Genomic DNA, 115343 nt, shown 5'->3' with positions numbered 1-115343 from the left:
CTAATTTTAGAGGAAATATGAACACTACTATTATTAAAACAAAGAATGGTAGAAGTATGATGATGCAGCATGACGTGAGTTCGCCAAGACCGTATTCGCGAATTCATATGGTCAGTGGCACGGAAGGATTTGCTCAAAAATATCCAGAACCTGCTAAAATTTCAAAAGGACATTCATGGTTAAACGAGCAAGACTATAAAGCTGTAGAAGAAAAATACACCCCGGAAATTGTGAAGAAAGTAGGCGATCTAGCCAAGCGCGTAGGGGGTCATGGCGGGATGGATTTTATTATGGACTGGCGTTTAATCGACTGTTTGCGCAACGGACTGCCGTTAGATCAAGACGTTTATGACGCTGCACTGTGGAGCGCCGTGACGCCTTTAAGTGAGCAATCTGTGGCCAACCGTTCTAACTCTATTGATGTGCCAGATTTTACACGTGGGCATTGGAAAACGAATGCGCCTGTAGATATCAGTTTAACTGGTGGCGGGACTACAAATGTGCTCTTAACAGATTAATCCAACAATTTCTAATTTTCAAAATCAATAATATTTAGAGCATCCTTCTTATTGGAGATGAAGGATGCTTTTTTTCAGGAATATAAAGGTTAGGTTACTCTTTAATATGGCTATCTATGGCACTACTTTTCAAGTTGAAAGCACCTTGTAATATTTCTTCCTGCATTTCCATTTCTTCACGGGCCTTAAAAATGTATTCTTTGCCAGTAGAAGATGTTTTGGCAAGTCGTTCAAAGCTCTCCATGTCTAATTGGATGAATTTTTGCGCTTGCTCCTCCGTCGCTTTTTTGTCGAAACCCATATTGTAGAGTAAATCACTCGCCAACTTAACGGAGGTTGCAAAAGATTCTCTATAAATATGATGAACTCCCATGTTATAAAACTCGTAAGCATCAAAACTGTTTTTGGCGCGAACCATCAGTGTTAATTTAGGATATTTCTTTTTTATTTTCTTCATCAAATGCATGCTCACATCTGGATCGTCAATAGCTGAAATCAAAAAATCAGCTTCTGCAATGCCGGCCGATTCCAGTAAATCAATACGCGACACATCGCCATAAAGAACATCAAAACCCATGGCTCTCAGGTAATCTACTCGGTTAGAATTGGAGTCAATAACGGTGGCTTCAATGCCGTGCGCACGTAAAAATCGGCCAATGGTGCTTCCAAAATGCCCAAATCCTAAAAGAATAATTTTATGATGTTTTTCAATTTGATCTGATGATTGGTCTAATTCCTTGGTGCCAATTTTTGGTAAGAACAAACGCTCGTTAATCATCCATAAAATGGGTGTTAAGGTCATGGTAAGGGCTGTAACAACGAGTAAAATATCATGTTCTTCTTGGGTGAAGATGTTCAATTGAAACGCAAAAGAAAGTAGTACAAATGCAAATTCTCCAATTTGAGATAGGCCCACCACCAATAGCATACGCTGATCTATCTTCAGTTTAAAAATCCATCCTACAATAAAGAGGATAATTGCTTTCACGACTATTACACCTAATACCAATCCAACAATCAACAATGGTTGCTCAGCAATCACTAAAAAATTAATGGAAGCGCCAACTGCCATAAAAAACAATCCTAGGAGGAGACCTTTAAAGGGGTCGAGAGAACTCTCAAGTTCATGCTTAAATTCACTAGATGCCAATACTACGCCACCTAAGAACGCTCCCAATGCCGGACTTAATCCTGCCAATTCCATCAAAAATGAGATAGAAAAAACAATTAATAATGCTGACGCTACCAATAATTCCCGTACCCCAGTCTGCGCTACCAAGCGCAACATGGGCACTATAAGATAGCGACCGGCAACCACCATAAGTACAATGGGTACGAAAATGGCAAGGGCATGCAGGGCAAGGGGTAAACTATCAAGTATATGGGCTGATGAGGCGGCTACACCTTCTTCGGTTAATGATTCTTCAGGCACATTGGACAGTAATGGTAAGGCAGCTATCATAAAGATGACCATTATATCCTGAAATAACAATATTGAGAACGACGATCCGCCATAGGTTGTTTTCATTAAACCCTTCTCTTTATTGGTTTGAAGTGTAATTGCAGTAGATGAAAGCGCAACTGCCATTGCTGCTGTAATTGCCATCTTCCACTCGAGACCTATAGCATAGCCTATTATAAAGGTCAGGGCTATAGTGCCAAACACCTGTAGACTTCCCAAGCCCAAGATTGACTTTCGCATTTTCCAAAAACTACGAGGTTCAATTTCCAAGCCTATTAGGAAAAGCATCATGACCACGCCAAATTCCGCAAAGGCCAATATGTCTTCACCTTCATGTCTCATAAAGCCTAAGATAAATGGCCCAATCATCATACCGGCTAACAAATAACCAATAATGGAACTCAGACCAATCTTTTTGGCAACGGATACGCAAATAACACCACCGGCAAGAAAAATTATTGCTTCTAAAAGAATATTTCCACTCATGTAATTTTTTTTGTTAAAATTAATCTTTTAAAAATAATAGCTAAAAAATGGTTGAAGGAAAACTAGAGAAGCTAATGTTGGTGTAAATCATAAATAGTAAAATCGGTCTATTCAATTCATGCTGAATATTAGCATTTGAGCTCTGTTTTTTGGCTTATCGAGCAACATAAATTGGGGTAAACACTAAATTTGCCTAACCTTTAGCAATCATTTGTTTAGAAATATATCCATTAAATACATGATAAACCGATTTTAATTATCTGTTTATCAAACAGTTGTATTTTTATTGTATATTTTATGTTAATTTTTTTTGTTATTTTTTAACATATTGCTTGTTTTCGCATGAATTTCAATATATTTTTGAGGAATGTCCTCTTTCAAAAATTTATTACAAATGTTTGGTTTAAAGGGAATTTAAAAAGTAATTTATATCAACAATAACTAAATAAGAACATCTCTCACTTTAATTAATTATGAAAAAACTATTACTACTAATTACTTTACTAACGGGTAATTTTATTTTTGCACAGGTTGGTATTGGTACAGATGTGCCAAATCCGTCAACACAATTAGAAATAAAATCATCGGACAGAGGGGTCTTAATTCCTCAAATAGCATTGACAAGTGATACCGATCAATCGACTATTACCGCTGGTAATGTTGAAAGTTTACTGGTATATAATACGAGTAGCAGTGCGGCACTTACACCTGGTTATTATTACTGGAGCCAAGGTAGCTGGAAGAAATTAATTACAGCTTCAGAAGCGACATTACCAGATAACATAGTTTATTGGGATATCGTAAACAATCAGTTTACAAGAATTGATGCTAACGGTGATGTTCAAATTATTGGCGATGCTGATTCTGAAACACTAACGTTCTTAAGGCTTAATGCTGATGGGTTTACATTGGAATATTCTGATGAAGATGGTGCCATGACACAAGTTGATTTAAGAGCAATTATTCAAAACAATGAAAGTGTAACACAACTTGTTGATAATAATGATGGTACGTTCACTTTTACAAATGAAGATAACAATTCAGTTACCGTTAACATCCAAGGTCCAAAAGGAGATCAGGGTGATCCTGGTATTCAAGGCCCAGCAGGTCCGGTAGGAGCTACAGGTCCAGCGGGTCCAGCAGGTCCGCAAGGTGAAGTAGGCCCGCAAGGCGTTGAAGGTCCAGCAGGAGCAACAGGTCCAGCAGGCCCTCAGGGTGATGCAGGTCCACAGGGTGTGCCAGGTATTCAAGGTCCAATGGGTCCAGCCGGTCCGGCTGGTCCAGCAGGTCCTCAAGGAGAAAAGGGTGAAACTGGCCAAACTGGTCCTGAAGGTCCTGCAGGAGTAGCAGGTGCTCAAGGTCCACGAGGCGTTCAGGGTATTCCTGGTGTTGAGGGTCCTCAAGGTGAGCCAGGTCCACAAGGTGAGCAAGGACCACAAGGACCACAAGGTCCTATAGGACCAAGAGGTCTTCAAGGTCCTGAAGGTCCAGTGGGTCCAGCAGGCTTAGATGGCGCTGAAGGTCCAAGAGGAATTCAAGGTATCGCGGGCCCAGTAGGTCCGGCCGGTCCGCAGGGAGAAAAGGGAGATAAAGGTGATAAAGGAGACCCTGGGATTTCTTCACCAACTTATTTATACATGCCTCCTGTAACGGTTTACACAAATGCAAATCAGGTTCCTGCAGGTGAGACACTTGGTACGGTAGATGTATATGCTATGTATCAACGACAAGGTGCTCCACTAGTTTCTAATCCAAGTGCAACAACTACCCTTCCGGTATTGCCAAGCAGTCAATTGGATTATTTTGTAACATGGTATGACACCACAAAATTTTCAAATGTACAAATTAGCGATAGTGGGGTGTTAACCTACACAGTTAATAGTGGTGCTGGAAATGTTCCGTCTTATATGACTGTCATAGTGGCTATAAAATAGAACTGATACTATAGAATTGTGATGTCTGGCATTAAATGGTCCGAACGTCACAATTCCATAGTGTTTAACGTCATAATGATATTTTAAATGATTTCATTAGACATTTAAATGGAAATTTTAGTGGGTTCCATTTATGGATTTACAGAGTAACAACACTATTCAAATTAAATCTTATAGATTAATGAAAAAATCTTTATTACATATAAGTGCCTTCTTACTGTTTACCGTGGGTGTGATGGCACAAACCAGCAATGAAGGGATGCTCTACGTTAGTGAAGGTACAAAACTATCTACCTTAGAACGTTTTGACAACCTTTCAACTGGACAATTTTATAATGACGGTGATGTTTTAATCTATAGCCATTTTAAAAATGATGGTATTGTAGATTTCTATCAAAACACCGGGCTGACACGCTTCATAGGAAGTGCGAATCAACAACTGAGTGGCTCTAAAACGAGCTTTCTTTATAACGCCTTTTTTGACAACACAAGCAGCAGTGTACCCTTTGAAATTTTAGGTACTATAGATATTAGTGGTGAAGCAAATTTATTTGCTGGTATTTTAGATGCTGATAACTTTGGTGGAGAAGTCATCTTTAATACTGATGGCTATCACGTTAACACTTCTAATGATAGCCATGTGGACGGCCCTGTAAAAAAAGCAGGAAATAAAGAGTTTACATTTCCAATAGGTGACGGTGGTTTCTATCGTCAAGCTGGCATTTCTGCACCTGCCAACGCCACAGCGCTTTTTGAAGGGAAGTATTTTTATGAAAATAGCAATACAATGTATCCTCACAATTTAAGAGCGGGTGTGATTGAAGAAATAGATAATCAGGAGTATTGGACCATTGAAAAACAGTCTGCAGCAGATGAAAATATGCTGATAACGTTATCTTGGAATGAATCTACAACCCCACAATCTATGGTAGAGGCTGCAGAACAAGGTGCACTAACTATTGTACGTTGGAACGCTGAAACTAATATGTGGGTTGATGAAGGTGGAGCCATAGACCTTGCCAACAATACAGTAACTACTGCTGTGTATGGATTTGGTGTGGTAACACTTGGACGTGTCAAAAAAGATTTGATATTACCATGCGGATTAGTAATCTATAATTCTGTTACTCCAAATAATGATGGTTTAAACGATACGTTTCTTATCGATCAATCCAATAATGAATGTGCTAAGAACATAAAAGTACAAGTGTTTAACAGATGGGGCGTTAAGGTCTTTGAAACCAATAATTATGGGGTCAATGGTAATGTGTTTAGTGGTTATTCTTCAGGACGATTAACACTTAACGATTCTGAACATTTACCATCTGGTACTTACTATTATGTTATTGAATACCAATATGGACCGGATGCTGAGAAGAATTTTCACAAACAAGCTGGATATTTATATTTAAGTGCAAACTAAAATGAATCAATTTCTAATGACTTATAAAATATCAAATTTATTGCTACTTGCAATTTTTGTAAGTATGATTTTTAGCGTGTCCGATACGCAGGCACAAGAAGACTCACAATACACCCAATACATGTACAACACAGTGTCTGTAAACCCTGCTTATGCCGGATCTAGAGGTTCATTGAGCATGATGGGGATTTACAGAAATCAGTGGGTTGGTGTAGATGGTGCGCCTGAGACCCTCAATTTCTCATTACATTCACCTATTGGTGTCAGAGGCGTGGGTTTAGGACTTGGATTTGTAAGCGATAAAATAGGCCCTTCTGACGAAAGTATGGTAACGGCAGATTTTTCTTATACACTTCAACTTCAAGGTGATTTGCAACTGGCTTTTGGATTAAAGGGAGGCGTCTCAATTTTTAATTTGGATCCAAGTAAATTGAACATTTACAATCCGAATGATTTTAATTTAAGACGAGAGAGTCATAGTTCGCCAGTAATCGGTACAGGAATATATCTGTATACCCCTAAGTGGTATTTAGGATTGTCCTCACCAAATATATTACAGACCGAACACTATGATGAAGTTCAAGTTTCTACTGCAACGGAGAAAACGCATATGTATTTCATTGGCGGGTATGTTTTTACCTTAAATCCTAATTTAAAATTAAAGCCTGCTTTTATGGCAAAGGCTGTTGTTGGTGCTCCACTAGCGTTAGACATTTCAGCAAATGCACTTATGTATGATAAGGTAACCTTTGGTTTAGGCTACCGATTGGATGCAGCTGTAAGTGCTATGGCTGGTTTCCAAATTTCAGATAAAATTATGGTCGGTTATGCCTATGACTATGATACTACTGATTTTGGAGATTATAACAATGGTTCCCATGAAATATTCTTACGCTTTGAACTAGGAACTAGATTAAGATCTAAAGTTAATCCGAGATTCTTTTAAATTAACTTAAAAAAGATTTGATGAAAAATACAATTACAACCTATAGTTTCTTGTTTCTTCTCTGCTTCTCAAGTTTTGCAGTTGTCTATGGACAAGAACGTAAAATGGAAAAGGCCGCTGAAAATTATGCGCAACTAAATTATGTGAATGCTCAAAAACTCTATTTAGATGTTGCCGCAAGAGGTCACGAATCTGAAGAGCTGTTTACGAAATTGGCAAACACTTACTATTTCAATGCCCAATATGATGAGGCTGTAAAATGGTATGAGCGTCTCTTTAAGTTTAAAGCCAATCCTGAGCAAGACATTGTATATTTACGATATTCGCAAGCATTAAAGGCTACAGGAAACGTTGAAAAGGCCGCTCAGTTTTATGATTCCTACATCGAAAAGAACGGGTCTAAAATGCACTTGCGAAGTGCAGTGGACTACGCCAAATTGATTGAAGAAAATTCGGGACGTTATGACTTACAAACATTAGAGCGTTTGTACGACGATAATAAGATTTCTTTTGGAAATTTTAAAATGGGTAATACTTTTTATTATGCCTCTACAAATGACACTAAAACATTTTACAATAGAAGAAGTGCTTGGGATGGTCTTAGTTTTTTGTCCTTATATACAGTTGCGCTTGATTCGTTGAATAGGGCTGTGGATAAACCATCAAAATTAGATGCGCAATTGAATAGCAAATATCACGAAGCATCACCAGTCATTTCTGCTGACGGGAACACTATGTATTTTACTAGAAGTAATACCACAAGTAGTACTGAAGACGACAATCAAAATTTAAAAATTTATAGAACTGTGAAACAAGATGGCGTTTGGCAAGTTGCTAAAGAGTTGTCGTTTAATAGTGATTATTATTCTTCTGCTCATCCAGCCTTGAGTCCTGATGGCAAAAAATTATATTTCTCTTCGGATAGACCAGGTGGATTTGGAGAATCTGATCTTTATGTGTCTGAAATTAGTGCAGACGGTATTATTGGAGAGCCAATTAACTTAGGACATAGAATAAACACTAGAGGTAAAGAGACCTTTCCATTTATATCTTCTGATAATGAGCTGTTCTTTTCTTCAGACGGTCATTTTGGTTTAGGAGGACTTGATGTCTTTTATGTCAAGATTACAGATTACGGTCATGGAAACTTAATCAATGTAGGAAAACCTATTAACTCTTACGCAGATGATTTTGCTTACGGAATTGATTTTGAAACAAAAAGAGGTTTCTTAAGCTCTAATCGTTCTGAGCAGGTGGGAACTTTTGTTCATGATAATATTTATACATTTCTTGAAACAGCACCTATTATCGATGTGTTTGCTGGTGAAATTGAAGGTATAGTTACTGACTCACAAACAGGTTTACCATTAGCCGATGCCGTAGTAACTCTGACAGATTCTGACAACAAATTATTTAGAACTGTTAAAACGGATAATGAAGGACATTATTTGGCTGAGACCAATAAATTTGATAAATATTTAGTAAGAGTTGTCAAAGATAAATATGATGCTGATGAAGTGTTATCAAAAGAGAATGTAGAGCACCAAACAATAGATTTCCAGTTGCAACCTAATGAAGTCGCAATTGAAGAAGGTGTTGATTTAGCTAAAGTCTTAAATATTCCGATGATCTATTTTGATTTTGACAAAGCAACTATCAGACAGGATGCTAAAGTTGAATTGGAAAAAGTATTGGCAGCATTAAATCAATATCCACAACTAAATCTTGAAATTCGTGCCCATACTGATAGTAGAGGAAACGATGACTATAACCAAAAACTTTCTCAACGTCGTGCTGCTGCAACCTTAAAATATCTAGTAGACAATGGTGTGTCTGAAGCACGATTGAGTTCAATTGGGATGGGTGAGTCTAACCCAGTTAATGGTTGTACCAATGGTGTTAAGTGTTCTAAAGATGAGCATCAGAAAAATAGACGTTCTGAATTTATTATAAAGGATTAAAAGAAAATAGACCTAAAAACACAAAAAAGCCGAAGATAAACTCTTCGGCTTTTTTAATTTTATACAGATAACCATTTAAATTCTCCTAATCAGTGTAATACCCAAATGATCGTGCTTTTAAATGTGTATAAATATGTGTAAATGTAATTGATGATGTGTAAATTTTATACACTTTTTTATCCAAAATCCATGTGATAAGGTAAATTATATAGTAAAATAGGGTTGGCATAAGTGTTGCTTAGTTGTTGTTGATTGAAAATGAAAGATAACTAACAATAATAACACTGCAATTAATTGCATTTGCTCTATGAATACAGATACACTTTTAAACACGTCAAATGAAACAACTCTCGCAAACGGCCAAGTTAAGGCCAAAAATGTAGGCACCCATAAAGGTTCCTTTTTTAATAGTATAGCCACCAAAAACGCCATCAACCCGTGGGGAGTTGTTGTTCTGATCAGTACTTTTTTACTGATGATTGGTTCTGCTTTTCTAGTGTTTGATTTGCAAAACGATTTCAAAGAATTTAGGGCTGACCGCGTCAATTCCACTTTCGGACTCATCTTTTTAGTAGTTGCGACGGGTCTGTTTATTTTTAAAGCTGGATTTTTTATTTACAACCTATTTTTATATTTCCGATATAAAGCTGTTGAATCCGTATCAGATGTAGAATTGCCAACTTGTACAGTTATTGTACCAGCTTATAATGAAGGGAAGCAAGTTTGGGACACATTAATGAGTTTGGCGGATAGTGATTATCCTGAAAGCAAATTGGAATTGCTTGCAATTGATGATGGTAGTAAGGATGACACGTGGTATTGGATGCAAGAAGCTAAGAAACGATTGGGTGACCGATTGTCAATCTATAAGCAGCCTCAAAACAAGGGTAAGCGTCATGCTTTATACCGTGGTTTTAACACAGGGACAGGGGACGTGTTTGTAACTGTGGATAGCGATTCTGTTGTAAAAAGCGATACGCTTAGAAACTTAGTAAGTCCTTTTGTTACTAATGAGAACTGCGGTGCGGTAGCGGGAAACATTCGTGTCCTGAATAATGAAAAGGCCCTATTGCCAAAAATGTTAAATGTGAGTTTCGTACTAAGTTTTGAGTTTGTACGTTCTGCTGAAAGTAGTTTGAATTCTGTACTTTGTACGCCGGGCGCCTTAGCCGCTTACCGAAGATCAGCAGTATTTGCATGTTTGGAAGATTGGATCAATCAAACGTTTATGGGGCAACCCTCTGATATTGGCGAAGATCGTGCTATGACCAATATGATTTTAAAGCAAGGTAAGCACGTTCTATTTCAAAAGAATGCCTATTGTTATACAAATGTTCCTGAACGTTATAAGGGGTTATATAAAATGTTTATTAGATGGGGTAGAAGCAATGTTCGTGAGAATATCCAAATGTCTAAATATGTATTTACCAATTTTAGAGAAGGTTCTAAATTAGGCACACGACTGTTATTTATCAGTCAGTCTTCAAAAATAATTATGAGTTACCCATTTTTGGTTTTTATGTTGTTTTTCATCATCATGCATCCAGTTTTATTTATTAGCTCAACGATTTTTAGCATATTGATTCTTTCTAGTTTTCCAATGTTGTTTTACGCTAAGAACTATAAATTATCAGAATCATTTTGGGCCTATTCTTATAGTATGCTTTATACTTTCGGATTGTTTTGGATTACGCCTTACGCTATTGCAACTGCTAGTAGAAGAGGCTGGTTAACACGTGAACTTCCTGCGAAGAAATAATTAATTTTTAAGAATGATAATATATACTAAGGGGTCATGACTTACTAATTTGAGTCATGACCCTTTTTTTCGCTGATCATTTTTTATTATTAAGCATCTCAATTTTTGCAACCGTTCGGAACCCTACGTGATCTGATCCAGAATCAGTGCTTGTGCCCATACGCGCTGATATTCGGAAACTTGCACAATAGGAGTCATGACACAAAAACGAGCCACCTTTAATGACGTGTTCTTTTTGATAAGGGTTGTTGGGACTTTGGGCTATTTTGGCTCCTTTGGGGTTCACAATCGGTTTTGAGCGGTCTAGCTGCCTATAATGGCCTTCATTATACAAGTCTTGAGTTAATTCCCAAACGTTACCGAGCATGTCGTAAATGCCGATGCTATTAGCTGGGTAAGATTTTACTGGCGCCACTAACGGAAAACCATCTGCACTTACATTTTTTATAGGAAACGTACCTTGCCAGGTGTTTGCCGAGGCATCCAATTGGCTAATATCACTTCCCCACGTATAAATGGCATTAGTATGCTGCCCTTGGGCTGCAGATTCCCATTCTGCTTCTGTTGGTAAGCGTCTATTGGCCCATTTACAATAGGCTAAAGCATCATCATACGCAATGTGTACCACAGGGTAATCGTCATTGTCTTCAATGGTACTTCCTGGACCTTCAGGATTTTTCCAATTGGCGCCAATTTTCCAAGTCCACCATTGCGCATAGTTATTCATATTTACGACAGCATCAATATGTTTATTAAAAATTAAACTTCCAGGCTGTAAAATACTATCTGCAGGTTTTGGTGTTCCGGCAGGAAGGGCTTTCTTCATTTCCTCCCAATCTATCGGTCGTTCGGCAATGGTGATGTAGCCCGTAGCCTGCACAAACTCTTTAAACTGCTTATTAGTAACCTCAGTGATGTCCATAAAAAATCCATCTACGGTTACCTCGTGTGCAGGCTGTTCTCTTGGCATGGCTAAAGCATCGTCCGGTTTAGCACCTTGTGTAAAGGTTTTACCCTGCACCCAGACCATGCCTTTTGGTGTTTTGATAGTGTCAGGTTGTTTTATTAGTAATTGATGTGGTAATGGGTCAGGTTGACTAGCTTCAATTTTGCTTGGACGATTTTTACAATCCACCATGCAAATGGATAACAACGTAACAATTACAGAAATTTTAAGGAAATTATTACGCATGGATTGAAAGTTGTATAGAAGATTCATATATTTAAGTTATGATAGGTTATATGATTTTATCTGCTATGGGTTATTGGGTAACTATAAATAGCAACCTCAGGCCAGGCAATTATAACACAAAAGTTTGAAACAGATGTTCCAATTCCTGTTCTGGTTCAAAACAAAGTCCAGAATGCGTTTTAGAACTTTGGATAATGGTACTTCTACAGGCTGCTAACCATCTGAATCGGTCAGAGACTTCAAATTGACCAATACTGCCACTTTCAGGTGTCCCATCACATATGTTCTGCCAGGCTTCTAAATGATCTTCCAACATCTGAAGGTCTAAATCCTCAGAAAAAGCTTCTAACTTTCTCCTGTCGATTTTAAATTTTACCCCTAAATAGTTTTTGCGTTTTGAAAATAGGAGCACTCCAACATTAAAGAATTCCTCACGTTCTACTTTAGGAACAACCCTAATGATAGCATATTCATAAGTGACTTTATCTTGCATTTTGTGCTTCTTTTGCTAATACGTCAATCATTGATAATTTTGTGGTGAGGTAGCGTTTATAAGCAGCCCTAATGTGGTCAGGAGTCATGGTGTCTGCTTCATTGAGCAACCAATCCTCCGGAATACTTTCTATTATCCCGTTTATGGTATCACAATTAAGGGTGAGCTCTATACTTTTTGCTGCTGCTGGTATTTGAGTGGCTTGTGCTAATAATACATGATCTTTTATGAGCGGAAAGGTTCTAGTTAAATGATTTTCCCACGTTGGCCAATTATGATGAAAGTAAAAACTAGCGCCATTATCTATGATCCATAATTCCTTATTCCAAAAGAGTAAATTTGGGTTTTTTGGCGTGCGGTCAATATTGCTGATAATACTATCCAACAACACTACTTTAGAGGCAATAAGCCCGTCAATTTTGGTAACGAGAGGGTCAATGGTAATTGCCCCAGATAGAAAATGAAGCCCTAAATTAAGACCGACACTAAATTTAAGTAAATCTTGAATTTCTTCGTCGGGCTCAGTTTTACTAAATGAATCATCAAGATTCATAAAGACCACTTCCGGAACTTTTAATCCGATAGCCCGTGCCAATTCCCCACCAATAAATTCGGCGATTAGCGCCTTTTTACCTTGTCCGGCACCTCGGAATTTTAAGACATATAGAAATCCGTCGTTGGCTTTAACGATGGCCGGCATAGAGCCGCCTTCGCGTAATGGGGTAACATATTGCACAACATCTACGGTGCGAATATCAAGTGCATTCATAAAGACGAAGGTACTAAAAAAGGAAATTGCTTAGGCACCAAAACAAACAATATTAAGATCAGGGGTGCTTCAGTGCCCAATGCAATTATTTTAAATAAGATCTAGCAACATCCTGAATTTGGCTCGCAAGACGCACCTGCGGAAAGTTCAGAAAACTTAAGTTTTGGTTTCTCTGATGCTGACCTTTTCTTCTCTGCATAAACGGTAATACTAAAGATTCCGGTAGCCGCCGTGTTGAAGGTTTTCATTTCGTCTTCAGAAAGATATTTATTAAGAATGTCATCAGGAATCGTAATAGGTTTCTCTTTTTGAATAGTGACATTTTGAAATCCTTGGTCTGTAATCATTTTAAGATACTCTGATTTCTGAATGGCGCCAGCAACACACCCTGCATACATCTCAGCATCATTTTTCAGTGCTTCAGGAAGATTGCCCACCAATACAATATCAGAAATACTAAAATGGCCACCTGGTTTTAGCACACGGTAAATCTCTTTAATTACAAGTTGCTTATTGGGAACTAGATTTAATACACAATTACTGACAATCACATCTGCAACAGCATCACTTACAGGCATAGCGTCAATATCACCTTCTCTAAATTCAACATTATTATAGCCTAATTTTTCAGCGTTGGCGCGTGCTTTTTCAATCATAATAGGCGTAAAATCGATGCCTATAACTTTGCCTTCAACTCCAGTTTCATGCCGGGCAACAAAACAGTCATTTCCAGCGCCGGAGCCAAGGTCAATAACGGTGTCGCCTTTCTTAATTTTTGCAAACTGTGTGGGAAGTCCGCAGCCCAGCCCCAAATCAGCTTCTTCATTGTAGCCTTGTGTTTCAGAATAATCATCCATCATAATATTGTAGATTTTATTTGATGGAGTTGTTGCACCACAACACGAGGCTGCATTTTCAGCTTTTCCTTGTTCGGCAATTTTTGAGTAACGTTCCTTAACGATGTCTTTTAATTCTTGGTCTTTTTTCATTTTAATTTTATTTTGATTCATCAATTTATTTTTAACAGCACTCGGTTTTCGATGAGAGGTCTTGGTTTAAAAATGCCAGCATAACCTGTTTCATTTTATGCCATTGTTCAGGGTCTATACAATAACATACGCGAGTACCTTCAATACTTCCCTTAATCAGACCCAACTGCTTCAATTCCTTCAAATGTTGGGAAATTGTGGGTTGCGCTAATCCGATTTCGCTCACCAAATCTCCGCAAACACAGGTGTCAATTTTAAAGAGATGTTGTAAAATAGCCACTCTAGCGGGGTGTCCAAATGCTTTAGCGAATAAGGCAATATCATTTTGCTCTTTATTAAAAATTTCTGTCTTTGTTATGCCCATTTTTACATTTATTGCTTTATTGCAATATTACGATGAATATAAAAACCAACAAAACATAGGGCGATAAATTTTCAATAATTTAGCAATCAAAAATTTCTGATTTGATGCTTAATGGTAGAAAATGCGATTTGTGAAATAGAAGATTAAGTTAAGATATTCTATTGGTAAACCGTGGTTTTACTTTTCTTTTGACAGCTTTTTTAAGAGTAGATCTACGTTGATAGCTTCTTTTAACCGTAATCATTTTGAGTCTAAGATCATCATAAAACAAACTAATCATAAGCACTAGGGCACCTAGTAGGAGCGTGTTCATTTTAAAGTTTAGGGTTGAATATAAAAATCCTCCTATAATACCACCCATAAAGAAGAAGCAAATAATAAATAGCCGTAATCGGATGGTAGCTTTTAGTTGTTTTGAATTAGGGTGTGATTTAGGAAAGCACAATTGAGAAAGTTCGATGCCTAAATCAGTGAATAACCCTGTAAGGTGTGTTGTCCTCACTACTGCATTGGATATTTTAGTCACCAATGAGTTTTGCAATCCCATAGCAAATAGCAGCAAGCATACCATTAGTTGTGGCGTTAACATCTGATTAAAATTACTGAAGATGGCCACTCCAATAAGTATCATGCATTCCACAAGGGTTGGTAATACAAATACATTTAATTTTTTATTTTCCTTATAATTTTCGATCAAAAAACTGGAGGAGAATGATCCGAAAAGAAAAGAGAGGATATAAAGGAAGTATACCGCTCCTTGCCAAAACTTCAACTCAGCAACATCTCTTACAAATAGTGAAAAATGTCCGGTGACATGAGTGGTTAATTCATGGAACGCGAGAAACCCTGTGACATTCACAACGCCGGCTACAAAAGATAATATGGTGGCAATTCGCAAATTATGTTTTAAAGTCCTGCTTTTGCCTTGGTGTCTAAACATGTAAGTATGTTTTAGTTAGGTGTGGGTTAACTTAATAATTTATAATTGAGTAATAAGGTTTATTTCTTTTTTTTTATAATTTAGAATGTCGGCATCTCGATAATTGCGTAGGACACTATTTTACTTGCTTGTAACCTTAGATCCTAATTTTGGTCATTCGTTTTCAGCTCTTAATTATGATGGAGCTATTTGAAGGTGTTTCATCGTTTTGCCTACCAATAATTTATGTCCAACAGGCTTAAACCCAAGTTTTGTATAGAGTCGTTCAGCCTTTATATTGTCATGATCTACAAGAAGTCCAACAGTTTGTCCCTGCTGATGTACATAATAATCGATAACATGCTGTAGCATTTTAGCGCCAATGCCTTTTCCTTGATGTGCTGTACTCACCCCAAAAGAATCAATATAGTATTCGCCAGCTTGGGTTTCGTTTTCTGGATTGAAATTTATTGAGAACTTGGTTTTAATATAGTGCGCTATAGGTGATCTGAGCCGAAGTAATTGCGCTCCATCATAAATATTTAAAGCTGCTACCACCTGTTGGTCTAATTCAGCTACAAGACAATTTTGATAGGCATATTGATTGTCCTCTTGCTGAACAAAATGTAATAAAAATGCCTTCGCGCTTTCGGAATCAGTCTGACCTATAAATTCAAAGAGAATATCCTCCATAGCGAGCATTAAATAAGTGGCAATAGCTTCAGCGTCTGCTGCTCGGGCCTGTCTGATAATCATGGTTGATGGCGATAGCGAACAAGGTTCATAAAATATGCATATTTAACTTTACTCCGCTTTTGGAACATTACTAATCCGTTTCTGATTAGGGCCAAGTTTGGCGCATTCCAGTGTTTAATTTATACAAGATCATCCTATTCACTACGTAGAATTTTTTCCATTTTTCGCCTTTTGGCTACTTCGTCAACCAATTTGTCTAAATAACGTACGTTGCGCGTTAAAGGAGTTTCGATATCTTCAATTCGGTACCCACAAATAACACCTTTTATGAGAGGTGCATTGACATTTAAAGTCGCTTTGTCAAAAAAAGTCTCAAACGTCACCTTGTTATCAATCAATTCTTGAAGTTGACCATCATCAAATCCAGTCAACCACTCAATTACCTGGTGTAACTCTGCCTTGGTTCCACCTTTCTTTTCCACCTTAGTTATATAGTGCGGATAAACTGAAGCGAAGGTCATTTTTGCAATACGCGCATCATGTTCTGGTGTTGTGACCATGTGTAGTTTGTTTTTGCTGATTCTATACCTACAAATATAACTTATTAAAATGAAAAACAAGGGTTAGATAAGAGATGCTAAGTTGTTGATGACCTTTTGTTTATAACCCATATGTTAATGGAAGACCTAAGTGGGTGAATTTGTATAATTAAATTCTATGGTAATCAAAAGCATAGTCTGACAATCCATATCTTTGCAGGATGCAAACCAAAATCCTTTTTATCACACCACCGTTTACGCAGCTTAATACTGCTTATCCAGCATCGGCTTATCTTAAAGGTTTTTTGGAAGAACATGGTGTATCGGTAGCCCATTCTGACTTAAGTATTGAATTGTTTACCTCAATATTTACGGGTGACTTTCTCCGATCCGTTTTTTTAGAAGCTAAAGCGCTGAAGAATTTTCATTATCCTAAGGTGAGCAAATTGAAAACTTTTTACATCACGCGTGTAGATGAGGTCATCAAGTTTTTACAAAAACAGGATATCAAAACGGCGCATCGCATATTAGAACCTGGATTTCTACCCATGGGGCATCGTTTGGAACAGGTGAATACAGCAATTGAATGGGCAGCAGGAGAAATTGGCATTATCGATAGGGCAAAACATTATGCCACACTTTTTATAGAGGAAATAGGCGATTTTATTCAAGCCAATGTTGATGAGTTTTTTGCATTTACAAAATATGCGGAGCAAATTGCCACTTCGGCCAGCAGTTTTGATCAATTGGACGATTTTTTAAGTTATCAACCCACACTTGTTGAAGAGCGCATGTTGGATATATTGGTCGCTAAAATTGAAGACCATGAGCCCAATTTAGTGTGTTTCACCATTCCTTTTCCTGGAAATTTATTTGCGGCCCTACGGTGTTCTCAATTTATAAAACAGCTTTTTCCTGATAGTTCTGTAGCTTTTGGTGGTGGGTATTGCAATACTGAATTGCGCTCCCTAACAGATCCTAGAATTTTTGAATTTGTTGATTTTATTTCATTGGATGATGGGGAAGGGCCATTACTCAATATAGTCAGGTATTTGGAAGGCAAGGTTGATATCAATGCATTGGAAAGAACTTATGTTTTAGAAGATAGTCAAGTAGTTTACAAGAATAAATTACCCAACACCATTTACCATCATAGAAACCTACCGGCGCCTAATTATTCAGGGTTGCCCTATGATAAGTTCGTGTCCTTTTTAGATGTTGTCAACCCGATGCATCGGATGTGGACCGATGCGAGGTGGAATAAAATGACCATTTCTCACGGATGTTATTGGAAACAATGTTCTTTTTGTGATGTGAATCTCGATTATATCAGCAATTACCAAAATACGACAGCTGTCGATTTGGTAAATAAAATTGAAAAAATTATTGCAGATACCGGTATTACGGGGTTTCATTTTGTGGATGAAGCGGCGCCTCCCAAAATGCTAAGGGCGATGTCCAATGAATTATTAGATCGAAATGTAAAGATCACCTGGTGGACGAACATCAGATTTGAAAAAACGTTTACTGCGGAACTTTGCCAGTTGATGGCTCAATCGGGCTGTATAGCGGTTACTGGTGGCTTGGAGGTGGCTTCAGATAGATTATTGGCAAAAATGAAAAAGGGTGTAGATATTGCACAGGTCACCAGAGTTACCCACAATTTTTCAGAAGCCAAAATAATGGTTCACGCTTATTTAATGTATGGTTTTCCTACTCAAAATGAGCAAGAAACCATTGATTCCCTTGAGGTGGTGCGACAATTATTTGAAAGAAACTGCATTCAATCCGCCTATTGGCACCAATTTACAACGACTATCCATAGCCCTATTGGACAAAATCCTCAAGAATTTGAAATATTGATTACAGGACCGGAATTTGATGGATTCGCTCAGAATGATTTGTATCATAAAGATCCACTTGGTGCTGATCATCCTAAATATACTGCGGGACTCAATCTTGCCTTACACAACTTTTTGAATAATGTCGGGTATGATAAAGACCTGCAACATTGGTTCTCATTTCCCATTCCTAAACCAAATCATCCAAGAGATTTAATACAAAGTTTTCTAGTTCCAAAATCTGCAGAATCGGCCTAAATTGTATTGGTATTATTGCGAATTGAATTTCCAAAATTTATTTTTGGGCATAGGTGCTTCGAAGGTTTCAAAGTCATCTGACCCTGATAGTTGATAGGAAATTTTCCATGCGTGAAGACATACAGATAGCGGCAAATAGGGCTGATCTGCGCCATATTTTTCATCGCCAATAATTGGTGATCCTATATATGCCAATTGGGCCCTGATTTGATGGAACCGACCTGTTTTCGGTTTGACTTCTAGCAGATATCCATAACTGTTTTCTCCAATTACTTCATATGAAAGACTGCAATTGAGTGCCTCTTTGGTTTTTGCTGGGACAATGTCTGCTCTTTTCTCGAGGTTGTTTTTTACCAGGTAATTATTTAAGACTGCTTTATTTTTTGATGGCTTGTTTTTAACAATAGCCAAATAGGTTTTTTGGATATGGCGGGTACTAAAAAGAGTATTGAATTCTACAAGCGTACTTTTTTTCTTAGCAAAAATCAAGACCCCACTAGTCACACGGTCTAATCGATGAATAACGCCAATATAAGGATTGCGTTTACGCTTTAAAAGATGGTTGAGTACTTGAGTTTCTACGGTGGTATCTTCAAAAGGACTTTTCTCGCTAATAAGTCCAGCGGCTTTATTAACAACAATATAATCATTGTTTTCATGTACAATCTCAAGATTTGGCATTGCTACAGTTTTAAGATAAGTTATTCTATTGGTTTTCTACGGCCGTTAAATCTTGTACCGATGGGATAATTGAATGGTTAAAAATTTGTGCTTTTCAGCGCCAACTTCAGCTTTAGGCAAGAAGTCGTCAAAATATGCGTTCTAATAAGGTCTTAATGCTTTCCTGATTGGCGCGTATCAATTCATTTTTGGCATTCTCAATATCCGTCGGGTTTTTATCTTGCGAAAGTTTAAACTTGCCTTCCCATGTGCGTATGTCAATTTCAAACCCGTTGACATAATTAATAAATTGTTTCATTTTCGGGTTGTCTGCTTCTAATTTGTAGCGGTGTTCTGGAGCCTCCAAAAAGGATGTCATATCAATCATGGATTCTTTTATACGCTCAGGGTCATTAATCTCCTGTACCGTTCCTGTAAGATGCACCATAATATAATTCCATGTAGGCAACTGCGTGGTGCTATAGATACTTGGTGAAATATAGCATTGCGGACCCGTAAAAATCACAGTAACATCATTGCCATCTTTAAGGAGATCGGCCTGCGGATTGTATTTGTCCAAATGGCCAATCAATTTGCCTTCAGCATATATTAAAGGGAGATGTGTTATAAGTGGCCTGTTGTCCTTTACTGATACAAGTGTGGCTAGAGGGTAGGTCTTGATCACCTCAATTAAATGATCGAGGTTGTTATCTTGATGATGTGGAGGAGGATAGTGTGTCATGAATCTAATATCCGTGATGCTGAAATTTGTATTAATAAAATTATGAAGAGAGACTTTTCAATTTTGAAAATACCTATGTGAAATACTATAAAACTGTTGCCTTGCTAAACCCCAAATTGTCTTAAATGATGATCTAAATGTTTATACTGCATCTTACCCCACTGATCTGTACTGAAATTTCCAAAATAAGGGTGTTTAGGCCAATGCATATTTAATGCCTTAGCATGAAACTCATTGATGGTCCTAATGAGTTGCGCCTTTTCTTCTTCAAAGTTGTAGGCGCCATTAACCACAAAATCTTTTGGAGTCGTCACACTTTCTGGCCAAGGCTTATCGTTATACATAATAGGTTTGTATAACTTTAGCGCTAATTTTTTTATAGGATTAATTTTCTCTGTCAATTCCATTTTTCCGATAGCCACCAATAAGGGCAACTGGCAATGTTTGACCATTTGGGAAACGTTCATTTTACCCCATTTTGGCGTAGCACTTTCTGTCAGCATATGTACACGTTTCAAAACATCTTGATGTACTTTTTGGTCAAATAAGGTCTGCATATATTGGCCTTTATAAAATTGGTGCTGAAATTTACAATTTTTATCTTTTTATTTCATGGTTATTACGTCTTTTCTGAATGGAAAATGTCCATCGTATGCAATATTCATTAACTTTATAAACATAAAAATGTGCTGGTAACTATGTCTATAAAACCATCTTCTTTCTCCATAAAACATTGGTCACATCTCGATCAGCCACGCGAGAAGTTAAGAGATAAAGGAAAAGCGGCCCTAAGCGATGCTGAATTAATGGCCATTTTAATTGGTTCAGGAAGTAGGAATGAAAGTGCCGTAGAACTGTGTAAACGAATCTTGTCCAGTACTAACAATAATTTAAGCGCTTTAGGTAAATTGTCGTTAAAACAACTAATGGAGTTTAAAGGCATTGGAGAAGCAAAGGCACTAACCATTGTTGCAGCCTTAGAACTGGGCAGAAGACGCAGGGGCGAAGAGGCTTTGCAACATCATAAAATAGAATCTAGCCAATCCGTATTTGAGCTTATGCAACCTATTATTGGGGAGTTGCCACACGAGGAGTTTTGGATTATATACCTTAATAACTCCAATAAGGTCATTCAGAAAATTCAACTCAGTAAGGGAGGAATCACAGGGACTTTGGTAGATGTACGTTTGGTGCTTAAAACAGCCATAGAGGTTGGTGCCGTAGGTATTATCTTAGCCCATAATCATCCTTCAGGTACACTTAAACCAAGCGAGGCTGACAAACAGATTACTCAAAAGTTAAAAACTGCTGGAAACAGTTTGGACATTAAAATTTTGGACCATCTCATTATTACAGAAAATGCTTTTTATAGCTTTGCGGATGAAGGTATTTTATAGTTGATGACATTAAAATTCAATAGTCTGTTGTTACTAATGGCTAAATTTCAATGTGTAATACTCATTGGCTAAGTAGATATTTTGAACTAAAGAATCAATCTGTATAAAATTCTGATATCATCAGCAGTTGGACTTTAAAATTTTTAACTTTGGACCTTATCTTAGGGAATGCTACTAGTTTACACACATAAGATTACTCCGCGTTTAACCTATGCTTTTAAGCATATTAGTTTGCGTATTTTAAATGTTCCTGTCAGTTTTACGACTACTGTAGAAGAATTTATAGCTCATGACAGCATGAAAATATCTTATGCGAAACAGCCGTTGAGTAATGAATTGTTTGTGCGCAGTCATGAATTGTTATTTGAACAGGGAATTTCAGATTTAGACATTAACGTACAAGATTGGGGCGATACCAAATGTTTTTTTTCCACATCGGACAAAAGCAGTTTACCCTTTGATATTTTTGCGGCCACTTTCTATTTGTTAAGTCGTTATGAAGAATATCTGCCGCATGTAAAGGACGAATTTGGTCGTTTTTTAGCTACAGAAAGTTTAGCGTTTAATGAAGGTTTTCTTCATCAACCTGTTGTAGACATATGGGCCTATAAATTTAAGGAAATGCTACAAGCGCAGTTTCCTGAATTTGAATTTCCTACAAGAACATATACTATCCAGCCCGTAATTGATGTTCCAGTTGCTTATTACTTTAAAGAAAAAGGGTTGTTAAGAACCTTTGGTGGCACCGTAACTGATATTTTTAGTTTAAGTTTTAAACAGTTATACCAACGTTATCAAGCTATATTAGGATTTAAACGAGACCCATACGATACCTTTAAATGGATTGTTACCAAACAGAAGAAAAGCAAAGTTAAATTTATTGTGTTTTTCTTGATTGGCGAATATTCAACCTTTGACAAGAATATCAATATCAATAAGAAACGATTTGTTTCACTCATCAAGTATGTGGGCGATTATTGTAAAATTGGATTAAAGGTCTCTTTTTTAGCGTTGGAAGATTTCAATATGCTGAAGCAAGAAAAACTGAAAATGGAATCCACCACAAACAATCCTTTAGAAGCATCTAGGCATTCATTTTCTAAATTAAATTTGCCTGAAACCTATCGTAATCTTATTGAATTGGAAATTAAACAGGATTTTACCATGGGGTATATTAACCATTTGGGCTTTAGGGCAGGTACCTGCACACCTTTTCAATTCTATGATTTGGATTATGAAGTGCAAACGCCGTTACAAATCAACCCGTTTCATTGTGTAGATTATGCCTTATTAAAACGGCATTCCTATTTGGATAAAAAGGAAGATTTACAGCGACTGATAAATGCCGTGAAAAGTGTGAATGGTATATTTACACCTGTATTTCATAATTATGCCTTTAGCAATATGGAACGCTGGAAAGGTTTTAGAGATTTGTTCAGGTTAGTTTTAGAGTCAGCAGATGAAAAATAAAAACATTAAACACGTATTTTTCGATTTGGATCATACCCTATGGGATTTTGATAAAAATTCGGCATTAACGTTCGATAAAATATTTAAAATGCATGGGGTAGACGTTAATTTAGATACCTTCTTGGGGGTTTATGAACCTGTCAATCTTCAGTATTGGAAACGCTACAGAAATGACGAAATTGACAAAATGGAATTGCGCTATGGACGACTGCGAGATACGTTTGATGCCATTAATTTTTCCGTTGAAGATCTACTGATTCAAAATCTATCTCATGCCTATATTGAGCATTTATCAAGTTTTAATCATCTCTTCGATGGAACACTTGAGCTCTTGCAGTATTTACAGCCCAAATATCATTTGCATATTATTACCAATGGGTTTGAAGAGGCACAGTTGAAAAAGATGAATTCTTCCGCCATAACTCCTTATTTTAAAACCATCACCAATGCTGACATTGCTGGCGTAAAGAAACCCAATCCTATAATTTTTGATTATGCGTTAAAAATTGCCAATGCGCGGCCTAATGAAAGTATCATGATTGGCGATAATTATGAGGCCGATGTGCTAGGAGCACTCAATGTGGGCTATGATGCTATTTTTTTTAATTATAGAAATGATTACACAGAACCCCATATTAAGCAAATAAAACATTTATCACAAATTAAAGAATATCTATAACTTGTGTAGATGTTTTAAAAGGTTATCAGAATCGTTTTCTTACATTATTGTATCTTTATAACTAAATATAGCTATAAAACCTATGAAATCCATTCTTACAATATGCATCTTTGTCCTGTTGTGCAACGTTAAAGGCTTTTCTCAAGAGAATCTCAATGCCTATAAATATGTTATCGTACCAAATTCCTATTCTTTTTTAAATGGAGCAGATCAATATCAAGTGAACTCCCTAACTAAATTTTTGTTTGAGAAATATGGTTTTACTGCATTATTTGCGGAAGATGACTATCCTGATGATTTAACCAATAACAGATGTTTAGGATTGTTTGCGGATGTTGAGAAATTAAGTGCATTTCTAAAAACAAAGTTGCAAGTACATTTAAAAGATTGTAACAACAAAATTGTCTATTCGTCGGTGGTAGGAGAATCTAGGGAGAAGGAATATGAAAAAGCATATCATTTTGCCTTACGTGATGCATTTAATAGTTTTCAGACATTAAACTACAACTACCAACCAAATACCACCACCACTAAATTGACAGATACCACTCCTTCAAGTCCTGTAAGTGCTGAAGCTCAAGAAGAAATAGAACGTCTCCAAAAGGAGGTAGAGGCACTAAAGGGCTCAAAATTGAGAGAGGAAGAAGCTTTAAGAAAGGCAGAAAAACAGAAGCAACTAAAAGATGTGCAACCTGAAGTAGCGCAGAAGGTTGAAAAGGTAATTAAAGCTGATGCCAAATCTAATGAAACGGTCCAAACGTTATTCGCCAATCCTGTAGAAAATGGGTATACAATTACTGACGCCTCTACTAAAATGTTATATCATCTCGTGTTTTCAGGTAAAGAAGACGTGTACATCGTAAAAGGTCAGGATGCTATAATGTATAAAATGAACACTACGTGGATTATAGCCACCGCCAATGATTCTGGTGTGTCTATGAAAACGCTCAACGTAAAATTCAACTAGCTTAATAGTCGTATTTAGACTTCCAACGCTGTTTTAAAAATTCCCTTTGTGATTGCTCCCTGGCATTATTTCCAGGATTATAAAGCTTAGTGTTTTTAATTTCGTCAGGTAGGAATTCTTGAGGTGCGAAATTGTTTTCATAGTTATGGGCATATTGATAGTTGTTGCCGTAGCCCAATTCTTTCATAAGTTTGGTTGGCGCATTTCTCACCGATAACGGCACAGAAAGATCGCCAGTTTCGCGCACCAGTTGTTGCGCTTTACCAATAGCTTCATAAGCAGCATTACTCTTGGCTGATGTGGCTAAATAGGTGGCACATTGACTTAGGATAATTCGAGATTCAGGATGCCCAATTACGGAAACCGCCTGAAAAGTAGTATTCGCAATAACTAAGGCTGTGGGGTTGGCATTGCCAATATCTTCACTAGCTGAAATGAGCATGCGTCGTGCAATAAATTTCACATCCTCGCCACCTTCAATCATACGGGCCAGCCAATAAACCGCGCCATTAGGATCACTTCCACGAATAGATTTTATAAAGGCTGATATAATGTCATAATGCTGTTCTCCAGTTTTATCGTAACGTACGGTATTACTCTGTACTTTTTCAAGTACCGCGTCATTGGTAATTTCAATTTTATCATCCTCATCATAAGACGAGATGATCAATTCAAAAATATTCAAGAGCTTGCGGGCATCGCCACCAGAAAGTCGCAATAAAGCTTCCGTTTCCTTGAGTTGGATGTTGCGTTTAGAAAGGATAACATCTTCAGTAATCGCCCGTTCCAATAAAGCCTCCAGATCTTTTTTGTCAAAGGACTTCAGTACATATACTTGAGCTCGGGAGAGGAGGGCAGGAATAACCTCAAAACTCGGGTTTTCAGTGGTCGCACCAATTAAAGTGACCCAACCTTTCTCCACAGCTTCCAATAGGGAGTCTTGCTGCGATTTGCTAAAACGATGAATCTCATCAATAAATAACAACGGATTTTTAGCAGTAAATAGGCCCCCACTTTGTTTGGCTTTGTCAATCACTTCCCTAATATCTTTAACGCCAGAATTGATGGCGCTCAACTTGTAAAACGGACGATTGGATTCGTTGGCAATGATGTTGGCCAAGGTTGTTTTCCCTGTCCCAGGAGGACCCCAAAATATCATTGACGGAATGACACCTTGCTTAATGTGTTGGGTCAAAACACCCTGATGGCCAATTAAATGGGATTGACTTAAATAATCCTTTAAATACTTTGGCCGTAATCGTTCTGCTAATGGTGCGTTCATAATGCAAAATTACGTCAAATCCTTTACAAAGCGGAATCTCCGTCTACAATTTTGGGCATGCCTTTTTTGTGAAAAACAAAAAAGTCGTGCTCTCGCGGCTCAATCTTTTTGTTAAAAAACAAAAAGGATTTCAAACAGACCGCTCCATCACTCATGCACTAGCCTGACAATAGTTCATATTTATAACAATTGGTTATTTATTTGATAAGAAACTATTAAATTTAACCATGAGCAATCAACAACATTTTAGATATTCAACAGGCGTTGTGGGGTATCCCATCTTATTTTTGATGCTGATTTGGGTTGTTTTCTGGTTGCAAGTCCGATTTTTTCCTAGTATCAAATCTTGGGGTATAGTACCTGAAACCTTGCTTGGTTTACGTGGTATTGTGTTTAGTCCGTTGATACACTCCAATATAGACCACATCTACCACAATAGTATTCCTCTAGTAGTCCTTTCTATGGCGTTATTCTATTTCTATCGACCTATAGCTTGGAAAGTGTTGTGCTATGGTATTTTGCTCTCCGGATTGATAACTTGGGTTATTGGGAGACCGGCCAATCACATTGGTGCAAGTGGATTAATATACGTGTTGGTTAGTTTTATATTTTTCAAGGGAATTTTCGCGAAACATTTCAGATTGGTTGCATTATCTCTCATGATTATTTTTCTATACGGCAGTATGATCTGGTATGTGTTTCCTATTAAGGATGGCGTGTCTTGGGAAGGGCATTTGGGCGGACTCGTAACAGGTTTTGTATTTGCCATTATTTTTAGAAAGGCCATTGCCAAGCCTGATCGGTATGTCTGGCAGGAGCCCGAGTACAATGAAGAGGATGACCCATTTTTAAGACATTTTGATGAAAATGGGAATTTTATTGAAACTATTGAACTTGAAAACGATCATGAAATTGAACACGAAGTTGAAGTTGAAAATGAAGGTGAAAATCAATTAAAAGGGGGTAATCAAACAGACAATGAAACACAAAATAATGTTCAACAAAACGATAATACAAATCCTCCAAACATCAACTACATTTATAAGGAAACTCCAAAGTCATAAATATTTGTCGCACTGAGCGCACTCGAAGTGCTTTGGTTTGTCACACTAAGCACAGTCGAAGTGCTTTGTCACTGTCACACTGAGCGCAGTCGAAGTGCTTGGCTGGGTAAATAGAGTAGAGGAAGGGATGTGTAAATAGTAGTTGGCAGCTTTCAGTCTTCAGTTGGCAGTCTACAGTCTTGAGTTGGCAGTAATCAGTTCATAATTTCAATTTCCGAATCAGAATGAAATCAGCAACTTGCCCGTACCGAAAAGGCACATTCGGGATGGTCAACAATCCTCAATCACCAATCTTCAATCTAAAGTCTCTGTCTCACCACTTCGTATAAAAATGCACCACAGGCTACGGAAACATTCAATGATTCGATATCGCCTAAAATAGGGAGTTTGGCTTTGTCATCTACCACCTTTAGGATGGAAGGATTGATACCTTTTCCTTCAGAGCCCATAATGATGGCACAGGGTTCAGTAAATGAAACATCATAAAGATTTTGATCCGTTTTTTCAGTGGCGGCAATAACTTTTATTCCAGAAGACTGCATGTAGAACACGGCGTCTTTGATATGGTCTACTTTACAAATTGGAATTTTAAAAATGGCACCAGCACTGGTCTTAATGGTATCACCATTAACAGGGGCGCCACCTTTTTTCTGAATAATAATTCCTGAAACTCCCGTACATTCAGCAGTTCTGATGATTGCGCCAAAATTACGAACATCACTCAACTGATCTAAGAGCAAAAATAGTGGCGTCTTGCCTGATTCCATGACGTTGGTGACCAATTCCTCTAAAGGATAGAAACTGATAGGCGCAATTTGTGCCACAACACCTTGGTGGTTTTTATTGGTAAGTCGGTTAAGCTTTTCAACGGGCACGTAAGATGAGTTTAGGCGTTCTTTGTGCAATAGTTGCTCGAGTTCCGTAAAGAGTTCACCACGCAAACCTTTTTGTAAAAAGATCTTATCGATATTCTCACCAGATTTAATAGCTTCTATAACCGCTCTAATTCCAAAAATAGTAGTTTCATGTTCCATGGTGCAAAGGTATAAAATAAACACTCGTATTTTATGAAGGTTTTCAAATATTGAAGAACATTATTATGCGGTGATGTTGATGAATTTTCCGCATAAAAAAACCTCCTAAGTTTTTTTAGACTTAAGAGGTTTTGATAAAGATGTCTCTAGTTGCGACTTTGATAACCCAACCTTTATTTTTTTGCAAGGTTTGCGTTTATATATTTAAAAGCTTGATCCAAATCATTTAAGGTGTTAATTTTGTTGTTTTTAAGAAAATTTTTCAGCTTAGGATGATCGTTATATATTGATAGTAATGATTTATTTTTGAGCTTAATTTTTTCATAAGTGCCTTCAGGATTAACTACGTAAACATTCATTTTGGCTTTGTACTCAGCGTTCAGGGTATTGTTTTTGCTTGATGACCAGCCCGAAAGATTAGGATCGTCTAATTCTTTAAAGTGTTCAACAAGAATATTTCGAGCAGCGCCATCATACACATTCACATATGCCATGTCAGGTGTGTTGCCATTTTTGAATTCAAATTGTTGAGTTTTAGCAAATATTTGTACGCCATCTAAAGTGGTAATCACAAAACCGGATAAATCAGTATCCACCATAGACATTACTTGCCCACTATCATCTTTGTAGACCAGTTGGTCTCCATATATATCATAATTAAGCATCATTGTATTTGTTTTATTGCCGTTGGAACTTATTCCGTACCCTGTCACCCAACTCTCTATTATAAAGGGGGTGCCTTTTAAATTTTCTCGTGTAACTTTCAAGCCGTCTCTCGCGTTTCCACTATTTACGGGGTTTTGGGCGAAACTAGAGGTGAACATTAAGCCAATGATTAGTAATGATGCTAAAGATTTCATGATATGATAATTTAAGATTAGAATCAGATTTTTAAAAATAATCATAAATTATGATCATTTGCACTAATATACTATAAAATAAATGTATATAAAAAGGGCATAACTACAAAAGTCATGCCCTTTTCTAAATAATCTTAATGTATTAAGATCAACTATTGGTTGGCTTATTTATATAACCAAATAACAGTATTTAATGCGTCTGGTCCTTGAGCAGCAATAGCGGCATCATATTGCTCCTTGTTTAAAGCAGCAGCAGTAGAAGAATAGGCTTGTCTATCTGGAATACCAGTAGCATTACTCAACATTTCTGTAGGTGGAACCAATTCTTTTTCATAGCCCATTGCTCTTTGTCTTCTCCATTCAGCCCAAGACTCGTAACCTTGTAAGAATAGAGATACCCATTTCTCATAACCTATTGAATCTAGTCCAGTATAAGGGTTTGCCGCAACATAGGCTGTCGCAGCTAAACTATCTACACCCCATTGTTCCATAGAAGCTTTTACGGCCTCTTCATATAATGCACTTGCATCTTCAGTGGTCCAATTTAAAGCAGCAGCTTCAGCTCTTGCAAATAACACTTCTGAATATGTAAAAATATATAAAGGTGCAGTTTGGTTATAGATGATATCACCAGTAATAAATGAATAGTCATCTGTTGCATCGTTAGACTCGCCATAATGGGCCCCAACAAAAGTATTTGAAGTTACTGCAGGTGCAGCCATTTTGTACAATCTTGGGTCTTCTGGAGTTACATTTGTTCCAGAACCAATCAATGCATCCACAAACACGTCACTTACTAAATAATCACGTCTGAAATCAGGAGCAAGAAAACGGTCTTCCCAAGGGTTGTCATTGTTTTCTTCACTTAAATATGGGTAAGAAAAGTTTTCAGCATTAGAGGCAATTACGTTGCCTAACGCTTCATTAAACTTGTCGGCTCCAAGTGTAGGATTAGCTTTAGACAATCTTAATGCCATCATCATCTTTAAAGTCTGACCAAATGATTCCCATCTAGACATATCTGAATCAAATAGATAATCTCCGTTTGGACCAGCGCCAGCCTCAATCATATTTAAAGCCATATCTAACTCATTAAATAAGCCAGTGTAGATCTCTTCTTGAGAATCATACTTTGGATACTGATTTTCGATGCCTTTTAAAGCTTCAGTATAAGGAACTCTACCCCATCTGTAAGTCATGATTTCATAGTAGTACACTCTTAAGATAGTTGCGGCTGCAATTTGGTTTGCATTAGATGCATTACCTGCCGCTGCATTGTCTTTTGTAGCCTCATCCGTATTCAGATCAATAATTTTTTGTAGATCTGTTAAGGTAGCAAACAATCCTGCAGTACTCCAATTAAGAGTCTGATATTGTGATTCTTCAGGATATTGACCATTGGCAATGTACTGCACATAATGGTTTGGCGTAGTCGCTCCGACAATATCACTTATCGGGCCGATCGTGTTAGCAAATAAGCTAGCCAAGACAGGCTGATTAGGTTCGTTGGGATTTACGTTGAGTTTCCCAAAATCAGCATTCTCACAGCCTATAACCATGATGAACGCTACGAACATTGATAAATTAATTACAATTTTATTTTTCATTTTTTCTAGCATTTAATTAAAACGTTATATTCAAGTTAACCCCAACAGTTCTGGTATTAGGAGATTGACCTCCTTCAGTCCAACCATAACCAGTTTGGTTATTATCTTCTATCTCAGAAACGTCTACGCCATCAATTGAAGTATAAATTAACCATAAGTTACTTGCGTAGACACCAACATTAAGTTTGTCAATGAATGTGTTGTCTAACCATTTTTTAGGGAACGTATAATCTAAACGAGCTTGTCTTAATTTTACATAAGAAGCATCGTAGATCCAGTTTTCATGTAGAGCAAAAAGTCTACCATAATAAGTTACTGCATCAACATAGTAGCTTGCAGGTGCACCAGTTGTCTCATCTACACCTTCAATCAACACACCACCAGAGTTAGATCCAGCTTGTGCTGCAGGAACAGCTGTTGCAGAAGAACCACCAGTTACAGGGTCACGTTTAGGGTTGCCCAATGCGTTGTTGCCAACTGTTTCAATACCCAAACCTGAATAGGCATTAAACATACGAGTTACAGAGAAGATACTACCACCTTTTTGGAAGTCAAAATCAAGGCCTAAGTTTAGGTTTTTGTAACGGATGTTTGTTGTTGCACCACCAGTAAAATCAGGCAATAAATTACCTAAATATTGGTCAGTGTCGTAACGAGGCGAACCAGTACTAGAGAGAATTTTATTTCCATTTTCGTCTCTTCTAAAGGTACGACCATAAAGCGTTCCCCACTCATCACCTTCACGTTCTTGAAGTTGCAAACCTCTCCAAGATGTTGACAACACATTAGTTGTAACACCATCAGCAATCTTATCAACCCTTCTATTCAATGTACCTAAGTTTGCAGATAGATCCCATTGGAAATCTTCAGTTCTCACAGGAATAATGCTCACCGCTAGTTCAAAACCATCGTAAGTTTGTTTTCCTGAATTGGTCAAGAAGGATGTGTATCCAGTTGATGGATCTAAAGATACACCTACAGGTAATTGATCATCAACCTTGTTGAAGTAAGTTGCGTCAATACCTACTCTACCATTAAAAAATTTAGTTTCTAATCCAAATTCATATTCACTTCTTACACCACCAATTAAATTTTGGTTTGGTAATTGCCCTTTTACGGATAATTTACCTGTGCTACCATAAGGTGTACCAATAGCATAAGTTTCAGATAATGCATATGCATTTGGGAATAATGGTGCTTCAGCTAAACTCGCTCTCAACTTACCAAAAGTTAATACGCTGTTCTGTGGTAATAATTTACTGAAGATTAAACTTCCAGATATACCATATGTTTCAACTCGGTTGTTTTGCGCACTTGCAGTTGACTGCCAGTCGTAACGAGCAGAACCATCTATAAAGACGATATCTTTGAAACCTATAGAAGCTTTGGCAAATGTAGATTTTCTTTGAACATTTTCTTTGTAACTAGAAAGGTTCGGTCTGTCAACTGAGGTATTCAGACTGTAAAAACCATCTGCTGATAATCCACCAGCTGTAGATGCTGATATAGATTTATAGTTTGTGTCATACAATTCAAATCCAGCACTAGCGCTTAAGTCAAATGAGTCAGATAAATCTGTTTGGTAGTTCACGATACCAAATAATTCATCAGTACCTCTAGAACTTTCAAACTCAGAGTAAAAAGGTTGTCCTAATCCACCAAAACCAAATTGGTTTGTGCTTTCATAAGCGTTCAAGGTTTTTCTAACCTCTAAACTTGCATCTAAACCATCAATAATCTCATAGTTTAAACCAAATCGGCCATAAAATGCATGTTTCTGCTGTGGGTTATCTGTTTCATTAGCAATAAAATAAGGGCTATCCCAGTATAGTGGCGTAGGGTTTGATGGGCTATTAATATTCCATGAAACCACATTGCCATTTCTTACGTAATCTTTCAATCGATCCATATCTAACTGACGTTGCCACCATTGGTTAAAGTTAGAAGCGATGTTTCCATACCCGTTGTCAGGGAAGTTAGAAGTCCTTCTATCTTGGTAACTCACATTAGCAAATGCAGTTAACTTTTCACTTAAGTCCATAGATGCGCTAAACGATCCTTGTACAGTATTACGATCTGAATCAGGTACAATACCTGTTCTTTCAATATTTGCCAATGATGCTCTCACAGAAAATCCTTCGCCACCTTTCGCAAATGTTACATTGGTATTGGTAGTAAGACCTTGTCTGTAAAAATCTCTGACATTATTAGGATTTGGAGAAAATGGTCTCAATTCTCCAAATTGTGGTGTTCCAGTAATCCAAGAATCCCAATGTCTAACCAGTGTCCCGTCCATTTTTGGGCCCCAGCTTTCATCAGCATAGTACTCCACCATTTTTTGACCATCAAAAGCAGCCCAATCTGCAGGATGTAGTGCTGGGTTGTACGTAAAGATGTTAAAATCTTGTGAATAACCACCACCATACTCATTTTGATATTCTGGCAATACATACACGTTTTCAGCAGCAGTACTTACATTTAAAGTAACTGTACTCTGACCAGCTTTAGCTGTTTTTGTAGTAATAATGATAACACCGTTCTTACCTTGCGGTCCGTAAAGTGCTGTAGCTGCAGCTCCTTTAAGCACAGACATGCTTTCAATATCATCAGTAATGACATCAGCAGGTCCGTCAACTTTAATGTTGTCAACAATGTAAAGGATACCAGTATCACCTCTCAAACGAATGTTAGAGTTTCCAAAACCAGAACTTGGTGCACCAGAAAATTGAACACCAGCAACTTTACCAGCAAGGGCATTGTTAATGTTTGTCTCTCTTGCTTTACTAAGTGACTCTCCTTCAACAGTTTGTTGGGCGTAACCAAGACTTTGTTTATCTCGTTTAATCCCTAAAGCCGTAACAACCACTTCATCTAATACAGCAGCATCTTCCTCCATTGTTACATTAATGGTATTGGAAGCACCTACTGTAACTTCTTGGGCTTTCAACCCTACGTACGTAAAAGTTAATACATCTCCTGACTTTGCGGAAATGGTATAATTACCATCAAAATCCGTCTGAGTACCGGTTGCTGTACCTTTTACAATAATGTTAACTCCAGGAAGTGGTAGGCCAGAATTATCTGATACCGTTCCTGAAATTGTTTTTTCTTGTGCAAACGTTATTTGCACAAAGAACGCTAGTAATAGCGTTAGAATTCCACTAAACTTTGTTTTCATATTTAAATTAATTTGAATTAGCCTGGCGTAAAAATGCTAATAATAAGTTAAAAAAACAATTTAATTAACTTTCAATTTTAGGAATGGTATGTAATAAAACTAGCATTTAGGGGTGCGCAAAAAGGTGGATGACAATGCAACTGGTTGTACAGCAGGTGTTTTGTGATGAGATTATTTGAGTGAAAGAATTGTTAAATATTTTTTGCTTTTTATTTACGGGTTTGATTAAAAGTTAATTATTCTATAAAATCAAAATAATGATCTTTGTTTTAAAGTCCATTAGGAGTCTTAGAGAAAGCATATAATTACTGTATGGTATTTTGCTAAAATGTAGCCGATAGACTCAAATGAATTTTTGAATCTGACAGTTTTATAGGTTGGTCCTCAACGCTACCATTGCTATAGTTTAACTTGAATAGACCCGCTTGGGTGCGTATGCCAAATCCAAAGCCTAAACCAAATAGTTTAGTGCGGGTATTGATCAGTTGATTGTCATAATAGGCAAAGTCAACGATGGAATTAACATATAGGTTGGTGGAGAGTTTGTAACGGTATTCTGTGTTTAAGACCGTATAGAGATTTGCCATGAGACTATGTTCTTCAAAACCCCTTATAGAATGAATGCCACCAAACCTGAACAATTCGTTTACCAAAAACTTCTCAGAATTTAATATTGCTGCGCTTATGTTGGTGTAAATGCTATTTCTAATATTTAAATTGAAAATTTTGAAAGCTTGTAGTTGAAATTTTGTTTGTGTTTCATTCCATCTTTCCATGCTTCTGTTGCCTAAGCTTATAGAGAAATCAATGAGAAAATTGATTGGAAAAAGTTTATCGTTGGATTGAAAGGCGCTGTGATGGTAATTGATATCATAAAATATGGAAGCGTAATCGCTAATGTGTTGGACACTGCTATTTAATAAGTTGGTCGAATTTAATTTGGTGATGCCTAATGAGGCGCTATTTTTAGTATCAATTTGGTAGATTAGGTTAGCAAATTGTGATGTCGTTATATAAGTTGAATCTTTTTTAAATATGGTTAAACCTAATTGCGTTCCTAGCGGGGAGCCCAGAAGGTAGGGTAATTTTAGTTTGAGGTCCAATGTCTTCTGGTCGCTTTCATCACTTTTATATTGGAGTCTAAATATTTCACCAAAATTTAGTGTGTTATTAAGATTCAGATGAAGATATCCGTCAAATTCTAGTTTAGTCGTTTGGGGATTCGTACCGAAACCTATAAAACCATCAAACGTGTTACTATTTTGTTTGTCTACATATATATATAATAATGTTGAATCTTTAGTAAATAGAACTTCGGGGTCCTTTATTTGAGAGGCAAAATGCAATTGCTCTAATGTGCCCAGCTTTTTTTTAATCGTTTTTAAATTAAAAGACTGATGAGGTCTAAGCTTTAAAAAGTGTTTTAAATAAGATTTGGGAAATTTTTCATAGCCCTTAACAATGATGCTGTCAATACGACGTTCTTTAGTGTTTTCAATCTTTAGATGTGCAGTTAATGTACCATCGTCAGTTTTAATATTTTTAAGTTGAAGGGTAGAAAATGGGTCGCCACTATTAGAGAGTTCTTCATTGAGTAATTTTAGTGAAGTTTCCAGCTTTGTAACCTCAACTTCAAAATAGGTATCTGTGATGTTGGTCGCCATTAATTTCAGCTGCTTCGGATTAAATTCAGCATTGTAATAAATGCGAACTTTGGTGTACAGTCTTCCTATTTTAAAAAATGCAACATACGAAGAATCAGTAGGTTTTTCCAAATTGAGCAATTCACTTTCCAAATAGCCGTGTCGGGTTAAACTTTTATGAAAGTTTTGGATCTCTTGTTCCAGAGAGTTGTAATCCGAAAATGATTTTTGGTACGCGAAGGATTTTAATATGATATTTTCGGATTCATTGTTACTCGCCATTTGGAGATGTAACGTTTGACCCATGACATTTGCGAATGACAACCATCCGAAGAAAAAAAGAAGAAAACATATTTTTAAAGTCATGTAAAAAGAATGGAATACCAAAGCTAAAAGAAAAATTAATCTAAAAAGTGCCGCAATGTTAAATATTTGACCAAAGATTTGAAAATTAATCATTTTACTTTTGAGAAAGCGAATTTATTTTCTACCTTTGCAGCCCTCAAAAGCGAGGAGTAAAACAAATTTATATAGAAATATATGCCAACAATTTCACAATTAGTACGAAAAGGAAGAACCAAAATAACCAAGAAGAGTAAATCGGTTGCCCTTGATTCGTGTCCACAAAGACGTGGTGTGTGTACTCGTGTTTATACGACGACGCCTAAAAAACCTAACTCAGCAATGCGTAAGGTAGCAAGGGTACGTTTAACAAACGGAAACGAAGTTAACGCATACATCGGCGGTGAAGGCCACAATCTACAGGAGCACTCGATAGTATTGGTTAGAGGTGGAAGGGTAAAAGATTTGCCAGGAGTTAGATATCACATTGTACGTGGTGCCTTAGATACCGCAGGTGTTACAGGTAGAACGCAACGTAGATCTAAATACGGAACAAAACGCCCTAAGAAGTAATTAAAACTTTAAGAAGAAGACATGAGAAAAAGAGCAGCAAAAAAGAGACCGCTTTTACCAGATCCACGGTTCAACGATCAGTTAGTAACTCGATTCGTTAACATGATGATGTGGGATGGAAAGAAGTCCGTAGCTTTTAAAGTATTTTATGATGCAATTGACATTGTAGAAGCAAAGAAAACTGACGAAGAAAAAACAGCTTTGGAAACATGGAAAGATGCTTTATCTAACGTAATGCCTCACGTAGAAGTACGTAGTCGTCGTGTTGGGGGTGCAACCTTCCAAATTCCGATGCAAATTCGTCCAGACCGTAAAGTATCTACAGCTATGAAATGGTTGATTAGTTACTCACGTAAAAGAAATGAGAAATCTATGCCAGCAAAACTTGCAGCTGAAATTTTAGCCGCGGCCAAAGAAGAAGGTGCAGCAGTTAAAAAACGTTTAGATACTCATAAAATGGCAGAAGCTAATAAAGCATTCTCACACTTTAGATTCTAAAATATGGCAAGAGATTTATTACTTACAAGAAATATAGGAATTGCAGCACATATTGATGCTGGGAAAACAACAACTACAGAACGTATCTTATTTTACACAGGTGTAAACCATAAAATTGGTGAAACTCACGAAGGAGCATCAACTATGGACTGGATGGAACAAGAGGCTGAAAGAGGTATTACTATTACTTCTGCGGCAACAACCTGTGATTGGACGTTTCCAAAAGAAAATGGTGAGCCAACTGAAGATGCTCAGTCTTACCACTTCAATATTATTGATACTCCAGGTCACGTTGACTTTACCGTAGAGGTAAACCGTTCATTACGTGTTTTAGATGGTTTGGTTTTCTTATTTAGTGCTGTTGATGGTGTTGAGCCACAATCTGAGACTAACTGGAGACTTGCCGATAATTATAAGGTTCCAAGAATTGGTTTCGTTAACAAAATGGACCGTCAGGGATCTAACTTTTTAGAAGTTAATAAGCAGGTTAAGGAAATGCTTGGTTCTAATGCAGTGCCAATCGTGTTGCCTATTGGTGATGAAGGAGATTTCAAAGGTATTGTAGACTTAGTTAAAAACAGAGCTATTGTATGGCATGAAGATAACTTCGGATCTACGTTTGACGTGATTGACATTCCTGAAGATATGAAAGACGAGGTTCGTGAGTTTAGAGCTAAGTTGATTGAAGAGGTAGCTAGTTATGATGAGAATCTATTGGAAAAATTCATGGAAGATGAAGATTCTATTACAGAAGATGAAGTGCACGCTGCACTTAGAGCTGCTGTAATGGATATGGCAATCATTCCTATGATTTGTGGATCTTCATTTAAGAATAAAGGTGTACAATTCTTATTGGATGCGGTTTGTCGTTACTTGCCATCTCCAATGGATAGAGAAAGTGTTGTAGGGTATAACCCAGATACTGATAAAGAAGAAAGACGTAAGCCAAGTGTAAACGAACCTTTTTCAGCATTGGCATTTAAGATTGCTACTGACCCATTTGTTGGTCGTTTGGCATTCTTTAGAGCATATTCAGGTCGTTTGGACGCAGGATCTTACATCTTAAATAACCGTTCAGGTAAAAAAGAACGTATTTCTCGTATCTACCAAATGCACGCCAACAAACAAAATGCTATTGATTTTATTGAAGCAGGAGATATTGGAGCGGCAGTAGGTTTTAAAGATATTAAAACTGGTGATACAATGTCTGATGAGAAACATCCAATTGTTTTAGAATCAATGAACTTCCCTGATCCAGTTATTGGTATCGCGGTAGAACCTAAAACTAAGGCTGATGTTGATAAATTAGGAATGGCGCTTTCTAAGTTAGCTGAAGAAGATCCTACATTTACAGTGCGTACTGATGAGGCTTCAGGCCAGACAATTATTTCTGGAATGGGTGAGCTTCACTTAGATATTATTGTAGATCGTTTACGTCGTGAGTTTAAGGTTGAAGTTAACCAAGGACAACCACAAGTAGAATACAAAGAAGCAATTACAAGAAAAGCTGATCATAGAGAGGTTTACAAGAAACAATCTGGTGGTCGTGGTAAATTTGCTGATATTGTTTTCACAATTGAACCAGCTGAAGAAGGAAAAGTAGGATTAGAGTTTATTTCTGCAATTAAAGGTGGAAACGTTCCTAAAGAATTTATTCCTTCTATTGAGAAAGGCTTTAAACAAGCCATGATCAATGGTCCTTTGGCAGGTTATGAAGTAGACGCTATGAAAGTGACGTTAACTGATGGATCTTACCATGATGTGGATTCTGACCAACTGTCATTTGAATTGGCTGCAAAGCTAGGATTTAAGGCTGCTGCAAAAGCTGCAAAAGCTGTTATTATGGAACCTATTATGAAACTTGAGGTAATTACTCCAGAAGAAAATATGGGTGACATTGTAGGAGATTTGAACAGAAGAAGAGGACAAGTAAATGATATGGGTGATAGAGCAGGTGCTAAAACAGTAAAAGCACATGTACCTTTATCTGAAATGTTTGGTTATGTTACTACATTAAGAACATTGTCTTCAGGTCGTGCAACATCAACTATGGAATTTTCACATTATGCAGAAACTCCTTCTAACATCTCAGAAGAAGTGATTAAAGCAGCTAAAGGCGTTGAAGCTTAAATTTTAAGAAAATGAGTCAAAAAATCAGAATAAAACTAAAATCTTACGATCACATGTTGGTAGACAAGTCTGCTGATAAGATTGTTAAAACGGTAAAAAGTACTGGTGCAGTTGTAACTGGTCCAATTCCTTTACCAACAAATAAAAAAATCTTTACGGTTTTACGTTCTCCACACGTTAACAAGAAAGCTAGAGAGCAATTCCAATTAAGTTCTTACAAAAGACTTTTGGACATCTATAGTTCTTCATCAAAAACAATTGACGCTCTAATGAAATTGGAGTTACCAAGTGGTGTAGAAGTAGAGATCAAGGTTTAGATCAAATAATATGTGCTGGAGGCGCATAATCATGTGTCTCCAGCAACAATCAGATACCATAATTGTGTATCAACATGTCCTAAGCTGCGAGCGAGGGAAAAACGGTAAAAATACATTCAGGGCTGAAGTATTTTCGGCCCTGAATATTTTTCAATACATAGGTAAGTCACGGATTATCTATCAAACAAACAACAGCGGACAAGTCGTGAATTGTCTATAACAAACAAATTAATATTTATGTCTGGGTTAATTGGAAAAAAAATCGGTATGACCAGTATCTACGACGAGAACGGAAAGAACATTCCGTGTACCGTTATTGAAGCAGGTCCATGTATCGTTACCCAAGTCAGAACCGAAGAGGTTGACGGGTATAGTGCTCTTCAACTTGGTTTCGATGACAAGACAGAGAAAAGCGCCACTAAAGCTGAAGCAGGTCATGCTAAGAAAGCCGGTACTTCTGTTAAGAGAAAAGTCGTTGAATTCCAAGGGTTTGGAGAAGATTACAAATTAGGTGATGCTATTACAGTAGAACATTTCATTGAAGGTGAATTTGTTGATATTGCTGGTACATCTAAAGGAAAAGGATTCCAAGGGGTTGTAAAACGTCATGGTTTTGGTGGAGTTGGTCAGGCTACGCATGGTCAGCATAACCGTTTAAGAGCTCCTGGTTCTATTGGTGCGGCTTCATATCCTGCAAGAGTGTTTAAAGGAATGAAGATGGCCGGAAGAATGGGTGGCGAAAGAGTGAATGTTGAAAATTTAAGAGTATACAAAGTAGTTCCGGAAAAGAACTTATTGGTGGTAAAAGGATGTGTTCCTGGCCATAAAAACTCTTATGTAATTATTCAGAAATAATGAAAGTAGCAGTTGTAGATATAAACGGAAAAAGCACAGGTAGAGAGGTTGAACTTTCTGCAGATGTGTTTGCTATTGAGCCTAATAACCATGCAGTATACTTAGACGTTAAGCAATATCTTGCTAACCAACGTCAAGGTACGCATAAGGCTAAAGAAAGAGCAGAAATCTCTGGAAGTACGCGTAAGATCAAGAAACAAAAAGGTACCGGTACGGCACGTGCAGGTTCTATCAAGTCTGGTGTATTTAAAGGTGGTGGACGTATGTTTGGTCCTAGACCAAGAAATTATAGCTTCAAATTGAACAAAGGCCTGAAGCGTTTAGCGCGTAAATCAGCCCTAACAATGAAAGCTAATGATGATGCGATTGTGGTAATGGAAGACTTCAATTTTGATTCTCCAAAAACCAAAAACTTCACTAACGTATTGAAAGCGTTGGGTGTTGAGAATAAAAAAGCTTTGTTTGTGTTGGGTGCCTCAAATAATAATGTATATTTGTCGTCACGTAATTTAAAAGGTTCTGATGTTATAACCAACTCAGAATTAAGCACTTACAAAATTTTAAATGCAAACAAACTAGTTCTTCTAGAGGGTTCTTTAGAAGGAATTGAAACGAATTTAAGTAAATAAGGAAACATGAGCATCTTAATTAAACCTATAATCACTGAAAAAGCGACAGCTAATAGCGAGTTAAACAACTGCTATAGCTTCCAAGTGAATACGAAGGCGAACAAGGTTGAAATAAAAAAAGCGGTGGAAGCTGCTTATGGCGTTTCCGTTGAAAAAGTTCGCACTATAAATGTCCGTCCAGATAGAAGAGTCCGTCACACTAAAACGGGTATTCAGAATGGTAAAACAAATGCTGTCAAAAAAGCAATTGTACAACTGGCGGAAGGTGAATCTATTGATTTATACACTAACATGTAATTAAAGACAAATGTCAGTAAGAAAATTAAAACCGATCACAGCAGGTCAGCGATTTAGAGTAGTTAATGGATTTGACGCCATTACTACTGATAAGCCGGAAAAGAGTTTACTCGTTCCGAACAAAAGATCTGGTGGTAGAAACAGTCAAGGAAAAATGACCATGCGCTATATTGGTGGTGGTCATAAAAGAAAGTATCGTGTTATCGATTTCAAGCGTAACAAAACTGGAATTCCAGCTGAAGTTGCATCAATCGAGTACGATCCAAACAGAACAGCATTTATCGCTTTATTGAACTATCAAGATGGTGAAAAACGCTACATGATTGCTCAAAATGGTTTACAAGTTGGGCAGACTGTAGTTTCTGGTGCTGAAGGTATTGCTCCAGAAATTGGAAATGCAATGCTTTTAAAACACGTTCCATTAGGAACTATTATTTCTTGTATTGAGTTGCGTCCTGGACAAGGAGCAATTATGGCAAGAAGTGCTGGTTCATTCGCACAGTTAATGGCGAGAGATGGTAAATTTGCCTCTATCAAATTACCTTCTGGTGAAACACGATTGGTACTTGTAGAGTGTATGGCAACAATTGGAGCGGTATCTAACTCTGATCATCAATTGACTGTATCTGGTAAAGCAGGTAGATCAAGATGGTTGGGTAGACGTCCACGTACAAGACCAGTAGTAATGAACCCTGTCGATCACCCAATGGGTGGTGGTGAAGGTAAGTCTTCAGGTGGTCATCCACGTTCTAGAAATGGTATACCTGCTAAAGGTTATAGAACCCGTTCTAAAACAAAAGCGAGTAATAAATATATTGTAGAACGTAGAAAGAAATAATTGAGATAATATGGCACGTTCATTAAAAAAAGGACCTTACATCCATTATAAATTGAGTAAAAAAGTTGAAGACAATGTAGCTTCAAACAAAAAGACGGTTATCAAAACGTGGTCTAGAGCCTCTATGATCTCACCGGATTTTGTTGGACAGACAATTGCTGTTCACAATGGTCGTCAATTTGTACCAGTTTTTGTAACTGAGAACATGGTAGGTCACAAATTAGGAGAATTTTCACCAACACGATCTTTTAGAGGTCACGCTGGTGCTAAAAATAAAGGTAAAAAATAAGTAGAGCTATGGGAAGTCGTAAAAAACAAATGGCAGACGCTATTAAGGAAGAAAAGAAGCACATCGCTTTTGCAAAGCTTAATAACTGTCCTACATCACCTAGAAAAATGCGCTTAGTAGCGGATTTGGTTAGAGGACAAAAAGCTGAAATGGCTCTTAATATCTTAAGATTTAGCCCGAAAGAAGCATCTCGTCGTTTAGAGAAGTTGGTGCTTTCAGCAATTGCCAATTGGCAAGCAAAAAACGAAGATGCTAGCATTGAAGATGCTGACTTGTTCGTTAAAGAGATCAGAGTAGATGGTGGCGCAATGTTGAAAAGATTACGTCCAGCACCTCAAGGTCGTGCACACAGAATTAGAAAACGTTCTAACCACGTTACCGTGGTTATTGGAGCAAACAATAACACACAAGCTTAAATAGAGATATGGGACAAAAGACAAATCCAATCGGAAATCGTTTAGGAATTATCAGAGGATGGGAATCTAACTGGTACGGTGGCAATGATTATGGAGATAAACTTGCTGAAGACGATAAGATTAGAAAATATGTTCACGCTCGTTTATCTAAAGCAAGTGTGTCAAGAGTAATTATTGAGCGTACGCTTAAACTTGTAACCGTTACTATCACAACTGCAAGACCTGGTATTATTATCGGTAAAGGCGGTCAAGAGGTAGACAAGTTAAAAGAAGAGCTTAAGAAAATTACAGATAAGGAAGTTCAATTGAACATCTTCGAAATCAAGAGACCAGAATTGGATGCATTTTTAGTGGCATCTAGCGTTGCTCGTCAAATCGAGAATCGTATTTCTTACAGACGTGCCATTAAAATGGCCATTGCTGCAACAATGCGTATGAATGCTGAAGGGATCAAGATTCAAATTAGTGGTCGTTTAAACGGTGCTGAAATGGCACGTTCTGAGCACTACAAAGAAGGAAGAATTCCATTATCAACGTTTAGAGCCGATATTGACTATGCTTTAGTTGAGGCACATACTACTTATGGTAGATTGGGTGTTAAAGTGTGGATTATGAAAGGTGAAGTTTATGGTAAAAGAGATCTTTCCCCGCTTGTTGGTTTATCCAAAAAGCAAGGTGGCAAAGGAGGATCTGATGCACCAAGACGTGGTGGGAATAACAAGGCCCGTCGTAGAAAGTAATTTTTAAAGTTAAAGAAAAATGTTACAACCTAGAAAGACAAAATTCCGTAAGCAGCAAAAAGGCCGCATGAAAGGAAATACTGGTAGAGGACATGAACTTTCCAATGGAATGTTCGGTATTAAATCAGTACACGAAACGGGAATGTTTTTAACATCTCGTCAAATAGAGGCAGCTCGTATTGCAGCTACACGTTTTATGAAAAGAGAAGGGCAACTTTGGATTAAAGTATTTCCAGACAAGCCTATTACCAAAAAACCTCTTGAAGTACGTATGGGTAAAGGTAAGGGTGCTGTAGAATATTGGGTAGCTGTAGTAAAACCAGGTAGAATTATGTTTGAAGTTGGTGGCGTGCCATTAGACGTTGCTAAAGAAGCATTACGTTTGGCTGCACAAAAATTACCTGTTAAAACAAAATTCTTAATCGCTAGAGATTACGAAGCTTAATACATAGATATTATGAAGCAATCAGAAATTAAACAGCTTTCTACAGCTGAATTACAAGATAAGTTAGGTGAAACTAAAAAGAGTTATGCTGACCTGAACATGGCACATGCTATCTCGCCTTTAGAAAATCCGATTCAATTACGCAACGTGAGACGTTCTGTAGCAAGAATTGCAACCGAATTAACTAAAAGAGAAGTACAATAATTTGTATTCCGCTGAAAGATGGAAAAAAGAAATTTAAGAAAAGAACGTATAGGGATTGTTACCAGTAACAAAATGATGAAATCAATTGTGGTTTCTGAAGTTAAGAAAGTAAAGCACCCTATGTATGGTAAATTCGTGTTGAAAACGAAAAAATACGTTGCACACGATGAGACAAATGACTGTAACATTGGAGATACAGTAAAGATCATGGAAACACGACCTTTAAGTAAATCCAAAAGTTGGAGATTAGTAGAAATAATTGAAAGAGCGAAGTAATTATGTTACAACAAGAATCAAGATTAAGAGTGGCTGATAACACTGGAGCGAAGGAAGTTTTGACTATCCGCGTTCTAGGTGGTACTAAAAGAAGATATGCTTCTGTAGGCGACAAGATAGTTGTTTCTGTAAAAGATGCAACACCTAATGGTAACATCAAAAAAGGAGCTGTTTCTACAGCCGTTGTTGTACGTACCAAAAAGGAGGTAAGACGTCCTGACGGATCTTATATCAGATTTGATGACAATGCTTGTGTACTTTTAAATCCGCAAGGAGAAATGAGAGGCACACGTGTTTTTGGACCTGTTGCAAGAGAACTTCGTGACAAGCAATTCATGAAAATTGTATCATTAGCACCTGAAGTGCTTTAATGACTAATAAGATGACAAAGTTTAAAATAAAATCGGGAGATACAGTACAAGTAATTGCTGGAGACCATAAAGGTACAGAAGGTAAAGTTGTAAAGATCTTAAAAGATAAGAACAAAGCGATCGTAGAAGGCGTGAACATGGTGAAGAAACATACTAAACCAAGTGCACAAAGCCCACAAGGTGGCATTGTAGAGAAAGAAGCGCCTATTCATATTTCCAATTTATCACTTTTAAGTGGTAAAGGAGAAACTACCCGCGTTGGTTATAGAATGGAAGGCGATAAAAAAGTGAGATTTTCTAAAAAATCAAATGAAGTAATTTAGTTATGGCTTATATTCCAAGATTAAAACAAGAGTACAAGGACAAAGTAGTTACTGCTCTTACAGAAGAATTCGGATATAAAAACGTAATGCAAGTTCCTAAACTTCAAAAGATAGTTATATCTAAAGGAGTTGGTGCTGCAGTTGCCGATAAAAAGTTAGTAGACCACGCTGTGGACGAATTGACCAAAATTTCTGGTCAAAAAGCCGTAGCAACATTGTCTAAAAAAGATATCGCAACGTTCAAATTACGTAAGGGTATGCCAATTGGTGCAAGAGTTACATTACGCGGTGAGCAAATGTATGAGTTCTTAGACCGTTTGGTAACTTCAGCGCTACCACGTGTAAGAGACTTTAACGGAATTAAAGCTACTGGCTTTGACGGAAGAGGAAATTACAATTTAGGTATTGTTGAGCAAATTATCTTTCCAGAAATAGATATTGATAAAGTTAACAATATTTCAGGAATGGATATTACCTTTGTCACGACGGCTGCTACAGATAAAGAAGCAAAATCGTTATTAACAGAATTAGGTTTACCTTTTCAAAAGAACTAAGATATGGCTAAAGAATCAATGAAAGCCCGTGAGGTGAAAAGACAAAAAATGGTAGATAAGTATGCTGACAAACGCAAAGCTTTGAAAGAAGCTGGCGATTATGAAGCCTTACAAAAGTTACCAAGAAACGCATCACCAGTACGTTTGCACAACCGTTGTAAATTAACCGGAAGACCAAGAGGATACGTACGTATTTTTGGAATCTCTCGTGTAATGTTACGCGAGATGGCAAACCAAGGCTTGATCCCAGGAGTTAGAAAAGCTAGCTGGTAATATATAGTATGAACTGGATGTAGGTTTGGGGAGAACCAAAAACCATATCCGCAATTTAATATAAATGAATACAGATCCAATCGCAGATTATCTAACACGAGTTAGAAATGCAGTAATGGCCAACCATAGAGTTGTCGAGATTCCTGCATCAAATCTGAAAAAAGAAATTACTAAAATATTATTCGACCAAGGATATATTTTAAGTTACAAGTTTGATGACTCTTCAGTACAAGGCACTATCAAGATAGCGCTTAAGTACAATAAGGAAACTAAAGAGCCTGTCATCAGAAAAATTCAAAGATTAAGTAAACCAGGTTTACGTAAATACGCAAGCTCTAGCGAGATGCCAAGAATCCTTAACGGACTTGGAATTGCAATTGTGTCTACTTCTCACGGAGTGATGACAGGAAAGCAAGCGCATAAAGAGAATGTTGGTGGTGAATTATTGTGCTACGTTTACTAAAAAAGGAGAGATATGTCAAGAATAGGAAATAATCCAGTAGCAATCCCTGAAGGGGTTACAATAGACGTCAAAGACAACGTAATTACTGTAAAAGGTAAATTGGGTGAGTTGAGTCAGAAATTCGAAAGTGTTGAAATTACTGTAAAAGATGGTGAAGTGTCAGTAGCACGTCCATCTGATAGTAAGGAAGCAAGAACTAACCATGGTCTTTACAGATCATTGGTAAAGAATATGGTAGAAGGAGTATCTCAAGGCTGGACCAAGCAATTAGAATTGGTTGGTGTTGGTTATAGAGCTTCAAACCAAGGACAAAAATTAGATTTAGCTTTAGGGTTTTCTCATAATATAGTATTAGAAGTTGCTCCTGAGGTTAAAGTGGAGACCATTTCTGAAAAAGGAAAGAATCCAATCGTAAAATTAACTTCACATGACAAACAATTGGTTGGTCAAGTTGCAGCTAAGATTCGCGGCTATAGAAAACCTGAGCCTTACAAAGGAAAAGGCATCAAGTTTGTTGGAGAAGTATTAAGAAGAAAAGCAGGTAAATCAGCATAATCGTATAGTTATGGCATTGACAAAAAATCAAAGAAGATTAAGAATAAAAAACAGAATTCGTAAGGTTGTTTCTGGAACAGAAGCAAGACCTCGTTTAGCTGTATATAGAAGCAATAAAGAAATTTATGCTCAAATTATCGACGATGTAACTGGTAATACTATTAGTGCTGCATCTTCAAGAGATAAAGACATTAGTTCTGCAAAAGGAACCAAATCAGAAATAGCTGCCTTAGTTGGTAAAGCTGTTGGCGAAAGAGCTTTGAAAGCTGGTGTTGAGACTATTTCTTTTGATAGAGGTGGGTATCAATATCACGGAAGAGTAAAATCATTAGCAGATGGTGCTAGAGAAGCAGGACTAAAATTTTAAGACATTATGTATCAAAAATATAAAAACGCAGAATTAGTAAAACCTAGTGGGTTAGACCTTAAAGATCATCTTATAGGTGTACAGAGAGTTACTAAAGTTACTAAAGGTGGTAGAGCATTCGGTTTTTCTGCTATTGTAGTAGTTGGAGATGAAGCTGGTGTTGTAGGCCATGGCTTAGGAAAATCGAAAGACGTTGCTACTGCAATTGCTAAAGCAATTGAAGACGCTAAGAAAAACTTAGTGAGAATCCCTATCCTTAGAAAAACATTACCGCACGAACAAAAAGGTAAGTATGGTGGTGCAAGAGTCAATATCATTCCAGCTGCTGAAGGTACTGGAGTTATTGCTGGTGGAGCTGTAAGAACGGTTTTAGAGGCTGTTGGTGTACATGATGTATTATCAAAATCTCAAGGATCTTCTAATCCTCATAACGTAGTAAAAGCAACTTTTGATGCATTATTACAGTTAAGAGATGCAGGATCAATCGCTAAAGAAAGAGGTATTTCACTTACAAAAGTATTTAACGGATAAATGAGTATGGAGTACGAAGTATTAAGTACAAAGTAACAAGTGATTTTTCAATGCACTTTGAGCTAAATTCTTAATACCTAATACTAACTACTAAATACTAAAAAATAATGGCAAAGATCAAAGTAAAGAAAGTAAAAAGTGCTATCAACCGTACGCAAACACAAAAAAGAATCTTAGAATCTTTAGGTTTGCATAAGATGAATCAGGTTGTTGAGCATGATGACACGCCAAGTATTCTTGGAATGATTAATAAAGTTCAACATTTAGTTTCTGTAGAGGGAACAAAATAATACAGCAGAATAATGGATTTAAGTAATTTAAAACCGGCTGAAGGGTCAGTTAAAAATCAAGGCAAAAGAATAGGTAGAGGACAAGGTTCTGGTAAAGGTGGTACCGCAACTCGTGGTCACAAAGGAGCTAAATCGCGTTCTGGTTATTCTAAGAAAGTAGGATTTGAAGGTGGTCAAATGCCGCTTCAAAGACGTGTGCCTAAGTTTGGATTTACAAATATCAATCGCGTGGAGTATCAAGGTGTTAATCTTGATAAATTACAAGCATTGGTTGATGACAAAGTCATTAAAGACACTGTAGATTTTGTAACGTTATTGGAACTAGGTGTTGTAGGCAAGAATGATCTTGTTAAAATCTTAGGTCGTGGCGAATTGAAATCAAAATTAAAAGTAACTGCTCATAAATTTACCGCTTCAGCAAAAGCTGCTATTGAAGCCGCCGGAGGAGAAGCTGTAACTTTATAAGACCTTTTAGAGAATGAAATTTATAGAGACTTTAAAAAATGTTTGGAAAATAACTGAACTAAAAGATAGAATCATGCTTACGCTTGGCCTTCTTTTAGTTTATCGTTTTGGTGCTCAGGTAGTTTTACCAGGTATCGATGCAAGTCAGTTAGGTGCTTTGGCCAGTAATACAGACCAAGGTATTTTAGGGCTACTGAATGCCTTTACGGGTGGGGCTTTTGCTAATGCCTCCGTATTTGCGCTAGGTATTATGCCTTACATTTCGGCTTCAATTGTCGTTCAGTTGATGGGTATCGCTATTCCTTACCTTCAGAAATTACAGAAGGACGGGGAGAGTGGACGTAAAAAGATCAATCAAATTACACGTTGGTTAACTATTGCTATCTGTTTGGTGCAAGCACCAGGATATTTGGCAAGTTTACCAGCATTAGGGATTCCTTCATCAGCATTCTTATTGGGTACAGGAACAATGTTTTATGTATCTTCAGTAATTATCTTGGTAACAGGTACTGTTTTTGCAATGTGGTTGGGTGAGAAAATCACCGATAAAGGTATCGGTAACGGTATTTCTTTATTGATTATGGTAGGTATTATAGCTAATATGCCAGCGTCATTCATCCAAAACTATGCTTCTAGATTAGAAGGTGGTGGTAACGGTGGATTGATGATGGTACTTATTGAATTGGTCATCTGGTTTGTTATCATATTACTGTCAATAATGTTAGTAATGGGCGTTCGTAAGATAGCTGTTCAATATGCACGTCGTACTGCTTCTGGAGGTTATGAAAAAAACGTGTTTGGTTCAAGACAGTTTTTACCTCTAAAATTGAATGCCTCTGGTGTAATGCCAATCATTTTTGCTCAGGCAATTATGTTTGTGCCAACATTAATAGGTAAAGGCTTAGGCGAAGGTCCTGTGGGAGTTTGGCTGCAAACCAACTTCTCTGATATTTTTGGTCTTTGGTACAACATTGTATTTGCTTTGTTAATTATTGTATTTACGTATTTTTATACGGCAATTACAGTACCTACTAATAAAATGGCAGATGATTTAAAACGCAGTGGTGGATTTATCCCGGGCATCAGACCAGGAACTGAAACCTCTGAATATTTAGATAGAATTATGTCTCAAATAACCTTACCCGGTTCTATATTTTTAGCTATGATTGCTGTGTTCCCAGCGGTTGTTGTGAAATTGATGGGCGTTCAGCAAGGTTGGGCATTATTCTTTGGTGGGACATCGTTATTGATTATGGTTGGAGTTGCAATAGATACAATGCAACAAATTAATTCATACTTGTTGAACAAACACTACGATGGCTTAATGAAAACCGGTAAAAATAGAAAAGCAGTAGCTTAATATTATTATGGCAAAACAAGCAGCAATAGAACAAGACGGATCAATAATTGAAGCATTATCCAATGCTATGTTTCGTGTTGAATTAGAAAATGGACATATAGTTACCGCGCATATTTCTGGTAAAATGCGTATGCACTACATTAAACTGTTACCAGGAGACAAAGTCAAATTAGAAATGAGCCCGTATGATTTGTCTAAGGCTCGAATAACTTATAGATATTAATAAATAGAACAGATGAAAGTAAGAGCATCAGTTAAAAAAAGAAGTGCTGACTGTAAGTTAGTACGTCGAAAAGGAAGACTTTACGTCATTAACAAAAAGAATCCTAGATTCAAACAAAGACAAGGTTAATTATGGCAAGAATTGCAGGTGTTGATATACCAAAACAAAAAAGAGGAGTAATCTCTTTAACTTACATCTATGGAATAGGTGCAAGCAAAGCAAAAGAAATTTTAGCACAAGCTAAAGTTGATGAAAACACAAAAGTTCAGGACTGGACAGATGACGAGATCAGTAATATTCGTGAAGCTGTAGGGGCCTTAACTATTGAAGGTGAATTGCGTTCAGAAATTCAGTTAAACATCAAACGTTTAATGGATATTGGATGTTACAGAGGTATTCGTCATAGAGCTGGACTTCCATTAAGAGGTCAACGTACTAAAAACAACTCTAGAACAAGAAAAGGTAGAAGAAAAACTGTTGCTAACAAGAAAAAAGCAACTAAATAAAAATAGTCTTTAGTCTATTAGACGTTGGAAAGAATCTGTTTGAAATTTGACGGTTTAGGATTCTAGCGACTATAAACTAATACTAAAAACTAATTACATATGGCAAAGGCAAGTACAAAAGTTAAAAAGCGTAAGGTTATTGTTGAGGCTAACGGAGAGGCACACATTGCAGCTTCTTTCAACAACATCATTATCTCTTTAACCAACAAAAAAGGAGATGTCGTTTCTTGGTCATCAGCTGGTAAAATGGGCTTTAGAGGTTCTAAAAAGAATACTCCATATGCTGCTCAAATGGCCGCTGAAGATGCTGCAGCAGTAGCAAGAGAAGCTGGACTTAAAAAAGTAAAAGTATACGTTAAAGGACCAGGAAATGGTAGAGAATCTGCCATCCGTTCTATCCATAATGCAGGTATTGAAGTAACAGAGATCATTGACGTTACACCACTACCACATAATGGATGTCGCCCTCCAAAGCGTAGACGTGTATAATTTATAATGTATATAGAACTAATATCAACTGTTTTAAATGGTTGATATTAGTTTTTTTATATGTAAATTTGCAGACTCAAAAAAATAATAACAAGTATTAACGAGAGATCACTGTTTATCGGAGGATAAGATTAAGACCTTAATTCATAGACACTCTCATAATTTAATTTAAGAAATGGCAAGATATACTGGTCCTAAAACTAAAATAGCCCGAAAATTCGGCGAAGCTATTTTCGGAGATGATAAAGCTTTCGAAAAAAGAAACTATCCTCCAGGTCAACATGGTGCAAACAAGCGTCGTGGAAAAAAATCTGAATATGCAATCCAGTTAATGGAAAAGCAAAAGGCAAAATATACTTACGGTATATTGGAGAAACAATTCAGAAACATGTTTAAAAAAGCAACTGCTGCACAAGGTATTACTGGTGAGGTATTGTTACAATTATGTGAATCTCGTTTAGATAACGTGGTTTTCAGATTGGGCTTATCTCCATCTCGTAGTGGAGCACGTCAATTAGTTTCTCACAGACACATTACTGTAAACGGAGAAATCGTAAACATTCCTTCTTACCAATTAAAAGCTGGAGATGTTGTTGCCGTTAGAGAAAAATCTAAATCGCTAGATGCTATCCAAAGTTCATTATCTAACTCTAACAATGTATATGAGTGGATGACGTGGAATAATGAGACTAAACAAGGAACTTATGTTTCAATTCCTGCAAGAGTTCAAATTCCAGAAAATATCAACGAACAGTTTATCGTTGAATTATACTCTAAATAATAATTAATCATATTGGAAATTGGCCAAAGGGTTTATTAGTCTTCTTCATACTTATAAACCGCGCAACTAATTAACAATTAAAAAGAAGAAAAAGTATGGCAATATTAAATTTTCAGAAGCCTGATAAAGTAATCATGATTGATTCAACGCCTTTTGAAGGGAAGTTTGAATTCAGACCTCTTGAACCTGGCTATGGATTAACTGTAGGTAATGCTTTAAGAAGAGTGTTGTTGTCTTCTTTGGAAGGATTTGCTATTACATCTGTGAGAATTGAAGGTGTAGATCATGAGTTTTCTACCATTGCTGGTGTAGTTGAAGATGTCACTGAAATAATTTTGAACTTAAAGCAAGTTAACTTTAAGCGTCAAATTGACGAAATTGATAACGAAACTGTTACAATCTCAATATCAGGACAGGACCAAATTACAGCTGGCGATTTCCAAAAGTTCATTTCAGGGTTTCAAGTGTTAAACAAAGACTTGGTAATTTGTAATTTAGATTCCAAAGTGAGCATTAATATGGAGTTAACTATTGAAAAAGGTAGAGGATATGTTCCTGCTGAAGAAAATAAAAAAGCTTCTGCACCAATTGGAACCATCTTTACAGATTCAATTTACACGCCAATTAAGAATGTAAAGTACGCTATTGAAAACTTCCGTGTAGAGCAAAAAACAGATTATGAAAAATTGGTTTTTGAAATTCAAACGGATGGATCTATCAATCCTAAAGATGCGTTAACTGAAGCGGCCAAGATATTAATCCACCACTTTATGTTATTCTCTGACGAGCGTATCACTTTAGAGGCTGATGAAATTGCTCAGACAGAGACTTATGATGAAGAATCACTTCACATGAGACAACTATTGAAAACCAAATTGGTTGATATGGACCTTTCTGTACGTGCATTAAATTGCTTAAAAGCTGCAGAAGTTGATACTTTAGGAGACTTAGTATCTTTCAATAAAAATGATTTAATGAAATTCAGAAACTTCGGTAAGAAATCATTAACAGAACTAGAAGAACTAGTAAATGTTAAAGGTTTGAACTTCGGAATGGACTTAAGCAAATACAAACTAGATAAAGACTAGTCGATTTTCAAATTTAGATTTGCGATTTTAAAATGTAGAATTCGCAGTTTAAATGTCATAAATCAAAAATTAATAAATAACCCATCATAATTTGCTCTCCGACGAACGGATATTGTAGCAAGATGATGAAAATAAAAATGTCATGAGACACGGAAAAAAAATAAACCATTTAGGTCGTAAAACCGCACACAGAAAGTCAATGTTGGCAAATATGGCTTGTTCTTTAATTGAGCATAAGCGTATTAATACTACTGTTGCTAAAGCAAAAGCTCTAAAGCAATTTGTAGAGCCATTGATTACTAAGTCTAAAGAAGATACGACGCACAACAGACGTATTGTGTATAGTAGAATCAGACAAAAAGAAGCGGTAGCTGAATTGTTCAGAGATGTTGCACCAAAAGTTGGCGATCGTCCAGGTGGGTACACACGTATCATCAAATTAGGTAATCGTTTAGGTGATAATGCTGACATGGCAATGATCGAATTGGTAGATTTCAATGAAATTTACAACGTAGATAAGCAACCTAAGAAAAAATCTACTCGTAGAGGTCGTTCTAAAAAATCTGATGCTACTGCTGCAGCCGCTGCTGCTGCTCCAGCTGTTGATAAAAAAGCAACCAACGAAGAAGAATAAATGGTTTACATTTATAAATATAAAAAAGGATAAACATTTTAGTTTATCCTTTTTTTTATGCAATTTTGCCAAACTCTTTTCAAATTATGAAATATAATAAACGACAAAAAGCCATCATTCTACTTTCAGATGGCACAATTTTCCACGGTAAATCAGTAGGTAAAGAAGGTTCAGCCTTTGGAGAAGTTTGTTTTAATACTGGCACCACAGGGTACCAAGAGATTTTTACAGATCCTTCTTACTACGGACAATTAATGGTAGCTACCAATGCACATATTGGTAATTATGGCACTCATGCCGATGAAATTGAATCCGATTCCATAAAAATTTCAGGTCTGATCTGTAAAAACTTTAGTTTTAATTACTCTAGAGACTCAGCAGAAGGATCACTCCAAGACTTTTTTGATAAAAATAACCTCTTGGCTATTTCAGACGTAGATACCCGTGCACTGGTGACCTATATAAGAGAAAACGGCGCTATGAACGCTGTTATCTCAACAGACGTAGACAACATAGAAGGATTAAAGAAACAACTTTCAGAAGTGCCAGATATGAACGGACTTGAGTTGGCTTCAAAAGTAAGTACCCAAGAACCGTATTACGTAGGCCATGAAAGTGCAACCTACCGTATATCTGCATTAGATTTGGGAATAAAAAAGAACATCCTAAGACATCTTGCCAAGAGAGATGCTTATATTAAAGTGTTTCCATACAATGCTACTTTTGAAGAGATGAATAGTTTTAATCCGGATGGCTTCTTCCTTTCAAATGGACCAGGAGATCCTGAACCTTTAGAGAATGCTATTTCAGTAGCTAAAGAAATTATTGATCGAAACTTACCATTGTTCGGCATCTGTCTTGGACATCAAGTAATAGGTTTGGCCAATGGTATTTCAACTTATAAAATGCATAACGGACACAGAGGTATCAACCATCCTGTTAAGAATTTATTGACGGGAAAAGGAGAGATTACGTCTCAAAATCACGGATTTGCAATCAATAAGGAAGAAACCGAAAAACATCCTGATTTCGAAATTACACATCTACATTTAAATGACCATACAGTAGCAGGAATGCGTATGAAATTTAAAAACTGTTTCTCGGTACAATATCATCCAGAAGCAAGTCCAGGGCCACAAGACGCCTCATATTTGTTTGATCAATTTATTGAAAACATTAAAAAAGGATAGTAACAAAACCTCAAAAAACATAAGTGTTTTTTGAGGTTTCTTCATTGCGCAAACATTATCGCTAGTTTTTAATGTAATTCTCAAATTCAAATGTGACTTTGGAGTAACTATTTCGTAAATTAGCAGTGCTGTGAAGTATCGGAACCCTTCTGTTTAGCTGTGCTTGAGCAATAATATAATACATCAACAATACTAAAAAAAATAACAATGAGCATCATCATCAACATTCATGCAAGACAAATTTTTGATTCACGTGGCAATCCTACTATTGAAGTAGATGTTGTTACAGAAAATGGAATCATGGGACGCGCTGCGGTTCCTTCTGGCGCCTCTACTGGAGAACATGAGGCGGTAGAACTTAGAGATGGTGGTAAAGATTATATGGGCAAAGGTGTGCTAAAGGCGGTTGAAAACGTCAACACTAAGATTGCTCAGGAACTTTTAGGAACTTCAGTGTTTGAACAAAATAAAATCGACCAAATGATGATCGATTTGGACGGTACCAAAAACAAGTCAAAATTAGGCGCTAATGCTATTTTGGGTGTTTCTTTGGCTGTTGCGAAAGCAGCAGCAGGAGAGTTGGGCATGCCGTTGTACAGATATGTAGGTGGTGTTTCTGCAAACACGCTTCCTGTACCAATGATGAACATCATCAACGGTGGTTCACATTCTGATGCGCCTATCGCTTTCCAGGAATTCATGATTATGCCGGTAAAAGCGAAAAATTTCACACATGCCATGCAAATGGGGTCTGAAATTTTCCATAATCTCAAGAGCGTATTGCACGAAAGAGGCTTGAGTACTGCTGTTGGTGATGAAGGAGGATTTGCTCCAAATTTGGAAGGTGGCACTGAAGATGCTTTAGATACGATCAAAAAAGCCGTCCATAAAGCCGGCTACACATTGGGTGATGACGTAATGATTGCTTTAGATTGTGCAGCTGCCGAATTTTATGTGGATGGCAAATACGACTACACAAAATTTGAAGGTGAAACAGGGAAAGTTAGAACAAGTACTGAACAAGCTGACTATTTGGCCCAATTGGCCTCTAAATACCCAATTATTTCTATTGAAGATGGAATGGATGAAAATGACTGGGAAGGTTGGAAGTATTTAACTGAAAAGATTGGAGATACCGTTCAGTTGGTAGGGGATGATTTGTTTGTTACTAATGTAGAGCGACTATCAAAAGGTATTGAAAATGGCATCGCTAATTCAATTCTAATCAAAGTGAACCAAATTGGCACATTGACAGAAACTATTGCGGCAGTTAATATGGCCCATAATGCTGGGTACACCTCTGTAATGTCTCACCGTTCTGGAGAAACTGAAGATAATACTATTGCTGATTTGGCCGTGGCGTTAAACACGGGTCAAATCAAGACGGGCTCGGCATCACGTAGTGATCGTATGGCAAAATACAATCAGCTGTTACGTATAGAGGAAGAATTAGAGAATGTGGCGTACTTTCCACAAACCAAGGCGTTTAAACTGAAGTAACAACCAATATTTTAAAACGTATATAAAAGCCCATTCGTTAATTCGTATTGGGCTTTTGGTATTGTAACCACGGGGTAGGCATCAAAATTATAAGTAAAGGTTGTTTTAAAGGCTAGATTTTCCCAAATTTTGAGTAAGATGCTTGTGGTGCTTGAGAGTCGGTAGTCCTTAAATGCATCCAGACGGGGTTGATAATAACTTGTACTTATAATTCCCAAGGATTCAGTAGGATACATACTAAACGAAAAATAAGTGCTGCCACGCACGTTTCTGTGGATGGCATTACTTTCAATAGCTGAGGCCTGCTCGATTTCATACATAATCAGTGTGCCTAAATAAAAACGATAATTGTCATTAGATGATAGTTTAAACCGTGGTCCGGCACCAATCAGTCCTCTAAAATCTATTTCCGAAATAGCGTCGTATTGCGCTTGTATAAAGGCTTCCATCTTTATGGTTTCTGTCACTCTGTGGTTGTATCGCAAATGTTGTGTGCCTTTGTTTACAAATGATTCTCCAGCCGCTTTTTCAAACTTCAAATCGTTAATAAACAACCATAATTCCCTATAGTTATTATATTGAATATGTGCTTTATTCGCGATTTTAAAAATCTGATTCTTGTTTTTTACAATACTCGCGTCCAGACTCAAAGATCCCGTCCACTTCGCAGAATCTGACTGTTTTCTCATTGTTTCTACGTTGATCACCTGTGACTGTGCATAGGTGCAGAAAAATAATGTAATTATAAAATAAGATAATCGCATAATTTTTAATAATAAGTGTATTTATGCAAATCTAATTAAGTTCTTGTTATTAATTGCGGACATATATGTCCATTTTAAGGGCGTAACCCTCCTTGAGAGCGCTATAATGGGCAATTTTAGCTCATTCTTACATAGTTTTTATAAATATTATGATTGTTAAAATGCTTGTTAACTTGCTTTTTAAATACTGATAATTTTTGTAAATTCGTGACATCATTTTCAGATACACAAATTCACAACAAACTTATATATACATATGTCAGAGAAAGCTACGTTAGAAATAGACGGTAAAAAATACGAATTCCCACTGATTGTAGGAACGGAGAAAGAAGTTGCCATAGATGTCAGCACTTTAAGAAGTACTACAGATAGTGTCATTACATTAGATCCAGGATATAAAAACACAGGATCTTGCCAAAGTGCCATCACCTTTTTAGATGGTGAGAAAGGCGTATTGAGATACCGCGGTTATTCTATTGAGGAGCTGGCTGAAAAGGCTGACTTTCTTGAAGTAGCGTTCTTGCTTATTTTTGGAGAATTGCCAACAAAGGAACAACTCAACAAATTCCATTCAGATATTAAAGCTCAGTCTGTTGTAGACGAAGACATCCGCAAAATAGTTGACGCATTTCCTAAGTCTGCACATCCAATGGGTGTTATTGCATCCCTTACGAGTGCATTGACAGCGTTTAACCCATCTTCAGTGAATGTAGATTCTGAAGAGGATATGTATAAGGCCATCGTTAAAATCTTAGGTAAATTCCCAGTATTGGTTGCTTGGACATTCCGTAAGAAAAACGGCTTACCATTAGACTATGGAGATAAAAATTTAGGCTATGTTGAGAACATTTTAAAAATGATGTTCAAACAACCTAATGAAGAATATAAAATGAATCCAATCGTTTTAAATGCTTTGGATAAATTGTTGATCCTTCACGCTGATCACGAACAAAACTGTTCTACATCAACGGTAAGAATTGCAGGATCGTCCCACGTTGGATTATTTGCATCGCTATCTACTGGTATTTCTGCACTCTGGGGTCCGCTTCACGGTGGGGCCAACCAAGCCGTGCTAGAAATGTTAGAAGGTATCAATGCTGATGGTGGCGATACTGATAAATATATGGCAAAAGCCAAAGACAGAGAGGATCCATTCCGTTTGATGGGCTTTGGACACCGTGTCTACAAAAACTTCGATCCTAGAGCTAAAATCATTAAAAAAGCAGCTGACGAAGTGTTGAACGATTTAGGTGTTGAAGACAAAATTTTAGAAATCGCAAAATCGTTAGAACAAGAAGCTTTAAAAGATCCTTATTTCGTAGATCGTAAGTTATATCCAAACGTCGATTTCTATTCAGGAATCATCTACAGAGCTATGGGAATTCCAACAGACATGTTTACAGTAATGTTTGCATTAGGACGTTTACCAGGGTGGATTGCACAATGGCGAGAAATGAGATTGAATAAGGAACCAATAGGTAGACCAAGACAGATTTATATTGGAGAAACTTTAAGGTCTTTTAAATCGATTGATAAGCGTTAATACGATATTAATAATGCAGAAAGCTTCATTTTTTAGATGAAGCTTTTTTTATACTATAGAATATGCTAAAATTGAATATTAAAAATGAAACTTCACGGCTAAGAGCCGTGGTTTTAGGAACTGCAATCAGTAATGGACCAACGCCAGGAATTGAAGAAGCATATGACCCTAAATCTTTAGAACATATAAAAGCCGGCACTTATCCTATTGAGGAAGATATGGTTAAAGAAATGGAAGCCGTAGCCAAAGTTTTTCAAAAATATGATGTAAAGGTGTATCGTCCTGAACTGATAAGAGATTATAATCAGATATTTGCCAGAGACATCGCCTTTGTTATTGATGATATTTTTATCAAAGCAAATATTCTACCAGATAGAGAAAAGGAGCTTGACGCCATTCAATATGTCATAGACCAAATTGACCCTGATAAAGTTGTGCGTCCACCTGAAGAAGTTCATATAGAAGGTGGTGACGTGATGTTATGGAATGATCATATTTTTATTGGTACTTATAAAGGCAGTGATTATAGTGATTATATAACGGCCCGCACCAATATGGAAGGGGTTAATTATATAAAGGAATTATTTCCGAATAAAATTGTGAAGGAATTTGACTTGGTCAAATCGAGAATAGAACCAAGAGATAATGCTTTGCATTTAGATTGTTGTTTTCAGCCAGTCGGTAAAAATAAAGGCATCATTTATAAAAGTGGCTTCAGAGAAGAAAGCGACTATATGTACTTGGTCGATTTGTTTGGAAAGGAGAATTTGTTCCATATTACACGAGAAGAAATGTATCATATGAATAGCAATATCTTTTCAATTTCTGAGGATGTTGTAATCTCAGAACGTAATTTCACCAGATTGAACGCTTGGTTAAGAGCTAACGGATTTACAGTGGAAGAAGTGCCCTATGCCGAAATCTCAAAGCAGGAAGGCTTATTGCGTTGCAGCACGATGCCGCTCATCAGAGATTAAGGAACGCGCTAAAAACTATCACCTGAATATCCTTTGCCATTAGTATTGCAGACTCACAACAGCCGAACTTAAAAAAGTGGTGAAAATAGATAGTATAAAGTTGTAACGCATATTTTCTTGAAAATGAAAATAGAGCAGAAAAGCCAAATTTATAATGCTATATATTAAAAAGGTGGTGTGTAGAAAACCTTTACCATCTGCGTAAATTATCAGCGCGGTTAATGTGATGATATTGCTGATTACAAAATATGAAAGTGCTAAAGCCACTTTCTTTTTATTGGGTTCTCTCAAAAAATCGTTTTCCAAGAATAATAATCTTGCAGGAAAAAAATAGATACTCACTACCACTGCAACGACCAAATATACGAATGCGGCGATAACGTCTTTGATGGCTAAAAAATACATCACACTAACTAGAAGCACTAAGATATAGTCATTTCTTAAAAGTCTTTTTGATGTCATGGCGCTATCAATTGGAATGACTGTATTTGTATCTCTTTTGTTGGCGAAATGTAAAGAAATGAAATCGCGAATTCATTCATCACAAAATCCAACACAATAAATAATTTCGAATAAAATACAATAAATAATATCTCTAGGGAAATAGTTTAGAAAGTAATCAACCTTATTTACCATACAAGAAGTAGTTATTCACCAAATCAATATAAATGCGCTTGGCCTCATCTTGAGACACACTTTTTATTTGAAAAAGGGCATTGGTTTTAAATGCATTGATAATTGGCTTCTTGCTTCTGGGACCTGAATAGTCATTTGTAGCCTTCTTGTAGTAGGCATAAAGCCTTAATAATAAATCAGCAGGGAATGCACCTGTATAACTATTAATACGTTCTACAGCTTCCTTAAATTCAATATCTAATTTATTGGAAGTCATTTTGTTTCAGCAATCACTGTAATACCACCTTTTACTTTCTGATTTAGCTCAACTTTTATATCGGAATCCAATGGTAGAAACAAATCTACTCTCGAGCCAAATTTGATAAAACCTGAATCTTTTCCTTGTATGACATGGTTATCAACTTGAGCATAATTTACAATACGTTTTGCCAAGGCGCCCGCAATTTGACGGTACAATACCTGTCCAAATGTTTCGTTTTCTACAACTACTGTAGTGCGTTCATTTTCTTCGCTGGCCTTAGGATGCCAGGCTACTAAATATTTGCCTGGATGGTATTTACTATACACCACTTTGCCACCAATTGGATAACGTGTTACGTGTACGTTTATAGGAGACATGAATACAGATACCTGAATGCGTTTATCCTTAAAAAATTCATTTTCGAAAACTTCTTCAATCACCACAACCTTACCGTCTACAGGAGAGAGCACATGGTGATCATGTAGTGTCCCAATACGTTTAGGGTTTCTAAAAAATTGTAGTATGATAATAAAAAATGCTAATACCACTAGCATTAAAGTGGTTCTTAGCCAAGCTAACGTTACAAAATAATCAATGCTCATAATGGCTATAACAACTAGTGCAATAGAAATCATGACTATTTTATGGCCTTCTTTATGAAACATATGGAAATAATCTTAAAAATAAATATAAAAATGGTGCTGCAAAAATAATACTATCTAACCGATCTAACAAGCCACCATGACCTGGCATTATGACGCCGCTATCCTTTACGCCTGCCTGTCTTTTAAATTTGGACTCAATCAAATCGCCCAAAGTTCCAAAAACACTTGCAATGATAGCCAATATTAACCAATTTGTAAAATCTAACTCGCCTGTAAGTCGCGCAATAAAATAACTTCCCACACAAGCAAAAAATAATCCGCCCAAAAAGCCTTCAAAGGTCTTCTTTGGAGACACACTAGGAAAAAGCTTTTGCTTCCCAAAATTCTTACCTATAATGTATGCTCCCGTATCATTTACCCAAATCAGTACAAAGGACCCTAGTAATAGCATAGGTGTAAACTCTTTTCCATTGTTGGCAATCATTATTAAAAATATGAACGCGCTTGTTAAGTAGAATGTGGTGAGTATAAAACGCTTAGATTCGAACAGCGGAATTGTTTTTTCTGAAAATAAGTCTTTAATCAAAAACAATTGCACGAAAATGGTAATGACCTGCAAAATTTGAATGGCTTCATTAAAACCAGCGTCGGTTTCAGGTATAAGCGCCCAAATACTAAAACCTAGATACATTGTCGTAAAGACAATATATGGAGCTTTACTATCTAATTGAATGAGTTTTTTGAACTCTGCCATACAGATAAGACCAAATATGAGAAAGAGAACCACCAGTACATACTGCCAATAAATAGACAATATTAACAATGATATATAGATAGCGCCTGAAATGGCTCTTGTGCTAAGTTCCTTCATTTGTAATTGTTAGAATGGTGTAATGACAAATGACACATTTTGAAATAGACTTCTGAACATAGAATCGGGTAAAAAATTTCATTATAAATCTTCTAGAAGCAGCAAATATAGGTTTTTTGAGCTACTTCCATAAGTTAGAAAGTCTTTATCTTCTAAAGTCTTAAAATGTTTAATGGTGGTAATATTGGTGGGGATTTTATTTTTATTCTTGTTTTTGATCCCTCTTAAGCCTTCTCCTATATTTTCAACGAATTGACTTGTTGTGGCGTAAATAATAAAATTATCAGGGAGATCTCTTAACTTTTTTTCTGCGATTTGATTTGATGAGATGAGCAGAGATCCATCATCGGCGATTAAATATTCACAGGTAGATAAAAAATAGTCACTTTCTAATGACTTTTTGGAGTCTTTAAGACCAAAGCCCTTAAACAGTTCTTTGAGTCTAGAATCCAATAGAAAGACATTTTTATCTTCCCAATTATTTTCATGAAGTATATTTTTCAAGCTTTTGTGGATTTCCTCCATATTTTCACAATACAGAAATTTCCCGCCATTGGCCTTAAAATTTATAGTAAACTTTTCGTCTATAGGTAGCTTGATTTCAGGCATATATTTGCCTCTCTCTTCGCTTTTAATGGTATCTTCTGGCGTGTTTTTTAAGCCGAAAATTTTACGAAATAGACTCATGTAGTGGATGCTATTAATCTAGGTGCTATTCTAGTTTAAATGATGAATTCCTCAAATATAAAAAAACTTAAATTAACATAAGATTAATTTAAGTTTTTTATATGAAATTGAAATAGGAATTTTTAACTTACTGATTCATCGGTTTTGATATCTTCTACAGGGATTTCAGTGTGTTCCTGAGAGGCCGTTGATTCATTGTCAAGACGTTCACGTTCCAATACGTCCTTCTCAAAAGGACGTATACCAAAAATGCGCTCTAAGTTATCCTTAAAAATCACTTCTTTCTCTAGAAGTTCTTCAGCTAATTCAGTTAATTTATCCTTGTTTTCTTCTAATATTTTAATGGCACGCTGGTATTGCTCTTCTATAATTGCAGAAATTTCCTGATCAATTAATTCGGCAGTTTGCTCACTATAAGGTTTTGTAAACCCGTATTCTGATTGTCCTGAAGAATCGTAGTAGGTTAAATTTCCTACTTTATCACTTAATCCATAAACGGTAACCATTGCACGTGCTTGTTTGGTAACTTTTTCCAAGTCGCTCAATGCGCCAGTTGAAATTTTATCAAAGATTACTTTTTCTGCGGCACGACCACCAAGGGCAGCACACATTTCATCAAGCATTTGCTCTGTTCTTACAATCAGACGCTCTTCAGGTAGGTACCATGCGGCACCTAACGATCTTCCACGCGGTACAATTGTTACTTTTACCAAAGGAGCTGCATGTTCCAGCATCCAGCTGATAGTTGCGTGTCCTGCCTCGTGAAAAGCAACTGCACGTTTTTCATCAACCGTAATGATTTTATTCTTTTTCTCTAGCCCACCAATAATTCTATCAACAGCATCTAGGAAATCTTGTTTATTTACTGCTTTTTTTCCTTTACGTGCCGCAATTAAAGCAGCTTCGTTACAAACGTTAGCAATATCTGCTCCAGAAAACCCTGGCGTTTGTCTTGCAAGAAAATCAATATCTAAGTCCTCAGCTTTTTTAATCGGCCTTAAATGAACTTCAAAAATTTCTTTACGTTCTACGATATCTGGAAGGTCAACAAAAATTTGCCTGTCAAAACGTCCGGCACGCATTAGTGCTTTGTCCAAAATGTCGGCTCTATTGGTTGCAGCTAGCACAATCACGTTAGTGTTTGTGCCAAAACCATCCATTTCTGTCAGTAACTGATTTAAGGTGTTTTCTCGCTCATCATTAGAACCTGACATCGCATTTTTGCCTCTAGCACGGCCAATAGCATCAATCTCATCGATAAAGATAATAGAAGGCGATTTTTCTTTAGCTTGCTTAAATAAATCTCTTACTCTTGAAGCTCCTACACCTACAAACATCTCCACAAAATCTGATCCGGATAATGAAAAGAAAGGCACTTTAGCTTCACCGGCAACTGCTTTCGCCAACAAGGTTTTACCTGTTCCTGGAGGTCCTACCAATAAGGCGCCTTTTGGTATTTTACCACCTAATGAGGTGTATTTTTCAGGTGTTTTTAGAAAATCTACAATTTCTTGCACTTCTTCTTTTGCACCTTCCAATCCGGCCACATCTTTAAAAGAAGTCTTAACATCAGTGTTTTCATCAAACAACTTTGCTTTAGACTTTCCTATATTAAATATCTGTCCGCCAGCGCCGCCGCCGCCGCCAGATGACATGCGTCTCATAATAAAAATCCAAACCCCTATAATTAGAACAAAAGGCAATAGTCCTAATAAGAAATCTCCCCAAACATTGTGTTCTGTTTCAAAAGTTACTTCAGTATTGCTTAAATTATTTTCACTGATTATAGTTCTTATTTCTTCTTGAAATAATGCCAAGTCTCCAAATTCGAACCTATAATTAGGACTGGGTGTTACAGAAGGGAGAATATTATTTGGTTTTGTGCCTTTATGCGCGTCAGTACTAAGAGCTTCATCGGTCAAATAAACTTTAGCCTCTCTATTGTTAACAATTTCAACTTTGGCAACATCTCCTCTTTTCAAATACTCAAAAAATTGAGAAGGTGTTGTGCTTTTAGCGTCTTGGCCACCAAAACCTCCAGAGAATATTTGAACCGCAAAAAAAGCAGCAATCACCAAACCATAAATCCAATATGGACTTAACTTTGGTTTTTTGTTTAAATTTTTATTTTCTTTTGACATTAATCTTTTTTTAGTAACTAGTTTCTATAACGGTTGTTTTAGCGTCTCCCCAAAGGCTTTCAATATCATAATATTGTCTGATGTGTTTTTGAAATACATGCACCACAACATTTACATAATCTATTAAAACCCATTCGGCATTATCACTTCCTTCCACATGCCAAGGGTGGTCTTTAAGTGTTTTGCTGACTTTTTTTTGGACTGCATTAACAATGGCGTTAACTTGTGTGTTTGAGTTTCCTTCACAAATAATGAAATAGTCACAAACCGTATTTTCAATCTCCCGAAGATCGAGAATCCTTATATTGTTTCCTTTGACGTCCTCAATACCAGCTATGATAGTGGTAATCAGTGCATCTGAATTGTTATTTTCTTTCGCCATTAATTTAAATTAAATTTGTGCAAAGTTATTATAATTTTAGTTGTTTTAAGCCTTAAAATCTCATAAGATAATTATAAAATATTAAATACTAGAACATGCGTATTATCAAACTTGATGCCATTGACTCAACCAACGCTTACTTAAAGAAGCTTAGTGTTGACGGGCATGTTGAAGATGGATTGGTGGTTCTGGCTAAATTTCAGACGCATGGAAGAGGTCAAATGGGTACAATTTGGAGCTCTCAGGAGGCTAAGAACCTAACCTTTAGCGTGTTTAAGGATGTTTCGTTTATTCCTGTTAACCGTCATTTTTATATTAGTATAGCAGTGTCTTTGGCCATGTATGAAGCTCTCAATAGCTTAGGATTAAAGGGTGTAAAGGTGAAATGGCCTAACGACATTTTGTCAGACAATAAAAAGATTGCCGGCATTTTAATTGAAAATGTCATTAAAATGAATGTTATTTCTGGCTCTGTAATTGGAATTGGTCTTAATGTAAATCAAACTGATTTTAAAGATCTGCCTTCAGCTTCTTCGCTATTGTTGTTGACTGGTTATGTGCAAAATCTAGATGAAGTATTAGATGTCATCTTAAGACAACTTACAGTTTATTTTGAATATCTGAAAAATGAAGACTACCACAACTTAAAATCCAAGTATGTGGCACAGTTGTTTAGAAAAAATAAACCTTCAACATTTAAAAGTGCTGAAGGTTTGCTATTTTCAGGATATATTGTCGGAATCTCTGAAGGCGGTCAACTTCTGATTAAAGTAGAAGATGATGTCATTAAGAGTTTCGATTTTAAGGAAGTGGTACTGATGTACTAATTGATAGCTTTTGGCATATTGCTCGCTAAAGTTTCAATAAATTTTGAGATTGGTCCTTTAATCATCATCCCCATCATCGCATTAAATTCGCCTTCAAAAGTCAGCTTTACTTCACTTTGTTCAGCTCCCGTCTCTTGAATATCACCTGTAAGAGAAAAATCTAATTTACCTCCTGCAGCTCCTAAGACAATTTTATGAGGGGCTACTGCTTCTTTCTTTTTTAATACAATTTCTGGCATTCCTTTTAATGCGAATAAAAATTTATCCTCACCCAAAACTTCAAATTTACTAATGTTATCAGGCATTAACTGTTCGAAATTTTTCACGTCTGATAAGAATTCGAAAACTTCTTGTGGACTTTTGTCAACGGTTACTTTAGGCGATTGTAAATTCATTATTGTATGTTGTTTTATTTAAATAAATTAAATAAGCATAAAAAAATGCTTATTGTGTGTGTTGATTTTAAATCAAAAAGCATTCCATTCACTTGGGTTGGCATTCCAAGCAGCTAATACTTCCTGTTCTTTGGCGGTAATATAATTAGTGTCTGAGGCTTGTTCCAAGAGACTCTCGTAATTGCTTAGAGTATGCAATGTAATATCAGCCTCTTTAAAATTGTTGATAGCTACTTCAAATCCGTAAGAGAATATCGCAATCATCCCTTTAACATTTACATTGGCCTCTTCAAGTGCTTTAACGGCATTCAGACTGCTTTTCCCTGTGCTAATTAAGTCTTCAACTACAACCACATTCTGTCCTTTTTCGAGGTGGCCTTCAATTTGATTTTGCCTACCGTGTCCTTTGGCTTCAGGTCTTACATACACAAATGGCAATCCTAAATATTCGGCTACCAAAACGCCTATGCCAATGGCCCCTGTAGCCACACCTGCAATAACATCTGGTTTGCCATAGTGTTGCTCAATATGTTTTGCCATAGTTTCTCGCACGTAATTACGGATTGGCGGATAGGAGAGCACAATACGATTGTCACAATAAATTGGAGATTTCCAGCCAGATGCCCATGTAAATGGTTGATTTGGCTGCAATTTGATCGCGTGAATCTGCAATAGCAGCTCAGCGGTTTTTTTAGCGGTTTGTTTATTAAAAATCATGACGCAAAATTAAACAATTTTATAGATTTTGAATTTAAAAAAATAACGAAAAATTATTTTCAAAAACACTGCTGTCTGTCAAAATATTATATTTTTACGCATATAATAGTTTCAGGATAGAAAAGATGTATCAAGTTTTTGTTAATGATAAGCCTATTATTCTTACCACTAAGGTTAGGAAGGAGAAAGATTTCAAAAACTATTTACTGAGTACTGTTAATATTGGTAAAATAATAAAAGAGCTTAATACTACAGATCTTAAATGTGTTAAATTGATAGGGAAAAGGGAAGACAAGTTGTTAAAATCTTTTCTAAAACTCCTTCCAAATGTTATTGCTGGCGGTGGTAAAGTATTTAATGATAAAGGTGAAGTCCTTTTTATCTATCGAAACGACAAATGGGATTTGCCCAAAGGTAAGATAGAAGGGAAGGAAAGTATTGAAGAAACGGCATTACGTGAAGTGGAAGAGGAAACGAGAGTTAATGGACTAAAAATTATTGCACCTTTAGAAACTACCTATCATATTTTTAAACGAAATGGTAGACACCAATTGAAAATAACATATTGGTTCAAAATGCAAACCAACTATAATGGCTGTTTGGAGCCGCAAGAAGATGAAGGCATTACAAAAGTAGAATGGCTCAATCCGCATCAAATTAAAAATGCGATGGAAAATTCTTATGCCAATATCAGGATATTGGTTTAAGGATCTCTCACAAAACCCGGTAAACAGGGTATTGTAAATGTTCCTTTTCATAATTCTCACTCTGCTTGTGCAACCAATCTAATTGTGCATACCAATTATTTGAAAATCCTATATCTGATTTCTTTTTGTTTTCAAATTTCAATTGTAAAGCTGAATTATTTTTTAATAACTCTGCTGCCATATCTTCCCATACATAGGGTGAAAATCCTTCCTTTTGCTGCAAAATTGTATCAAAGAAATTCCAATTGAAAAATGAATCAGGAGCTACCGGTTCTAATGTCTCCAATAAATATCGAAATGCTTTCTGATTGGTTGCAATCAGATAATCCCCTTTTTTAAAGGTAATGTCTTTTTGGGAGGCTATTACATTGGTATTGTAATGTTGATAATGCCCCTCATAAGCTTCCTTTCGGGTTTGGAACTTTTCAATTTTATACTGTTCCACTGCAATAGTGGTGTCTTTACTTAGAATTCTCATTTCTACTTGATTCAATTTCAATACTTCTATTACGTTCCACCATCCTTGAGGAATGATGTAGGCTTTTGGTATTGTGACTTCAGATGAAGGTTTGAAATAATTTTGATAGGTGACTTCTCTTGTAAAAGGTTTGGTTCTATCATAAAAGAGTCTATTACTACCAGTAATTGTACTGGGAACCATTTTGCCTTCATAACCTTTAAACTTCAAAATGGAAGTTTTAGTGGTGTCAATTGTCCACGCTAGCGGATAGGTTTCAGCAGTTTGTAAAGTTGCCATTGCGTTTTCTCGCAACATTTTTATTTTCTGATGATCTCTCTCAACAATGTCCAGCATGCTTTTTATCAGTTCATAGGTGCCCTCAACACGAGGTTTGTAAGGTTTTAACATGTGTGTTTCTACCATCATGCCCAAACTGTTAAACAGAGCGGTGTACCCTGTTGAATAGCGAGGCGAGTCATTGAACTGACTAAAGCCTGCTTCCGGAAGTTTGTTAAATACATTTACATAAGGTGTAATGTCCCAGTTTCTAGTGGCTAACTTTTGCTCTAAACTTGGTGTCATTTCTGTATGTATATAATTGCCAAGTGCGCCTCCCAATTTGTTGTGTTGTGTAAACAGGTGGGTTAAAGTGTATTGATAATCTGCACCATTGCTCACATGATTATCTATAAAAATAGCGGGTTGAACGAGATGGTAAATTTGAGTAAATGTCCGTGCATTTTTGGTGTCAAGTTTTATAAAATCTCTATTCAAATCGTAATTTCGGGCATTACCTCTAAAACCATATGCTATAGGACCGTCCTGATTGGTACGTGATGTGGAATTTCTATTTAAGCTGCCCCCAACATTGTATATCGGAATTGTTACTAAAACCGTATGTTTGGGAATAGTTAATTTGCCTTGCGCCAAATCTCTAAATAAGAGCATGGTAGCGTCAATTCCATCTGGTTCTCCTGGATGAATACCATTATTGATAAGCATGATCTGCTTGGTGGCTCTAATCTTTTCAAAGTCAAACAGTGCATCCGGATTATATGTTGCAATATGCAAGGGTTTTCCGGAATCAGTCATGCCAATACTGTCGAGACTAATTTGTGGAAACGATTTGGCTAATAACTGATAATACGCTATGACTTGCTCGTAAGTTCCTGTTTCGAGTCCGTTGCTTTTTTCAAATACGGTTAATAAATTTGGGTCTGCGTTTTTATTTTGAGCGACAAGAGATACGGATAGAAAAAGGAATAAAAGAATGGATTTCATTAAGAATTATTTTGATTAAAATCTTGAACGTATAAATTGAATTAAAAGCATATACGTTTCCAAAATTAATGAATTTAAACTAGTTTTGCCGGCATAAAATTTACTTCAATATGCAACAAACCACAAATACCATTTTAATGATTCGTCCTGTTAATTTTAGGATGAACGAACAAACGGCAGTCAATAATTATTTTCAGGAAGATTTAGAACTCAAAAATTCTGAAATTAATAAGAAAGCACAAGCCGAGTTTGATGCTTTTGTGGAGAAATTACGTGCTGTTGGAGTGACGGTTATAGTTGAAGATGATGATAAGTTGAACGATACACCGGATTCTATTTTTCCGAATAATTGGGTTAGCTTTCATGAAAATGGAGACTTAGCGCTGTACCCCATGTTTGCCGAAAATAGAAGAAAGGAACGTCGTGAAGAGTTGTTTGCACGATTGGAAGATGAAGGCTTTTTAATTGAAAACATTGTTGATTATACCAGTGCAGAAGATGATCATCTATTTTTGGAAGGTACTGGAAGTATTGTCTTAGACCGTGCAAATGGCAAGGCGTATTGTGCCCTTTCGCCTAGAGCTGATGAAGATTTATTTATTGAATTTTGTGAAGATTTTGATTACCACCCAATTGTGTTTACAGCCTACCAAACTGTAGATAACCAGCGTTTACCAATATATCATACCAATGTAATGATGTGTATTGGGGAAACTTTTGCGGTTATTTGTTTAGATAGTATCGACGACAAAAAGGAACGTAAAAATGTGATGAAACATCTGAAAGAAGATGGTAAGGAGATTATTGCCATAACAGAAAAACAAATGCATCATTTTGCGGGCAATATGTTGCAGGTGAGCGGAGCTGCGGGTAAATGTTATCTGGTAATGAGTAAAGCTGCCCACGAGAGCTTAACCACTCATCAAATTGAGAAGCTGTCAGCACATTGTGATATCCTTTTCAGTGATTTGGAGACAATAGAAACTTGTGGTGGAGGAAGTGCACGCTGCATGATGGCTGAAGTGTTTTTGCCAAAAGCATAGTATTTAGGAGCTTCAAGTTATATTTGTATTGAGGCCCATTTCTTTATTCTACTAGCTTTGCCTTAGGAAGTTCCACATAAAACTTGGTGCCTACATTGGGTGTGCTTTCTACCCAAATACGACCATGGTTTAATTCTACCAGCTCCTTGCATATGGTCAACCCTAAACCGGTACCTTTTTCATTTTGGGTGCCCACGGTAGTAAAGTTGTTGTTCTGAAACAATTTTGCCAAGTTTTCTTTGGTTATTCCAACGCCCGTGTCTTCTACACAAATTAAAGATTTTCCACCAACATCTTTATTGGAAACAGTAATAATATCACCAACGCGACTAAACTTCACAGCGTTGGTAATTAAATTTTGAATGATAATTTCAACCATGCTCTTATCGGCGTAGACCAACTCGTGTTGCGATTCGTCTATAACCACAATTCGTTTTTGTTCTATCTTCTGATCGACAAGATTAATCTTACTCTGGAATATATCTTGAATGTTAAACAGTTCAGGTTTAGGTTTCAGATTTTGCATTTGTGATTTGGACCAGTTCAATAAATTGAATAATAATAAGGATGCATTATTTGCGTTTTCACTAAGTTCAGGGATTAATTCGTCAAACTCTTCCCTGCTTATGCTGTCCTCCTTCAATAAATCTAAAAATCCTTTAATAGATGAGATGGAATCTTTTAGATCGTGAGAAACAATAGAAAATAAGCGGTCTTTAACTTTATTGGTTTCTTCCAAGTGGTGCGATTGTTCTAAAATAGCGTCATTTTGGAGTTGGATTTGTTTGTTCTTCTCTTCTAATTCTTGGGTATATTTGATGGTGTTTTTTCGTTTGAGATAGATGAGTAATAGAACAGTTAAAACTCCTACAAAACCAACAATTAAGGCATACGAAAGGAGTTTAAGATTTTTTACCTGTTTCGTATTGTTTGGCGCATCTAAGGTTTCAATTTCGGAATCAACAGTATCGCTGTCAGATACAGAAAGCAGAGAGTCTTCAAGAATACCATTTGAGTCTGGCAGTTGTGGTTGGTGGTCAGATTCTAATTGTTGTTTTAAACTGTAGTATTCGCGTTGCCAACCATAGGCATTTTGGAATCGCCCTTTTGTAGAGTCCAATGCCATTAACAGTTTGTAGTTTTTTAATAATTCTTCATTGTTTCCGGCAGATTTAGCCAACTCGTGGGCTTCATAAATTTGACTTTCAGCAAGTTTAGTCTTATTGAGTGCAAGGTTTAATGCGCCAATCGAATTGAGTGCCCGTAAAATTCCGTCTTTATTATTTGCCTTTCTATTGTACTTTAAGCCTTCAACTAAATACGATGCGGCCTTATCAAAATTTCTAAATTTGAGATATTCATCTCCTATTCTCGGTAGGATTTCGCCTCTTAAAGACTGGTCCGTGGTAGTGTTTAGCATTGCCAATACATCCTCATAATATTCAATGGCCTTACGGTGTTCCTTACGTTCAGAGTATAATTGTGCAATATTTTTTGTGGACATTTTAATGCCGCTACTGTCTTGTAAACGCTCTCTAATTCGCAGGGTTTTTAGATTGAATTCTAGGGCCTTATCAATTTGGTTGGTCTTTAGGTACGCTTCTGCCAGGTTGTTATATGCTAAGCTGAGATCTTCATTTAAGTTGCGCTCTTCAAATATTTTTATGGCAGATAGAGAGTTGGCAAGACCAATACGGTAGTTGCCTCTCTTTATTTCAATCAACCCAATACTATTGCTCACTTTTGCAATACCTAAAGTATCTTTAAGTTCTAGGTAGATCTTTTTTGATTTGTTGAAATGATCTATGGCGTTATAATAGTCGTTTTTTTGAGCGTAAATTAAAGCCTTATAATAATTGGCTTCTGCAACACCTTTAGCGTAGTTAATTGATTGCGATAGTTGTTCTGTTTCCGAGATATACAATAGGGCTTTTTTGTATTCCTCGGTTTTGTAAAGTGCTTTGATGAGGTCAATGGAAGTGTCTACCTTAGACGAATCTTGTTTTTGATAAGCTAATTGTATAGCAAGGCTATCTATCTCTTTAGTCTGAGAATGACCATAAAAGACAGCAAAAAAGGCAGCTAACGAGATTAATCGTTTCATTTTTTTTGCAATTAGTTATAAATTGTAATGTTGATGTGATAAGAGCTAGCCTTGAGGGAGAGGTGCGGCACGTTCACAAAATACAATAACAATAATGTTAAGGATTCTATAAGTTTTATCAACGTTGTTTAGACCTTGATTAATAGCTGATCAAAAATGACTAAAAGGGTTTACTTGAACTAATTTTTAGGTTTTAATACCAAAAAATTAGTTAAAGTGACTACTCACTTTCAATGGTTTTCTAGGATTTCCGATGAATGGTAAATATCTTGGAAAAACAACAGTTTTGTCGTTGAAATGCATGTTGGTTTACTGAAAATTCTCTCGTGCATACATGTGGTTGATTAATAGGCGGTTAAGTAGTGTGTTTTATTTAGGCTTGGTTTAGCTAGCTTCAAAAATACACTTTTAAAGTTAACATCAAAATATAACTCGTTTAACTGCACAGTATTAACGGATCTTTAATAATTATCTCAACATTAAGATGCTGTGATATGATTTCAATAATTATCCCAGATGAGCTAACCCATAATTTTAATTAAAACTGTATCTTTGCAGACTTAAAATTAACACGAAATGAATCTTCAGGAAACCATATCACATCACGTAAAACAAGCAGTACGTTCACTTTTTAATGCAGATTTGGAATCGGTTGAATTACAATCAACCCGTAAGGAGTTTGTGGGCGATATTACAGTGGTTGTTTTTCCTATGTTGCGAGTGGTAAAAGGGAATCCTGTTCAAATAGGACAGCAAATTGGCCAATATCTATTGGAAGAATTAAAACTCATCAAGTCATTCAACGTTGTCAAAGGATTCTTAAATATAGAGATAGATACGATGTATTACCTTGAAGTTTTTGAAACTATTAAAAATAACGATGCCTTCGGTTTTGTTGAGGTGCAACCAGAAAACAAAGCTGTGATGGTGGAGTATTCTTCCCCAAACACAAATAAACCATTGCATCTAGGACATATCCGAAATAATTTATTAGGCTATAGTGTTTCAGAAATATTAAAAGCATCTGGTAAAAAAGTGTATAAAACCCAAATTATTAATGATAGGGGTATTCATATCTGTAAAAGTATGTTGGCTTGGAAACGTTTTGGCAACAATGAGACGCCAGATTCCTCAGGACTAAAGGGTGATAAGCTTGTTGGTAATTATTACGTAAAATTTGATCAGGAGTACAAAAAGGAAGTTCAAGACTTAATTGCTCAAGGTAAAACGGAGGAGGAAGCTAAAAAGATGGCGCCTATATTATTAGAAGCCCAAGAAATGCTCCAAAAGTGGGAAGCTGGCGATGCAGAAACTGTGACGCTGTGGGAAACCATGAATGCTTGGGTATATGAAGGGTTTGATGAAACTTATAAAAATTTGGGTGTTGATTTTGATAATCTGTATTATGAAAGTCAAACCTATCTATTGGGTAAGGAATTTGTTGCGGAAGGTTTAAAGTCTGGCGTATTTTTTAAAAAGGGAGACGGTTCCGTTTGGTGCGATTTAACAGCGGATGGATTGGACGAAAAAATTGTGCTTAGAGCTGATGGTACCGCTGTTTATATGACCCAAGATATTGGAACCGCCATTCAGCGGGTTAAAGATTTTCCTGATGTTGGAGGTATGGTTTACACAGTTGGTAATGAGCAAGAATACCACTTTCAAGTCTTGTTTTTAATAATTAAGAAACTTGGGTTTGAATGGGCTGAAAACTTGTTCCATTTGAGTTATGGAATGGTCGATTTGCCTTCAGGTAAAATGAAGAGTAGGGAAGGGACTGTTGTTGATGCTGACGACTTGATAGTTGAAATGGCAAAAACGGCGGAAGAAATTTCTGAGGAGCTAGGAAAATTGGAAGGCTATTCTATTGAAGAAAAACAAGAACTTTACAAAGCGATCGGGTTGGGCGCTTTAAAATATTATATTTTAAAAGTTGATCCTAAAAAACGAATTCTTTTCGACCCGAAGGAATCTATCGATTTTCAAGGTAATACCGGTCCATTTATTCAATATACCTATGCGAGAATCCAATCCATTTTAAGAAAAGCTGATGCCAATTCAACTTTAGATATTCAATCCATTCAACTTCATCAAAAGGAAAAAGAGCTTATCAAGCAATTGCTGTTATTTCCTGAAGTTATTCAAAATGCGGCAGAAAACCATAGTCCAGCCTTAATAGCCAACTATACCTATGATTTGGTGAAGGAATTTAATTCTTTCTATCAAAATGTTTCCATTCTGGGCGCGGAAAACGAAAATGAAAAAGCGTTTAGGGTAGCACTCTCACGTAAAGTGGCTGTTACAATTAAAAATGCCTTTAGCCTGTTGGGAATTGATGTTCCTGAGCGCATGTAATTTAATGCACGCATGGTTTTAAAAATAGCCATCAAATACGTAAATTTGCAACTCAAAATTTAATTCTTGCGGTCTATTTTGTCGCAAAAAGAACACTGAAACCCTATGTTTAATAATTTAAGTGAAAAGTTAGATAAAGCCTTACACGTTCTAAAAGGACATGGAAGCATTACTGAAGTTAATGTTGCTGAAACCTTAAAAGAGGTTCGAAGAGCCCTACTAGACGCCGACGTCAACTTTAAAATTGCGAAAGAATTTACCAATACGGTAAAGGAAAAAGCACTGGGTCAAGATGTATTGACCACATTGCAACCGGGCCAATTGATGGTAAAGTTGGTCAAAGATGAGCTGACTGGATTGATGGGTGGCGATGCTGAAGGTCTTAATCTCTCAGGAAACCCAAGTGTCATTTTAATGTCCGGTTTACAAGGTTCTGGTAAAACAACGTTTTCTGGAAAACTGGCCAACTATCTTAAAAATAAGAAAACTAAAAAACCATTATTGGTGGCCTGTGATGTATACCGTCCTGCTGCGGTAGACCAATTGCATGTTGTGGGGGATCAAATAAATGTTGAGGTATTTAGTGATAAAGGAAATACAGACCCTGTGGCTATTGCAAGAGCCGGTATTGCGCACGCAAAAGCTAATGGACATAATGTGGTCATCATTGATACCGCTGGTCGTTTAGCAATTGATGAGGCCATGATGAAGGAGATTTCTAATATTCATGCGGCCATTCAGCCCCAGGAAACTTTGTTTGTAGTTGATGCCATGACAGGTCAGGATGCTGTTAATACAGCCAAAGCTTTTAATGACGTCTTAAACTTTGATGGTGTTATTCTTACCAAATTAGATGGAGACACTCGTGGTGGTGCTGCTATTTCGATTAAATCTGTCGTTAATAAACCAATTAAGTTTATTGGTACAGGGGAGAAAATGGAAGCTATAGATGTGTTCTATCCGTCACGTATGGCAGACCGTATTTTAGGGATGGGAGATGTCGTGTCTCTTGTTGAACGTGCACAAGAGCAGTTTGATGAGGAGGAGGCCCGCAAGCTTCAGAAAAAAATCGCAAAAAATCAATTTGGTTTTGACGATTTCTTGACTCAAATTCAGCAGATCAAAAAGATGGGGAATATGAAAGACCTTATGGGAATGATTCCCGGTGCTGGAAAAATGATGAAGGATATTGATATTGATGACGATGCGTTTAAAGGTATTGAAGCCATCATCCATTCTATGACACCATTGGAACGTACTAACCCTTCAGTAATCAATGCAAGTAGAAAAAAACGTATTGGTAAAGGTTCTGGGACTTCTGTACAAGAAGTAAACCAGTTACTGAAACAATTCAATCAAATGAGTAAGATGATGAAGATGATGCAGGGCGGCAAAGGAAAAGCGATGATGCAGGCAATGAAAAACATGAGATAGAGCTCTTCGGTAATATTTATCATGAACAGCTATTTAAATACTGTACCCCCCCCCCTCGACATTTTACAACAAATAATACTCCAATACCAGGCTAAATAAATAATAAAATAATGGTTCTACTAGACGGAAAAAAAATAAGCAATGACATTAAAAATGAAATTGCCGAAGAAGTAAAAAAAATGAAGGCCAATGGCGAAAAAGTGCCTCATCTTGCTGCCGTTATAGTAGGTAATGACGGTGCAAGCTTAACTTACGTTGCTAGTAAAGTGCGCGCTTGCGAACGCGTAGGGTTCGACTCTACCATGGTCCGTCTGTCCAATACAACAAGTCAAGTAGAATTATTGGACAAGATCTATGAATTGAATGACAACCCTGATATTGACGGTTTTATCATTCAGTTGCCACTGCCAAAACAAATTGACACTCAAAAGGTGCTTTTAGCGGTTAACCCTGATAAGGACGTAGATGGCTTCCATCCAATGAACTTTGGTAGAATGGCTTTAGATATGTCTACCTTTATTCCTGCAACGCCTTTTGGTATTTTAGAGTTATTAGACCGTTATGGTGTTGACACTCAAGGTAAGCACACCGTTGTAATTGGACGTAGCCATATTGTTGGGAGACCTATGAGTATCTTAATGGGTAGGAAGGGTTTTCCAGGGAATTCGACCGTAACCTTAACACATAGTCATACTAAAAATATCACCCAAATTACTTCTCAAGCTGATATTATTATCTCCGCCTTAGGTGTGCCAAATTTTTTGAAAGCCGAAATGGTTAAAGATGATGTCGTTATTATTGATGTGGGTATCACGCGAGTTCCTGACGATTCTACCGAGAAGGGGTACAGGATAACTGGTGATGTGGATTTTGAAAACGTGAGTAAAAAGGCCAGTTTTATTACTCCAGTCCCAGGTGGTGTTGGGCCAATGACCATTGCCATGTTACTTAAAAACACCTTGTTGGCAAGAGAACGCCAAATGAAATAAGCCTTAATTGATGAGCCAAATTATACCTTCTGTAGTGTCCTTAGTTTTTAAAAGGGTGGCTATGGGGAGTACTGAGCATGTCATGCCGATACTAATTGGACTTATATTTGGAAGCGGTTTAATTTATTATTCCAATAAAAAACTAACGGCACCAAGACAAAACCTGTTGATTCATGTGTTTGCCGTTTTAATATCCCTAACGGTCATTATATTTCATCTGCACAAATATAGTCTTGGTAATTATAATCTTCAAAAAGATCTGCCATTATATCTCTGTAGTTTACTGGCTATTATAATGCCCATATTTACACATTATAGAAAATATTGGATGTTTGAAATACTTGTGTTTTGGATTATCGCCGGGACATTTCAAGCCATACTCACACCTGATATTGCCATAGGATTCCCCTCATTTGATTACTTAAGGTATTGGGCAGTCCACTTAGGATTGATGGTGGTGATTTTTTATGCTATTTTCGTCTACAGGATGGCACCCACATTTAAGAGTATATTTAAGAGCATATTGGCAATTCAAGTATATGTGTTAGTAATGATTGGTATTAATTACCTTCTAAATGCGAATTATTTTTACCTTAATCAAAAACCAAAATCAGCATCATTATTAGATTATTTTGGTGAATGGCCACTTTATATTTTTGTAGTGCAGCTTATTCTTATTCCTTATTTTTTAATTATCTATTTGCCATTCTATATTGTTAATAGATATTCTCAATCTATACGAAATTCTTAATTGACAGATAATACAACTTTAGATAGATGGAGTCAATGAAGATTACTTGGCAAATAATTGACTCCGATCTTTAAACGCCTTAAATTCCAATGCGTTGCCAGCTGGATCTTTAAAAAACATGGTAGCTTGTTCTCCAACCTGTCCTTCAAAACGGATATAGGGCTCAATAATGAACTCTACTCCCTTATGTGATAAACTTTCTGAAAATTCCTGAAAAACGTTCCATGGCAGTACCACGCCATAATGCGGTACCGGAACACTTTTGCCATCAACACTATTAGTGTGAGGCTCTTCAGCTGATTTTTCTTTATAATGTATGACTAATTGGTGACCGAAAAAATTAAAGTCAACCCAATGGTCAGAACTTCTACCTTCTTCACAATTCAAAATATCTCTGTAAAAGGATCTACATTCTTCTAGGTTATGTACTGGAATGGCAATGTGGAAAGGGGATAGATCTGAACTCATAGTTTATGTTGTTGGTTCGTCTTTTCTATATTTCAGCATAGATACACCTGCAATAAAGAAAACGCCGCCTAAAATGGTAAGTGCCCAAGGATCTAATTGGGTAAAGTTATTTCCGAAGATTCCCAATACGCCTAAAATTAAGGCAATCATACCTCCGATAGTCAATATTAATGCTAAGATTTTAATCATAATTATTAGTTTATAATTTATATGGTTTAAAATTACTCTAATTTCGGTTTTTAATTTACAATTGGATCATAAAATTATAATTCATTAACAACAAAATGTAACTTATTTCCTCTTTTTTTGAGACGATAGCTTTACTTCTGCAACATCTTTGGTAGAATCAGAAAGCAAGAGGTTGAGTTCTTTGAACTCGGCAACAGTCAATTCTCTATACTCGCCAACGGGCATATCCAGTTTTATGTTCATAATCCGAATACGTTTTAGAGCTTCTACCTCATAATCTAAGTATTCACACATGCGTCGAATTTGCCTATTTAAACCTTGTGTTAAAATGATGCTGAATTCATAAGTGCTTAATTTTTTTACCTCACATTTCTTACTTATGGTGTCTAAAATTGGAACGCCATTAGACATGCGTTCAATAAATGTTTGAGATATAGGTTTGTCAACTTTTACAATGTATTCTTTTTCGTGGTTATTGCTAGCCCTTAAAATTTTATTGACAATATCACCGTCATCCGTTAACAAAATCAAACCTTCACTAGGCTTGTCTAACCTGCCAATAGGGAAAATGCGCTTAGGATATTTAATAAAATCAATAATATTGTCTTTTTCCACACGGGTATCGGTAGTACATACAATACCAATCGGTTTATTAAATGCTAGATATACAAAATTCTCCTTAGTATCTTCAATTGGTTTCCCATCAACATGAACCACATCATTCTGAGAAATTTTAGTGCCCATTTCTGGTACTTTGCCATTTATGGTAACACGTCCAGCCTCTATGAGTTTATCAGCTTCACGACGGGAACAATAACCAACTTCACTTAAAAACTTATTTATGCGTTTTAGATTTTCTTCCATAGCACAAATATAATGGATTTAAGCGCCAATAAAAGTATAAATGTGATGAGCCACAGAAACATCATTGAGAGAGTGTCCAAGGCCTTTTGTAGTAATAAGTTGACTGTTTTTGAAACTATTCTTTAATAATAGCGCATCATTATACGGTATAATGCGGTCGTCTTCGTCATGAATGATCAAACCTTCAGATTCAATTGTTTCTAGAAATCTTGCCGTAGAAAAACTGTCGGGGGTGTTGCCAAAACGTTCAAAAATAGTGTGGTGCAATTGGGACACAATACGATGGTTATACCCCAACATATCTGTATAACGTTTCATAACATCTTGAAATTCAGATGGAGCGCCCAATAAGATTATCTTTTTAATTTTGGCAAATTGATATTTATGTTGAAAGAGTGCAGCGGCCATGCCACCCACTGAATGTCCAACAATGATATCAGGAGCAAATCGTTTTGCTACAACATTTATAAATTCAGCATATAAAATGGCATTAAATACTTTGCTTCCTGATTTTCCGTGACCTGGTGCATCCAAAGCCACCACATTAAAACCTTTTTTCTTTAAGGCAATGATTAAACTTTTCCATCGTGCTGCATTACTTTCCCAACCATGAGTAAGCAGAATAGTTTGTCCTGAGCCTAACCACCTATAGCTCATAACTCGAAGATTGTCATATTTCAGTTCTTCTTGAAATGCGGTGTTTAAAAAATCAGATTGTTCCTCATTTATTTTACCTGCACGTGGTTTCATAAACAAATATAATGCTTTGTCGGCGGCATAAGGCTTTGATACATAGCTTAGCACATTGTAGTAGGAGCCAATGATTTTTATAAGAATTTCCTTCATAACGAGGTATAATATAAGGATTATTCTTCTCTATTTACAAGGTCAATAGAAAATGCAGGCAAACAAACGGCTAAGTAATGGCATGGTTCAGTGTAAGGGTTACTGTACTGAACACGAGTATGTTTATCAATTTTTATAGATTCACCGGCAGATAAAATAACAGTTTCGCCCTCAATGATAAACTGTTTTTTACCACTGATTATAAATGTGTATTCATCAAATTCAGGCGTCTGAAAAGGTTCACTCCAGCCTGCAGGCGCTATCATATGGGCAATACTCAATTGAGAGTTGCCGTCTGATGCACGCCCAAAATGTTCATTTATGATTTTTCCATCAGTGGTAGGAACTACAAATGGCGAAGTTTGAATTGTGTAGGGTTTTTTTGTCATACAAGCTGAATTTTATAGAATTCGCATTAGAAGTTTACGACTTAAATCGATAAGATTAGTAGTCCTAATTTTTATTTGCAGGGCTCTATATTTAACATTATTTCATCGGCTTTCTCTTAATCATACCCCCTTTAATGTCTTTTACGAGTCCCATAATTATAAAAGCATTCGCATCAATTTTGTCAATTTCAGTATGAAGCTTTGCTAATTCGAGGCGTGTTACAACGGTATAAATTATATCTTTATTATAGCTTTCCTCCTGACCACGCAATCCGCCTTTTCCAACGTAAATCGTGCATGCGCGTCTTAATTCCTCTGTAATCATTTTGCGTAAGGCCTCATGTTTATTGGAAATAATGGTGACCCCAACATACTCTTCAACGCCATCAACAACAAAGTCAACTGTTTTAGCTGCAGAAAGATAGGTTAGAATTGCGTAAAGTGCAATTTCAACCGATAAAATATAGGCGCCAAAGGAAAAAATTATGATATTAATCAATAGGAGTACATCACCTATGGTTATGGATAGCTTCTTGCTTAGCCAAATGGCCAGCACTTCAGTGCCGTCTATGACGCTACCTCCCCGCATAGCTAAACCTATTCCCAATCCTAAAAAGAAACCTCCAAAAACAGCAATAAGTAAGGGGTCTTCAGTAATGGTAGGGTAATTAATGTAGTGCACCACTAAAGCTAAAATGGCTATGGATAAAATACTTCTTAAGGCAAATTTTACATTAAAAGTTTTAGCTGCAAGTACTAGGAATGGAACGTTGACTAAAATTAATAGGTAACTCAGATCAATACGTGTAATGTTTTCCAACAGTAGCGAGATTCCGGTGGCGCCTCCATCAATAAACCTGTTGGGCAATAAAAATCCTTTAAGGCCAAATCCGGCTGAAAATACACCAATAAGGACATAGATGTAATCCTTTATACCGTGAGCAATTTCAATCTTGATCCGACGGGCTAGCGGAATAACTTGTTTGTTGCTTACTGAGGTAGATGAATTTTTTGACTCAAGCTTTCTTCGAGCAATTGTAATTAATAGTTTTGAGAAAAATGAACTCATCTGCTGTTTTTAAAGGGTTAATTCCAATGGATGAAAAAATATTTAATTTTCGCATTGTCCGGAATTTGAGATGCTTCTATTGTCATGGTCCTATCGAAGCGTAAATTTGAGGGTAGCTCTTGTTTGTCAATGGTGAAGGCCGCATTAATAGCATCTACACTAACAACAATGGAATTGATGAGATTGTCAATTTTTGAAATCTCATAGGCCTCTTGTATATGCTTGAACTTACTAGCCGTTGAAATTCCTTTCTCTGTTTTATAACGTGGATCTAATATGCGAACACTGCTGAAAACGGCTGTAGAATCAGCTCTCTTCTTTGGGGACAGACTGAGTAGGGCAGTGCCTTGTTTATCGTAAATTTCAATAGTATTCATATTTCTGGTAAATTCATTAGTTCCTATGTAGTTGACTACCGAATCAGTTTTGAAAACAGATTTCACATCCTTAACCTGTGTGGAATCAGTTAGGTTGCCAATGTTTTGTTTTTGAATTAAAAAAGGATCTTGGTCCTTACCGCAGCTTGTTAAAACAAGAGCAACCAAAGCAATGTAAATAAATGATTTGTGCATTATTTAAAATTTAGGCATCTGCCTTAGCAGATTTTGAATGAATAATTTTGTTGATTAACGTTTAGATTTCATGACTTTTGATAAAATACCAAAAACACTTCTTATAAAGGTAGCACTCGTGAGCACTTTTACTACTGGGTTCATAGCTGTGCTGCGTCTGGTACTGGTGCGTTGTTTGGATTGGGATTTCTTGATGTCTTCCAATTCTTGTTTTGCCTTTTCCTTTGCCTCATCAGCCTCTGCCAGTTCAATCTTACGGTTCAGCATTTCATAAGCACTGTCGCGATCAATAGTTTCATTATATTTCCGTACCAATTTTGATTTAGACAATAGAGCAGTCAGTTCATTGTCATTCAAAATATCCATTCGACTCATTGGAGCACGCATCATTGTTGCGGCCAAGGGTGTTGGGCGTCCTTTTTCATCTAAAGCACTTACTAGTGCTTCTCCGGTTCCTAGTGAAGTTAAAACCGATGCGGTATCATAATAATCAGTATCGGGGTAATTTTGTGCTGTCAATTTGATGGCTTTTCTATCCTTTGCAGTAAATGCTCTTAACGCATGCTGCACCTTTAAGCCTAATTGGCTTAATACCGCTTCAGGAACATCAGTAGGATTTTGAGTTACAAAATAAATGCCAACCCCTTTGCTTCGGATTAACTTAACAATGCTCTCAATTTGATTTAAAAGTGCTTTAGATGCTTCATTGAAAATTAAATGAGCCTCATCAATAAATAAGATCAGTTCTGGTCTTCCGGAATCGCCTTGTTCTGGGAATGTGGAATAGATTTCGGCTAGTAAACTCAACATAAAAGTTGAGAAAAGTTTAGGTCTATCCTGTATGTCTGTCAACCGAATGATGTTAATATAACCTCTTCCATTGTCGTCAATTCTTAATAAATCATCCACTTCAAAAGAGGTTTCGCCAAAAAACAAGTCGGCACCTTGTTGTTCAAGTTCTATGATCTTTCTAAGTATGGCCCCGGTTGATGCTGTAGAAATTCGACCATATGCATCTGTAAATTCTTCTTTGCCCTCTTGGGTTGCATATTGTAATATTTTTTTAAAATCCTTAAGATCTAAAAGAGGCATTTTATGATCATCGCAATATTTGAAGATTACCGCGACAATACCAGATTGAGTTTCTGTTAAATCTAGTATACGCGACAATAATACCGGGCCAAATTCGCTTACTGTAGCTCTCAATCGGACGCCATCCTGTTCAGATAAGGTCAAAATTTCGACGGGGAAAGATTTTGGTTCAAATGATAAACCTATCTTTTCGTGGCGTTCATCTATTTTAGCGTGTCCGGGACTGGGCTCAGCTAAACCACTCAAATCCCCTTTGATGTCCATAAGTAACACCGGAATCCCTTTGTCAGACAAATTTTCTGCCAATACTTGTAAAGTTTTGGTTTTTCCAGTTCCAGTAGCACCCGCAATAAGGCCGTGTCTATTTAAGGTTTTCAATGGTACATTAACAAAGGCATTCGTTATGGTTTCGCCGTCTAACATAGCAGAACCCAAAGTTATAAATTCGCCTTTATAGGTGTTTCCTTCTTGTATATGTCTTAAAAACTCGTCCTTTTTGCTCATTAATCTAAAATTTTGCATAAAAATAGTGTAATTTTATTCAAGTTTAAAAGATAAAAAATGAAACTTAAATCTCTATTGTCCATCGGTTTTGTGATGCTCTTTTTATTTAGTTGTAATAGGGTTGTAAATGAAGTTGTTTTTCATACCTCACACGAATCCAAAAAAAAAGACGTACCATTTAGTGATGTGGTAGAATATGACGGGCTTTTATATTTAAGCGGTCAAATAGGAATGGACCACTCAACACGAACCTTGGTAAAAGGTGGGGTTGCTGAAGAAACCAAACAATGCATAGCAAATATTAAAGCCGTACTTGAACATCACAACACATCTTTGGATAAAGTGATTAAGTGTACGGTTATTTTAAATGATATTAATGATTTTACTGTATTTAATGAGGTTTATAAAACTTATTTTCCTAATAAACCTGCGCGAACTACATTTGCTGCTAGCGGATTAGCACTCAATGCCAATATTGAAATTGACGTTATAGCTGCAAAATAAAAACTTCTATTGACTGACTGTAAACTTCTAAGATTATGAAGTATCTTTGCACGCTATGACAAAAAGTGAGAAACAAGAATTAATTGCGCAAGGTCTTCTGTTGCCTTTGATGGAAGAATTTTATACCATTCAAGGAGAAGGATACCATAAAGGCACCGCTGCTTATTTTATAAGAATTGGCGGTTGTGATGTGGGGTGTCATTGGTGTGATGTTAAAGAAAGTTGGGTTGCAGAGTTGCATCCGCCAACCATGGCTGATGCAATAGTTGATAACGCTGCTAAATATAGTAATACTATTGTAATTACTGGTGGAGAACCCTTAATGTGGAATATGGATCCCTTGACCTCTAAATTAAAACAGAGAGGTTTGCAAGTGCATATTGAAACTTCAGGCGCTTATGAGCTTACTGGTGTTTGGGATTGGATTTGTCTGTCTCCTAAAAAATTAAAATTACCCACACCACGAGTTTATGAAAGGGCTAATGAATTAAAGGTGATTGTATATAATAAGGACGATTTTAGATTTGCGGAAGAACAGGCCGCAAAAGTTAATAAAGAATGCATTTTATATTTGCAACCTGAATGGAGCAAACGCGATAAAGTTGTGCCAGAAATTGTAGATTATGTCATGGCCAATCCAAAATGGAAGGTCTCCTTGCAAACACATAAATACTTAAATATTCCATAAAAAAAAGAGTCTAGATTTTTCTAGACTCTTTTCTTGTAATACATTTTATAGCACTTAAAATGATATAGGAACACTCACTCTTAATGTGCCCCATCCCATATGCATGACAGCACCGCTTTCTGATTCTTCAAAAACAATTGAAAAAGCTTCTAATATGTCTTTTCCTTGAGACGCAGGAACTTTCATTCGTGCTACATCATGATCTTTTTTATAGGTGTATGCGCCCCATACATTAATATCTGAACTTAAAATAACAGTCCATTCTTTTTCTCCCGGAATAGTGAACAACGAGTATGTGCCAGGTTTTACTTTAGTGTTGCCAAACATCACTGGTTTGTAGAAGGTAATTTCTGCGGCTTCATTTGCCCCTGTTCTCCACACTTCATCATTAGGTGTCAATTTAGCAATGTCACGTCCATTTAATTGTGGGCGACTATAAACAATCTTAATAATTTTATCAGCTATTTTATAGCTGCCAGGATAAGTAGCGGCATCCATGGGGCTTTTATCCAGGTCTGGGAATTTTTGAGCATGACTTGTATATGAGAATACAAATACCATGGTAAGGACTAAGGTTTTAATTATTGTTTTCATAGGGTATATTTTTTTTATGATCGGTTAAATTTAAGATTAATAATTTAAATAGGATACAAACTTAATATTAGAGTAACAGCTATGGGTTTGTCAATTAACGCCTAATAATCTAAACATCTAGCTTTTATATTGATATACATATTAAATTTTTTGTTTCAATTTGTAACATATTTATGTTGTTTTGTTTTATTATTAGAATGATAAGTGGATATTTGCCTAACTATTATAATAATTTAATTGTAAAAATATAGAATCATGTGTGGAATTGTATGTGCATTTGACTTAAAGGAGAAAGCTGAGGATTTAAGACCTCAATTGTTGGAAATGTCAAAAATAATCCGTCATCGCGGACCAGATTGGAGTGGTATCTATAATAATGATAAGGCCATTATGGCGCATGAACGATTGGCCATTGTAGATCCAGCGTCTGGAAAACAACCTTTGGTAAGTAAGGATCAACGTTTTGTTTTAGCGGCAAATGGTGAAATATATAACCATAGAGAATTGAGAAAACAATTTCCGGACTATTCTTTTAAAACAGAAAGTGATTGCGAGGTTATTCTAGCATTATATCAAGAAAAAGGAGTTGATTTTATAGATGAAATGAATGGGATTTTCGGCTTTGCCATCTATGATGTTGAAAACGATGAGTACTTTGTAGTACGCGACCATATGGGAATCATTCCGCTTTATATAGGATGGGATCAAAATGGAACTTTTTATGTGGCTTCAGAATTGAAAGCCTTGGAAGGCTATTGTACTAAAATTGAATTATTTCCTCCAGGACATTATTTGAGCAGCAAAGATGGCAAATTTGTACAATGGTATAAACGTGAATGGACAGACTATGAGGCTGTAAAAGAAAATGAGACAAGTATTAAAGTCATCAAAGACGCTTTAGAGGCTGCTGTGCACCGTCAATTAATGAGTGATGTGCCTTATGGTGTTTTACTTTCTGGCGGATTAGATTCATCAGTAACTTCTGCAATTGCTAAAAAATATGCTGAAAAACGTATTGAGTCAGATGACACCCAAACGGCCTGGTATCCACAATTACACAGTTTCTCTGTAGGACTGGAAGGGTCTCCTGATTTAGCTGCAGCACGAAAAGTAGCTGATCATATAGGTACAGTGCATCATGAAATAAAATTCACAATTCAAGAGGGCTTAGACGCGCTTAAAGATGTTGTGTATAACCTAGAAACCTATGACGTAACTACTATTCGTGCCAGCACACCAATGTATTTAATGGCGAGAGTCATCAAATCTATGGGCATTAAGATGGTGTTGTCTGGTGAAGGTGCTGATGAATTATTTGGAGGCTATTTGTACTTTCATAAAGCTCCCAATGCTAAAGAATTTCATGAGGAGACCATTAGAAAACTGAGTAAACTACATATGTACGATTGTTTAAGGGCCAATAAGAGTCTTGCAGCGTGGGGCATTGAAGGTCGTGTGCCATTTTTAGATAAAGAGTTTATGGATGTTGCTATGAGAATCAATCCACAGGACAAGATGATTAATGGTGAACGCATGGAAAAATGGGTAGTCCGAAAGGCTTTTGAAGATATGCTTCCGGAAAGTGTAGCCTGGAGACAAAAAGAGCAATTTAGTGATGGTGTAGGATATAGCTGGATTGATACACTGAAATTAATGGTAGAAAATGAAGTGACTGATGAACAATTGGCAAATGCTAAGTATAAGTTTCCGTTACAAACCCCAACTAGTAAAGAGGAGTTCTATTATAGATCTATTTTTGCAGAACATTTTCCGAGTGATGCAGCAGCCCTTTGCGTGCCCCAGGAAGCATCAGTGGCATGTAGCACTAAAATTGCATTGGAGTGGGATGAGAGTTTTAGAAACATGAATGACCCTAGCGGAAGAGCTGTGGCAAAAGTACATTCTGATGCCTATGTGAAGGCTTAGAGCCGTATTTTTTAAAAAATTAAGACCTCTAAATTTGCGTTCTGCGCCATTTGGAGGTTTTTTGTGTTTATTGGAGATGTTAAAATTCGATAAAACCCCTCCAGACGCATTTTAAGACTGTTTTAAGGCGGTTTTAAGTAATTAACAAATGTTGATAATTTAAGCGCTTACAGTCTCAAATACTTTCAAATGACGTCACTTTTTACTATCTTTGTAAGTATCCAAAAATGATGCGCAAGTATCATTTTTTTTGTGACTTATAACCAGCAGAATTAATTTCGTTGAAAGCGATTTTGGGGGGTAATAATGATACAAATTGGAAATATGATTTAAAATAATAAATAAATAACAGACTATACTATATGAAAGAAGAGTTTAATAAGGATAATTATTCAGCAGACAGCATTCAGGCCCTAGAGGGCATGGAGCATGTACGTATGCGTCCATCCATGTATATTGGAGATACAGGTGTAAGAGGTCTGCACCATTTGGTTTATGAGGTTGTTGACAACTCTATTGATGAGGCTTTGGCCGGACATTGTAATAATATCAGCGTTATAATTAACGAAGATAACTCCATCACCACAGAAGATGATGGTCGTGGTATTCCTATTGATTTACATAAAAAAGAAGGTGTTTCTGCATTAGAGGTTGTAATGACCAAAATTGGAGCCGGTGGAAAATTTGATAAGGATTCTTATAAAGTTTCTGGTGGACTTCACGGTGTTGGTGTGAGTTGTGTGAATGCTTTATCTGAGCATTTAAAAGCCACAGTTTATAGAAAAGGTGAAATTTGGGAACAGGAATATGAGAAAGGAAAGCCAATGTATCCTGTTAAAAAAGTTGGTGAAACTGACAAAAGAGGTACCGTTGTAACCTTTAAACCAGATCCGTCAATCTTTACCCACGTTCTAGAATATAGTTATGACACTTTGGCAAGCAGAATGCGTGAATTGGCATATCTAAATAAAGGGATAACAATCCATTTAATTGATAAGCGTTCCAAAAAGGAAGACGGTTCGTTTGAGGGTGAAACATTTCACTCAGAAGAAGGTCTTAAAGAATTTATAAAGTTTTTAGATGGTAACCGTGAGCCGTTAATTAAAGAAGTTATAGCTTTTGAGGGCGAAAAAAATGGTGTTCCTGTTGAGGTTGCAATGATTTATAACACAAGTTATGCTGAAAACTTACATTCATATGTAAACAACATTAACACGCATGAAGGTGGTACACATTTATCTGGTTTTAGACGTGGCTTAACACATACCCTTAAAAAGTATGCTGATGAATCAGGGATGTTGGATAAATTGAAATTTGAAATTGCAGGGGATGACTTCCGTGAAGGTTTAACAGCTATTATTTCAGTAAAAGTTCAAGAGCCACAGTTTGAGGGTCAAACAAAAACTAAATTAGGAAATAGAGAAGTTTCAGCATCAGTAAGTCAAGCAGTTTCTGAAATGTTGACGGATTATTTGGAAGAACATCCTGAAGATGCTAAAATCATTGTCCAAAAAGTAATTCTAGCTGCGCAAGCACGTCACGCCGCCCAAAAAGCCCGTGAAATGGTTCAACGTAAAACGGTCATGAGTATTGGCGGGTTGCCTGGCAAATTGAGCGATTGTTCAGAACAGGATCCATCAAAATGTGAAGTGTTTTTAGTTGAGGGTGATTCGGCAGGTGGAACTGCAAAACAAGGTCGTGATAGAGCGTTTCAAGCTATTTTGCCATTACGTGGTAAAATCTTAAATGTTGAAAAAGCAATGTCACATCGGGTTTTTGAGAATGAAGAGATCAAAAATATCTATACAGCGTTAGGGGTTACTATTGGAACAGAAGAAGATAGTAAAGCCTTAAATCTGTCAAAATTACGCTATCATAAAGTGGTAATTATGTGTGATGCGGATATTGATGGTAGCCATATTGCTACGTTAATTCTCACCTTCTTTTTTAGATACATGAAGGAATTGATTGAAAACGGACATATCTATATTGCCACACCCCCTTTATATTTGGTCAAAAAAGGACAGAAAAAAGAATATGCATGGAGTGATAAAGAACGCGATGAGCTGGCTGAACAATTTGGCGGTAGTGTAGGTATTCAACGTTATAAAGGTCTTGGAGAGATGAATGCAGAGCAACTTTGGGATACCACTATGAATCCTGATTTCCGCACCTTGCGTCAAGTTCAGATCGATAATGGTGGGGAGGCAGACCGTATTTTCTCAATGTTAATGGGCGATGAAGTTCCGCCGCGTAGAGAATTTATAGAGAAAAATGCCATCTATGCAAATATTGATGCATAAGAGGTATGAATCTTTTAAATGGAAATTTAAAAATTCCATTATACTTAAACATTGATAACAAGAAGCCTCCTTTAAAAAAAAGGAGGTTTTCTCATTTAAAATAACTGTGGTCTGGAAAAATTATTTTCAAGGGATCATAGGGTCGCTACAGTATGAAATATTTTTCTCCTTTTAAGACAATCTTAAATATTTTATGGTTTAAATATGTTAAATTTGTGGAACATTTAATCTTAATTTTTTAAACTTAAACACATGAAAGTTACAGTAGTTGGAGCAGGAGCCGTCGGGGCAAGCTGCGCGGAATATATCGCAATTAAAAATTTTGCAAGTGAAGTTGTTTTATTGGACATTAAAGAAGGTTTTGCTGAAGGTAAGGCTATGGATTTAATGCAGACCGCTTCTTTAAACGGTTTTGACACCAAAATTACAGGCGTCACTAACGATTATTCTAAAACTGCAGACAGTGATATTTGTGTGATTACTTCAGGAATACCACGTAAACCAGGAATGACTCGCGAAGAATTGATAGGGATTAATGCTGGAATTGTAAAGGATGTTTCTTCAAACTTGATTAAGAATTCCCCAAATACGATCATCATCGTAGTGAGTAATCCTATGGATACAATGACTTATTTGGTTCATAAATCTACTGATCTACCTAAGAACAGAATTATAGGAATGGGTGGTGCATTAGATTCTGCACGTTTCAAATACAGATTGGCAGAAGCTTTAGAGGCTCCAATCAGCGATGTTGACGGGATGGTGATTGGTGGTCATAGCGATACCGGTATGGTGCCGTTAACACGTTTGGCAACTCGTAATAGTATTCCTGTATCTGAATTTTTATCAGAAGATAGATTGAACCAAGTAATGGAAGAGACTAAAGTTGGTGGTGCTACACTTACTAAATTATTAGGTACTTCAGCATGGTACGCTCCTGGAGCAGCAGTTAGCGGATTGGTTCAAGCAATTGCTTGCGATCAAAAGAAAATGTTCCCTTGTTCAGTATTATTGGAAGGTGAATATGGATTAAATGATATCTGTATTGGTGCTCCAGTCATTTTAGGTCGTAACGGGATCGAAAAAATTGTAGAAATCGAATTGAACGATGCTGAAAAAGCACACATGCAAGAAAGTGCTGAAGGCGTTCGTAAAACGAATGATTTGCTGTAATTAGAAAATCTATAATAAATTTTAAGTGCCTAAGTGATGCGCTGAAGTCATTTCGTTTCTATGAGAGACTTCAGCAAAGTTGCTCGGGCACTTAAAGTTTTAATTCCGATCTAATTAAGTGGCTAAAGAAATTAATATATTGCCATATAAAATAAAATAAAAATTAAACTATGAAAAAATTACTTCTAATATTAGCCTTCACCTTAAGTGTGACCATATTTGCCCAGGAACAAATTACTGAGGGTGTGGTTGTGTCAAAACAAACCATGTCTAGTGACAATGAACAAATGAATGCGCAATTGGCCATGTTGGGCGATATGATTACAACTACTTATTTTAAGGATGACAAAACACGTTCTGAGACCAGTAACCCTATGACTGGTACATCAATCTTTATTGGGGATGTCGCTACACAAAAATCATTAATGCTAATGGATAACGCGATGATTGGTAAGAAGTATATGGAAACTGATATGACTCCTTCTGAAGCTGATCTTGAAAACATAACTATCGAAAAAACTACTGAAACCAAGACTTTTTTAGGTTATGAATGTGTAAAGTACAACGTGACCATGAAAAAAGACGGGGCTGATGTTACAGGTGCAATTTATGCAACTGATAAATTACACGCCATATCACAACAAACAGCAGCGTTTGGAGAAGATTTTAAAGGTTTTCCTATGTATATGTCCTTAGCGTTAGCGCAACAAGGATTTAATTTAAACCTAGTAACTGAAGTAACTGAGGTAAAAGCAGAAAAAGTCTCTGATGACAAATTCAATATGACGCCACCTGAAGGGTATACAAAAACTGATAACCTTATCGGAATGTAAAGCTTTGTAGCGAAAATAATAGAACCTTAAAACTGTATAAATAATCCCGATAGCTTTCGGGATTATTTTTTATATATTTGCCGCTTGAATGTCCGTTGTAAAATTCCATTTAGAAATCATCTAATGGACATAAATTTTAACTGTTGAAACGTATTACACATATCCATATACACCCGAAATGGTATTTTAGTGCAGCATTGATTTTTATAGCTGTATTGGGCGGTATCTTAGGGCAGCAACAGGCCACGGTTCCTAATCAGGAAATTGTATTGCAATTTAGTGATGCGGACATCTCTACTAGGGATGCGCAACAAACTATTGCCATAGTAGAGCAACAATTGGAGCGCATAGGGGTTGTTTATATTCATGTAAGCGAACAGGAAGATGGTAAAATGGTTATCAGCTATTACAGTGATACCAATGTGGAAAGCATCAAAGCATTGCTTTCGAAACAAAAAGAGCTCGCTTTGGGCCTCGTTTCAAACAAAACTTCTGATCAACCATTACAACTGCCTTCTCAAAATGAATCTTTTGCATATAATCTTGATATTTATGAAATTCAAGATGGTCAAAATTCTGTATCTAATTTAGGAGGTAATTGTGCGGTCGAACTTAAGTCAGGACAATACAGATTTGTAAATCCTAATTTTCACATTCCTTCGGAGAATAGCTATAACGATGACAATGGCCCAATACTTAAAATTAAGGTTGCTATTCAATGTTACATCGCTATAAAAAATGATGATAACTTACATAAAATTCCAGAGGTCAGAGCTGGTCCCCTTACCTAGGAGTGGAAGCGTTCTGGTACGATACATTCTTCTGTTCTATTCTTCTTAACCATTGTATACTACTTAATAGTCGGCTTTCAGTTTGACTTTATACATGGTACGCCAATCGTACATATTCATAAAAAAACAATTGTCAAATCCGCCGTAAATTCTATATTTGCGCGTTAAAAAAATTGACTTAAAACAAATAAAGTAATGCAAAACAAAGGATTAGTAAAGCTGTTTGCTGTATTATTTGGATTGGTGAGTATTTACCAATTATCATTTACATTCAAGGCTAACCAAATTGAAGATCGTGCTGAAGAAATCGCAGCACTTAAATCTGACGACCCTACGCAAAGGGCAGAGGACGAAACTAGATACCTAGATTCATTATCAAATCAAGAAGTTTTTGATTTAGGAATTGCAAGTTTTACCTACAATGAGGTAAAAGATAAAGCCATGAATTTGGGTCTTGACCTTAAAGGAGGGATTAACGTTATTCTTGAAATCTCTGTAAAAGACATCTTAAAAGGACTTTCAAACAATAGTAAAGACCCTGTCTTCAATAAAGCATTAGATGATGCCTCTGAGCTTCAAAAAAATAGTCAAAATTCTTATGTAGAAGACTTTTTTATTGCTTTTGATAAAATCAAAGGGAATCAAAAATTGGCCTCACCTGATATTTTTGCGAACAGAACCTTAAGCGAGGATATCACATTTGATATGACTGACAAAGATGTTCAACCAATTATTGAACAAAAAGTTGATGAGTCTATTGTTTCAGCTTTTGAAGTATTGCGTAAACGTATCGATAAGTTTGGGGTAACTTCTCCAAATATACAAAGGTTGGGCAACACAGGTCGTATTCTTGTAGAGCTACCTGGAGCTAAAGATATTGAGCGTGTTAAAAACCTGTTGCAAAGTACAGCCCAATTAGAGTTTTGGGATGTTTACAGAGGCGAAGAGTTTCTTCCGTTTTTGGCGCAAGCCAATGAGGCTTTAAAGCCATTAGTAAATAAAACTGCTCAAAACGAAATAGCAGCTTCTGAGGTTGTAACAGATACCATTGATGACGCTGATAGTAAAATTAAAGAATTAACAGGGGTGACATCTGCTGATTCTACTGAAGTTGGCGAAAACCCAATTTTAGATTTATTAAGAGGATACGGTTCTGGCGGACCTGTTGTAGCAACATTTGAAGCGAAAGACAAGGATAAAATCATGTCTTACTTAAACAGACCAGAGGTACGCTCATTATTGCCAGTAGACCAACGTTATGTTAAATTTGCCTGGGGTATTCAAGCAAAAGGAAGTGAATTTGTTGATTTATATGCCATCAAAGGCAATAGAGAAAACACACCAGAGTTAAGTGGTGCTGTTATTACGGATGCACGTCAGGCCTACAACCAGAGAAATCAACCTTCTGTAAGCATGCAAATGAACAGTAAGGGAGCCAAGATTTGGGAAGAAATGACTGGAAAAGCTTATGCTCAACAAAGCCAAATCGCTATTGTTCTTGATGATATTGTGTATTCTGCTCCTGGAGTAACTACAGGCCCAATTTCTGGTGGAAATTCAGAGATTTCTGGATCGTTTACGCTTAATGAAGCGATTGACTTAGCTAACGTATTAAGAGCTGGTAAACTTCCTGCTAAAGCGGCAATCGTTCAAGCTGATGAAGTAGGTGCATCCTTAGGTCAAGAAGCTATTGAAAGTGGTACCACATCGTTCTTAATTGCCTTGGCATTAGTATTGGTGTGGATGGTGATGTACTATGGTAAAGGCGGCTTATTTGCTGATATTGCCCTATTATTAAACATCTTATTAATTTTTGGAGTATTATCCGGATTAGGAGCAGTATTGACGCTTCCTGGTTTAGCAGGTATTGTATTGACAATTGGTATGTCGGTTGATGCGAACGTTCTTATTTTTGAACGTATTAAGGAAGAGTTGGCCAAAGGAAAAGGGCAAGCCGAAGCTATTAAAGACGGATTTAGTAATGCTTTGTCTTCAATTTTAGATGCAAATATTACAACCTTGTTAACGGCTATTATCTTATTCGTATTTGGTACAGGTCCAATTAAAGGATTTGCTACAACCTTAATCATTGGTATCGTAACGTCATTATTTACAGCCATATTCATCACAAGATTATTGGTAGATTGGTACATCAATAAAGGTAAAGGTTTAACTTTTACAACCTCTGTAACAAAGGGATTGTTCCAAAACATGAATATTGATTTTATCAATAAAAGGAAAGTTGCTTACGTTATTTCTTCGGTAGCTATTGTGCTAAGTTTATTCTCTTTATTCACTAAAGGATTAGATGAAGGAATTGATTTTGTTGGAGGTAGAACATATCAAGTTCGTTTTGCTCAAGATGTAAATCCTGAAGAAGTTAAAGCAGATGTTTTGGCAGCTTTTGGAAGTGCTGAAGTGAAAACTATTGGAAGTTCTCATCAACTTAAGATTTCTACTAAGTATTTAGTTGATGAAAATACTGCTGAAGCTGATGAAAGGGTACAATCAGAACTTTTTGAAACTTTAAGACCCTACCTTCCAAAAGGGATTACTTATGATGAATTTAAAGTAGGTTCTGATGATAAGAAAATCGGAAAAATGTTCTCAAGTAAAGTGAGTCCAACAATTGCTGATGATATCAAAAAGGAGTCGTTATGGGCTGTTTTAGGATCATTGGTAGTGGTGTTCCTTTATATCTTATTACGTTTCAAGAGATGGCAATTCTCATTGGGTGCGGTTTCAGCTGTATTCCATGATGTGATTATTGTATTAGGAATCTTCTCAATGACCTATTCATTTATGCCTTTTTCAATGGAAATTGACCAAGCATTTATTGCAGCAATCTTGACTGTAATTGGATACTCCTTAAATGATACTGTAATTATCTTTGATAGAATTAGAGAAACTATACTAGAGCGTGGTGGATTTAAAGGTGGTAAGAATATCAACTTTGCAATTAACAGCACGGTCAGTAGAACCTTGAATACGTCTTTAACCACTTTAGTAGTGTTATTGGCGATGTTCTTATTAGGTGCAGACTCGTTAAGAGGATTATTGTTTGCAATTATTGTAGGTATCGTAGTAGGTACATACTCTTCTATATTTGTTGCAACTCCATTAATGTATGACACTTTAAAAGATAAAGGTGAAACATTGGATGAGAATTCTAAAATATAACATCATTTAGAATCTTAGTACAGAAAGGCCACCCAGAGTGGCCTTTTTTTGTGCTCTATAGAATCAAAAAATCTGTAGTTGAAGGATTCTGACAAGACTTGAAAGTTTTAAATAATTGCTTAGAACGCTTTTTTCTAAGGTTTAGTTGTATAATCGTGTTGAAATGGGATTATTATCTTTAAAATGACATTATATCGAGGAGAATAAAAGGACAGCGTCCAATTGTACTGGAAAACAGTAAAGATGACGTTAATTTAACTTACCGAGGGTGGAAACTGGATCTAAAAATAAAAGCTGAAGTTAATATGTGTTTAACTTCAGCTTTTATTTAATCGATTCTTTTGTATTCAATCTTATCACCAACTTCCAGTTGCCATTTATCGGCTAGGCCTGCATTAATTTCCAATACATATTTAGCTGGAGCATCGGAAGGCAAAGAGGTTTCACTAAAAGGTTCTGCATTTTTTTGAAAGCTGACAATATTTTTATTACGGTCTATATAAATAATATCTAAAGCAATTTTGGTATTCTTCATATAGAAAGATTTGTATTCCTCCTCAGGAAATACGAAAAGCATTCCTTTATCCATATCCATTTGGTCACGATACATCAAGCCTGTTTGGGTTTGGTAATCATCATCAGCAATTTCAATATCTAGTGTTTTAACGATGCTGTCATTAGCTTTTTTGAGTATTAATTCCCCTTCCTTCTTAAATTCGACAACAACAGGTTTTATCGTTTTTTGCTCTTCCTTACAACTTTGTAATGGAATGCAGCAAGCACCCAAAGTTAACATTGCTGCTATTTTAAATGCATGTAATTTCATTAGGCGAGTTGTTTTTTTGGTTTGTACATAAACATGAAATATAATCCAATAAGTATAAACGGGATACTGAGCATCTGACCTGTATTGAGCGCTGAGGTAGCAATATATTCATGCTCGCTTTGCGGTTCTTTCATGAATTCTACAAAAAAGCGGATAGCCCATAGTAGGACTAAAAAGAGTCCGAAAAGGAAACCTTGTTGCTCGCTTTTTTTAGTTTTCCAGTAGAAAAACCAAAGTGCAATGAATACAAAAACATAGCAAAATGCTTCATAAAGCTGCGCTGGATGTCTTGGAAAAGCTTCCCCGTTTTGAACAAAAACAACTCCAAAATCAGTGCCTGTTGGTTTTCCTACAATTTCAGAATTTATAAAATTTCCTAATCGTACAAATACAGCGCCAGCCGCTACAGGAACGACCACGCGATCTAGAATCCAGAGCACTGATTTTTTTAATACTTTTTTGTTGTACAGGTACATGGAGATAATCATCCCGATAGCTGCACCATGACTCGCTAAACCTTGAAAACCGGTAAATTCGAAACCGCCTTTAAATTTAACCGGTAGAAATATGCTAAAGAAATCTTCACTGAACAATTCGCGTTGATAAAATATAACATGTCCTAATCGTGCACCCAACATAATACCTATTACAGAATAAATAAATAAGGAATCTAAGGATTCTTCAGATTGATTTTCATGCTTGTAAATACGCTTCATAATAAAGAAGCCTAAAATGAAAGCAACAATCCACATCATACTGTAAAAGTGTAATGTAAAACCAAGAATATCGATGCCTTTGGTAGGATCCCAGACAAATTTAAGTGCGTGCATGCTGTATAATTTAATTAGAAGGGTAAATATAATATTTTGAAAAGTAATAAGCGCGAATGCTTTTAAAATTTACAAAAGCTTTAGGAGGGGGGTGTTATAACTGAGATTATAATAGGAGTTGTAAAGTCAAAAGTTGTAAGTAAATAAAAATTTAGGCAGGAAAACTATAATGCTTAATGTTTATGTTTACCAGGTACTGGATCGTAGCCACTACCGCCCCATGGGTTACAGCTAAGTATACGTTTTGTGGCCAACCAACCGCCCTTAAAAAGACCATGTCGTTCTAAGGCTTCTTTGGTATACTGCGAACATGTTGGTTGATACCTACAGCTTGCTGGTGTTAAAGGCGAGATAAAGTTTTGATACAATTTTATCAACAACAAAAAAGGGTATGTTAAAATTTTCTTCAAAGTCTTAAATTGTTGATTGAAAACTGGTTTATACTAGTGAAAAAAACAGAAATCCCTAATATTTATTGGTAACAAATTTAGTTGGTCGTAAAGGTTGTGCCTTCTTTACCGTCATTTAATTGGATTCCTGCTGCTGCCAATTCATCACGAATTTTATCAGACATACCAAAATCCTTATTAGCTCGCGCTTCTTGTCTTAATTGGATCAATAATTCTACAGCTCCTGAAAGTTTATCCGTTCCATTTTCAGACTCCTTTACATTAACCAATCCTAAAACGTCAAACACAAAAGTATGAATTGTAGATTTTAGCAAATCTAAATCATCCTGTGATAGTGATGCCGTTCCTTCCTTTATCTGATTGATAAATTTAACGGCTTCAAATAAATTAGCAATGAGGATTGGCGAATTGAAATCGTCGTTCATGGCGTCGTAACATTTCTGTTGCCATTCTTTAATGTCGAATGTTGAGGTGCCTGCTGATTTTAAATCGTCCAACGCGTTAATAGCATCCATCAATCGGAAAAAGCCTTTCTCACTTGCTAAAAGACCGTTATTTGTAAAATCTAAAATGCTTCTATAGTGGGCTTGAAGCATGAAAAATCGCGCAACACTTGGTGAAAATGATTTGGTAATATGAGGATTGTCTCCAGTAAAAATTTCGGTGGGTAAGATGAAGTTTCCTGTAGACTTGGCCATTTTCTTGCCATTCATGATCAACATATTGGCGTGCATCCAATAATTCACTGGTGCCTTACCATTGCTGGCTTCTGCCTGAGCAATTTCGCACTCGTGATGAGGAAATTTTAAATCCATTCCACCACCATGGATATCAAACTGCTCGCCCAAATATTTGGTACTCATGGCAGTACATTCCAAATGCCAACCTGGAAACCCATCACTCCAAGGCGAAGGCCAACGCATAATGTGTTGTGGTTCCGCTTTTTTCCACAGTGCGAAATCCTGAGGGTTTTTCTTGTCTGATTGACCGTCAAGCTCACGCGAATTGTGCATCAAATCTTCAACATTACGCTTGCTTAAAATCCCGTAAGGTTTCGTTTCATTATACTTTAAAACATCAAAATATACGGATCCGTTAACTTCGTAAGCGAGTCCTTTATCAAGAATATTTTTGATAATTTCAATCTGCTCAATAATATGACCCGTTGCCGTAGGTTCTATACTTGGCGGTAAAAAATTGAATTTATTTAAGATATTATGAAAGTCAACAGTATAACGTTGTACAACTTCCATGGGTTCAATTTCTTCTAAGCGCGCTTTTTTGGCAATACGGTCTTCGCCAACATCGGCATCATTTTCTAAATGCCCAGCATCGGTAATATTTCTTACAAAACGCACCTTATATCCTAGATGTTTAAGATATCTGAAAATCACATCAAAAGACATAAATGTTCTTACATTTCCTAAATGCACATTACTATATACCGTAGGGCCGCAAACATACATGCCAACGTAACCCTCGCTTATAGGTGTAAATAGTTCTTTCTCTCCTGATAGGGAGTTATAGATTTTGATGTGTTGTTTATTGTAAAGATGCATTGTAGCGTTTTGTTTTATTGAAGATGTCAATTAATACTGTTGAGCGATTTTTTTAGAAATGTGTATCTAATTTAATATAATCTAAAAATTCGCGACGCGTATCCTGATTTTTAAAAGCACCACCAAATTCTGAAGTGACCGTGCTACTCTCAATATCTCTAATTCCTCGGGAATTAACACATAAATGCTTTGCATCAATCACACAAGCTACGTCATCTGTGCCCAAAACCTTTTGGAGTTCCTGTACTATCTGTATTGTTAAACGTTCCTGAACTTGAGGTCTTTTTGCAAAATAGTCTACAATCCTGTTCATTTTTGAAAGTCCAACAACGGTACCTTTACTAATATAGGCCACATGCGCTTTACCAACAATTGGTAACAAATGATGTTCGCAGGTGGAGTAGAGGGTGATGTTTTTTTCAACTAACATTTCACCATACTTATATTTATTTTCAAAAGTTGACGCGTTGGGTTTTTTGTCAGGACTTAGACCTCCAAAGATTTCCTTTACAAACATTTTTGCCACACGTAATGGTGTTCCTTTTAGGCTGTCGTCAGTAAGGTCTAATCCTAAGGTTTCCATGATATGTCTTACATCATCTTTAATTATATCTATTTTTTCATCAGATGAAAGCTTAAAGGCATCACTTCGCATAGGTGTATCTGCAGATGTGCCTACGTGATTTTCGCCCAAAGCATCAATATCTTGTATATTTTTATCTGTATTCATAGTGTTTTTGTAAATCCATCAGCAGCCCTTACGTTGTCAATGGCGTGTTTTAATTGAAATAAGTTGCAAAGATAAACAAATATAAAATCATAGCATTGGCTAAGATATTTTATTGCGAAGTATCGTAGTTATATCTCAATGTTATTTCTGTTTAGTTATTATGGAAGCAATGATTCATTATTCACCTATAGTTAAGAGTACTAAAAAAAGCATCCTTTTTTAAGGATGCTTGGTGGTATACAAGTTAAGCTAATTGTTATAAAGTAAAGCCTAATGTTAAAGTGACATTGTCTACAGTAGAATCTATAAATGCGGCATCAGTTAAACCCACTGTATAGAGTTTTTGGTTATACTCTCTTTGTGAGTGGTCGTAAGCTAAATCTAAGTTTACATTGCCAAAATTATAACCTAAACCTAATGAATAGCCATTTAGGTCTCCGTAGAATGAATCGTTTTTATAAGGACTTTCTTCCAATCTGTAACCACCTCTCAAACTAAGTTGTTTAACCCTATACTCACCGCCAATTCTATACGTGGATGCATTTTTTAATTCATCATCCATTATACCATTCTGTACAGAAAAATAAGGGTCAGATGTGGGTTTGAATTTTGTGCTTCCATGATCTTTTCTCGAATAATCGAAACTGATGAGTCCTTGATCTCCAAAAACATAGGCCAAGCTGCCAGTAATTTTCCCTGGTGTTTGTAGTTTGTAATCTGGGTATACATTTATAACAAATGGATCAATGATTTGGGTTTCACTAGAACCATTTTCATTTCTTACAGTGCCTAAGTACTGTGTCGTTTCTTCAGATATGGTATACCAAGTGGGAGAATTGTAAGATAACCCCAAGCGTAAACTTTCGTTAACCTTTGCAATAGCACCAAATTGAAATGAGAATCCGCTTCCAATAGTAGAAAGTCCATTTTGAAATCGGACGCTTTTTACTAATGAGCCTGCATTAGCGTTGGTTTCATACAAATCCGTAAACTTTTCATAATTAATAAAATGAGAATTTAAATTCAGTCCAAAATATAAGTTATCGCCGTATTGTGTTGAGGCATTAAAACTGAATTTACCATTATAGCCCGTAGAGGCATATGTGTATTCCTGGTCAAAATTGTTCCCAACGATATTTGAATAATAAATAGTATTGTCATCATCATTTGAATTAGGCTCAATAATGTAAGACTCATAACCTAAAAACCCTTGTTGATTGCCAAAACCATAAGCTGTGTTAATTTCAGAGTATGCGGTAGACAAGCTTTCGTTATCTAGGGCAGAAATTTGATCCAATCGTAATCCTTGAGCGTAGCTAAGAAAATAATCACCTATTGATTGGCCATTGTTATTGACCCCTCTCACATTCCAATTATTATCAAAATTAGAAAGCTTATCGTACGCAGCTCCCAAGGCAAATTTGCGCCATGGAGAATTAGAATTCAGATTATTAAAGACAAAAGTGGCTCCGGTTTGATTCAAATCAAATTTAGAATCGGTTGAAGCATTTGCGCCGTTAAAATAATTTAGAGAATTTTTAGTGCTTAAGTTAGAGATGGAAATGGAAGCATGACTTTTTATAAAAATAGAGGACCCCGCTGGATTGATACTAACGGCTGACATATCGCCGCCGAGAGCTCCAAATGCACCGCCCATACTTCTAAAACGAGCGGTTCCTTGAATTTCGTCCTGAGAATATCTAATTGCATCAGTAATATCCTGAGCCATCATATTGGACATAGAAAGAGCCGCTATGAATAGTAAATTTAACTTTTTCATATGATTAATTTTTTAAAATTTTGAGTGTTATATACCGCCACGTCTAGATGATCCGCCTGAACTACTTCTGGTTGGAGTTGAGGATCTTGACGAGCTGCTACTTGAACTTCTCACAGATGAGGTTGGTCTAGAACTGGTAGTTGATGGTGAGTAACTTGAATTGCTCGACGATCTGACTGGGGTAGAAACACTGTTTCCGCCACCTCTGGTGGAGCCACTGCTTCTTGTTCTCGATCCACTATTATTACTTCGTGTTCTACTAGAGGGTTGCACTCTATTGTTTGATCTGGTTCTTGTAGCTGGCTGAACCGTTCTATTAGGAGCGCTAGTTCTCACCCGGCTATTAGTATTACTTCTTCTGTACGTACTGTTTGAGCTATTGGTGCGTATTCTTGAATCAGAGGAGCGTACTGAATTTCGTCTATTAATGGTGGTATTCGTTCTATTAACATTGGAATTGGATCTATTTAAAGTAGAAGATCGTCGATTGATGGTAGAAGACGAATTTCTACTTAAGATAGAGGATGGTCTGTAGGTATTGGAATAGGCCGATCCGCGTCTGCTGTTGCTGTAGGCATAATTCCTACTATTTCTATAATAATTTTGATTGTAGTGGTAGCCATAGTAAGGATAATATCCATGCCCGTAATAATGGCCGTAACCATACCCATAACCATAGTAGGGATAATAACCAGCATAGTAACCATAAGGCCCGTAAAATGGATCATAGAACCCTGAGTAACCCCATCCAGAATACCTCCAATAACGGTAAGGATTATAATAGCCAAATCGGCTATAAGGGTACCATCTGTTAGTGTTGTAATTAATGGTGATATCAATATCTTGATTTTCTTGGCCCCAACCAGCATAACCTTCTTCATATACAATAGCGCCATTCTCATCAGTGTAATTACCCTGATAAGAATCTATATCCGTAAAAATAACATCATCGGTTTGTGCTAAATATTCGAATTCCTGAGATTTTTGACCAAAATAGTCTTTGTAATAATTACTGTTATTGGCTCTTGTGTCTTCATAATAAGTTTGAGGAGCTTCTTCATAGCGCTGTCCCTGAGAGGATTCTGATCTATAAATACCATCATTGTCATAACCAGCGTACTGGTATGAGCCACAAGAAGCTAAAAAGAAAATAGAGCTTAGTGCAACAAAGAATGGCAATTTGCTATATAAGTAAGTATAAAATTGCATATCTATTTGTTTTTATTGTTGAACATTACAAAAATAGTTAGTTTTGTCGAACTATTTATTTAATTAACATAAGCACAACTTTTGTGCCAAAACACAGGTAATGGGTAAAAATCTTACAAGCAGAGCAGACGATTATTCCAAATGGTATAATGAACTTGTGGTCAAGGCTGATCTGGCTGAAAATTCGGCAGTTAGGGGGTGTATGGTCATCAAGCCATATGGTTATGCAATTTGGGAAAAAATGCAGGCTGAGTTAGATAGGATGTTTAAAGAAACGGGGCATCAAAATGCTTATTTTCCCCTTTTTGTGCCTAAGAGTCTATTTGAAGCAGAAGAAAAAAACGCCGAAGGCTTTGCAAAAGAGTGTGCTGTGGTCACGCATTACAGATTGCAGAATGATCCTGACAATCCAGGAAAATTACGTGTTGATCCTGAAGCCAAATTGGAAGAGGAACTTGTGGTGAGACCAACTAGCGAAGCTATTATATGGAATACTTATAAAGGTTGGATTCAAAGTTATCGAGATTTACCAATACTAATAAACCAATGGGCCAATGTGGTGCGTTGGGAAATGCGGACACGATTATTCTTACGAACTGCCGAATTTTTGTGGCAAGAAGGTCATACCGCCCACGAAACGCGATCAGAAGCCCTGGCGGAAGCGCAATTAATGAATCAAGTATATGCCAAATTTGCTGAAAATTTTATGGCTATCCCAGTAATTCAGGGCGTTAAAACAGAAAGCGAACGATTTGCGGGTGCAGAGGAAACCTATTGTATTGAAGCTTTGATGCAAGACGGTAAAGCACTTCAAGCTGGAACCTCTCACTTTTTGGGGCAAAATTTTGCAAAAGCTTTTGATGTTAAATTTACAAACAATGAGGGAAAGCTAGACTATGTGTGGGCAACATCCTGGGGTGTCTCTACCCGTTTGGTGGGTGCTCTAATTATGACACATAGTGATGATAAAGGATTAGTATTACCTCCTAATTTAGCGCCAATTCAGGTGGTGATTGTACCTATTCATAAAACGGACGAGCAATTGAAGCAAATAGGCGAGGTAGCAAAAGATTTAATGAGCCAACTAAGAGCAAAAGGCATTAGTTGTAAGTATGATGACCGTACAACCCAACGTCCAGGAGCTAAATTTGCCCAATACGAATTGCAGGGTGTACCACTACGCATCGCAATTGGACCTAAAGATTTGGAAAATAAGACCGTCGAACTTGCCCGTAGAGATACGTTGTCAAAAGAAAATGTATTTATGGATGGGTTGTCGTCTAAAATAGATAATTTGCTTGTAGAAATTCAGGACTCTTTATTTGATAAAGCGCTCGAATTCCGAAACACGCACATTACTAAAGTGGATACCTTTGAAGAATTCAAAGAAGTTTTAAACATCAAAACTGGTTTTATCTCAGCTCATTGGGATGGAACTGCAGCAACCGAAGATAAGATTAAAGAAATAACAAAAGCAACCATAAGATGTGTGCCTTTAGACCAAGAAAAAGAGGCAGGAAAGTGTGTGTTTACGGGCAATCCATCTACTGGTAGAGTGCTGTTTGCGAAAGCGTATTAAATTTTTTTAAAAAAAGTTTGTTTAGGTGTTGCAACATTTAAAAATAGTTGTATTTTTGCACCCGCTGAAAGACATTAATAATCATCTTTAATGTTGGACAGGTTCACAACAAATGTTGTGAGTTCATTTGAAAAGGTTGCATATTGATAAAAATTGTTATTAATTTGCACTTTAAATAAAACAAATGGCCCGTTCGTCTATCGGTTAGGACGCCAGGTTTTCATCCTGGTAAGAGGGGTTCGATTCCCCTACGGGCTACAATTTTTTAATAAGAAGGAAAGAAAATGGCAAATCATAAGTCAGCATTAAAAAGAATTAGAAGTAGTGAGTCTAAGCGTTTAACCAACAGGTATAAGCATAGAACAACTCGTAATGCTATCAAGAAATTACGCGAAATGGAAGATGCAAAAGAAGCACAAGAAATGTTTCCTGCAGTTTCAGCAATGATTGATAAATTAGCTAAGAAGAATATTATTCATTCTAACAAAGCGGCTAATTTAAAATCAGGCTTAGCATTACATATTGCTTCTTTGTCATAAAGAAACAATCATAATTTATATTAAAAAATCCATTCTTAACGAATGGATTTTTTTTTGTATTTAACTTTTAATCGGATCTAGAACGGATCAAGAACAATTGTTGTGTTTATGCAAAAATTGGATTTGATCCTTTTTTGTGTCGACGACTGAAGTGACGAAAGTCCAAATTTCATAAATTTCTTTCATCTCAGGTTGCCATGGTGTAAAAGGATTTTTTATAACGTATATCGTTCAATAATTAACAATCATATGCTAAGTTTCTGATTACTTACCATGAAGTCCGTTATGTTTAGGTTCTATTTTAAAATACGGAATGTCTTTAAATTACGTCCGTAATCATTACTCTTGCATTTCAGAAAGTTACCTTGTAGTTAAACGGTAAACCTCTCGTTTTTAACGAATAAGTAGGCGGTATATTATGTAAAAATTAATAATGGGCTATATTTATTAAGCTATTGCCTATTTATTATATAAAACCAAATCCCTTTCTTAAGCAGTTAATTATGAAATCAAAATTACTCCCAAAACCTTATTTCTTTATAAAATGTATCAATGTGATTTTATTGATTGGTAATTCTTGTCTTAATCCTATCAAAATAGTTTCATTAAAGACTAAGCATTTCAGTGTGTTGGCACTTTTATTGTTGTTAAGTAGTACGTTACTGGCTCAACTTCCACCATCACTTGAAAATGAATTTCAACAAGTGGACTTGCTTACAGGTCTTAAAAATTCCACAACCATGAAGTTTGCACCTGATGGGCGCATCTTTATTTTGGATCGTTATGGGGAGGTTATTATCTATAAAACGGACTCCCAAACCTCTGTATCGGCCGGATCTTTATCAGTGTTCCATGAACTGGAAGACGGATTGCTTGGAATTGCTTTTGATCCTAATTTTCTATCCAACAATTTTATTTATTTAACCTATTCGCCTGCAAATAAAAGTGTGAACCGCGTCTCTCGATTTGAGATGAATGGGGATTATTTGGATGTTGGTTCGGAAAGAATATTGCTTGAGTGGACCACGTCTCGCACCGCAAAATTTCATTCGGGCGGAGGCATGGATTTTGATTCTGATGGAAATCTTTATATCGCTACTGGTGATAACTCCGGCTATGACAATCTTTATGCTGCTTGGAATGAAACCAATCCTGATTTTAGCGCTGAGAAATCCTCTTCCAATACCAATGATCTCAGAGGTAAAATATTACGAATTACGCCGCAACCTGATGGTACTTACACAATTCCAACAGGAAATCTTTTTTCTGCAGGCACACCTTTAACCAAACCGGAAATTTACGTTATGGGTGCTAGAAATCCGTACAGAATTTTTGTAGATAAACATAATACAGATTGGCTGTTTTGGGGTGAAGTGGGACCTGATGCTGATGAACCAAGTCAACTAGGTCCTGCAGGGTTGGATGAGATGAATTTAACTAAATCTTCTGGAAATTACGGATGGCCATATTTTTCCGGGGTAAATAACGATGCCTACGAAATACCTTATAGAAGTCCATCACCATATTATAATGATCCTTCTGCGCCACAAAATACTTCAACATGGAACACAGGAGCTACTGATTTGCCCGCAGCCATACCTGCTTGGATTGATTTTGCACATATGAGCCATTTTGCTGGCCCCATATACTATTATGATAATAATCTAACAGACCAACAAAGGCTTCCAATAGAATTTGACGGCGCTTTCTTCTATTATGACTTTAATACAAGTAGAATATGGGCAGTAAAAATGGATGCGCAAGGAAATGTTATTTCTAATAATAGGTTTGCTCCTGGAGTTTTTCCTGGAAATTCCAACACTTTTAATGGTTTTATAGATATGTCTATTGGTCCAGATGGTAAAATGTACATATTGGCTTATGGAACTGGCTGTTGTCCACAAAATGTTGGAACAGGAAGATTGATTAGGGTCGATTATACTGGTATTACTACCAATGCACCACCTAACGTGAAAATTTCAGCAACGCCTGATAATGGTAGTTTGCCATTAGTTGTTAACTTTTCAAGTGCAGGTACCACTGATCCTAATGGAGATTTATCATTGACGTATGAATGGGATGTTGATGGGGATGGAGTAGTTGATTATACTGAAGCTAACCCATCACATACCTATACTGTTGCTGGTACATATAATGTCAGATTACAGGTTAATGATGGTAACGGAGGCATTGGTGTCAATAATATAACAATTCACGCTGGAAATAATGCTGCCCTATTTAATTTTATCTCACCCCCTGATGGAGGATTAATGAATTGGCAGGATGATATTTCTTTTAACTTATTAGTTTCTGATGTTGAGGATGGTGTAATTGATTGTACTGATGTCAATTTGGTACCATCTTTAGGGCATCTAAATCATTTTCATGATGATAATACATTAAGTGGTTGTCCACAAACCATTAGGTTGGATGATGGGAACTCGCACGGCGCTGATGGTGATATGAATTTATTTTTTGTCTTAAATGCCAATTATACGGATAGTGGTGGACTAACCGCTTTTGATCAAATCAAGCTGCATCCAAAACGGAAAGAGGCCGAGTTTTTTGATACTCAAAGTGGAACGACTATAATCCCGAATACTGATCCGTTGGAAGGTGGATTTAAAGCTATTGAGGTAAGTAATAACGGGTATATATCGTTTTCTGGAAGAAACCTTGTCAATATGGAGGCTGTAAAATATAAGGTAGCCGCTGCAGTAGGGGGTGGTATTATTGAGTTTCGAACAGGCGGTCCCACGGGTCCGTTGTTAGCCACCACTATCGTGCCTAGTACGGGTAGTATTAATTCTTGGACAGCTGTGGAATCTACATTCCCTGTTCCTGAGGGAAAGAATGATATTTTCTTTGTATTTAAGTTCACGGATCCTAACCAGAAATTCAATTTAAATTATGTCGAATTTTTAGGAGTAGGGGTATCTACTGACAATACACCACCATTAGTGGTTAGCGTTTCTCCAATTGGCAATACTCAAGTAAAAATTGTTTTCTCTGAATACGTTACAAAAGAGACAGCCGAAGAGTTGACCAATTATACGCTGGATAATGGAATCACAATTACCTCAGCGGTGCTCCAATCAGATGGACGTACTGTGTTATTAGATGTATCTTCTTTAAGTTCAGATATAGTATATAACCTTCAGATTCAGAATGTAGAAAACACATCTGAATTTTCAATAGTTACGGATAGTTATTCATTTTCAACCATAAGTTCCATCAGAATCAACGCGGGAGGTCCAGATGTAATATATGATTCAGAAAATTTCATTGCAGACGAAAACTTTCTTGGAGGAACCCCTTATACTAATGATACACCAATTGCAGGTACTGCAGATGATGAGCTATACCAAACTGAGCGCTATGGTAACTTTACCTATACCATTCCTGTGTCTGCCGCAGGAGCGTATGATATTAGGCTCCATTTTGCTGAACTTTATTTCGGGGTTGAAACTAGTGGGGGGCCGGGTTCACGTGTGTTTAATGTGAAAATTGAGGGTATAACTGTATTGGATAATTTTGATATCCTCTCAGAAACTGATCCAGCTACCGCATTAATTAAGGAGTTTAATAATGTTTCTGTAACAGATGGTTTTGTTAATATTGAGTTTGAGGGTGTAACAAATAGTGCAAAATTATCGGCATTAGAAATTTTGTCGCCAGACACTTTTAACCTTGAACCTAAAATCACCATTTTAAACCCTGAGAACGGAGCAAATGTTAATCAGACTTTTGACATTAATTTTAGGGTCAATAATTGGATGATTGCTGAAGGCGATACGCATATGCACTATTCTATAGATGGTGTAGTGATAGGACCTCACTACAGTTATGACCCTCTAACAATTGAAGGTCTTAATGTAGGTAGTCACGTAATTCGACTTGAACTTTATGATGCAATCCATGTTCCCACGGGCGTTTTTGATGAAATCATGGTTGCTGTTACAGACCAAGCCGTTTGTAATTCTACCGTCTTTCCAGATTCTTGGGACGTTCATATTTTAGATCCACACGAATATACCGCAGTGTATACTATTCCTGATTATGACCTAGATGGCGATGGGTTAAATGACATCGTTACTGGTGGTTGGTGGTATAAAAATCCGGGCTCAGCCTCTGGAAATTGGATTAAAAATACCATTGGTGGCAATTTTGGCAATGTAGTTCATGTATATGACTTTGACGGCGATGGCCATTTAGATCTTTTAGGGACCCAAATAGGTGCCTCTGGTAGCGAATATCAAGGCGCACAATTAATGTGGGCAAAGAATGATGGTTCAGGTAATTTTACAGTTTACAACAATATTCCAGCGGGTAATACAACGTATTCTGAACCTTTCCTAGCGGGAATTGCCGGGGGTGATTTCGGATTAGGTTTTGCTTACCAAATGGCTATTAATTGGAACGGTGCAGAAGATACTGGTTCTCCTGTACAATTGCTCACGCCAACGGCAGATCCTACTACTGGAACTTGGACTTTGATAGATATCAGTTCGGATTCTTCCGGAGAGGATATTAAAGCTGGCGACATTGACGGTGACGGCGATTTAGATCTTTTTCAAGGCATTAATTGGTTAAGAAACGACGGCAGTGGTGTATGGACCACATTTTCTACTGGTATTACATACTCAACTACGCCTGATAGGATTCAATTAGCCGATTTTAATGGTGATGGAAGACTTGATGGCGTTGTTGGCCAACTTGGCCTAGGTGGCGATTCCACGCGCTATGAATTTGCTTGGTTCGAAGCACCCGAAGACCCAACACAACCCTGGATAAAGCACCTCTTAAGCGACACCGTCTCAGGTAGTCTTAGTGTGTTTGCCATTGATATTGATTTTGATGGTGATATGGACATTGTTGTAGGAGAATGGCTTAACAGTAAGCGACTCATTGCATTTGAAAACGATCTTTGTAATTCTGGTGGATGGAATACACATATTATAAATGACGGTGCCTTAAATCTTGAACATCATGACGGCGCAATGGTTACAGATATTGATAATGATGGGGATTTAGATATTATATCCAACGGATGGATTAATGATAAAGGCCCACGTATTTACGAAAATACATCAGTCATATTGAAACAAGATCCAATAGCAGATGCTGGTGACGATCAAGAAGTGTTTTTGCCTACCGATACAGTTGTAATAATGGGGTCTGGAAGTGATCCTGATGGTGGTGAAATAACTTATATGTGGACGCAAATTAGCGGACCCAATACCGCAACATTAAGTGGTAATGCAACTGCAGAGCTTACTGCCAATAATTTAATTGAGGGTGACTATGTATTTAGATTGACCATAACTGATGATGAGGGAGTTTCAGTTTTTGATGATGTTACCATAAGCGTAAAGCCACAAATGGCGGCAATAAGAATTAACTCAGGTGGTCCTGACTTTACCTATGATACAACTGACTGGTCTCAAGATCAATATTTCACTGGAGGTGATTCCTATTCAAACATGTTGGAAATTGGAAATACAGATAATGATCAACTATACCAAACGGAAAGATATGATACATCTGGAACATTGGTTTACGAGATACCGGTGCCATCAGGCACTTACGATCTGAATTTGCATTTTGCAGAAATTTATTTTGGAGTACCTGGCGATGGGGTTGATGGGGGTGAAGGTTCTAGAGTGTTTAATGTAAATATTGAAAATGGTCAACATGAACTTATCAATTATGATATAATAGTAGCTGCAGGAGGAAGTGCTCTGGCTGTAATTGAGAATTTTAATGATATAAATGTAGAAGATGGTTTTTTAACAATTACCTTAACTTCTATACAAAATTCAGCCAAAATATCAGGTATTGAAGTGTCGATGAGTGGGAGTGGTTCTTTGCCTCCAATTGTAGATGCAGGTGAAGATCAGGAATTATATTTACCTACAGATACGGTTGTGTTAACAGGAACAGCAAGTGATCCTGATGGTGGTGAGGTGTCATATTTATGGACACAAATTAGCGGACCAAATACCTCAACATTAAGTGGTGCTACTACAGCTGAACTTACTGCCAATAATTTAATTGAAGGTGATTATGTATTCAGATTAACGGTCACTGATGACGAGGATGTTTCCGCTTTTGATGAAGTTACAATTAGTGTCATGCCACAAATGGCGGCAATTAGAATTAATTCAGGTGGCCCTGATTATACTTATGAAACGATTGATTGGTCTCAAGATCAGTATTATAATGGTGGTGATTCCTTTTCAAATACTATTCAGATTGCAAACACAGGCAATGACCAACTTTATCAAACCGAAAGATATGATACTTCTGGAATATTGGTTTATGAAGTTCCGGTACCATCAGGCACATACGATCTGAACCTGCATTTTGCTGAAATATATTTTGGCGTTCCAGGCGACGGCGCAGATGGTGGTGAGGGTTCAAGAGTATTTAATGTTAGCATAGAAAATGGGCAATATGAACTTGTTAATTATGATATCATTGTGGCTGCGGGTGGAAGTGCAACAGCAGTAATTGAGAATTTTAATAATATCAATGTTGAAGATGGTTTTTTAACAATTACGCTAACGTCTGTTGAGAATTCAGCAAAGATATCAGGAATTGAAGTGTTTGTGAGTGGTAGTGGTTCAATGCCTCCAATTGTGGATGCGGGAGACGATCAAGTATTAACGCTACCTACTAATACAGTTGTTTTAGACGGGTCAGCTTATGATCCGGATGGTGGTGTTATCACTAGTTATGAATGGACCCAAATAAGTGGACCAAATACAGCAACATTAAACGGGAACACTACAGCGGAGTTGACGGTTAGCAATCTTATTGAAGGTGATTATATTTTTAGATTAACAGCTGTTGATAATGAAAATGACTCCGCATTTGATGAAGTAACCGTCAGTGTTCTGGCAGAAGTTTTGGCTATAAGAATAAATTCAGGTGGTCCTGAATTTACTTTCGAAACGTTTGAATGGTCAGAAGATCAATTTTATAATTCGGGAGACTCATCAACCAAGGTTATTAAAATTGCAAACACTTCCAATGACCAATTATATCAAACAGAACGTTACACATCGTCTGGTACATTGGTTTATAATATCCCTGTTGAATCTGGTACTTATGATCTTAATCTTCATTTTGCTGAAATTTATTTTGGCGTATTAGGTGCGGGTTCTTCTGGAGGAGAAGGTTCCCGTGTATTTAATGTGTCCATTGAAAATGGTCAGAAACAACTAACCAACTATGATATCGTAGTGGCCGCTGGTGGAAGTGCAACTGCAGTAATAGAACATTTTATGGGTATAGTAGTAGATGATGGCTTTTTGACAATAACATTTACGGGTGTCGTCAATTTTCCCAAGGTTTCTGGAATAGAAGTAATGCTTAGTGGAGGAAGTTCTTTACCTCCAATTGTTGATGCAGGAGGAGCGAGGACAATTTCATTGCCTAATTCTTCAATAGTTTTAGATGGTTCTGCTTATGATCCTGATGGAGGAGTGATTAATGAGTATCAATGGACTCAGATAAGTGGTCCAAATACTGCGATATTAACGAATGCAAATACTGATAACCTGATCGCTTCTGATTTAATTGAAGGTACCTATATTTTTCAGCTGATTGCAACTGATGATGATAATGTTTCGGCTTCTGATGAGATGACACTTACAGTTGCGAACGAAGCCCAGGCAGTGCGTATTAACTCTGGTGGTCCAGACTTGAATTTTAATGGAGAGCTTTGGGATGCGGATCAGTATTATTCAGGCGGAGGTGAATTTGAGAATGTTACGCCCATAGATAACACAGATAATGATGCATTATATCAAACAGAACGATTTAGTACTGACCCAGCTGGTTTAACCTATGAAATTCCAGTAACTAATGGGTTACACAATGTACGATTGCATTTTGCGGAAATCTATTATGCTGTTATTGAACCGGCATCTGCAGGTGGTGTTGGGTCTAGGGTGTTTACAATTGATATAGAAAACGGAACCAAACGCATTGAAAACTATGACATTGTTGCAGCAGCAGGTGGAGCAGCCACTGCCGTAATTGAAACATTTACGAATATTGCCGTAAATGATGGCTTCTTAACGGTAAATTTAATTCCTGTCAAAGAATACCCTAAGATTTCTGGATTGGAAGTGATTGAATCACGACCACCAAACGTGAATGCCGGATTAGACCAAACCATAGTTTTACCAGAGAATTCAATAACTCAAAATGGTTCAGGTAATGACCCCGATGGAGGTTCGGTATCTTTCTTATGGACTCAGATAAGTGGGCCTAATACCGCAACTTTGGTCGGGGCTGATACTGCAGATTTAACAGCAAATGATTTAATTGTTGGAACCTATGTTTTTAATTTGACAGTTACCGATGATGAAAATGACTCTAGTTCAGATGAGATAACGATAACGGTAGAACCTGATCCAACTAATATGTCTCCAGTGGTGACCAACCCAGGGGCACAGACCAATATCGAAGGCGAAGCCATCACCCTACAGATCAGCGCAACAGACCCAGAGTCGGATGCATTGACCTATAGCGCAACGGGACTTCCAAACGGACTCACCATAGATGCCAGTACGGGATTGATCAGCGGAACTGTCGCCACGGGCAGTGCGACCAACAGTCCGTATACGGTAGAGGTTACGGTAACCGATGATGGCACGCCATCAGAGAGCACTAAAGTGACATTTACTTGGACCATCACTGCCGCTGCCGTGAACGGCGCACCAGTGGTGACCAACCCAGGGGCACAGACCAATATCGAAGGCGAAGCCATCACCCTACAGATCAGCGCAACAGATCCAGAATCTGATGCATTGTCCTATAGCGCAATGGGGCTTCCAAACGGACTCACCATAGATGCCAGTACGGGATTGATCAGCGGAACTGTCGCCACGGGCAGTGCGACCAACAGTCCGTATACGGTAGAGGTTACGGTAACCGATGATGGCACGCCATCAGAGAGTACCAAGGTGACCTTTACTTGGACCATCACTGCCGCTGCCGTGAACGGCGCACCAGTGGTAACCAACCCAGGGGCACAGACCAGTATCGAAGGCGAAGCCATCACCCTACAGATCAGCGCAACAGACCCAGAGTCGGATGCATTGTCCTATAGCGCAATGGGGCTTCCAAACGGACTCACCATAGATGCCAGTACGGGATTGATCAGCGGAACTGTCGCCACGGGCAGTGCGACCAACAGTCCGTATACGGTAGAGGTTACGGTAACCGATGATGGCACGCCATCAGAGAGCACAAAGGTGACCTTTACTTGGACCATCACTGCCGCTGCCGTGAACGGCGCACCAGTGGTGACCAACCCAGGGGCACAGACCAATATCGAAGGCGAAGCCATCACCCTACAGATCAGCGCAACAGACCCAGAGTCGGATGCATTGTCCTATAGCGCAATGGGGCTTCCAAACGGACTCACCATAGATGCCAGTACGGGATTGATCAGCGGAACTGTCGCCACGGGCAGTGCGACCAACAGTCCGTATACGGTAGAGGTTACGGTAACCGATGATGGCACGCCATCAGAGAGCACTAAAGTGACATTTACTTGGACCATCACTGCCGCTGCCGTGAACGGCGCACCAGTGGTGACCAACCCAGGGTCACAGACCAATATCGAAGGCGAAGCCATCACCCTACAGATCAGCGCAACAGACCCAGAGTCGGATGCATTGACCTATAGCGCAACGGGACTTCCAAACGGACTCACCATAGATGCCAGTACGGGATTGATCAGCGGAACAGTCGCCACGGGCAGTGCGACCAACAGTCCGTATACGGTAGAGGTTACGGTAACCGATGATGGCACGCCATCAGAGAGTACCAAGGTGACCTTTACTTGGACCATCACTGCCGCTGCCGTGAACGGCGCACCAGTGGTGACCAACCCAGGGGCACAGACCAATATCGAAGGCGAAGCCATCACCCTACAGATCAGCGCAACAGACCCAGAGTCGGATGCATTGACCTATAGCGCAATGGGACTTCCAAACGGACTCACCATAGATGCCAGTACGGG

General features: G+C 37.0%; 112 protein-coding genes and 1 tRNA gene (1 of these 113 running past the window's edge). 67 read left to right on the top strand and 46 right to left on the bottom strand.

The features are described 5' to 3' along the window. A protein-coding gene (locus BXY82_RS14405) for a Gfo/Idh/MocA family oxidoreductase (protein ID WP_133758939.1) crosses the window boundary here: on the top strand, nt 1-518 show its 3' end. Its footprint begins 898 nt before the window's first position; only the last 518 of its 1416 coding nucleotides appear in the window; its start codon lies off the left edge, out of view; it ends in the stop codon at nt 516-518. A gap of 94 nt (nt 519-612) precedes the next feature. On the opposite strand, the gene BXY82_RS14400 is transcribed toward BXY82_RS14405, so the two are convergent. Continuing rightward, a complete protein-coding gene (locus BXY82_RS14400; protein ID WP_133758938.1) occupies nt 613-2466 on the bottom strand; it encodes a cation:proton antiporter domain-containing protein in 1854 nt (617 codons plus the stop codon). A 473-nt stretch (nt 2467-2939) separates the two neighbouring features. Here BXY82_RS14400 and BXY82_RS15660 point away from each other — a divergent pair, with 473 nt between their 5' ends. The 5 genes from BXY82_RS15660 (at nt 2940) to BXY82_RS14375 (ending at nt 10489) form a co-directional block, all read left to right on the top strand. Next, on the top strand, nt 2940-4400 hold the full coding sequence (locus BXY82_RS15660) for a collagen-like domain-containing protein (protein ID WP_262711376.1): 1461 nt from the start codon (nt 2940-2942) through the stop codon (nt 4398-4400). A 181-nt stretch (nt 4401-4581) separates the two neighbouring features. Continuing rightward, nucleotides 4582-5823 carry a gliding motility-associated C-terminal domain-containing protein gene (locus BXY82_RS14390; RefSeq protein ID WP_133758937.1) on the top strand — a complete coding sequence of 414 codons (1242 nt, stop codon included), beginning with the start codon at nt 4582-4584 and terminating at the stop codon, nt 5821-5823. Nucleotide 5824: 1 nt separating this feature from the next. Beyond that, nucleotides 5825-6769, top strand: coding sequence for a PorP/SprF family type IX secretion system membrane protein (locus BXY82_RS14385; RefSeq protein WP_133758936.1), 945 nt, complete (start codon nt 5825-5827; stop codon nt 6767-6769). 20 nt (nt 6770-6789) lie between these two features. Continuing rightward, on the top strand, nt 6790-8730 hold the full coding sequence (locus BXY82_RS14380) for an OmpA family protein (protein ID WP_133758935.1): 1941 nt from the start codon (nt 6790-6792) through the stop codon (nt 8728-8730). A gap of 307 nt (nt 8731-9037) precedes the next feature. Further along, nucleotides 9038-10489 carry a glycosyltransferase gene (locus tag BXY82_RS14375; protein WP_133758934.1) on the top strand — a complete coding sequence of 484 codons (1452 nt, stop codon included), beginning with the start codon at nt 9038-9040 and terminating at the stop codon, nt 10487-10489. A gap of 76 nt (nt 10490-10565) precedes the next feature. Here the strand turns inward: BXY82_RS14375 and BXY82_RS14370 are convergent, their stop codons facing one another. From BXY82_RS14370 to BXY82_RS14335, 8 genes are all read right to left on the bottom strand, one after another. Continuing rightward, nucleotides 10566-11708: a formylglycine-generating enzyme family protein gene (locus tag BXY82_RS14370; RefSeq protein ID WP_243835855.1), complete on the bottom strand. Its 1143-nt coding sequence runs from the start codon at nt 11706-11708 to the stop codon at nt 10566-10568. Nucleotides 11709-11790: 82 nt separating this feature from the next. Continuing rightward, nucleotides 11791-12174, bottom strand: a complete 384-nt coding sequence (locus BXY82_RS14365; RefSeq protein ID WP_133758933.1) for a DUF3037 domain-containing protein — start codon at nt 12172-12174, stop codon at nt 11791-11793. After that, complete coding sequence (locus BXY82_RS14360) at nt 12164-12943, bottom strand: HipA family kinase (protein WP_133758932.1); 780 nt, start codon at nt 12941-12943, stop codon at nt 12164-12166. Before BXY82_RS14360 ends, BXY82_RS14365 begins: the two co-directional genes overlap by 11 nt. A 101-nt stretch (nt 12944-13044) precedes the next feature. After that, nucleotides 13045-13932, bottom strand: a complete 888-nt coding sequence (locus BXY82_RS14355; RefSeq protein WP_133758931.1) for an arsenite methyltransferase — start codon at nt 13930-13932, stop codon at nt 13045-13047. 31 nt (nt 13933-13963) lie between these two features. Further along, nucleotides 13964-14296, bottom strand: coding sequence for an ArsR/SmtB family transcription factor (locus BXY82_RS14350; protein WP_133758930.1), 333 nt, complete (start codon nt 14294-14296; stop codon nt 13964-13966). A gap of 148 nt (nt 14297-14444) precedes the next feature. After that, nucleotides 14445-15236, bottom strand: coding sequence for a YoaK family protein (locus BXY82_RS14345; RefSeq protein WP_133758929.1), 792 nt, complete (start codon nt 15234-15236; stop codon nt 14445-14447). Between the two features lie 174 nt (nt 15237-15410). Further along, nucleotides 15411-15971, bottom strand: coding sequence for a GNAT family N-acetyltransferase (locus BXY82_RS14340; RefSeq protein WP_133758928.1), 561 nt, complete (start codon nt 15969-15971; stop codon nt 15411-15413). A gap of 134 nt (nt 15972-16105) precedes the next feature. Beyond that, complete coding sequence (locus BXY82_RS14335) at nt 16106-16471, bottom strand: DUF2200 domain-containing protein (protein WP_133758927.1); 366 nt, start codon at nt 16469-16471, stop codon at nt 16106-16108. 200 nt (nt 16472-16671) lie between these two features. On the opposite strand from BXY82_RS14335, the gene BXY82_RS14330 reads away from it, so the two are divergent. Then, entirely contained in the window at nt 16672-18549 is a 1878-nt protein-coding gene (locus BXY82_RS14330; protein WP_133758926.1) for a B12-binding domain-containing radical SAM protein, read from the top strand. Nucleotides 18550-18561: 12 nt separating this feature from the next. Here BXY82_RS14330 and BXY82_RS14325 read toward each other — a convergent pair whose 3' ends face one another. The 3 genes from BXY82_RS14325 to BXY82_RS14315 all read right to left on the bottom strand — a co-directional run bounded on the left by BXY82_RS14325 (nt 18562) and on the right by BXY82_RS14315 (nt 20508). Further along, complete coding sequence (locus BXY82_RS14325; RefSeq protein ID WP_133758925.1) at nt 18562-19230, bottom strand: RluA family pseudouridine synthase; 669 nt, start codon at nt 19228-19230, stop codon at nt 18562-18564. 127 nt (nt 19231-19357) lie between these two features. Next, a complete protein-coding gene (locus BXY82_RS14320) occupies nt 19358-19951 on the bottom strand; it encodes an FMN-binding negative transcriptional regulator (RefSeq protein WP_133758924.1) in 594 nt (197 codons plus the stop codon). A 104-nt stretch (nt 19952-20055) separates the two neighbouring features. Then, nucleotides 20056-20508: a DUF1569 domain-containing protein gene (locus BXY82_RS14315; RefSeq protein ID WP_133758923.1), complete on the bottom strand. Its 453-nt coding sequence runs from the start codon at nt 20506-20508 to the stop codon at nt 20056-20058. Nucleotides 20509-20649: 141 nt separating this feature from the next. On the opposite strand from BXY82_RS14315, the gene radC reads away from it, so the two are divergent. The 4 genes from radC to BXY82_RS14295 all read left to right on the top strand — a co-directional run bounded on the left by radC (nt 20650) and on the right by BXY82_RS14295 (nt 24464). Further along, a complete protein-coding gene (gene radC / locus BXY82_RS14310; protein ID WP_133758922.1) occupies nt 20650-21348 on the top strand; it encodes a RadC family protein in 699 nt (232 codons plus the stop codon). A gap of 168 nt (nt 21349-21516) precedes the next feature. Next, on the top strand, nt 21517-22818 hold the full coding sequence (locus BXY82_RS14305; protein ID WP_133758921.1) for a polysaccharide deacetylase family protein: 1302 nt from the start codon (nt 21517-21519) through the stop codon (nt 22816-22818). Further along, on the top strand, nt 22808-23497 hold the full coding sequence (locus BXY82_RS14300; RefSeq protein ID WP_133758920.1) for a YjjG family noncanonical pyrimidine nucleotidase: 690 nt from the start codon (nt 22808-22810) through the stop codon (nt 23495-23497). The genes BXY82_RS14305 and BXY82_RS14300 overlap by 11 nt, the downstream gene beginning before the upstream one ends. Before the next feature lie 82 nt (nt 23498-23579). Then, a complete protein-coding gene (locus BXY82_RS14295) occupies nt 23580-24464 on the top strand; it encodes a hypothetical protein (RefSeq protein ID WP_133758919.1) in 885 nt (294 codons plus the stop codon). 1 nt (nt 24465) lies between these two features. On the opposite strand, the gene BXY82_RS14290 is transcribed toward BXY82_RS14295, so the two are convergent. Beyond that, nucleotides 24466-25746, bottom strand: coding sequence for a replication-associated recombination protein A (locus tag BXY82_RS14290; RefSeq protein WP_133758918.1), 1281 nt, complete (start codon nt 25744-25746; stop codon nt 24466-24468). Between the two features lie 227 nt (nt 25747-25973). Here BXY82_RS14290 and BXY82_RS14285 point away from each other — a divergent pair, with 227 nt between their 5' ends. Beyond that, nucleotides 25974-26810 (top strand): rhomboid family intramembrane serine protease, encoded by an 837-nt coding sequence (locus BXY82_RS14285; RefSeq protein WP_133758917.1) that lies wholly within the window; start codon nt 25974-25976, stop codon nt 26808-26810. A 299-nt stretch (nt 26811-27109) separates the two neighbouring features. Here the strand turns inward: BXY82_RS14285 and rlmB are convergent, their stop codons facing one another. From rlmB to BXY82_RS14260, 5 genes are all read right to left on the bottom strand, one after another. Continuing rightward, complete coding sequence (gene rlmB / locus BXY82_RS14280) at nt 27110-27844, bottom strand: 23S rRNA (guanosine(2251)-2'-O)-methyltransferase RlmB (protein ID WP_133758916.1); 735 nt, start codon at nt 27842-27844, stop codon at nt 27110-27112. Nucleotides 27845-28017: 173 nt separating this feature from the next. Beyond that, nucleotides 28018-28704: a hypothetical protein gene (locus BXY82_RS14275; RefSeq protein WP_133758915.1), complete on the bottom strand. Its 687-nt coding sequence runs from the start codon at nt 28702-28704 to the stop codon at nt 28018-28020. 164 nt (nt 28705-28868) lie between these two features. Then, the gene (locus tag BXY82_RS14270; RefSeq protein WP_166643310.1) at nt 28869-30311 is read right to left on the bottom strand and encodes a SusD/RagB family nutrient-binding outer membrane lipoprotein; all 1443 of its coding nucleotides are present in this window, start codon (nt 30309-30311) and stop codon (nt 28869-28871) included. Nucleotides 30312-30327: 16 nt separating this feature from the next. Continuing rightward, nucleotides 30328-33489, bottom strand: a complete 3162-nt coding sequence (locus BXY82_RS14265) for a SusC/RagA family TonB-linked outer membrane protein (protein WP_133758913.1) — start codon at nt 33487-33489, stop codon at nt 30328-30330. Between the two features lie 323 nt (nt 33490-33812). Beyond that, nucleotides 33813-35414, bottom strand: a complete 1602-nt coding sequence (locus tag BXY82_RS14260; RefSeq protein WP_243835854.1) for a BamA/TamA family outer membrane protein — start codon at nt 35412-35414, stop codon at nt 33813-33815. A gap of 258 nt (nt 35415-35672) precedes the next feature. Here BXY82_RS14260 and rpsL point away from each other — a divergent pair, with 258 nt between their 5' ends. The 34 genes from rpsL to eno all read left to right on the top strand — a co-directional run bounded on the left by rpsL (nt 35673) and on the right by eno (nt 55944). Beyond that, nucleotides 35673-36047, top strand: a complete 375-nt coding sequence (rpsL, locus tag BXY82_RS14255; RefSeq protein ID WP_027126027.1) for a 30S ribosomal protein S12 — start codon at nt 35673-35675, stop codon at nt 36045-36047. A gap of 21 nt (nt 36048-36068) precedes the next feature. Beyond that, on the top strand, nt 36069-36545 hold the full coding sequence (rpsG, locus tag BXY82_RS14250) for a 30S ribosomal protein S7 (protein ID WP_133758911.1): 477 nt from the start codon (nt 36069-36071) through the stop codon (nt 36543-36545). Between the two features lie 3 nt (nt 36546-36548). Beyond that, on the top strand, nt 36549-38675 hold the full coding sequence (fusA, locus tag BXY82_RS14245; RefSeq protein ID WP_133758910.1) for an elongation factor G: 2127 nt from the start codon (nt 36549-36551) through the stop codon (nt 38673-38675). Between the two features lie 11 nt (nt 38676-38686). After that, entirely contained in the window at nt 38687-38992 is a 306-nt protein-coding gene (rpsJ, locus tag BXY82_RS14240) for a 30S ribosomal protein S10 (protein ID WP_066436369.1), read from the top strand. Nucleotides 38993-39229: 237 nt separating this feature from the next. Next, complete coding sequence (gene rplC / locus BXY82_RS14235; protein WP_133758909.1) at nt 39230-39847, top strand: 50S ribosomal protein L3; 618 nt, start codon at nt 39230-39232, stop codon at nt 39845-39847. Continuing rightward, complete coding sequence (gene rplD, locus BXY82_RS14230) at nt 39847-40476, top strand: 50S ribosomal protein L4 (protein WP_133758908.1); 630 nt, start codon at nt 39847-39849, stop codon at nt 40474-40476. Before rplC ends, rplD begins: the two co-directional genes overlap by 1 nt. A gap of 6 nt (nt 40477-40482) precedes the next feature. Next, nucleotides 40483-40773, top strand: coding sequence for a 50S ribosomal protein L23 (gene rplW, locus BXY82_RS14225; protein WP_133758907.1), 291 nt, complete (start codon nt 40483-40485; stop codon nt 40771-40773). Nucleotides 40774-40783: 10 nt separating this feature from the next. Further along, on the top strand, nt 40784-41611 hold the full coding sequence (gene rplB, locus BXY82_RS14220) for a 50S ribosomal protein L2 (RefSeq protein WP_133758906.1): 828 nt from the start codon (nt 40784-40786) through the stop codon (nt 41609-41611). A 10-nt stretch (nt 41612-41621) separates the two neighbouring features. Continuing rightward, nucleotides 41622-41900 carry a 30S ribosomal protein S19 gene (gene rpsS, locus BXY82_RS14215; RefSeq protein WP_133758905.1) on the top strand — a complete coding sequence of 93 codons (279 nt, stop codon included), beginning with the start codon at nt 41622-41624 and terminating at the stop codon, nt 41898-41900. An 8-nt stretch (nt 41901-41908) separates the two neighbouring features. After that, nucleotides 41909-42316: a 50S ribosomal protein L22 gene (gene rplV / locus BXY82_RS14210; protein ID WP_027126036.1), complete on the top strand. Its 408-nt coding sequence runs from the start codon at nt 41909-41911 to the stop codon at nt 42314-42316. A gap of 8 nt (nt 42317-42324) precedes the next feature. Continuing rightward, the gene (rpsC, locus tag BXY82_RS14205; RefSeq protein ID WP_133758904.1) at nt 42325-43056 is read left to right on the top strand and encodes a 30S ribosomal protein S3; all 732 of its coding nucleotides are present in this window, start codon (nt 42325-42327) and stop codon (nt 43054-43056) included. Between the two features lie 19 nt (nt 43057-43075). After that, complete coding sequence (gene rplP / locus BXY82_RS14200) at nt 43076-43501, top strand: 50S ribosomal protein L16 (RefSeq protein ID WP_133758903.1); 426 nt, start codon at nt 43076-43078, stop codon at nt 43499-43501. A 12-nt stretch (nt 43502-43513) separates the two neighbouring features. Then, nucleotides 43514-43705 (top strand): 50S ribosomal protein L29, encoded by a 192-nt coding sequence (rpmC, locus tag BXY82_RS14195; protein ID WP_027126039.1) that lies wholly within the window; start codon nt 43514-43516, stop codon nt 43703-43705. Between the two features lie 18 nt (nt 43706-43723). Next, entirely contained in the window at nt 43724-43981 is a 258-nt protein-coding gene (gene rpsQ / locus BXY82_RS14190) for a 30S ribosomal protein S17 (protein WP_133758902.1), read from the top strand. Nucleotides 43982-43983: 2 nt separating this feature from the next. Continuing rightward, nucleotides 43984-44352: a 50S ribosomal protein L14 gene (rplN, locus tag BXY82_RS14185; protein WP_133758901.1), complete on the top strand. Its 369-nt coding sequence runs from the start codon at nt 43984-43986 to the stop codon at nt 44350-44352. 11 nt (nt 44353-44363) lie between these two features. Further along, nucleotides 44364-44675 carry a 50S ribosomal protein L24 gene (rplX, locus tag BXY82_RS14180; protein ID WP_133758900.1) on the top strand — a complete coding sequence of 104 codons (312 nt, stop codon included), beginning with the start codon at nt 44364-44366 and terminating at the stop codon, nt 44673-44675. Nucleotides 44676-44677: 2 nt separating this feature from the next. Next, nucleotides 44678-45229 (top strand): 50S ribosomal protein L5, encoded by a 552-nt coding sequence (gene rplE, locus BXY82_RS14175; protein ID WP_133758899.1) that lies wholly within the window; start codon nt 44678-44680, stop codon nt 45227-45229. A 3-nt stretch (nt 45230-45232) separates the two neighbouring features. Continuing rightward, complete coding sequence (rpsN, locus tag BXY82_RS14170; protein ID WP_027126044.1) at nt 45233-45502, top strand: 30S ribosomal protein S14; 270 nt, start codon at nt 45233-45235, stop codon at nt 45500-45502. Between the two features lie 64 nt (nt 45503-45566). Further along, nucleotides 45567-45965 (top strand): 30S ribosomal protein S8, encoded by a 399-nt coding sequence (gene rpsH / locus BXY82_RS14165; RefSeq protein ID WP_133758898.1) that lies wholly within the window; start codon nt 45567-45569, stop codon nt 45963-45965. 12 nt (nt 45966-45977) lie between these two features. After that, complete coding sequence (gene rplF / locus BXY82_RS14160) at nt 45978-46520, top strand: 50S ribosomal protein L6 (protein WP_133758897.1); 543 nt, start codon at nt 45978-45980, stop codon at nt 46518-46520. Between the two features lie 10 nt (nt 46521-46530). After that, complete coding sequence (gene rplR / locus BXY82_RS14155) at nt 46531-46887, top strand: 50S ribosomal protein L18 (protein WP_133758896.1); 357 nt, start codon at nt 46531-46533, stop codon at nt 46885-46887. Between the two features lie 6 nt (nt 46888-46893). Further along, nucleotides 46894-47418, top strand: coding sequence for a 30S ribosomal protein S5 (gene rpsE / locus BXY82_RS14150; RefSeq protein WP_133758895.1), 525 nt, complete (start codon nt 46894-46896; stop codon nt 47416-47418). Nucleotides 47419-47525: 107 nt separating this feature from the next. Beyond that, nucleotides 47526-47708, top strand: coding sequence for a 50S ribosomal protein L30 (gene rpmD, locus BXY82_RS14145; RefSeq protein WP_133758894.1), 183 nt, complete (start codon nt 47526-47528; stop codon nt 47706-47708). Nucleotides 47709-47720: 12 nt separating this feature from the next. After that, complete coding sequence (rplO, locus tag BXY82_RS14140; RefSeq protein WP_133758893.1) at nt 47721-48173, top strand: 50S ribosomal protein L15; 453 nt, start codon at nt 47721-47723, stop codon at nt 48171-48173. 13 nt (nt 48174-48186) lie between these two features. Then, a complete protein-coding gene (secY, locus tag BXY82_RS14135; protein WP_133758892.1) occupies nt 48187-49533 on the top strand; it encodes a preprotein translocase subunit SecY in 1347 nt (448 codons plus the stop codon). A 7-nt stretch (nt 49534-49540) separates the two neighbouring features. Further along, entirely contained in the window at nt 49541-49756 is a 216-nt protein-coding gene (infA, locus tag BXY82_RS14130; RefSeq protein ID WP_027126052.1) for a translation initiation factor IF-1, read from the top strand. 12 nt (nt 49757-49768) lie between these two features. After that, entirely contained in the window at nt 49769-49885 is a 117-nt protein-coding gene (gene ykgO, locus BXY82_RS14125) for a type B 50S ribosomal protein L36 (protein WP_008269159.1), read from the top strand. A gap of 2 nt (nt 49886-49887) precedes the next feature. Further along, nucleotides 49888-50262, top strand: coding sequence for a 30S ribosomal protein S13 (gene rpsM / locus BXY82_RS14120; RefSeq protein ID WP_133758891.1), 375 nt, complete (start codon nt 49888-49890; stop codon nt 50260-50262). Nucleotides 50263-50361: 99 nt separating this feature from the next. After that, a complete protein-coding gene (gene rpsK, locus BXY82_RS14115; RefSeq protein ID WP_133758890.1) occupies nt 50362-50751 on the top strand; it encodes a 30S ribosomal protein S11 in 390 nt (129 codons plus the stop codon). Between the two features lie 175 nt (nt 50752-50926). After that, a complete protein-coding gene (gene rpsD, locus BXY82_RS14110) occupies nt 50927-51532 on the top strand; it encodes a 30S ribosomal protein S4 (protein ID WP_133758889.1) in 606 nt (201 codons plus the stop codon). Between the two features lie 95 nt (nt 51533-51627). Continuing rightward, nucleotides 51628-52620 carry a DNA-directed RNA polymerase subunit alpha gene (locus BXY82_RS14105; protein WP_133758888.1) on the top strand — a complete coding sequence of 331 codons (993 nt, stop codon included), beginning with the start codon at nt 51628-51630 and terminating at the stop codon, nt 52618-52620. Nucleotides 52621-52762: 142 nt separating this feature from the next. Continuing rightward, entirely contained in the window at nt 52763-53254 is a 492-nt protein-coding gene (gene rplQ / locus BXY82_RS14100) for a 50S ribosomal protein L17 (protein WP_133758887.1), read from the top strand. Between the two features lie 86 nt (nt 53255-53340). Beyond that, the gene (gene carA / locus BXY82_RS14095) at nt 53341-54444 is read left to right on the top strand and encodes a glutamine-hydrolyzing carbamoyl-phosphate synthase small subunit (RefSeq protein ID WP_133758886.1); all 1104 of its coding nucleotides are present in this window, start codon (nt 53341-53343) and stop codon (nt 54442-54444) included. 207 nt (nt 54445-54651) lie between these two features. Continuing rightward, entirely contained in the window at nt 54652-55944 is a 1293-nt protein-coding gene (eno, locus tag BXY82_RS14090; protein ID WP_133758885.1) for a phosphopyruvate hydratase, read from the top strand. A gap of 11 nt (nt 55945-55955) precedes the next feature. On the opposite strand, the gene BXY82_RS14085 is transcribed toward eno, so the two are convergent. Then, nucleotides 55956-56633, bottom strand: a complete 678-nt coding sequence (locus tag BXY82_RS14085; RefSeq protein ID WP_166643309.1) for a DUF481 domain-containing protein — start codon at nt 56631-56633, stop codon at nt 55956-55958. Nucleotides 56634-56964: 331 nt separating this feature from the next. Between BXY82_RS14085 and BXY82_RS14080 the strand changes: the two genes are divergently transcribed. Together BXY82_RS14080 and BXY82_RS14075 are read left to right on the top strand one after the other, a co-directional pair. Next, entirely contained in the window at nt 56965-58251 is a 1287-nt protein-coding gene (locus BXY82_RS14080; RefSeq protein WP_133758883.1) for a citrate synthase, read from the top strand. Nucleotides 58252-58313: 62 nt separating this feature from the next. Further along, nucleotides 58314-59228 carry a dimethylarginine dimethylaminohydrolase family protein gene (locus BXY82_RS14075; protein ID WP_133758882.1) on the top strand — a complete coding sequence of 305 codons (915 nt, stop codon included), beginning with the start codon at nt 58314-58316 and terminating at the stop codon, nt 59226-59228. 39 nt (nt 59229-59267) lie between these two features. Here BXY82_RS14075 and BXY82_RS14070 read toward each other — a convergent pair whose 3' ends face one another. The 7 genes from BXY82_RS14070 to rsfS form a co-directional block, all read right to left on the bottom strand. After that, complete coding sequence (locus BXY82_RS14070; RefSeq protein ID WP_133758881.1) at nt 59268-59690, bottom strand: hypothetical protein; 423 nt, start codon at nt 59688-59690, stop codon at nt 59268-59270. Nucleotides 59691-59853: 163 nt separating this feature from the next. Beyond that, a complete protein-coding gene (locus tag BXY82_RS14065; protein ID WP_133758880.1) occupies nt 59854-60120 on the bottom strand; it encodes an acyl-CoA-binding protein in 267 nt (88 codons plus the stop codon). Further along, on the bottom strand, nt 60117-60770 hold the full coding sequence (locus BXY82_RS14060; RefSeq protein ID WP_133758879.1) for a phosphatidylserine decarboxylase family protein: 654 nt from the start codon (nt 60768-60770) through the stop codon (nt 60117-60119). The genes BXY82_RS14065 and BXY82_RS14060 overlap by 4 nt, the downstream gene beginning before the upstream one ends. Beyond that, nucleotides 60760-61581 carry a phosphatidate cytidylyltransferase gene (locus tag BXY82_RS14055; protein ID WP_133758878.1) on the bottom strand — a complete coding sequence of 274 codons (822 nt, stop codon included), beginning with the start codon at nt 61579-61581 and terminating at the stop codon, nt 60760-60762. Before BXY82_RS14055 ends, BXY82_RS14060 begins: the two co-directional genes overlap by 11 nt. Before the next feature lie 81 nt (nt 61582-61662). After that, nucleotides 61663-62268 (bottom strand): LUD domain-containing protein, encoded by a 606-nt coding sequence (locus BXY82_RS14050; protein ID WP_133758877.1) that lies wholly within the window; start codon nt 62266-62268, stop codon nt 61663-61665. Nucleotides 62269-62390: 122 nt separating this feature from the next. Next, on the bottom strand, nt 62391-64409 hold the full coding sequence (gene ftsH / locus BXY82_RS14045; RefSeq protein ID WP_133758876.1) for an ATP-dependent zinc metalloprotease FtsH: 2019 nt from the start codon (nt 64407-64409) through the stop codon (nt 62391-62393). Between the two features lie 10 nt (nt 64410-64419). Next, nucleotides 64420-64791: a ribosome silencing factor gene (gene rsfS / locus BXY82_RS14040; RefSeq protein WP_133758875.1), complete on the bottom strand. Its 372-nt coding sequence runs from the start codon at nt 64789-64791 to the stop codon at nt 64420-64422. Between the two features lie 95 nt (nt 64792-64886). On the opposite strand from rsfS, the gene BXY82_RS14035 reads away from it, so the two are divergent. Further along, entirely contained in the window at nt 64887-65618 is a 732-nt protein-coding gene (locus BXY82_RS14035; protein WP_133758874.1) for a biotin--[acetyl-CoA-carboxylase] ligase, read from the top strand. Here the strand turns inward: BXY82_RS14035 and BXY82_RS14030 are convergent. Then, complete coding sequence (locus tag BXY82_RS14030) at nt 65615-66013, bottom strand: SRPBCC family protein (protein WP_133758873.1); 399 nt, start codon at nt 66011-66013, stop codon at nt 65615-65617. The two genes, BXY82_RS14035 and BXY82_RS14030, sit on opposite strands and share 4 nt — an antisense overlap. Nucleotides 66014-66085: 72 nt before the next feature. Further along, the gene (pyrE, locus tag BXY82_RS14025; protein ID WP_133758872.1) at nt 66086-66730 is read right to left on the bottom strand and encodes an orotate phosphoribosyltransferase; all 645 of its coding nucleotides are present in this window, start codon (nt 66728-66730) and stop codon (nt 66086-66088) included. Between the two features lie 125 nt (nt 66731-66855). Here pyrE and BXY82_RS14020 point away from each other — a divergent pair, with 125 nt between their 5' ends. Continuing rightward, the gene (locus BXY82_RS14020; protein WP_133758871.1) at nt 66856-67437 is read left to right on the top strand and encodes an NUDIX hydrolase; all 582 of its coding nucleotides are present in this window, start codon (nt 66856-66858) and stop codon (nt 67435-67437) included. Between the two features lie 7 nt (nt 67438-67444). Here BXY82_RS14020 and BXY82_RS14015 read toward each other — a convergent pair whose 3' ends face one another. Continuing rightward, complete coding sequence (locus BXY82_RS14015) at nt 67445-69178, bottom strand: M14 family metallopeptidase (RefSeq protein WP_133758870.1); 1734 nt, start codon at nt 69176-69178, stop codon at nt 67445-67447. Nucleotides 69179-69288: 110 nt separating this feature from the next. Here BXY82_RS14015 and ctlX point away from each other — a divergent pair, with 110 nt between their 5' ends. Further along, complete coding sequence (gene ctlX / locus BXY82_RS14010) at nt 69289-70221, top strand: citrulline utilization hydrolase CtlX (protein ID WP_133758869.1); 933 nt, start codon at nt 69289-69291, stop codon at nt 70219-70221. Nucleotides 70222-70264: 43 nt separating this feature from the next. Here ctlX and BXY82_RS14005 read toward each other — a convergent pair whose 3' ends face one another. Continuing rightward, nucleotides 70265-72325: a tetratricopeptide repeat-containing sensor histidine kinase gene (locus BXY82_RS14005; protein WP_133758868.1), complete on the bottom strand. Its 2061-nt coding sequence runs from the start codon at nt 72323-72325 to the stop codon at nt 70265-70267. A 576-nt stretch (nt 72326-72901) separates the two neighbouring features. Here BXY82_RS14005 and argS point away from each other — a divergent pair. From argS to BXY82_RS13985, 4 genes are all read left to right on the top strand, one after another. Next, nucleotides 72902-74680 carry an arginine--tRNA ligase gene (argS, locus tag BXY82_RS14000; protein ID WP_133758867.1) on the top strand — a complete coding sequence of 593 codons (1779 nt, stop codon included), beginning with the start codon at nt 72902-72904 and terminating at the stop codon, nt 74678-74680. Between the two features lie 105 nt (nt 74681-74785). Further along, nucleotides 74786-76114 (top strand): signal recognition particle protein, encoded by a 1329-nt coding sequence (ffh, locus tag BXY82_RS13995; protein WP_133758866.1) that lies wholly within the window; start codon nt 74786-74788, stop codon nt 76112-76114. Nucleotides 76115-76224: 110 nt separating this feature from the next. Continuing rightward, on the top strand, nt 76225-77103 hold the full coding sequence (locus tag BXY82_RS13990; protein WP_133758865.1) for a bifunctional 5,10-methylenetetrahydrofolate dehydrogenase/5,10-methenyltetrahydrofolate cyclohydrolase: 879 nt from the start codon (nt 76225-76227) through the stop codon (nt 77101-77103). A gap of 10 nt (nt 77104-77113) precedes the next feature. Then, nucleotides 77114-77854: a YwaF family protein gene (locus tag BXY82_RS13985; protein WP_133758864.1), complete on the top strand. Its 741-nt coding sequence runs from the start codon at nt 77114-77116 to the stop codon at nt 77852-77854. A 42-nt stretch (nt 77855-77896) separates the two neighbouring features. Here BXY82_RS13985 and BXY82_RS13980 read toward each other — a convergent pair whose 3' ends face one another. From BXY82_RS13980 to BXY82_RS13945, 8 genes are all read right to left on the bottom strand, one after another. Next, nucleotides 77897-78322 carry a VOC family protein gene (locus tag BXY82_RS13980; protein WP_133758863.1) on the bottom strand — a complete coding sequence of 142 codons (426 nt, stop codon included), beginning with the start codon at nt 78320-78322 and terminating at the stop codon, nt 77897-77899. A gap of 3 nt (nt 78323-78325) precedes the next feature. Then, nucleotides 78326-78511: a hypothetical protein gene (locus BXY82_RS13975; RefSeq protein ID WP_133758862.1), complete on the bottom strand. Its 186-nt coding sequence runs from the start codon at nt 78509-78511 to the stop codon at nt 78326-78328. Nucleotides 78512-78613: 102 nt separating this feature from the next. Further along, complete coding sequence (rluF, locus tag BXY82_RS13970) at nt 78614-79375, bottom strand: 23S rRNA pseudouridine(2604) synthase RluF (protein WP_133758861.1); 762 nt, start codon at nt 79373-79375, stop codon at nt 78614-78616. Between the two features lie 18 nt (nt 79376-79393). Further along, nucleotides 79394-80221, bottom strand: coding sequence for an alpha/beta fold hydrolase (locus BXY82_RS13965; RefSeq protein WP_133758860.1), 828 nt, complete (start codon nt 80219-80221; stop codon nt 79394-79396). A 20-nt stretch (nt 80222-80241) separates the two neighbouring features. Then, a complete protein-coding gene (locus BXY82_RS13960) occupies nt 80242-80610 on the bottom strand; it encodes a cupin domain-containing protein (protein WP_133758859.1) in 369 nt (122 codons plus the stop codon). A gap of 97 nt (nt 80611-80707) precedes the next feature. After that, complete coding sequence (locus tag BXY82_RS13955) at nt 80708-81679, bottom strand: YitT family protein (RefSeq protein ID WP_133758858.1); 972 nt, start codon at nt 81677-81679, stop codon at nt 80708-80710. Nucleotides 81680-81696: 17 nt separating this feature from the next. Further along, nucleotides 81697-82251 carry a hypothetical protein gene (locus tag BXY82_RS13950; RefSeq protein WP_133758857.1) on the bottom strand — a complete coding sequence of 185 codons (555 nt, stop codon included), beginning with the start codon at nt 82249-82251 and terminating at the stop codon, nt 81697-81699. 54 nt (nt 82252-82305) lie between these two features. Continuing rightward, nucleotides 82306-83847, bottom strand: coding sequence for a helicase HerA-like domain-containing protein (locus BXY82_RS13945; protein WP_133758856.1), 1542 nt, complete (start codon nt 83845-83847; stop codon nt 82306-82308). Nucleotides 83848-83904: 57 nt separating this feature from the next. Here BXY82_RS13945 and BXY82_RS13940 point away from each other — a divergent pair, with 57 nt between their 5' ends. Beyond that, complete coding sequence (locus BXY82_RS13940; protein WP_133758855.1) at nt 83905-84351, top strand: RidA family protein; 447 nt, start codon at nt 83905-83907, stop codon at nt 84349-84351. Nucleotides 84352-84406: 55 nt separating this feature from the next. After that, the gene (locus BXY82_RS13935; protein WP_133758854.1) at nt 84407-85039 is read left to right on the top strand and encodes a 7-carboxy-7-deazaguanine synthase QueE; all 633 of its coding nucleotides are present in this window, start codon (nt 84407-84409) and stop codon (nt 85037-85039) included. Between the two features lie 54 nt (nt 85040-85093). On the opposite strand, the gene BXY82_RS13930 is transcribed toward BXY82_RS13935, so the two are convergent. Next, nucleotides 85094-85633 (bottom strand): DUF2911 domain-containing protein, encoded by a 540-nt coding sequence (locus BXY82_RS13930; RefSeq protein ID WP_133758853.1) that lies wholly within the window; start codon nt 85631-85633, stop codon nt 85094-85096. Nucleotides 85634-85888: 255 nt separating this feature from the next. On the opposite strand from BXY82_RS13930, the gene asnB reads away from it, so the two are divergent. From asnB to secDF, 6 genes are all read left to right on the top strand, one after another. Continuing rightward, nucleotides 85889-87559, top strand: coding sequence for an asparagine synthase B (asnB, locus tag BXY82_RS13925; protein ID WP_133758852.1), 1671 nt, complete (start codon nt 85889-85891; stop codon nt 87557-87559). A 362-nt stretch (nt 87560-87921) separates the two neighbouring features. After that, on the top strand, nt 87922-89862 hold the full coding sequence (gene gyrB, locus BXY82_RS13920) for a DNA topoisomerase (ATP-hydrolyzing) subunit B (RefSeq protein WP_133758851.1): 1941 nt from the start codon (nt 87922-87924) through the stop codon (nt 89860-89862). Between the two features lie 252 nt (nt 89863-90114). Continuing rightward, nucleotides 90115-91035, top strand: a complete 921-nt coding sequence (mdh, locus tag BXY82_RS13915; protein WP_133758850.1) for a malate dehydrogenase — start codon at nt 90115-90117, stop codon at nt 91033-91035. 170 nt (nt 91036-91205) lie between these two features. Continuing rightward, the gene (locus BXY82_RS13910; RefSeq protein ID WP_133758849.1) at nt 91206-91868 is read left to right on the top strand and encodes a hypothetical protein; all 663 of its coding nucleotides are present in this window, start codon (nt 91206-91208) and stop codon (nt 91866-91868) included. A gap of 143 nt (nt 91869-92011) precedes the next feature. After that, nucleotides 92012-92659 (top strand): hypothetical protein, encoded by a 648-nt coding sequence (locus tag BXY82_RS13905; protein ID WP_133758848.1) that lies wholly within the window; start codon nt 92012-92014, stop codon nt 92657-92659. 195 nt (nt 92660-92854) lie between these two features. Further along, the gene (secDF, locus tag BXY82_RS13900) at nt 92855-95839 is read left to right on the top strand and encodes a protein translocase subunit SecDF (RefSeq protein WP_133758847.1); all 2985 of its coding nucleotides are present in this window, start codon (nt 92855-92857) and stop codon (nt 95837-95839) included. A gap of 328 nt (nt 95840-96167) precedes the next feature. Here secDF and BXY82_RS13895 read toward each other — a convergent pair whose 3' ends face one another. From BXY82_RS13895 to BXY82_RS13865, 7 genes are all read right to left on the bottom strand, one after another. After that, nucleotides 96168-96665, bottom strand: a complete 498-nt coding sequence (locus BXY82_RS13895) for a DUF192 domain-containing protein (protein ID WP_243835853.1) — start codon at nt 96663-96665, stop codon at nt 96168-96170. Further along, a complete protein-coding gene (gene lgt, locus BXY82_RS13890) occupies nt 96665-97495 on the bottom strand; it encodes a prolipoprotein diacylglyceryl transferase (RefSeq protein WP_133758846.1) in 831 nt (276 codons plus the stop codon). The genes BXY82_RS13895 and lgt overlap by 1 nt, the downstream gene beginning before the upstream one ends. Nucleotides 97496-97668: 173 nt before the next feature. Next, on the bottom strand, nt 97669-97905 hold the full coding sequence (gene yidD / locus BXY82_RS13885; RefSeq protein WP_133758845.1) for a membrane protein insertion efficiency factor YidD: 237 nt from the start codon (nt 97903-97905) through the stop codon (nt 97669-97671). Nucleotides 97906-97982: 77 nt separating this feature from the next. Next, the gene (gene cysS, locus BXY82_RS13880) at nt 97983-99464 is read right to left on the bottom strand and encodes a cysteine--tRNA ligase (RefSeq protein WP_133758844.1); all 1482 of its coding nucleotides are present in this window, start codon (nt 99462-99464) and stop codon (nt 97983-97985) included. A 52-nt stretch (nt 99465-99516) separates the two neighbouring features. Next, complete coding sequence (gene folE / locus BXY82_RS13875) at nt 99517-100194, bottom strand: GTP cyclohydrolase I FolE (protein ID WP_133758843.1); 678 nt, start codon at nt 100192-100194, stop codon at nt 99517-99519. A 256-nt stretch (nt 100195-100450) separates the two neighbouring features. Next, on the bottom strand, nt 100451-101974 hold the full coding sequence (locus tag BXY82_RS13870) for an OmpP1/FadL family transporter (RefSeq protein WP_133758842.1): 1524 nt from the start codon (nt 101972-101974) through the stop codon (nt 100451-100453). A 27-nt stretch (nt 101975-102001) separates the two neighbouring features. Further along, nucleotides 102002-103183, bottom strand: coding sequence for a hypothetical protein (locus BXY82_RS13865; RefSeq protein ID WP_133758841.1), 1182 nt, complete (start codon nt 103181-103183; stop codon nt 102002-102004). A gap of 100 nt (nt 103184-103283) precedes the next feature. Here BXY82_RS13865 and proS point away from each other — a divergent pair, with 100 nt between their 5' ends. From proS to BXY82_RS13845, 4 genes are all read left to right on the top strand, one after another. Further along, nucleotides 103284-104762: a proline--tRNA ligase gene (proS, locus tag BXY82_RS13860; RefSeq protein WP_133758840.1), complete on the top strand. Its 1479-nt coding sequence runs from the start codon at nt 103284-103286 to the stop codon at nt 104760-104762. A gap of 186 nt (nt 104763-104948) precedes the next feature. Then, nucleotides 104949-105020 (top strand) — tRNA-Glu (locus BXY82_RS13855). A 26-nt stretch (nt 105021-105046) separates the two neighbouring features. Beyond that, nucleotides 105047-105301 carry a 30S ribosomal protein S20 gene (gene rpsT / locus BXY82_RS13850; protein ID WP_133758839.1) on the top strand — a complete coding sequence of 85 codons (255 nt, stop codon included), beginning with the start codon at nt 105047-105049 and terminating at the stop codon, nt 105299-105301. A 503-nt stretch (nt 105302-105804) separates the two neighbouring features. Then, the coding region (locus BXY82_RS13845) for a malectin domain-containing carbohydrate-binding protein (RefSeq protein WP_133758838.1) at nt 105805-115343 on the top strand (9539 nt) is incomplete at its 3' end.

It is taken from the genome of Gelidibacter sediminis (assembly GCF_004364975.1).
In the GTDB taxonomy this organism is placed as follows: domain Bacteria; phylum Bacteroidota; class Bacteroidia; order Flavobacteriales; family Flavobacteriaceae; genus Gelidibacter; species Gelidibacter sediminis.
Note: the sequence above shows the minus strand (reverse complement) of the source record. Positions and strands in the feature narration are given on the sequence as shown.

Coding starts and splice junctions, on each gene's coding strand:
- BXY82_RS13940 (WP_133758855.1), top strand. CDS start 83,905: ATGAAACTTAAATCTCTATTGTCCATCGGTTTTGTGATGCTCTTTTTA.
- BXY82_RS14260 (WP_243835854.1), bottom strand. CDS start 35,414: ATGGCGAGTAACAATGAATCCGAAAATATCATATTAAAATCCTTCGCG.
- rplP (WP_133758903.1), top strand. CDS start 43,076: ATGTTACAACCTAGAAAGACAAAATTCCGTAAGCAGCAAAAAGGCCGC.
- BXY82_RS13955 (WP_133758858.1), bottom strand. CDS start 81,679: ATGAGTTCATTTTTCTCAAAACTATTAATTACAATTGCTCGAAGAAAG.
- BXY82_RS13975 (WP_133758862.1), bottom strand. CDS start 78,511: ATGATTAAAATCTTAGCATTAATATTGACTATCGGAGGTATGATTGCC.
- BXY82_RS13950 (WP_133758857.1), bottom strand. CDS start 82,251: ATGCACAAATCATTTATTTACATTGCTTTGGTTGCTCTTGTTTTAACA.
- proS (WP_133758840.1), top strand. CDS start 103,284: ATGGGTAAAAATCTTACAAGCAGAGCAGACGATTATTCCAAATGGTAT.
- BXY82_RS14305 (WP_133758921.1), top strand. CDS start 21,517: ATGCTACTAGTTTACACACATAAGATTACTCCGCGTTTAACCTATGCT.
- rplE (WP_133758899.1), top strand. CDS start 44,678: ATGGCTTATATTCCAAGATTAAAACAAGAGTACAAGGACAAAGTAGTT.
- BXY82_RS14360 (WP_133758932.1), bottom strand. CDS start 12,943: ATGAATGCACTTGATATTCGCACCGTAGATGTTGTGCAATATGTTACC.
- rpsK (WP_133758890.1), top strand. CDS start 50,362: ATGGCAAAGGCAAGTACAAAAGTTAAAAAGCGTAAGGTTATTGTTGAG.
- secY (WP_133758892.1), top strand. CDS start 48,187: ATGAAATTTATAGAGACTTTAAAAAATGTTTGGAAAATAACTGAACTA.
- pyrE (WP_133758872.1), bottom strand. CDS start 66,730: ATGATTTTTAATAAACAAACCGCTAAAAAAACCGCTGAGCTGCTATTG.
- BXY82_RS14350 (WP_133758930.1), bottom strand. CDS start 14,296: ATGGGCATAACAAAGACAGAAATTTTTAATAAAGAGCAAAATGATATT.
- BXY82_RS14080 (WP_133758883.1), top strand. CDS start 56,965: ATGTCAGAGAAAGCTACGTTAGAAATAGACGGTAAAAAATACGAATTC.
- BXY82_RS14295 (WP_133758919.1), top strand. CDS start 23,580: ATGAAATCCATTCTTACAATATGCATCTTTGTCCTGTTGTGCAACGTT.
- ykgO (WP_008269159.1), top strand. CDS start 49,769: ATGAAAGTAAGAGCATCAGTTAAAAAAAGAAGTGCTGACTGTAAGTTA.
- BXY82_RS13960 (WP_133758859.1), bottom strand. CDS start 80,610: ATGACAAAAAAACCCTACACAATTCAAACTTCGCCATTTGTAGTTCCT.
- BXY82_RS14375 (WP_133758934.1), top strand. CDS start 9,038: ATGAATACAGATACACTTTTAAACACGTCAAATGAAACAACTCTCGCA.
- BXY82_RS14340 (WP_133758928.1), bottom strand. CDS start 15,971: ATGATTATCAGACAGGCCCGAGCAGCAGACGCTGAAGCTATTGCCACT.
- rlmB (WP_133758916.1), bottom strand. CDS start 27,844: ATGGAACATGAAACTACTATTTTTGGAATTAGAGCGGTTATAGAAGCT.
- BXY82_RS14400 (WP_133758938.1), bottom strand. CDS start 2,466: ATGAGTGGAAATATTCTTTTAGAAGCAATAATTTTTCTTGCCGGTGGT.
- BXY82_RS14390 (WP_133758937.1), top strand. CDS start 4,582: ATGAAAAAATCTTTATTACATATAAGTGCCTTCTTACTGTTTACCGTG.
- BXY82_RS15660 (WP_262711376.1), top strand. CDS start 2,940: ATGAAAAAACTATTACTACTAATTACTTTACTAACGGGTAATTTTATT.
- rpsC (WP_133758904.1), top strand. CDS start 42,325: ATGGGACAAAAGACAAATCCAATCGGAAATCGTTTAGGAATTATCAGA.
- BXY82_RS14265 (WP_133758913.1), bottom strand. CDS start 33,489: ATGAAAACAAAGTTTAGTGGAATTCTAACGCTATTACTAGCGTTCTTT.
- radC (WP_133758922.1), top strand. CDS start 20,650: ATGTCTATAAAACCATCTTCTTTCTCCATAAAACATTGGTCACATCTC.
- ctlX (WP_133758869.1), top strand. CDS start 69,289: ATGCAACAAACCACAAATACCATTTTAATGATTCGTCCTGTTAATTTT.
- folE (WP_133758843.1), bottom strand. CDS start 100,194: ATGAATACAGATAAAAATATACAAGATATTGATGCTTTGGGCGAAAAT.
- BXY82_RS14300 (WP_133758920.1), top strand. CDS start 22,808: ATGAAAAATAAAAACATTAAACACGTATTTTTCGATTTGGATCATACC.
- BXY82_RS13965 (WP_133758860.1), bottom strand. CDS start 80,221: ATGAAGGAAATTCTTATAAAAATCATTGGCTCCTACTACAATGTGCTA.
- BXY82_RS14075 (WP_133758882.1), top strand. CDS start 58,314: ATGCTAAAATTGAATATTAAAAATGAAACTTCACGGCTAAGAGCCGTG.
- BXY82_RS14290 (WP_133758918.1), bottom strand. CDS start 25,746: ATGAACGCACCATTAGCAGAACGATTACGGCCAAAGTATTTAAAGGAT.
- ffh (WP_133758866.1), top strand. CDS start 74,786: ATGTTTAATAATTTAAGTGAAAAGTTAGATAAAGCCTTACACGTTCTA.
- BXY82_RS14105 (WP_133758888.1), top strand. CDS start 51,628: ATGGCAATATTAAATTTTCAGAAGCCTGATAAAGTAATCATGATTGAT.
- rplQ (WP_133758887.1), top strand. CDS start 52,763: ATGAGACACGGAAAAAAAATAAACCATTTAGGTCGTAAAACCGCACAC.
- rplR (WP_133758896.1), top strand. CDS start 46,531: ATGGCATTGACAAAAAATCAAAGAAGATTAAGAATAAAAAACAGAATT.
- rplV (WP_027126036.1), top strand. CDS start 41,909: ATGGGAAGTCGTAAAAAACAAATGGCAGACGCTATTAAGGAAGAAAAG.
- BXY82_RS14335 (WP_133758927.1), bottom strand. CDS start 16,471: ATGGTCACAACACCAGAACATGATGCGCGTATTGCAAAAATGACCTTC.
- rplF (WP_133758897.1), top strand. CDS start 45,978: ATGTCAAGAATAGGAAATAATCCAGTAGCAATCCCTGAAGGGGTTACA.
- BXY82_RS13910 (WP_133758849.1), top strand. CDS start 91,206: ATGAAAAAATTACTTCTAATATTAGCCTTCACCTTAAGTGTGACCATA.
- asnB (WP_133758852.1), top strand. CDS start 85,889: ATGTGTGGAATTGTATGTGCATTTGACTTAAAGGAGAAAGCTGAGGAT.
- BXY82_RS14330 (WP_133758926.1), top strand. CDS start 16,672: ATGCAAACCAAAATCCTTTTTATCACACCACCGTTTACGCAGCTTAAT.
- BXY82_RS13865 (WP_133758841.1), bottom strand. CDS start 103,183: ATGCAATTTTATACTTACTTATATAGCAAATTGCCATTCTTTGTTGCA.
- BXY82_RS14060 (WP_133758879.1), bottom strand. CDS start 60,770: ATGTTTCATAAAGAAGGCCATAAAATAGTCATGATTTCTATTGCACTA.
- rpsH (WP_133758898.1), top strand. CDS start 45,567: ATGAATACAGATCCAATCGCAGATTATCTAACACGAGTTAGAAATGCA.
- BXY82_RS14275 (WP_133758915.1), bottom strand. CDS start 28,704: ATGAAATCTTTAGCATCATTACTAATCATTGGCTTAATGTTCACCTCT.
- BXY82_RS13990 (WP_133758865.1), top strand. CDS start 76,225: ATGGTTCTACTAGACGGAAAAAAAATAAGCAATGACATTAAAAATGAA.
- rplO (WP_133758893.1), top strand. CDS start 47,721: ATGGATTTAAGTAATTTAAAACCGGCTGAAGGGTCAGTTAAAAATCAA.
- BXY82_RS14345 (WP_133758929.1), bottom strand. CDS start 15,236: ATGTTTAGACACCAAGGCAAAAGCAGGACTTTAAAACATAATTTGCGA.
- rpsM (WP_133758891.1), top strand. CDS start 49,888: ATGGCAAGAATTGCAGGTGTTGATATACCAAAACAAAAAAGAGGAGTA.
- mdh (WP_133758850.1), top strand. CDS start 90,115: ATGAAAGTTACAGTAGTTGGAGCAGGAGCCGTCGGGGCAAGCTGCGCG.
- cysS (WP_133758844.1), bottom strand. CDS start 99,464: ATGCATCTTTACAATAAACAACACATCAAAATCTATAACTCCCTATCA.
- gyrB (WP_133758851.1), top strand. CDS start 87,922: ATGAAAGAAGAGTTTAATAAGGATAATTATTCAGCAGACAGCATTCAG.
- BXY82_RS14005 (WP_133758868.1), bottom strand. CDS start 72,325: ATGAAACGATTAATCTCGTTAGCTGCCTTTTTTGCTGTCTTTTATGGT.
- BXY82_RS14385 (WP_133758936.1), top strand. CDS start 5,825: ATGAATCAATTTCTAATGACTTATAAAATATCAAATTTATTGCTACTT.
- BXY82_RS14370 (WP_243835855.1), bottom strand. CDS start 11,708: ATGAATCTTCTATACAACTTTCAATCCATGCGTAATAATTTCCTTAAA.
- BXY82_RS14030 (WP_133758873.1), bottom strand. CDS start 66,013: ATGAATTTACAATCGCCTAAAGTAACCGTTGACAAAAGTCCACAAGAA.
- BXY82_RS14015 (WP_133758870.1), bottom strand. CDS start 69,178: ATGAAATCCATTCTTTTATTCCTTTTTCTATCCGTATCTCTTGTCGCT.
- rpsN (WP_027126044.1), top strand. CDS start 45,233: ATGGCTAAAGAATCAATGAAAGCCCGTGAGGTGAAAAGACAAAAAATG.
- BXY82_RS14085 (WP_166643309.1), bottom strand. CDS start 56,633: ATGAGAAAACAGTCAGATTCTGCGAAGTGGACGGGATCTTTGAGTCTG.
- rplD (WP_133758908.1), top strand. CDS start 39,847: ATGAAAGTAGCAGTTGTAGATATAAACGGAAAAAGCACAGGTAGAGAG.
- BXY82_RS14035 (WP_133758874.1), top strand. CDS start 64,887: ATGCGTATTATCAAACTTGATGCCATTGACTCAACCAACGCTTACTTA.
- BXY82_RS14050 (WP_133758877.1), bottom strand. CDS start 62,268: ATGAGTCTATTTCGTAAAATTTTCGGCTTAAAAAACACGCCAGAAGAT.
- rpsE (WP_133758895.1), top strand. CDS start 46,894: ATGTATCAAAAATATAAAAACGCAGAATTAGTAAAACCTAGTGGGTTA.
- BXY82_RS14320 (WP_133758924.1), bottom strand. CDS start 19,951: ATGACACACTATCCTCCTCCACATCATCAAGATAACAACCTCGATCAT.
- rsfS (WP_133758875.1), bottom strand. CDS start 64,791: ATGGCGAAAGAAAATAACAATTCAGATGCACTGATTACCACTATCATA.
- rpsT (WP_133758839.1), top strand. CDS start 105,047: ATGGCAAATCATAAGTCAGCATTAAAAAGAATTAGAAGTAGTGAGTCT.
- BXY82_RS13870 (WP_133758842.1), bottom strand. CDS start 101,974: ATGAAAAAGTTAAATTTACTATTCATAGCGGCTCTTTCTATGTCCAAT.
- rluF (WP_133758861.1), bottom strand. CDS start 79,375: ATGGAAGAAAATCTAAAACGCATAAATAAGTTTTTAAGTGAAGTTGGT.
- rplC (WP_133758909.1), top strand. CDS start 39,230: ATGTCTGGGTTAATTGGAAAAAAAATCGGTATGACCAGTATCTACGAC.
- BXY82_RS14020 (WP_133758871.1), top strand. CDS start 66,856: ATGTATCAAGTTTTTGTTAATGATAAGCCTATTATTCTTACCACTAAG.
- lgt (WP_133758846.1), bottom strand. CDS start 97,495: ATGCACGCACTTAAATTTGTCTGGGATCCTACCAAAGGCATCGATATT.
- rpsS (WP_133758905.1), top strand. CDS start 41,622: ATGGCACGTTCATTAAAAAAAGGACCTTACATCCATTATAAATTGAGT.
- BXY82_RS14380 (WP_133758935.1), top strand. CDS start 6,790: ATGAAAAATACAATTACAACCTATAGTTTCTTGTTTCTTCTCTGCTTC.
- infA (WP_027126052.1), top strand. CDS start 49,541: ATGGCAAAACAAGCAGCAATAGAACAAGACGGATCAATAATTGAAGCA.
- argS (WP_133758867.1), top strand. CDS start 72,902: ATGAATCTTCAGGAAACCATATCACATCACGTAAAACAAGCAGTACGT.
- rplX (WP_133758900.1), top strand. CDS start 44,364: ATGACAAAGTTTAAAATAAAATCGGGAGATACAGTACAAGTAATTGCT.
- carA (WP_133758886.1), top strand. CDS start 53,341: ATGAAATATAATAAACGACAAAAAGCCATCATTCTACTTTCAGATGGC.
- BXY82_RS14070 (WP_133758881.1), bottom strand. CDS start 59,690: ATGACATCAAAAAGACTTTTAAGAAATGACTATATCTTAGTGCTTCTA.
- BXY82_RS13935 (WP_133758854.1), top strand. CDS start 84,407: ATGACAAAAAGTGAGAAACAAGAATTAATTGCGCAAGGTCTTCTGTTG.
- BXY82_RS14285 (WP_133758917.1), top strand. CDS start 25,974: ATGAGCAATCAACAACATTTTAGATATTCAACAGGCGTTGTGGGGTAT.
- BXY82_RS13895 (WP_243835853.1), bottom strand. CDS start 96,665: ATGAAATTACATGCATTTAAAATAGCAGCAATGTTAACTTTGGGTGCT.
- BXY82_RS13985 (WP_133758864.1), top strand. CDS start 77,114: ATGAGCCAAATTATACCTTCTGTAGTGTCCTTAGTTTTTAAAAGGGTG.
- rpmD (WP_133758894.1), top strand. CDS start 47,526: ATGGCAAAGATCAAAGTAAAGAAAGTAAAAAGTGCTATCAACCGTACG.
- rpmC (WP_027126039.1), top strand. CDS start 43,514: ATGAAGCAATCAGAAATTAAACAGCTTTCTACAGCTGAATTACAAGAT.
- rpsD (WP_133758889.1), top strand. CDS start 50,927: ATGGCAAGATATACTGGTCCTAAAACTAAAATAGCCCGAAAATTCGGC.
- BXY82_RS14270 (WP_166643310.1), bottom strand. CDS start 30,311: ATGAAAAATAAAATTGTAATTAATTTATCAATGTTCGTAGCGTTCATC.
- rpsL (WP_027126027.1), top strand. CDS start 35,673: ATGCCAACAATTTCACAATTAGTACGAAAAGGAAGAACCAAAATAACC.
- rplW (WP_133758907.1), top strand. CDS start 40,483: ATGAGCATCTTAATTAAACCTATAATCACTGAAAAAGCGACAGCTAAT.
- BXY82_RS14365 (WP_133758933.1), bottom strand. CDS start 12,174: ATGCAAGATAAAGTCACTTATGAATATGCTATCATTAGGGTTGTTCCT.
- eno (WP_133758885.1), top strand. CDS start 54,652: ATGAGCATCATCATCAACATTCATGCAAGACAAATTTTTGATTCACGT.
- BXY82_RS14055 (WP_133758878.1), bottom strand. CDS start 61,581: ATGAAGGAACTTAGCACAAGAGCCATTTCAGGCGCTATCTATATATCA.
- rpsJ (WP_066436369.1), top strand. CDS start 38,687: ATGAGTCAAAAAATCAGAATAAAACTAAAATCTTACGATCACATGTTG.
- rpsQ (WP_133758902.1), top strand. CDS start 43,724: ATGGAAAAAAGAAATTTAAGAAAAGAACGTATAGGGATTGTTACCAGT.
- secDF (WP_133758847.1), top strand. CDS start 92,855: ATGCAAAACAAAGGATTAGTAAAGCTGTTTGCTGTATTATTTGGATTG.
- rpsG (WP_133758911.1), top strand. CDS start 36,069: ATGAGAAAAAGAGCAGCAAAAAAGAGACCGCTTTTACCAGATCCACGG.
- BXY82_RS14355 (WP_133758931.1), bottom strand. CDS start 13,932: ATGAAAAAAGACCAAGAATTAAAAGACATCGTTAAGGAACGTTACTCA.
- rplN (WP_133758901.1), top strand. CDS start 43,984: ATGTTACAACAAGAATCAAGATTAAGAGTGGCTGATAACACTGGAGCG.
- BXY82_RS14065 (WP_133758880.1), bottom strand. CDS start 60,120: ATGACTTCCAATAAATTAGATATTGAATTTAAGGAAGCTGTAGAACGT.
- BXY82_RS13980 (WP_133758863.1), bottom strand. CDS start 78,322: ATGAGTTCAGATCTATCCCCTTTCCACATTGCCATTCCAGTACATAAC.
- BXY82_RS14325 (WP_133758925.1), bottom strand. CDS start 19,230: ATGCCAAATCTTGAGATTGTACATGAAAACAATGATTATATTGTTGTT.
- BXY82_RS14315 (WP_133758923.1), bottom strand. CDS start 20,508: ATGCAGACCTTATTTGACCAAAAAGTACATCAAGATGTTTTGAAACGT.
- BXY82_RS13930 (WP_133758853.1), bottom strand. CDS start 85,633: ATGAAAACAATAATTAAAACCTTAGTCCTTACCATGGTATTTGTATTC.
- BXY82_RS13945 (WP_133758856.1), bottom strand. CDS start 83,847: ATGAGCAAAAAGGACGAGTTTTTAAGACATATACAAGAAGGAAACACC.
- rplB (WP_133758906.1), top strand. CDS start 40,784: ATGTCAGTAAGAAAATTAAAACCGATCACAGCAGGTCAGCGATTTAGA.
- ftsH (WP_133758876.1), bottom strand. CDS start 64,409: ATGTCAAAAGAAAATAAAAATTTAAACAAAAAACCAAAGTTAAGTCCA.
- fusA (WP_133758910.1), top strand. CDS start 36,549: ATGGCAAGAGATTTATTACTTACAAGAAATATAGGAATTGCAGCACAT.